The 115,343-nt window shown below is 61.2% G+C and carries 107 protein-coding genes, 1 tRNA gene and 1 pseudogene (1 of these 109 running past the window's edge); 50 read left to right on the plus strand and 59 right to left on the minus strand.

Translation table 11 applies throughout. The features are described 5' to 3' along the window. Positions 1-75: 75 nt before the first annotated feature. The 8 genes from HB676_RS11235 to HB676_RS11270 form a co-directional block, all read right to left on the minus strand. On the minus strand, positions 76-960 hold the full coding sequence (locus tag HB676_RS11235; protein ID WP_213737871.1) for an alpha/beta hydrolase: 885 nt from the start codon (positions 958-960) through the stop codon (positions 76-78). Positions 961-1,118: 158 nt separating this feature from the next. Beyond that, positions 1,119-2,132, minus strand: coding sequence for a zinc-binding alcohol dehydrogenase family protein (locus HB676_RS11240; protein ID WP_213737872.1), 1,014 nt, complete (start codon positions 2,130-2,132; stop codon positions 1,119-1,121). Positions 2,133-2,147: 15 nt separating this feature from the next. Beyond that, the gene (locus HB676_RS11245; RefSeq protein WP_213737873.1) at positions 2,148-3,059 is read right to left on the minus strand and encodes a 3-keto-5-aminohexanoate cleavage protein; all 912 of its coding nucleotides are present in this window, start codon (positions 3,057-3,059) and stop codon (positions 2,148-2,150) included. An 11-nt stretch (positions 3,060-3,070) separates the two neighbouring features. After that, positions 3,071-3,829 (minus strand): SDR family oxidoreductase, encoded by a 759-nt coding sequence (locus HB676_RS11250; RefSeq protein ID WP_213737874.1) that lies wholly within the window; start codon positions 3,827-3,829, stop codon positions 3,071-3,073. Between the two features lie 5 nt (positions 3,830-3,834). Further along, positions 3,835-4,773 (minus strand): intradiol ring-cleavage dioxygenase, encoded by a 939-nt coding sequence (locus tag HB676_RS11255; protein WP_213737875.1) that lies wholly within the window; start codon positions 4,771-4,773, stop codon positions 3,835-3,837. A 169-nt stretch (positions 4,774-4,942) separates the two neighbouring features. Then, positions 4,943-5,578, minus strand: coding sequence for a hypothetical protein (locus tag HB676_RS11260; protein ID WP_213737876.1), 636 nt, complete (start codon positions 5,576-5,578; stop codon positions 4,943-4,945). Positions 5,579-5,619: 41 nt separating this feature from the next. Further along, positions 5,620-6,966 carry an MFS transporter gene (locus HB676_RS11265; RefSeq protein ID WP_213737877.1) on the minus strand — a complete coding sequence of 449 codons (1,347 nt, stop codon included), beginning with the start codon at positions 6,964-6,966 and terminating at the stop codon, positions 5,620-5,622. Between the two features lie 33 nt (positions 6,967-6,999). Further along, a complete protein-coding gene (locus HB676_RS11270; protein WP_213737878.1) occupies positions 7,000-7,386 on the minus strand; it encodes a RidA family protein in 387 nt (128 codons plus the stop codon). A 272-nt stretch (positions 7,387-7,658) separates the two neighbouring features. Between HB676_RS11270 and HB676_RS11275 the strand changes: the two genes are divergently transcribed. Both HB676_RS11275 and HB676_RS11280 read left to right on the plus strand, forming a co-directional pair. After that, positions 7,659-8,726 carry a LacI family DNA-binding transcriptional regulator gene (locus tag HB676_RS11275; RefSeq protein WP_213737879.1) on the plus strand — a complete coding sequence of 356 codons (1,068 nt, stop codon included), beginning with the start codon at positions 7,659-7,661 and terminating at the stop codon, positions 8,724-8,726. A gap of 477 nt (positions 8,727-9,203) precedes the next feature. Next, positions 9,204-9,488 carry a hypothetical protein gene (locus HB676_RS11280; RefSeq protein ID WP_213738270.1) on the plus strand — a complete coding sequence of 95 codons (285 nt, stop codon included), beginning with the start codon at positions 9,204-9,206 and terminating at the stop codon, positions 9,486-9,488. Here HB676_RS11280 and HB676_RS11285 read toward each other — a convergent pair. From HB676_RS11285 to HB676_RS11300, 4 genes are all read right to left on the minus strand, one after another. Further along, positions 9,431-9,949: a (2Fe-2S)-binding protein gene (locus tag HB676_RS11285; protein ID WP_213737880.1), complete on the minus strand. Its 519-nt coding sequence runs from the start codon at positions 9,947-9,949 to the stop codon at positions 9,431-9,433. The genes HB676_RS11280 and HB676_RS11285 overlap by 58 nt on opposite strands. After that, positions 9,946-10,815, minus strand: a complete 870-nt coding sequence (locus HB676_RS33810) for a xanthine dehydrogenase family protein subunit M (RefSeq protein WP_249780213.1) — start codon at positions 10,813-10,815, stop codon at positions 9,946-9,948. The genes HB676_RS11285 and HB676_RS33810 overlap by 4 nt, the downstream gene beginning before the upstream one ends. Then, entirely contained in the window at positions 10,812-13,193 is a 2,382-nt protein-coding gene (locus HB676_RS11295; RefSeq protein ID WP_213737881.1) for a xanthine dehydrogenase family protein molybdopterin-binding subunit, read from the minus strand. The genes HB676_RS33810 and HB676_RS11295 overlap by 4 nt, the downstream gene beginning before the upstream one ends. 68 nt (positions 13,194-13,261) lie before the next feature. After that, entirely contained in the window at positions 13,262-14,542 is a 1,281-nt protein-coding gene (locus tag HB676_RS11300; protein WP_213737882.1) for an MFS transporter, read from the minus strand. 299 nt (positions 14,543-14,841) lie between these two features. Between HB676_RS11300 and HB676_RS11305 the strand changes: the two genes are divergently transcribed. Together HB676_RS11305 and HB676_RS11310 are read left to right on the plus strand one after the other, a co-directional pair. Then, positions 14,842-15,531, plus strand: coding sequence for a GntR family transcriptional regulator (locus tag HB676_RS11305; protein WP_213737883.1), 690 nt, complete (start codon positions 14,842-14,844; stop codon positions 15,529-15,531). Between the two features lie 4 nt (positions 15,532-15,535). Next, entirely contained in the window at positions 15,536-17,038 is a 1,503-nt protein-coding gene (locus tag HB676_RS11310) for an amidohydrolase family protein (RefSeq protein WP_213737884.1), read from the plus strand. A 32-nt stretch (positions 17,039-17,070) separates the two neighbouring features. Here HB676_RS11310 and HB676_RS11315 read toward each other — a convergent pair whose 3' ends face one another. After that, on the minus strand, positions 17,071-18,036 hold the full coding sequence (locus tag HB676_RS11315; protein WP_213737885.1) for a tripartite tricarboxylate transporter substrate binding protein: 966 nt from the start codon (positions 18,034-18,036) through the stop codon (positions 17,071-17,073). A 316-nt stretch (positions 18,037-18,352) separates the two neighbouring features. Here HB676_RS11315 and HB676_RS11320 point away from each other — a divergent pair, with 316 nt between their 5' ends. Both HB676_RS11320 and leuD read left to right on the plus strand, forming a co-directional pair. Continuing rightward, positions 18,353-20,482, plus strand: coding sequence for a hydantoinase/oxoprolinase family protein (locus tag HB676_RS11320; protein ID WP_213737886.1), 2,130 nt, complete (start codon positions 18,353-18,355; stop codon positions 20,480-20,482). Between the two features lie 34 nt (positions 20,483-20,516). Next, a complete protein-coding gene (leuD, locus tag HB676_RS11325; protein WP_213737887.1) occupies positions 20,517-21,122 on the plus strand; it encodes a 3-isopropylmalate dehydratase small subunit in 606 nt (201 codons plus the stop codon). Between the two features lie 185 nt (positions 21,123-21,307). On the opposite strand, the gene HB676_RS11330 is transcribed toward leuD, so the two are convergent. From HB676_RS11330 to HB676_RS33815, 5 genes are all read right to left on the minus strand, one after another. Beyond that, entirely contained in the window at positions 21,308-21,532 is a 225-nt protein-coding gene (locus HB676_RS11330; RefSeq protein WP_213737888.1) for a tautomerase family protein, read from the minus strand. Between the two features lie 45 nt (positions 21,533-21,577). Continuing rightward, the gene (locus tag HB676_RS11335; protein ID WP_213737889.1) at positions 21,578-21,838 is read right to left on the minus strand and encodes a tautomerase family protein; all 261 of its coding nucleotides are present in this window, start codon (positions 21,836-21,838) and stop codon (positions 21,578-21,580) included. Between the two features lie 28 nt (positions 21,839-21,866). Then, on the minus strand, positions 21,867-23,459 hold the full coding sequence (locus HB676_RS11340) for a cation acetate symporter (protein ID WP_213737890.1): 1,593 nt from the start codon (positions 23,457-23,459) through the stop codon (positions 21,867-21,869). Beyond that, a complete protein-coding gene (locus HB676_RS11345; RefSeq protein WP_213737891.1) occupies positions 23,456-23,818 on the minus strand; it encodes a DUF485 domain-containing protein in 363 nt (120 codons plus the stop codon). Before HB676_RS11345 ends, HB676_RS11340 begins: the two co-directional genes overlap by 4 nt. 132 nt (positions 23,819-23,950) lie before the next feature. Continuing rightward, the gene (locus HB676_RS33815; protein WP_249780193.1) at positions 23,951-24,091 is read right to left on the minus strand and encodes a hypothetical protein; all 141 of its coding nucleotides are present in this window, start codon (positions 24,089-24,091) and stop codon (positions 23,951-23,953) included. 15 nt (positions 24,092-24,106) lie between these two features. Between HB676_RS33815 and HB676_RS33820 the strand changes: the two genes are divergently transcribed. Continuing rightward, the gene (locus HB676_RS33820; RefSeq protein ID WP_346347318.1) at positions 24,107-24,856 is read left to right on the plus strand and encodes a LysR family transcriptional regulator substrate-binding protein; all 750 of its coding nucleotides are present in this window, start codon (positions 24,107-24,109) and stop codon (positions 24,854-24,856) included. 41 nt (positions 24,857-24,897) lie between these two features. Here the strand turns inward: HB676_RS33820 and HB676_RS11355 are convergent, their stop codons facing one another. Beyond that, positions 24,898-25,443: a MarR family winged helix-turn-helix transcriptional regulator gene (locus tag HB676_RS11355; protein WP_249780194.1), complete on the minus strand. Its 546-nt coding sequence runs from the start codon at positions 25,441-25,443 to the stop codon at positions 24,898-24,900. 76 nt (positions 25,444-25,519) lie between these two features. On the opposite strand from HB676_RS11355, the gene HB676_RS11360 reads away from it, so the two are divergent. Beyond that, positions 25,520-26,827 (plus strand): MFS transporter, encoded by a 1,308-nt coding sequence (locus tag HB676_RS11360; RefSeq protein WP_213737893.1) that lies wholly within the window; start codon positions 25,520-25,522, stop codon positions 26,825-26,827. Positions 26,828-26,892: 65 nt separating this feature from the next. On the opposite strand, the gene HB676_RS11365 is transcribed toward HB676_RS11360, so the two are convergent. The 4 genes from HB676_RS11365 to HB676_RS11380 form a co-directional block, all read right to left on the minus strand. Next, on the minus strand, positions 26,893-28,131 hold the full coding sequence (locus HB676_RS11365) for an MFS transporter (protein WP_213737894.1): 1,239 nt from the start codon (positions 28,129-28,131) through the stop codon (positions 26,893-26,895). Positions 28,132-28,218: 87 nt separating this feature from the next. Next, a complete protein-coding gene (locus HB676_RS11370) occupies positions 28,219-29,946 on the minus strand; it encodes an FAD-dependent oxidoreductase (RefSeq protein WP_213737895.1) in 1,728 nt (575 codons plus the stop codon). Positions 29,947-29,963: 17 nt separating this feature from the next. Continuing rightward, entirely contained in the window at positions 29,964-30,923 is a 960-nt protein-coding gene (locus HB676_RS11375; RefSeq protein ID WP_213737896.1) for a VOC family protein, read from the minus strand. A gap of 87 nt (positions 30,924-31,010) precedes the next feature. After that, the gene (locus HB676_RS11380; protein ID WP_213737897.1) at positions 31,011-31,868 is read right to left on the minus strand and encodes a fumarylacetoacetate hydrolase family protein; all 858 of its coding nucleotides are present in this window, start codon (positions 31,866-31,868) and stop codon (positions 31,011-31,013) included. Between the two features lie 176 nt (positions 31,869-32,044). On the opposite strand from HB676_RS11380, the gene HB676_RS11385 reads away from it, so the two are divergent. The 3 genes from HB676_RS11385 to HB676_RS11395 all read left to right on the plus strand — a co-directional run bounded on the left by HB676_RS11385 (position 32,045) and on the right by HB676_RS11395 (position 35,105). Next, positions 32,045-32,950 carry a LysR substrate-binding domain-containing protein gene (locus HB676_RS11385; protein ID WP_213737898.1) on the plus strand — a complete coding sequence of 302 codons (906 nt, stop codon included), beginning with the start codon at positions 32,045-32,047 and terminating at the stop codon, positions 32,948-32,950. 106 nt (positions 32,951-33,056) lie between these two features. Further along, entirely contained in the window at positions 33,057-34,571 is a 1,515-nt protein-coding gene (locus tag HB676_RS11390) for an ATP-binding protein (protein ID WP_213737899.1), read from the plus strand. A gap of 126 nt (positions 34,572-34,697) precedes the next feature. After that, positions 34,698-35,105: a DUF1330 domain-containing protein gene (locus HB676_RS11395; protein WP_213737900.1), complete on the plus strand. Its 408-nt coding sequence runs from the start codon at positions 34,698-34,700 to the stop codon at positions 35,103-35,105. Positions 35,106-35,314: 209 nt separating this feature from the next. On the opposite strand, the gene HB676_RS11400 is transcribed toward HB676_RS11395, so the two are convergent. Then, positions 35,315-35,391, minus strand: a tRNA-Pro gene (locus tag HB676_RS11400). A 68-nt stretch (positions 35,392-35,459) separates the two neighbouring features. On the opposite strand from HB676_RS11400, the gene HB676_RS11405 reads away from it, so the two are divergent. The 5 genes from HB676_RS11405 to HB676_RS11425 all read left to right on the plus strand — a co-directional run bounded on the left by HB676_RS11405 (position 35,460) and on the right by HB676_RS11425 (position 39,790). Beyond that, positions 35,460-36,452 carry an L-threonylcarbamoyladenylate synthase gene (locus tag HB676_RS11405; protein WP_213738236.1) on the plus strand — a complete coding sequence of 331 codons (993 nt, stop codon included), beginning with the start codon at positions 35,460-35,462 and terminating at the stop codon, positions 36,450-36,452. 24 nt (positions 36,453-36,476) lie between these two features. Then, positions 36,477-37,904 (plus strand): FAD-binding oxidoreductase, encoded by a 1,428-nt coding sequence (locus HB676_RS11410; RefSeq protein WP_213737901.1) that lies wholly within the window; start codon positions 36,477-36,479, stop codon positions 37,902-37,904. A gap of 135 nt (positions 37,905-38,039) precedes the next feature. Further along, entirely contained in the window at positions 38,040-38,483 is a 444-nt protein-coding gene (locus HB676_RS11415) for a GNAT family acetyltransferase (protein ID WP_213737902.1), read from the plus strand. A gap of 22 nt (positions 38,484-38,505) precedes the next feature. Continuing rightward, complete coding sequence (locus tag HB676_RS11420; RefSeq protein WP_213737903.1) at positions 38,506-39,087, plus strand: NUDIX domain-containing protein; 582 nt, start codon at positions 38,506-38,508, stop codon at positions 39,085-39,087. Positions 39,088-39,154: 67 nt separating this feature from the next. After that, on the plus strand, positions 39,155-39,790 hold the full coding sequence (locus HB676_RS11425; protein ID WP_213737904.1) for an aspartate/glutamate racemase family protein: 636 nt from the start codon (positions 39,155-39,157) through the stop codon (positions 39,788-39,790). Between the two features lie 115 nt (positions 39,791-39,905). Here the strand turns inward: HB676_RS11425 and HB676_RS11430 are convergent, their stop codons facing one another. Next, positions 39,906-40,667, minus strand: a complete 762-nt coding sequence (locus HB676_RS11430) for an SOS response-associated peptidase (protein WP_213738237.1) — start codon at positions 40,665-40,667, stop codon at positions 39,906-39,908. Positions 40,668-40,729: 62 nt separating this feature from the next. Here HB676_RS11430 and HB676_RS11435 point away from each other — a divergent pair, with 62 nt between their 5' ends. From HB676_RS11435 to HB676_RS11475, 9 genes are all read left to right on the plus strand, one after another. Further along, the gene (locus HB676_RS11435) at positions 40,730-41,227 is read left to right on the plus strand and encodes a hypothetical protein (protein WP_213737905.1); all 498 of its coding nucleotides are present in this window, start codon (positions 40,730-40,732) and stop codon (positions 41,225-41,227) included. A 77-nt stretch (positions 41,228-41,304) separates the two neighbouring features. Beyond that, complete coding sequence (locus tag HB676_RS11440; protein ID WP_213737906.1) at positions 41,305-41,730, plus strand: NUDIX hydrolase; 426 nt, start codon at positions 41,305-41,307, stop codon at positions 41,728-41,730. Between the two features lie 79 nt (positions 41,731-41,809). Further along, positions 41,810-42,187, plus strand: coding sequence for a TIGR02301 family protein (locus tag HB676_RS11445; protein WP_213737907.1), 378 nt, complete (start codon positions 41,810-41,812; stop codon positions 42,185-42,187). Positions 42,188-42,407: 220 nt separating this feature from the next. Then, positions 42,408-42,674 carry a hypothetical protein gene (locus HB676_RS11450; RefSeq protein WP_213737908.1) on the plus strand — a complete coding sequence of 89 codons (267 nt, stop codon included), beginning with the start codon at positions 42,408-42,410 and terminating at the stop codon, positions 42,672-42,674. A gap of 114 nt (positions 42,675-42,788) precedes the next feature. Further along, the gene (locus tag HB676_RS11455; protein ID WP_213737909.1) at positions 42,789-43,670 is read left to right on the plus strand and encodes a folate-binding protein; all 882 of its coding nucleotides are present in this window, start codon (positions 42,789-42,791) and stop codon (positions 43,668-43,670) included. Continuing rightward, a complete protein-coding gene (locus HB676_RS11460) occupies positions 43,667-44,293 on the plus strand; it encodes a DNA-3-methyladenine glycosylase I (protein ID WP_213737910.1) in 627 nt (208 codons plus the stop codon). Before HB676_RS11455 ends, HB676_RS11460 begins: the two co-directional genes overlap by 4 nt. Next, complete coding sequence (locus HB676_RS11465) at positions 44,290-44,913, plus strand: HD family hydrolase (RefSeq protein ID WP_213737911.1); 624 nt, start codon at positions 44,290-44,292, stop codon at positions 44,911-44,913. Before HB676_RS11460 ends, HB676_RS11465 begins: the two co-directional genes overlap by 4 nt. Before the next feature lie 154 nt (positions 44,914-45,067). Further along, positions 45,068-45,574 (plus strand): protein-tyrosine phosphatase family protein, encoded by a 507-nt coding sequence (locus HB676_RS11470; protein ID WP_213737912.1) that lies wholly within the window; start codon positions 45,068-45,070, stop codon positions 45,572-45,574. 250 nt (positions 45,575-45,824) lie between these two features. Then, complete coding sequence (locus HB676_RS11475) at positions 45,825-48,572, plus strand: DUF2339 domain-containing protein (RefSeq protein WP_213737913.1); 2,748 nt, start codon at positions 45,825-45,827, stop codon at positions 48,570-48,572. Positions 48,573-48,590: 18 nt separating this feature from the next. On the opposite strand, the gene HB676_RS11480 is transcribed toward HB676_RS11475, so the two are convergent. From HB676_RS11480 to HB676_RS11520, 9 genes are all read right to left on the minus strand, one after another. After that, complete coding sequence (locus tag HB676_RS11480) at positions 48,591-50,297, minus strand: methyl-accepting chemotaxis protein (protein WP_213737914.1); 1,707 nt, start codon at positions 50,295-50,297, stop codon at positions 48,591-48,593. Positions 50,298-50,500: 203 nt separating this feature from the next. Continuing rightward, positions 50,501-52,207: a methyl-accepting chemotaxis protein gene (locus HB676_RS11485; protein ID WP_275944932.1), complete on the minus strand. Its 1,707-nt coding sequence runs from the start codon at positions 52,205-52,207 to the stop codon at positions 50,501-50,503. A gap of 182 nt (positions 52,208-52,389) precedes the next feature. Next, positions 52,390-52,635: a hypothetical protein gene (locus HB676_RS11490; protein ID WP_213738239.1), complete on the minus strand. Its 246-nt coding sequence runs from the start codon at positions 52,633-52,635 to the stop codon at positions 52,390-52,392. Positions 52,636-52,835: 200 nt separating this feature from the next. Next, on the minus strand, positions 52,836-53,444 hold the full coding sequence (locus HB676_RS11495) for a hypothetical protein (protein WP_213737915.1): 609 nt from the start codon (positions 53,442-53,444) through the stop codon (positions 52,836-52,838). A gap of 113 nt (positions 53,445-53,557) precedes the next feature. After that, a complete protein-coding gene (locus HB676_RS11500; protein WP_213737916.1) occupies positions 53,558-54,544 on the minus strand; it encodes an acryloyl-CoA reductase in 987 nt (328 codons plus the stop codon). Between the two features lie 50 nt (positions 54,545-54,594). Continuing rightward, positions 54,595-55,845, minus strand: a complete 1,251-nt coding sequence (locus HB676_RS11505; protein ID WP_213737917.1) for an MFS transporter — start codon at positions 55,843-55,845, stop codon at positions 54,595-54,597. 198 nt (positions 55,846-56,043) lie between these two features. Next, the gene (locus HB676_RS11510; RefSeq protein ID WP_213737918.1) at positions 56,044-57,501 is read right to left on the minus strand and encodes a cell wall hydrolase; all 1,458 of its coding nucleotides are present in this window, start codon (positions 57,499-57,501) and stop codon (positions 56,044-56,046) included. Positions 57,502-57,890: 389 nt separating this feature from the next. After that, positions 57,891-60,788 (minus strand): pyruvate, phosphate dikinase, encoded by a 2,898-nt coding sequence (gene ppdK / locus HB676_RS11515; RefSeq protein ID WP_213737919.1) that lies wholly within the window; start codon positions 60,786-60,788, stop codon positions 57,891-57,893. 99 nt (positions 60,789-60,887) lie between these two features. Further along, positions 60,888-61,043, minus strand: coding sequence for a DUF3096 domain-containing protein (locus tag HB676_RS11520; protein WP_213737920.1), 156 nt, complete (start codon positions 61,041-61,043; stop codon positions 60,888-60,890). 245 nt (positions 61,044-61,288) lie between these two features. On the opposite strand from HB676_RS11520, the gene HB676_RS11525 reads away from it, so the two are divergent. Further along, on the plus strand, positions 61,289-61,651 hold the full coding sequence (locus HB676_RS11525) for a DUF1236 domain-containing protein (protein WP_213737921.1): 363 nt from the start codon (positions 61,289-61,291) through the stop codon (positions 61,649-61,651). A 206-nt stretch (positions 61,652-61,857) separates the two neighbouring features. On the opposite strand, the gene HB676_RS11530 is transcribed toward HB676_RS11525, so the two are convergent. The 8 genes from HB676_RS11530 to HB676_RS11565 form a co-directional block, all read right to left on the minus strand. Further along, a complete protein-coding gene (locus HB676_RS11530; protein ID WP_213737922.1) occupies positions 61,858-62,448 on the minus strand; it encodes a class I SAM-dependent methyltransferase in 591 nt (196 codons plus the stop codon). Between the two features lie 7 nt (positions 62,449-62,455). Then, a complete protein-coding gene (gene glyS / locus HB676_RS11535) occupies positions 62,456-64,630 on the minus strand; it encodes a glycine--tRNA ligase subunit beta (protein WP_213737923.1) in 2,175 nt (724 codons plus the stop codon). After that, positions 64,630-65,073 carry a DUF559 domain-containing protein gene (locus tag HB676_RS11540; protein ID WP_249780195.1) on the minus strand — a complete coding sequence of 148 codons (444 nt, stop codon included), beginning with the start codon at positions 65,071-65,073 and terminating at the stop codon, positions 64,630-64,632. Before HB676_RS11540 ends, glyS begins: the two co-directional genes overlap by 1 nt. A 143-nt stretch (positions 65,074-65,216) precedes the next feature. Continuing rightward, positions 65,217-66,164, minus strand: coding sequence for a glycine--tRNA ligase subunit alpha (locus tag HB676_RS11545; protein WP_213737924.1), 948 nt, complete (start codon positions 66,162-66,164; stop codon positions 65,217-65,219). Between the two features lie 82 nt (positions 66,165-66,246). Then, entirely contained in the window at positions 66,247-66,438 is a 192-nt protein-coding gene (locus tag HB676_RS11550; RefSeq protein WP_213737925.1) for a hypothetical protein, read from the minus strand. A 106-nt stretch (positions 66,439-66,544) separates the two neighbouring features. Beyond that, positions 66,545-67,447: a S49 family peptidase gene (locus HB676_RS11555; RefSeq protein WP_249780217.1), complete on the minus strand. Its 903-nt coding sequence runs from the start codon at positions 67,445-67,447 to the stop codon at positions 66,545-66,547. 275 nt (positions 67,448-67,722) lie between these two features. Next, positions 67,723-68,490 carry a methyltransferase gene (locus tag HB676_RS11560; RefSeq protein ID WP_213737927.1) on the minus strand — a complete coding sequence of 256 codons (768 nt, stop codon included), beginning with the start codon at positions 68,488-68,490 and terminating at the stop codon, positions 67,723-67,725. Further along, a complete protein-coding gene (locus HB676_RS11565; RefSeq protein ID WP_213737928.1) occupies positions 68,483-68,710 on the minus strand; it encodes a DUF2007 domain-containing protein in 228 nt (75 codons plus the stop codon). The genes HB676_RS11560 and HB676_RS11565 overlap by 8 nt, the downstream gene beginning before the upstream one ends. Before the next feature lie 144 nt (positions 68,711-68,854). Here HB676_RS11565 and HB676_RS11570 point away from each other — a divergent pair, with 144 nt between their 5' ends. After that, on the plus strand, positions 68,855-69,865 hold the full coding sequence (locus tag HB676_RS11570; protein WP_213737929.1) for a polyprenyl synthetase family protein: 1,011 nt from the start codon (positions 68,855-68,857) through the stop codon (positions 69,863-69,865). Positions 69,866-70,082: 217 nt separating this feature from the next. Here HB676_RS11570 and HB676_RS11575 read toward each other — a convergent pair whose 3' ends face one another. The 3 genes from HB676_RS11575 to HB676_RS11585 all read right to left on the minus strand — a co-directional run bounded on the left by HB676_RS11575 (position 70,083) and on the right by HB676_RS11585 (position 74,678). Beyond that, positions 70,083-70,961, minus strand: coding sequence for a 4-(cytidine 5'-diphospho)-2-C-methyl-D-erythritol kinase (locus HB676_RS11575; RefSeq protein ID WP_213737930.1), 879 nt, complete (start codon positions 70,959-70,961; stop codon positions 70,083-70,085). Positions 70,962-70,979: 18 nt separating this feature from the next. Next, positions 70,980-72,764 (minus strand): tetratricopeptide repeat protein, encoded by a 1,785-nt coding sequence (locus HB676_RS11580; RefSeq protein ID WP_213737931.1) that lies wholly within the window; start codon positions 72,762-72,764, stop codon positions 70,980-70,982. 255 nt (positions 72,765-73,019) lie between these two features. Next, complete coding sequence (locus HB676_RS11585; protein WP_213737932.1) at positions 73,020-74,678, minus strand: electron transfer flavoprotein-ubiquinone oxidoreductase; 1,659 nt, start codon at positions 74,676-74,678, stop codon at positions 73,020-73,022. Between the two features lie 145 nt (positions 74,679-74,823). On the opposite strand from HB676_RS11585, the gene HB676_RS11590 reads away from it, so the two are divergent. Then, positions 74,824-75,657: a uracil-DNA glycosylase gene (locus HB676_RS11590; protein ID WP_213737933.1), complete on the plus strand. Its 834-nt coding sequence runs from the start codon at positions 74,824-74,826 to the stop codon at positions 75,655-75,657. A gap of 12 nt (positions 75,658-75,669) precedes the next feature. Here the strand turns inward: HB676_RS11590 and HB676_RS11595 are convergent, their stop codons facing one another. The 4 genes from HB676_RS11595 to HB676_RS11610 form a co-directional block, all read right to left on the minus strand. Beyond that, a complete protein-coding gene (locus HB676_RS11595) occupies positions 75,670-77,178 on the minus strand; it encodes a glycosyltransferase family 39 protein (protein ID WP_213737934.1) in 1,509 nt (502 codons plus the stop codon). A gap of 159 nt (positions 77,179-77,337) precedes the next feature. Continuing rightward, the gene (locus HB676_RS11600; protein WP_213737935.1) at positions 77,338-78,081 is read right to left on the minus strand and encodes a ribonuclease HII; all 744 of its coding nucleotides are present in this window, start codon (positions 78,079-78,081) and stop codon (positions 77,338-77,340) included. 113 nt (positions 78,082-78,194) lie between these two features. After that, on the minus strand, positions 78,195-78,650 hold the full coding sequence (locus HB676_RS11605; protein ID WP_213737936.1) for a VOC family protein: 456 nt from the start codon (positions 78,648-78,650) through the stop codon (positions 78,195-78,197). A gap of 14 nt (positions 78,651-78,664) precedes the next feature. Then, on the minus strand, positions 78,665-79,828 hold the full coding sequence (locus HB676_RS11610; RefSeq protein ID WP_213737937.1) for a PA0069 family radical SAM protein: 1,164 nt from the start codon (positions 79,826-79,828) through the stop codon (positions 78,665-78,667). 195 nt (positions 79,829-80,023) lie between these two features. Here HB676_RS11610 and HB676_RS11615 point away from each other — a divergent pair, with 195 nt between their 5' ends. The 4 genes from HB676_RS11615 (at position 80,024) to HB676_RS11630 (ending at position 85,329) form a co-directional block, all read left to right on the plus strand. Further along, positions 80,024-81,952: a hypothetical protein gene (locus tag HB676_RS11615; RefSeq protein ID WP_213737938.1), complete on the plus strand. Its 1,929-nt coding sequence runs from the start codon at positions 80,024-80,026 to the stop codon at positions 81,950-81,952. 14 nt (positions 81,953-81,966) lie between these two features. Continuing rightward, positions 81,967-83,616, plus strand: a complete 1,650-nt coding sequence (locus HB676_RS11620) for a PEP/pyruvate-binding domain-containing protein (protein WP_213737939.1) — start codon at positions 81,967-81,969, stop codon at positions 83,614-83,616. Positions 83,617-83,777: 161 nt separating this feature from the next. Next, positions 83,778-84,347 (plus strand): glycosyltransferase, encoded by a 570-nt coding sequence (locus tag HB676_RS11625; RefSeq protein ID WP_213737940.1) that lies wholly within the window; start codon positions 83,778-83,780, stop codon positions 84,345-84,347. Between the two features lie 61 nt (positions 84,348-84,408). Continuing rightward, on the plus strand, positions 84,409-85,329 hold the full coding sequence (locus tag HB676_RS11630) for a helix-turn-helix domain-containing GNAT family N-acetyltransferase (protein ID WP_213737941.1): 921 nt from the start codon (positions 84,409-84,411) through the stop codon (positions 85,327-85,329). 149 nt (positions 85,330-85,478) lie between these two features. Here the strand turns inward: HB676_RS11630 and moaB are convergent, their stop codons facing one another. Together moaB and HB676_RS11640 are read right to left on the minus strand one after the other, a co-directional pair. Next, complete coding sequence (gene moaB / locus HB676_RS11635) at positions 85,479-86,057, minus strand: molybdenum cofactor biosynthesis protein B (protein ID WP_213737942.1); 579 nt, start codon at positions 86,055-86,057, stop codon at positions 85,479-85,481. A 75-nt stretch (positions 86,058-86,132) separates the two neighbouring features. After that, positions 86,133-87,071: a neutral zinc metallopeptidase gene (locus tag HB676_RS11640; RefSeq protein WP_213737943.1), complete on the minus strand. Its 939-nt coding sequence runs from the start codon at positions 87,069-87,071 to the stop codon at positions 86,133-86,135. A gap of 270 nt (positions 87,072-87,341) precedes the next feature. On the opposite strand from HB676_RS11640, the gene HB676_RS11645 reads away from it, so the two are divergent. From HB676_RS11645 to HB676_RS11660, 4 genes are all read left to right on the plus strand, one after another. After that, entirely contained in the window at positions 87,342-88,475 is a 1,134-nt protein-coding gene (locus HB676_RS11645) for a site-specific DNA-methyltransferase (protein WP_213737944.1), read from the plus strand. An 86-nt stretch (positions 88,476-88,561) separates the two neighbouring features. After that, complete coding sequence (locus tag HB676_RS34065) at positions 88,562-88,696, plus strand: hypothetical protein (protein ID WP_275944933.1); 135 nt, start codon at positions 88,562-88,564, stop codon at positions 88,694-88,696. A gap of 771 nt (positions 88,697-89,467) precedes the next feature. Further along, on the plus strand, positions 89,468-90,154 hold the full coding sequence (locus tag HB676_RS11655; RefSeq protein WP_213737945.1) for a glutathione S-transferase N-terminal domain-containing protein: 687 nt from the start codon (positions 89,468-89,470) through the stop codon (positions 90,152-90,154). Between the two features lie 651 nt (positions 90,155-90,805). Beyond that, positions 90,806-92,323, plus strand: coding sequence for a calcium-binding protein (locus HB676_RS11660; protein WP_249780196.1), 1,518 nt, complete (start codon positions 90,806-90,808; stop codon positions 92,321-92,323). A gap of 533 nt (positions 92,324-92,856) precedes the next feature. Here HB676_RS11660 and HB676_RS11665 read toward each other — a convergent pair. The 5 genes from HB676_RS11665 to HB676_RS11685 all read right to left on the minus strand — a co-directional run bounded on the left by HB676_RS11665 (position 92,857) and on the right by HB676_RS11685 (position 97,901). Next, the gene (locus HB676_RS11665) at positions 92,857-93,612 is read right to left on the minus strand and encodes a ThuA domain-containing protein (RefSeq protein ID WP_213737946.1); all 756 of its coding nucleotides are present in this window, start codon (positions 93,610-93,612) and stop codon (positions 92,857-92,859) included. A gap of 277 nt (positions 93,613-93,889) precedes the next feature. After that, a complete protein-coding gene (locus HB676_RS11670; RefSeq protein ID WP_213737947.1) occupies positions 93,890-94,294 on the minus strand; it encodes a DUF1330 domain-containing protein in 405 nt (134 codons plus the stop codon). Between the two features lie 366 nt (positions 94,295-94,660). Then, a complete protein-coding gene (locus HB676_RS11675) occupies positions 94,661-94,837 on the minus strand; it encodes a hypothetical protein (protein WP_213737948.1) in 177 nt (58 codons plus the stop codon). A 601-nt stretch (positions 94,838-95,438) separates the two neighbouring features. Then, positions 95,439-96,866, minus strand: coding sequence for a DUF1254 domain-containing protein (locus HB676_RS11680; RefSeq protein ID WP_213737949.1), 1,428 nt, complete (start codon positions 96,864-96,866; stop codon positions 95,439-95,441). 300 nt (positions 96,867-97,166) lie between these two features. Then, positions 97,167-97,901 carry an outer membrane beta-barrel protein gene (locus HB676_RS11685; protein ID WP_213738243.1) on the minus strand — a complete coding sequence of 245 codons (735 nt, stop codon included), beginning with the start codon at positions 97,899-97,901 and terminating at the stop codon, positions 97,167-97,169. A gap of 346 nt (positions 97,902-98,247) precedes the next feature. Between HB676_RS11685 and HB676_RS11690 the strand changes: the two genes are divergently transcribed. After that, on the plus strand, positions 98,248-99,174 hold the full coding sequence (locus tag HB676_RS11690; protein WP_213737950.1) for an SMP-30/gluconolactonase/LRE family protein: 927 nt from the start codon (positions 98,248-98,250) through the stop codon (positions 99,172-99,174). Positions 99,175-99,295: 121 nt separating this feature from the next. Here HB676_RS11690 and HB676_RS11695 read toward each other — a convergent pair whose 3' ends face one another. Beyond that, positions 99,296-100,195, minus strand: coding sequence for a hypothetical protein (locus HB676_RS11695; protein ID WP_213737951.1), 900 nt, complete (start codon positions 100,193-100,195; stop codon positions 99,296-99,298). A gap of 255 nt (positions 100,196-100,450) precedes the next feature. Here HB676_RS11695 and HB676_RS11700 point away from each other — a divergent pair, with 255 nt between their 5' ends. The 3 genes from HB676_RS11700 (at position 100,451) to HB676_RS11710 (ending at position 106,447) form a co-directional block, all read left to right on the plus strand. Next, positions 100,451-101,740: a flavin-dependent oxidoreductase gene (locus tag HB676_RS11700; protein ID WP_213737952.1), complete on the plus strand. Its 1,290-nt coding sequence runs from the start codon at positions 100,451-100,453 to the stop codon at positions 101,738-101,740. Positions 101,741-102,040: 300 nt separating this feature from the next. After that, the gene (locus HB676_RS11705) at positions 102,041-105,214 is read left to right on the plus strand and encodes an efflux RND transporter permease subunit (protein WP_213737953.1); all 3,174 of its coding nucleotides are present in this window, start codon (positions 102,041-102,043) and stop codon (positions 105,212-105,214) included. Between the two features lie 12 nt (positions 105,215-105,226). Next, on the plus strand, positions 105,227-106,447 hold the full coding sequence (locus HB676_RS11710; protein ID WP_213737954.1) for an efflux RND transporter periplasmic adaptor subunit: 1,221 nt from the start codon (positions 105,227-105,229) through the stop codon (positions 106,445-106,447). A 323-nt stretch (positions 106,448-106,770) separates the two neighbouring features. On the opposite strand, the pseudogene HB676_RS33825 reads toward HB676_RS11710, so the two are convergent. Beyond that, positions 106,771-106,926, minus strand: a pseudogene (locus tag HB676_RS33825) (A/G-specific adenine glycosylase); the annotation flags it as partial. 126 nt (positions 106,927-107,052) lie between these two features. Between HB676_RS33825 and HB676_RS11715 the strand changes: the two are divergent. The 8 genes from HB676_RS11715 (at position 107,053) to HB676_RS11750 (ending at position 113,667) form a co-directional block, all read left to right on the plus strand. Beyond that, positions 107,053-107,529: a RidA family protein gene (locus HB676_RS11715; protein ID WP_213737955.1), complete on the plus strand. Its 477-nt coding sequence runs from the start codon at positions 107,053-107,055 to the stop codon at positions 107,527-107,529. Between the two features lie 2 nt (positions 107,530-107,531). Continuing rightward, positions 107,532-109,106 carry a sugar ABC transporter ATP-binding protein gene (locus HB676_RS11720; RefSeq protein WP_213737956.1) on the plus strand — a complete coding sequence of 525 codons (1,575 nt, stop codon included), beginning with the start codon at positions 107,532-107,534 and terminating at the stop codon, positions 109,104-109,106. Further along, positions 109,103-110,116, plus strand: a complete 1,014-nt coding sequence (locus tag HB676_RS11725; RefSeq protein ID WP_213737957.1) for an ABC transporter permease — start codon at positions 109,103-109,105, stop codon at positions 110,114-110,116. The genes HB676_RS11720 and HB676_RS11725 overlap by 4 nt, the downstream gene beginning before the upstream one ends. A gap of 37 nt (positions 110,117-110,153) precedes the next feature. Then, positions 110,154-111,146 (plus strand): substrate-binding domain-containing protein, encoded by a 993-nt coding sequence (locus HB676_RS11730; RefSeq protein WP_213737958.1) that lies wholly within the window; start codon positions 110,154-110,156, stop codon positions 111,144-111,146. Between the two features lie 99 nt (positions 111,147-111,245). Further along, complete coding sequence (locus HB676_RS11735; RefSeq protein WP_213737959.1) at positions 111,246-111,407, plus strand: ribbon-helix-helix protein, CopG family; 162 nt, start codon at positions 111,246-111,248, stop codon at positions 111,405-111,407. Next, on the plus strand, positions 111,404-112,333 hold the full coding sequence (locus HB676_RS11740; protein WP_213737960.1) for an urea carboxylase-associated family protein: 930 nt from the start codon (positions 111,404-111,406) through the stop codon (positions 112,331-112,333). The genes HB676_RS11735 and HB676_RS11740 overlap by 4 nt, the downstream gene beginning before the upstream one ends. A gap of 238 nt (positions 112,334-112,571) precedes the next feature. Further along, positions 112,572-113,204, plus strand: a complete 633-nt coding sequence (locus tag HB676_RS11745) for a cupin domain-containing protein (protein ID WP_249780197.1) — start codon at positions 112,572-112,574, stop codon at positions 113,202-113,204. Between the two features lie 13 nt (positions 113,205-113,217). Beyond that, positions 113,218-113,667 carry a Rid family hydrolase gene (locus HB676_RS11750; protein ID WP_213737961.1) on the plus strand — a complete coding sequence of 150 codons (450 nt, stop codon included), beginning with the start codon at positions 113,218-113,220 and terminating at the stop codon, positions 113,665-113,667. 32 nt (positions 113,668-113,699) lie between these two features. Here the strand turns inward: HB676_RS11750 and mutY are convergent, their stop codons facing one another. After that, on the minus strand, positions 113,700-114,797 hold the full coding sequence (gene mutY / locus HB676_RS11755) for an A/G-specific adenine glycosylase (protein ID WP_213737962.1): 1,098 nt from the start codon (positions 114,795-114,797) through the stop codon (positions 113,700-113,702). Here mutY and HB676_RS11760 point away from each other — a divergent pair. Continuing rightward, positions 114,788-115,096 carry a type II toxin-antitoxin system RelE/ParE family toxin gene (locus HB676_RS11760; RefSeq protein ID WP_346347333.1) on the plus strand — a complete coding sequence of 103 codons (309 nt, stop codon included), beginning with the start codon at positions 114,788-114,790 and terminating at the stop codon, positions 115,094-115,096. The two genes, mutY and HB676_RS11760, sit on opposite strands and share 10 nt — an antisense overlap. Next, positions 115,068-115,343: the 5' portion of a HigA family addiction module antitoxin gene (locus HB676_RS11765; RefSeq protein WP_213737964.1), read on the plus strand. Its footprint extends 45 nt past the window's final position; 276 of the gene's 321 nt are visible here — the first part of the coding sequence; the start codon lies at positions 115,068-115,070; the stop codon falls past the right edge of the window. The genes HB676_RS11760 and HB676_RS11765 overlap by 29 nt, the downstream gene beginning before the upstream one ends.

The following is a 115,343-nucleotide window of genomic DNA, read 5'->3' on the forward strand; positions in this document are numbered from 1 at the left end:
CCGCGGAAGCACCCCCACCCCGGCCCTCCCCGCCGCTTCGCGGAGGGAGGGGAGCAGAGCAGCGGCGGCGATCGGCTAAGGCTTCATGCCGGTGATGGACTTGCTGATGGCTCTGGGATCCCGCATCGGCCAGCGGCCGCTGTCCACCTGCGACAGAAACTCCCCGACGATCCGATTATATTCGTCCGGCTCCTCGATGTTGATGGCATGACCTGCATTCGGAATAAGCGAAAGCGCCGCCGAAGGTATCGATTGTTTCATGAGAATGCCGGGCAGCAAACACGGCCAATCTTCGTCGCCCGAAATGACAAGTGTGGGCACCGTGATTTTTTTCATTTCCTCAACCAGAGTATAGAGCGACGGCCGCTCCTTCTGAACACCCGACTGGGTGTTCGCCGAACCGGCGGCTGAATGCTCCGACAGCATCTGCTTGAATTCGGCAAACCCGCGCGGATCCTTGTTTTCGAATTGCACCCGCGTTGGCCCGTAGGCATACCGCTCCGAAAAGGCCTGCATTCCCGATGATCTGATAAAATCGGCTATTGTGTCGGCCTCCGTGCGGAAGGTCTCGCGCGTTTCCAGCTCTGCCCCATATCCACATCCGCCGATACATAGAGACAACGCCCGATCGTGATGGCGAAGGCCGAAATGGAGCGTCGCAAAACCTCCCATCGAAAGCCCCTGAATATGGGCTTTCTTTTCGCCGATGTGGTCGAGTACCGACAAGATGTCATCCGCAGCGCGAGCCTGCGAATAAGACCCCGTGCTCTCCGGAACGTCGGACGGGGGAAACCCCCGCGCATTGAATGCGATCACACGGTATCGTTTCCCGAAATGACGTAGCTGCGGTTCAAAACTTCTGACGTCTCCGGCAAACTCATGGACCAGAATGAGGGGGCGTCCCTTGCCGGTCTCCTCGTAGTAAAGACGTACGCCATCATCCGTTGTCGCATATGGCATTTTTGCTTGATCCTTTTCCGGATTTTCTTCGGGATTATGAGGGCACGGGACCGCTCAGACAGGACCGTGACGGTCCTTCAAAACGACTTTCCCGTCAACCTCCCCGGCCGGATAGAGCGCGCATCATTGCCATGTCGCCAGGAGAGACGTCTTCGCGGCTACGGCCTCAGGATCACACGATCGCGGGACAGCCCGCTGGCCGCGAGATAGGCGGCCCTGGCATCCGAAAACGGATAGATCGCGTTTGCAGCGATGGGGTACGGCTTGAGATGCCCGCTCGCAAAACCTGGCAGCGCCTCCTTCAATACTTCGGCGCTGGCGATTGAAGAGAAACCCAGCGTGTCTATTCCCACATAGGTATGTCGGCCACGATAAAACTCGAGGATGTCGAACTGAACCTTTTCTATCGTCGCGATTAAAATCTGGCGCCCCTCAATCGCCAGCGACTTGTGAGCGGCCTGAAAATACGGGCTGCCAACCGTGTTGAACACGATCTGCGCGCCTTTGCCGTCAGTCAGTTCACGAACGCGCACGGCCACATCGGTTGTTGCCGAATTGATAATTTCGAGAGGACCGCTGGCATGGCCTTCGTACCCCTCGTCCTTGCGGACCACGCCGATTACGTTCGCGCCGTGCGAGGCTGCGATTTGCGCCGCGGCTTGCCCCACCTTGCCGTTGACGCCAAGGATCAGCACGGTTTCTCGCGCAGTAGGCATTCGCGCCCGTCGAAACCCTTCAAGCGCTGTGACGAAGGGGACGCCGATGCCGGCCGCCTCTTCCATCGAAAGCGTTGCAGGCTTCTCGACAAGCGCCGCCGCCTCAACGATCACGTGGCTGGCATGGGTGCCGTCGCGGCGAATGCCGAGATCGCCCGACGATCCGAACACTTCCCGTCCCAACCATTCCGGGGGACCACCGACCACGACACCAGCGAAATCACGCCCCGGCGTCCGGGGAAACACAGCATATGGCATCTGGCCGGTCGCAGCCTTGACGTCGGACCGGTTCACTCCCGCCGCCTTTACTTCGACGACGACTTCGTCAGGCCCGGGCGCGAGCAACCGTTCCTCTACCGCCGGGGCAATGGATTTGGCGTCGGACGCCTTCGTATTCAGGCGAATGGCCTTCGTCGCGAACCGTTCGGGATTTTTATAGGCTTCGGCTTTCGACATCGCTACCGTTTCTCCTCAGGCTGAGCGGGCATCGGCGAGGCGAACAGGCAATCCGATAATCTCTCTGGCTTCACGGGGCGTCGCGATCTGCGCGCCGAGATCCTCGACCATCCGGCGGGCCTTTTCGACCATCGCCGCATTCGAGGGAGCAAGCTCGCCGCGCGATAGATACACAGCGTCCTCCAGGCCCACCCGCACATGCCCTCCGGCCAGATAGGACTGAGCGACGCTTGGGAACGACCATTTTCCGATTCCGACAGCGGTGAACTGGGCGTCCGGCGGCAGTAAGTTGCGCGCGTAGATCACGGTTTCCGGAGACGGTTGGAAACCGTAGCGCACGCCCATCACGAGAGAACACAGCACCGGACCGTCAAGCGTTCCGTCGTTCAGCATGTCGCTCATCAGGGCGATATCGCCGGAATCGAACAACTCGACCTCGGGCTTGACACCGGCCTCCTTCATGACTTTCGCCATTCGGCGCGCATTCTCAGGCGTATTGATCACCACCTCCTTGCCGGAGTTCATGGTGTTCAGATCGATCGTGCAGATCTCCGGACGCAGCACCGCGATGTGCTCGACCCGCTTCTCCGGAGCCATCAACGTGGTGCCCGGCGCAGCGACCCGCGGATCATCGGCCGATGGCACAAACCGCCCGCCCGGCCCTGTCGTGATGTTCAGGATGAGCTGAGTGTTTCTGGATCGGATGCGTTCGACGACGTCGCGATAGTAACCGAGCTCCATCGAGGGCTTTCCGGTACCGGGATCGCGCACATGGATGTGAGCGATCGCCGCTCCGGCTTCGGCTGCACCAAGACAGGCGTTGGCAATTTCCTCGGGCGTGATCGGCAGATGCGGCGTCTGATCCGGCGTGGTCAAGTTGCCCGTCACCGCGCAGGTGATGAAGATCTTGTTTCGAGGATCGCGCATCTCTGTTCCCGCTAAAGCGACCGGCCGCCATCGACGAAAATCGTCGTTCCGGTGGAAAACGTCAGATGGGTGGCGCAGGACAGGATTGCGGTCGCGACATCTTCGGCTTTACCGATGCGCTTCAATGGCGTGGTCGAGGCGGTCTTCTCGTTGAAATCGGCCCCCCGCCCCGGCACGAAACTGGTGTCGACGACACCCGGCGCCACCGCCAGTACGCGTACCTGCGGAGCCAGCGCCCTTGCCAGCGATTTCGTCATCACGTCTATCCCCGCCTTCACGGCGCAATAAGCGATCGAGGACCCGATGCCGTTCGTTCCCGCGATGGAAGAAATGGAAACGATGAGGCCGTTTCCGGAAGCTTTCAGAAGCGGAGCAAACGTCCTGATAACTGCGAACTGCCCCCGCCAATTCACCTGGAACATGCGGTCGATCAGTTCGTCATCCAGAGCATCCAGATCCGCATGCGGAACGGGCTTGGTAAATCCCGCCGCGTTGATGAGAATGTCCAGGCGTGAATATTCCGCCGCGACCTTTTCTCGCAGCGCGATCAGCGACGCTGTATCCACGACATCGGCTTCGAAAGCCGAATGCCCGCTGCCGTCCAATCCCGCGAGCACCGATTTCGCGGCCGCGGCTTCTTCAGGGCCGCGATAGCTGATGACGATCTTGGCGCCGCCGGATGCGAACATTCGCGCCGCGGCGCCACCGATAGTTCCCGCTCCACCGACGATCAGGACGACCTTGTTCTGAAGAGATTCCGGATATGCCATGTCGTTCACTTGATCGGCGGCACGGGGAGTTTTGCCTCTCCGGCTTCCATCACGAAAGTATAATCAAGCGAATACCAGGGAGCCTTGACGGCTGGCTCCGGCGCTTCCGCGTCGTCATGCCGCCGGTAGTCGCCGATAAGCGCGTCCGTGACGCCGAACACCACGTCGCTGGTGAGATTCTCGTCGTCATCCACGAACACCTGGGTGATCAGCGTTTTGAAGCCCGGCTTGTAACCGAGGAAATGCAGGTGCGCGGGGCGATAGCAATGTCGCTGCTGGGCGCGGAGCATGTCACCCACCGGACCATCGGTGGGAACCGGATAGCCCGCGGGCTTCACCGACTTGAAACTGAAGCGGCCATCGGCACCGGTTGTGAATTTTCCACGCAGATTCATGTCGGCCTGGCTATCGTCCTGGTTCTCATACAGACCCACCGGCGACGCCTGCCAGACATCGACCTCGACGCCGGCAATCGGCTTTCCGGCAACGTCCGTCATCCGGCCGTTCATGAACAGTGAGGGACCATCCGTGGGCGAACGAACGATCGACCCGCCGTTCTCGGTTCTCGGCGAATTCATCCTCCAGAACGGTCCGAGCAGGGCCGCTGCCGTCTCGGTCGCCCCCGCGTTTCCGTTGTTGAGCAGGCAAACCAGCGTCGAGAAACCGATCGCATCCGCGAAGAGAATACCTTCGTTGTGACGATCGTTGGTCGCCTGGCCGATGCGATTGAGAAAGTCGACGCCGATATCGTATTCGGCTTCGGTCAACCGAACCTCGCGGGCGAATTCATGCATATGACGCACAAACGCCGCGGCGATTTCGCGCAAACGCGCATTGGGAGCCTGCGCCATTGCCGCGAGCACGACCGGGGTCACGTCCTGCTCGGTGTTGATAATGCTTCCCAAGCCGCTTGAGCGCTTGGGCGGCCGCAATTCCGTTGGCATTTCACCCTCCAGTAGATCGTACAATCGATTGCAGAGATTTATACAATCGATTGCAAAATGTCAATGTTTTGGGCCCGCTTTACTGTCGGTGCTGGGTTGCGCGGAGGAGAGGCTCAAATTCGACGGCGCGAATTTCCGTTAGGAATGTCGGCCGCCGCGCAACTGAGTTCTAAACCCGCGTCAACTTAACGTGCAGCTCGCGCTCGATATAAATTTCGAGAAATCCCGGCAGGGTTCCCTGCCGTACCATTTCATCGAATGGCGCTCTGTATCTCTCGTCTTTTTGTTCCGTCAGAATGACGATCCGCCACAGATTAAGCGGATCGGTTTCGGAGCCACCCGCGGCATGCTCGACGTGAAACAAAGGCTGGTACGCGTCCGCCTGAAGAATAACATCCTCGCGAGGCAACTGTGCACGCCCCATAAACAGGATCTTCCGCCTGACGTGATCGACAAAAACGTCTTCCAGAACCCGGCCCCGGCCGACATTAAGCCAGCTTCCCTGAATGGACGATCGCGACCAACGTTCGATTCCATCCGCCAGAGGGTGGCGTCCCCAGGATCCTCCCTCCGAAACGACGTAGGGAATATAGGTCAGCGGATCCCAGGCCTTTTTAGTCTCCATATCCCAGACCATGCTGCGCGACAGCTCGACCTTCCCGCTCGCGATGTATTTCTCCCGCAAAACCTTGTTGACTTGAACAGCCGGCAGTTCGATCTGCGTGAAACGAGGGTTGTTCCAGGCGTTCTCGAATTCGTTGAGAGCGTCTGCATAAGCGGACGGTAAGCCTGTGATCTCACTCATGCTGCCTCCCTGAAGACCGATAGGTAGACCTCGTGTCTGCCCTATGCCGCGACGCTTACTTCTTCAATGCCCTTCCGTCCTGGCTCGACGCCAAGCGATGCGACAACGCCGATCATAATCAGGAGCGCCACTCCCATGATCGATAGCACACCGCTTACGCCATAATGTGCGAAGACGGGACCGACAAACAGCGGGACGATGATGCTGGCGCTCCGCCCGGCAGCGTTGCAGATGCCTACGCCCCGGAGCCGAAACTCCGTCGGGAAAAGTTCGGGTATGTAGACCGCAAAAAGCGCCGCGACCAGAACATAGATCGGGATCGTCAGCAGGAAGCCGATCGCCGCAGTCAGTAACGAATTGTCCGACAACGAGAAGGCGACGCAGAGCAGGATGGCACTCGCGGCCGCGCCGATGATGGTCGGCTTCCTTCCGAAAGTATCCGCGGAGACAGCTCCCATGGTGGACCCGATCGGACCTCCCACGGCCATCAGAAGCGCAAACCCGGTGCTACGGGCGATCGACTCGCCCTGCCCGATGAAGAACGTCGGCAACCAGGTGATGAAGCCGTAGATCAGGGTATTGACCACCATCAGTGATACGCAGCCTACGATAAGCCGCGACAAGAACGGCTCGCGGAAAAGACTGCCCTTTGCCAGCGGCACGAAAGGCTTGGACACCGGATCGGACGTCGTCAGCGCGCCTTGAAGCGAAGCCTCGCGCTCGAAATCGGCGACCAGGGCATCCGCCTCCGCTTCGCGCCCGACCGATACCAGCCAGCGAGGGGACTCCGGCAAACTCCTGCGAAGGAACCAGGCGATCAAAGCGCCAACGCCACCAAGGACGAACATCACCCGCCACCCGAAAGCCGGCACCAGCAGCCACGCGAGCAGCGCAGAAACCGGCAGACCGGCCGTCACCAGGGTGCAGATCATCCCGGACCATCGGCCTCTGACCTTGGCCGGGAAAAATTCCGTCATGATGGAATATCCGACGACATTCTCGGCACCGAGGCCAAGCCCCATCACGAAACGCAGCGCAATGAGCGCTTCCATGTTCGGCGCAAATGCCGAGGCCAGCGACGCAACGCCGAACAGCGTGAGATTGACTTGATAGGTAAAACGCCGGCCGAACTTGTCTCCCCAAAGTCCCGTGAGAAGAGCACCGAGGGTCATTCCGATAAACGTTACCGAAATGAACAGGCCGTTCTGTGCGAGCGTCGAAAATCCGGACTTGAATGCGGAGCCCAGCACGCTCGCGGCGATGTAGATGTCGAACCCCTCAAAGAACATTCCGATCGCGACCAGCCCGAACACTTTGCGATGCAGACGCGTAATCGGAAGCCGATCGAGCCTGGCGCCGATGGCCGCGCTGGTGCCGACGGATGCCATGACTTCCCCTCCCCCCGAGTTGAAAGACGCAACTTAGTCGATGACCGCAATTCCCTGAATTTCGATCAGCATGTTTGGGTCGGCGAAGCCTGTGACCGTGATTGCCGCGCTCGCCGGAAAGTCGGACTCAAAGATCTCCGATCGAATTTCAGTCATCCGCGTCGTGTTCCGCGGATCGGTCAGAAATACCGTCATGGTGACGATATCTTTCAGTGAGGCGCCGGCCTCCTTCAGCGTCGCTTCAATATTGCGGAAGGTCTGATAGACTTGCGCTTCAAAATCGCCGGCAAGCGACTTTCCGGAGTCGTCTTTCTGACCGGTATGACCGGCGATCCAGACGATTTTTCCGCCCTCGGTGACGATGGCGGGTGAAAAAGCCCTCGACTTTTGCCAGGTGCCGCGAACGAACGTTTTCTTCATCGAACACTCCGAAGTAGGCATCATCTAACTTTCATACAATCGATTGCAGAGTATATTCGGCTGGTCAAGTGGATTCTAACAAGTTTATAAAGCTGGAATGACGATTTACTGGGCAGCCAGCGTCGGTCGAGGAGACGAATACGTGCAATCGATTGTTATATACTCGATTGTAACCGAACAGGAATCGCGGTCTTTTCCGTGTGATATGAAAAAGTGGGCACACCGTGAAAGCGAGATTGTCACAGTCAGGAAACAGCCGCCGAACCGTCACCATGAAACAGGTTGCGGAGCTGGCTGGGGTCCACGTGTCTACCGTTTCGCGCGCGTTAAATCCTGCCACGGAATCGATGGTGGTTCCGGAGGCCGTCGCCCGGGTCGTTAAAGCCGCCAAGACGCTCGGCTACCGTCTCGATCCCGTAGCTGCAAGTCTTCGGACCGGGCGTTCCAAACTTGTCGGCATCTTGGTTCCGGATATCGCGACCAATGTTTTTACGCCGATTCTGGCCGGCGCGACCGAGCGTCTGTCGACGCAGGGTTATTCGGTGATCGTTGCGTATGTTGGCAGCGATGCCAAGGCGCAATTGGACCTCGCGGGTGGCTTGATCGCGCGGCGGGTCGACGGACTGATCCTCGCAACCGTCGTCAGGGACGATCCGTTGGCGGCTTTTTGTATTGCGGAGGGGCTGCCGACGGTGCTCGTCAATCGAGCGGAAAAGGATGTGCGATTATCGGCAGTAGTTTCCGACGACATGCTCGGAATGCAGCTTGCCGTCGATCACCTTGTCGAACTCGGACACCGCAAAATCGGACATTTGGCCGGCCCGAGCCAGCACTCGACCGGATTCTTGCGACGGCGCGGCTTCACGCAGGCGACCGCCTCACATGGACTGCCTGCAGCCCAGACTCCTTTCGAAATCGCGGAAACGTACACCCGGGAAGCCGGTGCCGATACGACGCGCCGCCTGCTGCACGCTCATCCTGAAATCACCGCGATCGTGGCTGCCAACGATCTGCTTGCGCTCGGCGCCTACGACGTCTTGCGCGAGGAAGGGCTGGAATGTCCGCGCGATATTTCAATCGTCGGACACAATGATATGCCCCTCGTCGACATGGTCCAGCCACCGCTTACGACCATTCGAATTAGCCACAAGGAAATGGGACGTCAGGCAGCCGACCTGCTTCAACAGGCCATCGAGACGCTCGATAGTCCCGCCCGCAACGTCGTTCTGCCTGCCAAGCTGATCGTTCGCAATTCGACAGCACCTCCCCGCAAGAGCATCCTGAAGAGATTCACGGCACCTGCGCGATCGCAGCAAATCGCAAGCAAGGCTCGATCTTAAGCAAGCGCCGCGCGCTTCAGTGAAGAAGGTTCGTTCGTTCCACAATTTCAAACAGCCAAACCACGCGTCTTGAAAATAAGTCGCGACTTCGCATTCTCGCGGCGCAAAACGCCCGAAGTTTTCCAGAATTTTTAACCCTCCCCAAACAGAGGGCGCAGGGAAAGCCGGGTGTCCGATGCACCCGCAGCCGCGCGTGTAGTGTGGTGGTAGCACGCGCGTTAGTCACCACGAGTTCACCGGAAACATCCGGCTTTCCCCGCGCAATGGTTTTAACGGCTTATTTCGTACTCTCCCCGGTGACCGGGCTCTTTTGCCACCGTCATCCCTGAGAAGCTTGCTTCTCAAGAACTTGACACCAGCGTCGGGGTGTCAGGACCATACGGCTTCGCCGTCCGCGCCAAGTGCTCTCGTCAGCAGCACCATTCGCGTCCACCGCATCCCGCACCCAACGTCCGTGACGACCGCGAAGCGCCCCTCTTGTGGGAACGGGATGGCGCGGGGTTTACAGATGTTTTGATCGGTCTGAAAAACGATTTATTTTTTCGAGAGGGACTGGACGACCCAAATCAAGTTGAATTCGTTTGGCAAATTAAATTTTGCGTGAAATCAAATTTCAGGCCGGCAGGCAGCATCCGCTTGGCAATTGCCGCGCCTGATTTGCAGGCCCCGCACATCCCCGACGTACTGCAGGCCCATGGACACGATTATCCCGGCAAACGATTTCCCGAAGGCGTCGCGTTCAACGCGTGTGATGCGGTCTGAACCGCGTCGACGATGGCGTGATACCCGGTGCAGCGGCAATAATTTCCCGAGAGCGCGTCGCGTATCTCCTCTCGCGTAGGCGTTTCGTTTCGACGCAACAACTCAGCGGCTTGCAGGATCATTCCCGACGTGCAGAACCCGCATTGAAGCGCAGCACGTTCGTAGAAAGCCTGCTGAAGCGCCAAGACATATCTGTCGGGAGACATCGAATCGATCGTTGTGATTTGGGCGCCGTCCGCTTGAACGGCCAGCATCAGACATCCCCTCACCACACGACCTTCGACAATGACATTGCAGGCCCCGCATACGCCGTGCTCGCAACCAACATGACTTCCGGTCAAACCAAGCCCGTGACGCAAAAAATCGACCAAGGACCCGCGCGGCGAGACGCGTGCCGATACATTGGTACCGTTGACCGACAGGCTGATCGCTATCGTGTCGTCAAGACTGGTATTATTCATCGCCTGTTCTCGTCGAAGGCTTCGCTGTCACAGCGCACGAGCAGTTGCTGTGCCAGATGGAGCCGGTACTCGGTGGGATATTCTCCCCCTTCCAGGCAGTCGAGGCTGGACGCGAGAAGTTGATCGGCTTTCTCGATAGTGCCGCGGTCATTGAGGTTGGTTCCGATGAAGGCCTGCTCGATCTCGATCAGGCGTCGCGGGAAAGCCTCCACGCCCAGGAAGACAGCGCGGCAGTCCTGCACGATCTCTCCGTTGTATTGACGACCGAAGGCGAGCCCGGCCAATGCGAAGTCGCCATGGCGTCGCGCGATTTCGTGAAATACAAACCGCCAATCGGCCGAAAAAACCGGAATCCGGATGCTGGTGATGAGTTCGTCCGGCTCCAAAGCCGTGTCGTAGATGCCCCGGAAAAAATCGGCCGCAGCCACCGAACGCGATCCGTCAGCGGAACGAAGAACGATCTCGGCGCCGAGGCAGACCATGCATGCCGGCATTTCAGCCGCCGGATCGGCCAGCGCCAGGCTGCCGCCCAAGGTCCCGCGATTTCGAATGGCCTCGTGCGCGACATTCTGCAGAGCCATCGATAGCAAGGGCGCGTGCTGCTGCACAAGCTTGGACCGAAGAACGTCATTATGTCGGGAGCGGGCTCCGATCTGTAGCGTAGAGCCATCAATCGCGATCTCGTCCATGTCAGGTATGGAATTGATGTCGATCACGATCTGAGGCGAGGCCACCCTTAAATTCATCATTGGCACGAGACTCTGGCCACCGCTCAGAATGGCGGCATCGTCGCGATGATCCCGCAGCAAGATCAGCGCGTCGACGAGATTGGTCGGCCTCGCATATTCGAATCTGGCGGGCTTCATGCGGCGACGCCTTGAAGCGCTCCCATCGCCCGCAACACCGCGACCGGCGAGATCGGGAGCGTGTCGACGCTGCCGCCGAACGGTGCGAGAGCGGCGTTCACTGCATTCAGGATCGCCGCCGGTGCCGCGCAAGCCCCGGCTTCTCCCGCCCCCTTCGCACCAAGAACCGATCCCGAATATGGTGTTTCGACATGTGCGACCGACACATCCGGCATATCCGCAGCCATGGGGAGAAGGTAATCGGCGAGCGTCCCACTCGCGAACTGACCGTCCTCGGTGTAGCGGCAGTGTTCGTAGAGCGCCTCTCCGATTCCCTGAACGACCCCTCCGCGAATCTGCTCGTCCACCAGCAGCGGATTGATCACGCGGCCGCAATCTTCGACGACCCAATGCTTCAGCACGACGACTTTTCCGCTCATCTTGTCGATTTCAACAAGAGCAGCCTGGACTCCGTTCGTCGGCAGGAAGGTGTCGCCACCTCGACCGCCTCCATGCGCGACGGTCAGTTGGGGCCGTAGGCCTTCTGGCAGGTCGTAAGGCCGGAACTGAATCATTTCGGAGAGTTCGGCGACCGTCATCCGGGCTCTGCCGGATGGCTTCTCGATGACATCGCCTTCGACCAGATCGAGTTGTTCAGCCTCCGTTTGCAGAATGGCCGCGGCTGCCGAAAGCAACTCGGCGCGCAGCTTGCGGCCTGCCTGCCACGCGACCTCTCCGGTGATCGCCGCGCCGCGCGACGACCAGGCTCCGCCGCCATGCGGCGACGCCTGAGTGTCCCCCAAATTTACCCTGATCGAAACGATCGGAAGGCCGACCGCGTCGGCGATGATCTGGGCCAGACCTTGCTGAATTCCCTGCCCGATTTCTGCGGCAGAGCTCTGTACTGTGACCATGCCGGTGGGATCCATCGCCACGATCACGGTGTCCTGCGAAGAGACGAGCACGCCCGCGCGGCCGTAGCCCTCGGCCCCCGTCGCGGTGAATTCGACGAAGCTGGCAAGACCAAATCCGACCACGCGGCCCTGCTCCCGCCACACCGTGATCTGCCGTTCCAGTTCGGCGTGGCCGCTGAGGATGAGCAGCTTGTCGAGACATTCGTAATGGGAGAGGTCGATCATGCGGCCGCCCGCAGGACTGACCCACGGCATCTCGCTTGCCTTGACGAAGTTTCGCTTGCGAAAGACAATAGAGCTTTCGCCCCGCGCCCTTGCGCCCTGTTCGATCAACGCCTCCGTGATCGCAACTGCGACGGGATGACCGACGGAACGGTATTGCCCCGTCATCACCTTGTTCTGGAGGACCGATCTCAAGCGTGCGCTGAACTGTTCGATCTTGTAGGCGCCGCCCATGGCCCTGAGCGCGCTGAATCCCTCCGCTGTGCTCGACCGGGGATAGACTGAATAGGCTCCGAGTCCCTGAATATCGTCCACCTTCAACGCACTGATCCGCCCGTCAGAGTCGATCGCCATGCTGGCTTCGACAACGTGCTCTCTGGCATGAACATCAGAGAGCATGCTCTCGATCCGGTCCGCCACATACTTCACAGGCCTGCCCAGGATCTTCGTGGCCGCGCAGACGGCCATCTCCTCAGGGTAGATGTGCATTTTGATGCCGAACCCACCGCCCACGTCGGGGCAAATCACCCGAACCTTGTTGAGCTGCATGTCCAGAAGATCCGCGATGATCAACTGCAACTGATGAGGCATCTGATGGGATGCATGAACCAGCATGGCGTCGTCGGCAGGATCGTAGCTGGCGAGAATGCCCCTTGGCTCCAGCGGCACGCCCGTTTTCCTGTTGAACTTCAGACGTTGGTGTACGACGTGAGCCGCCTTATCGAACGCAAGTTCGACACCCGAAGTCGACTGTACGTATTCGAGGGCCAGATTGGACGGCGCTCCGGCATGCGTTCGCGCCTCGCCGGCAATTGCATCCTCGATCGAGGTCACGGCAGGCAGGTCGTCGTATTCGACCACGATCCGCTCCAGCCCGTCTTCGGCTTGCGCCCGGCTCATTGCGACGACCATCGCGATCGGCTCGCCCTGGAAGACCACGCGCTGCAAGGCCAGCGGACGTTGCGGCGGAGAAAAAAGGTTTGGCGCATTGGCCAGCGTGCATTGCCACGGACCACATACCGTCTCGATGTCCTCAACAGTCAGCACCGCGATGACGCCGTCGACCGCCTTTGCCTCTGTGGTTTCGAGAATTTTAAAGGACGCGTGCGGCCGGGGGCTGCGCAAGAACGCCGCATGCAATTCACCCTTGAGCGAGATGTCGTCAACGTACCGTCCCCGACCGCTCACCAGCCTGCGGGTTGCCGCGCGTGGCATGCCCTTGCCGATATAACCCGCTGCCTTGCCGGCACCGTTGCTGCTCATGCGGTCAATCCTGGAAAGGAAGAGGATTCCGCAACGGACGTTGCGGAATCATCTGACACTTCGAACGATCAGATCGAGAGGTCCACGCCCTTGGTTTCGCGCAGAAACAGCAAAGCCACAAGGAACACCAGACCATAAGACAGCAACGCAAAGATGCTGATCGCACTCGACAGCGTGGTCGTGGCCGCCAAGGCCCCCACGAAGAACGGAAACAATCCACCGACGGCGCGGCCGGCGTTGTAGGTGAAGCCTACCCCCGCCCCACGAACCCGCGTGGGGTACATCTCGTTGAGGCAAGCCATCAACGCCGAATAGTATCCGACCGCGAAGAAGCCGAGAGGAAATCCCAGCACCAGCATTTCGGCATCGCTCAGGGCCGCGTGGGTATAGATGTAAACAGACGCGGCAGCAGCGGCCGAAAAAAACAGAAACACGGCCCGCCTGCCGAACTTATCCGACAGCCAGCCGCCCGTGACGTAACCCACGAAGCACCCACCGATCAAAGCGATCAGATACGGCGTCGATGCGAGGATGGAGATCTTCCGTTCGGTCCGCAGGAATTGAGGAACCCAGGTCATCAGGGCATAGAAGCCGCCCTGGGCCCCGATCGTCAGGAGCGATCCGACAATGGTGGAGCGCAGATTGGTCCGGTCGAAGATTCGGAAGAAAGAGACCGACGGTTCTTCCTTCCTCGCGGCAACCGCGAGCTGAGGCTCTTTGACATTCCGCCGAATGAAGAAAATCATCAAGGCCGGCAACGCACCGATCCCGAACATGACCCGCCAGGCCTGATCAACCGGAAGAACCGAATAGGTCATCGCCTGAATCAGGATCGCGAGCCCCCACCCCACCGCGTAGCTTGATTGATAGAAGCCCATCGCCCGCCCGCGATGCTTGTTCAAAACGACTTCCGAGAGAGTCACCGCGGCAACTGCCGCCTCTCCGCCAAAGCCGACGCCCAGAAGCGCCCGGGCAGCGGTCAGTTGATCGACGCCTTGCGCCAAAGCCGATGCCAGACTGCCGAGAGAGAACAACAGAATCGTGATCTGCATCGTCCTGACCCGCCCGATGCGATCGGACAGGAAGCCCGCCAGCCATCCACCGGCCGCGCTGCAAAGGACGGTCAACGACACGATGCCGCCCAGCGTTTTAGCGTCGGTGCCCATCGCCGTCACAAGCGTGCCGATGGCCAGCGGAAACAGCATGAAATCCATGCCGTCCAGCGTCCAACCGGCCGTGCAGGCCCAAAAGGTTCGCCGCCCCTGCGGATTCATCGAGCGGTAGAACTCGAAGATCGAGCCCGATTGCTCGGCCGCCGCCAGCCGGCCCGCCTCGCTGATATCCGCCATTGCATCCCCCATTCTGTCGTCAGCGGCCTCTCGCGGCCATTGTGGTCCCCATCATCTGATGATAGTATCTTTGTATCCAATTATACAACAAGAAGAAAAATTGGGCATTTTGTGCTGCGATGCGGCAGGTTTCTTCGGCGACGCCGATCGCATGCAGCACCGGATCGACTGGGCATTTTCTGTCTTACCCATCTGTTTTTACTTCTGCTTTGGCAGACAGACGAACAGCGACCCGGCATTGGAGACTCGTGATACACGTCGCCCCGCAACCCTCGCTTCCGGCCTGAGAGCTTCAGCCAATGATCCCATCCAAGACGAGGCTGGTCGATGTCGCCGCCAACTGGGCAAGCGAGGCGCGGTCGCTCTCTCCGCTCGAGCAGGCCTACAATTTCATCCTGGAAGCCGTGCTGTCAGGAGAATTGGCGCCGGGCATGCGCATTCCAACGGAAGCAATCGCGGAGCGTTTGGGCATCAGCCGCATGCCCGTCCGCGACGCGCTGCGACGCCTCGAAGGCGACGGCGCGGTCACGATTTACGCCAATCGGGGCGCGGTCGTCGCCGAATATTCCAAGGACGATGTCGTTCAGCTCATCGAGATGCGAGCCGTTCTGGAAGGTCTGGGCGCTCGCTTTGCACTTCCGAACATGACGCACCGGGAAATGGAAGAGATACGACATCTTCAGTCCAGGATGGACCAGTCCGCCGACGATTTGGGCCAGTGGATCGTGCATCACGACGCGTTTCATAATTACATCACCTCATTGAGCGGACGGCCTCTGCTGACCCGGCAAACCAAGAAGATTCGTTTGATGCTCCGGCCCTACTTCCGCAAACACCATGCGCGTCATCAGGAGCTCGAAATACCGGGCTACGAACATCAGAAAATCATTGATGTCCTGGCCCTGGGAGACGCCAACGAGGTCGAGAAAGAAGTTCGAAACCACGCCATGGCCAACGTCGGCAAAGTTACCGGGCTGATGGACCGATAAACGAATGCCTGACATTGCAAGACCGACCCTGATCAAGGGCGGGCGGATTCTCGATATCGACGGCGATCTGGACAATCCTCCGCAGCAGGATGTGCTGATTCACAAAGGACGCATCAGGGAAGTCGGCGCCGCGGCGAGCGAGGCAGCACGCCGCGACAATGTCGAAGTGATCGATGCGACGGGAAAATTGCTCATTCCCGGCCTCGTCAACGCACATTACCACTCGCACGACACGATGCTGAGGGGGATGTTCGAACAACTGCCGCTCGATGCCTGGATGCTCTACAGCAGCCCCGGTCAATTTCCCCATTTCTCGTCCGAGATGATCGAAACCAGGACCGCGCTGGGGGCGTCCGAATGCCTGCTGAACGGAATCACGACGATCCAGGACATGGTTTCGATTGTCGGCGACGATCAGAACCATGTCGATCAGGTCATGCAATGTTACGAACGGCTCGGAATAAGAGCCGTGCTCGCGCTGCAGGCTTCGGACCGCGCCGCGTGCGACTGTGTGGCGTATTGGGATTCGCTCCCCAAGCGGACCGTGCAATGTCTTCCGCCCGCATCCAGTCCGGACGCGCAGTTTGAGTTTCTGGAAAGCGCGCTTCGGAAACGTTCAGCGCTGGTAAGCTGGGGCCTCGGTCCATCCGCACCGCAGCGCTGCTCCAGCGAATTCCTGGCGCGCTTTGCACGTTTGTCCGCGGAGCAGGGACTGCAGGTGTTCACACACACCTATGAAGCCAGATCGCAGGCTGTTCTGGCGCGGCTAAAGTTTCCGCAGGGCTCATTGATCGAGCATCTTGACCGCGCGGGATTGCTGGGCCCGCGACTGACGATCGCGCACGGAGTCTGGATAACCGGTTCGGAGATCGCCCGCTTGGGAGAGAATGGCGCGAACCTTGTTTGCAATCCGACAAGCAACCTCAAGCTTCTGAACGGCTTCGCGCCTTTGCTCGACTACGCGTCCGCCAACGTCAACATCGGTTTGGGATGTGACAATTGCAGCGGAAACGATGCTCAAAATCTTTTCGAGTCCATGAAGAACTTTGCCCTCATGTGGGGCATGTACTCAGGGGCAGGCACAACGGGTGCAGCCAGAGAAGCATTCCGGGCCGCTACGGTCGGCTCTGCAAAAGCGATCGGGCTCGGGAACGAGATAGGCCTGCTGCGCCCGGGCTATCGGGCCGACATTGTGACGATCGACCTCGGACAACCGAATTATCGTCCCCTGAACAGTGCCGTGCGCCAACTCGTTTACGGAGAAACGGGACGCGCGATCGAGAAAGTCATGATCGAAGGAAAAATTGTCGTTGATTCCGGCAAGATCATCTCTCCGCTATCCCGAGACCTGAAGGCCAGAGCGGAACGAGCGAAGGATCAGCTCGCCGAGCAAGTGGACGCCCTGCGAGCCAGGAACGGCGCAATTCTCGGCGACATACTTGACGCCTATGAAAAAGCAAATCGATACCCTCTGGAGTTCGATCGTTTTTCTCTCAGGAGACCGTGAGCGGCGAGTCGCAGTCCGACCACAGCCCTGCGTTATTCAACCGATATGTTGGCCGCTCCTGCAATTTTTCGGTACTTGTCGTTCTCGTCCAGAATGAACCTGGAATATGCTCGCGCGGACATCGGTGTGGAGATGAAGCCGACCTGCTTCAACGCTTCCTGAAATTCGGGCATCACCGCAATTTTTTGCAAGGCACCTTCAAGCCGAGCCACGACATCAGGTGGCAATTTCGCGGGACCGGAAAGGCCATACCACAAATTGCCTGCGACGGAGGGATAACCGGCCTCGACCATCGTCGGGACGTCGGGGAAAAAAATCGAGCGTTCCTCGCTCAATACAGCGAGCGGACGCAATTGCCCGGTTTGCAGGCCCGAGATCTGCGCCGCCGCCGCGTCGAACATCATTTGAATTCTGCCGGCTGTCAGATCGACCACTGCAGGCGCTGATCCCTTGTAGGGAACGTGGGTCAGCTTGACGCCCGATGCGGCCATGAACATCTCGCCCCAGAGCTGCGGTCCGCTGCCATTGCCGGAGGAGCCGAAATTCAACTCGCCAGGCTTGCTTCGGGCATAGGCGACGAGATCGGCGACCGAATGAATCGGCAAGGCAGAATTGACGCTGAGCATCGCCGGTGCCGTCGCGATCAAACCGATGTGCGAGAAATCTTTGGATGGATCATACGTTATATTCTTGTAGACGACCGGCGCGGTGCAGTGGGTCGCGATCGAAGAGAGTAGCAGGGTATAGCCATCCGGCGCCGCTCGCGTTGTGAGCGCAGCAGCAATGGTGCCGGCTGCACCTGCCCGATTTTCGATGATGACACTTTGATTCAGCAATTCGGAGAGCCTGTTCGCAAACTGCCGTGCGACCAGATCGCCCGCCCCTCCCGGAGGCACCGCGACGATCAAGGTAATCACCCTCTCCGGGTACTCGGCTTGCGCCGGATTCGAAAACGCCGCGATCCAGACTGCGAAAGCCAACCAAATCCGAAGACGCATGCTCAAGCTCACCCTCTGTGTCTCTTCGGCCCGGCGAAGACTGGGTCTGAAGGCTGCGTATTATGCAAGGACCGTACCTCCGGGATAGAATGCCGGCAGGAAGGAGGTGCAGCAAGAACGCTGAGGCTTGGACGGGAAGTAGCCCGGACGAGGTCCGGGCAGAAGCACAGGAATGTGCGACGATTGTGGGTTGACCTTACTCCTCGCCAGTTAGTACGAGAAGCCGCCGGCGCATGGAATGCGCTTGCAAATGCACACGGGATCAACCGGTTATTCGGATTGGTGAGATGGCCCGGATGGATTATTGGACGAAACCTTGAGCACAAAATCCTATCGCATCGGGATCGACGTCGGAGGGACCTTCACCAAAGCCGCCTTGATCGACAACATGGATGGCAGCGTCGCCGGACGCTCATCCGTTCACACCACCCATGACCATCCGGACGGCGTGGCGGCCGGTGTCATCCAGGTGTTCGAGCGGGTTTTGAGCGATGCCGGCATCGATGCGCGCGACGTCGTCCTGCTCGCTCACAGCACGACCCAGGCGACCAATGCGTTGCTGGAAGGCGACGTCGCCCGGGTCGGTATTGTCGGCCTCTCCTCAGCCAAGGCAGCGAAGCTGGCCGAAGTGCAGGTGCGCATCGACGGAATCGAACTCGCGCCAGGCCGCGTCCTGCAAACCAGCAATCAGTTCCTGCTCAGCGACGGGCTCGACCGAAAGGCGGTCGAGGACGCCGTGCGCGCGCTGCGCGCGGACGGCGCGCAGGTGCTGGTGGCGTCGGCGGCCTTTGGCGTCGACAATACATCGACGGAAGAACTGGTTCGCAAGGTCGGTGAGGATTTCGACCTGCCGACGACGTGCGGGCACGAGGTCACGCGGCTGTATGGACTGACGACAAGAACGCGCACAGCGGTGATCAATGCGTCGATCCTGCCGCGGATGATCGCGACCGCCAATCTGACCGAAACGAGCATGAAGAATGCCGGCATCGATGCGCCGCTGATGATCATGCGCGGCGACGGCGGCGTGATGAGCATCAGCGAAATGCGTCACCGCCCCGCGATGACGATGCTATCGGGCCCTGCGGCAAGCGTGGCCGGCTCGCTGATGCATGTCGGCATGTCCGATGGAATCTATTTCGAAGTCGGCGGCACCTCGACCAACCTCGGCGTGGTCAAGGCGGGCCGCCCGGTCGTGACTTATGCGAACGTCGGCGGCCACGATACGTTTGTCAGTTCTCTCGATGTGCGCGTGCTGGGCGTCGCGGGCGGCAGCCTGATCAGGATATCGGATAATTCGGTTCGCGAGGTGGGGCCGCGAAGCGCGCATATCGCCGGACTTCGATATGCCTGCTTCGCACCGGCTGAAGTCTTCGAGAACGCCCGCGTGGTTTTTTTCGAGCCCAAGCCTGGCGACGGCGACGACTTCGTCGCGATCGAGACCGAGCAACACGGCCGCTTTGCGTTGACGACCACCTGCGCCGCCAATGCCGCCGGACTGACCAGTCCGGAGATGCATTGCTACGCGCCGGCGGAAGCTGCCCGCGCGGCCTTCGCTCCGCTGGCCGCAAAGATGGGAAAGGATGTCGTCTCGCTGGCCAAAGAGGTGCTTGCCTCGGCGGCGGGCAAAGTGATGCCGACGATACGATCGCTGATCAAGGATTATCAGCTCGAGGAAGAGCAGCAGGTTCTGATCGGAACCGGCGGCGGCATCGGCGCCTTGTTGCCCACGGTCGCCGAGGGCTTAAGTTTGCGTTTCGAAATTGCCAAGGACGCGGAGATCATTTCTTCGATCGGCGCGGCGCTGGCGATGGTTCGCGAGGTCGTCGAACGGGCCAATCCCGATCCGTCGTCCGACGATATCGTGCATCTTCGCACTGAGGCGTTGGAGGCGATCGGCAAGTTAGGGGCCGACCCGAAAACGGTCGACATATCAGTGGAGATCGACCGGCAAACCGGCCGGATTCGCGCGATCGCAACCGGCGCCGCAGCGCTGCGCAGTTCCGGCGACACCGAGGCGGTCACTGAACGCCAGGCCCGGCGGGTGGCGGCGCGTTCGTTTCGGCAGGGCGAAGACGACGTTGAGCTGGTCGCCGAGACCCCCGGCGCGTTCGTTTACCGGCCAAAAGCCGATTTCCGGCATTCGCTGCGGATCGTCGACCGGCGCGGAAACGTACGTTTGCAACGCAGCCATGCGGTCGTGCATCAGACAAACGTCGAAAATTGGCAAAATTCCTTTCAGTCGATGAATCTTTTCGGCCCCGAAGATCCGATCGATGCCTTTTTTGGCGCCGTTTTGCTGTATGATACCCATCTGGTCGACGTGACCGACGAAAGCCTGTTTTCCAACGCGGTCATGATCGTGGACAGCGAGCTTTCGGGGGTACCGCGCCAGACGCCGGTGGTTTTGATCGGCTTGGGACGGCCGACCGCGGCCGAGCATTAAAGATCGGCATTGAAGATTTGAAGGGAGAATCGTGATGGAAAAGTTTGAGAGGCTGAAGGCCGTGGCGGCCCCGATGGGAATTCCCAACGTCGATACCGACGCGATTATTCCCAAGCAATTCCTCAAGACGATCAAGCGCGCCGGCCTCGGCAAGGCGCTTTTCTCCGAACGGCGCTACAACGACAATGGCGAAGAGCGGGCAGACTTCGTCCTTAATCAGGGACCGTTCCGCCACGCCAAGATCCTGGTGGCCGGCGAAAACTTCGGCTGCGGATCGAGCCGCGAGCACGCGCCCTGGGCGTTGCTCGATTTCGGCATCCGTTGCGTCATCGCGCCGTCGTTCGCCGACATCTTCTACAACAACATGTTCAAGAACGGCATGTTGCCGATCCGGCTGAGCGCCAAGCGTGTGCACGAATTGATCCAGTTCCTGACGGAGCTGCCCGGCGCCGAAATCACCGTCGATCTGCGCGAGAAGACCGTGACCGGGCCGGACGGACAGGTCGATCATTTCGACGTCGCGGACTTCTCGCGCGAGAGCCTGCTGAACGGCTACGATGAAATCGAGCTTTCGCTGCTGAAGAAGAACGAAATCGCGGCCTACGAGAAGAGCAAGAGCGTCGATCGTCCCTGGCTATAGCGAACGGCGACGCTCGCACGAGAGGCACCTGCCAAGGCGGGATATCCAGCCAAAAAGACGGCTCGCGTCGAAAGCGCGAGCCGTTTAGTTTGACGGCCGGCATTGGAGACGATGCACCCTGAGAAATAGCGGGGCTTGGTAGTATGCATCGGCCAGCCGCGGAACACGTTCAGGCAAATCAGCGGCTAGGCCGCCGCCGATCGCGCCGTTTTCTTCCGATTTGAGATCAGGGCGCGGCCCGCCTGCCCGGCTTCGCCGATGTTGCTCGCCGGATGCTCCCGCAAAACAACATTGATGTGCTCCATTGCCGATCCGATACAGCGATGGGTGATCTCCGTCATCTTGGTTACCAACGCTCGCTTTTCAGTATCGGTCAGGCCTTCTTCAAGATCGCAGGTGATAAACGGCATTGTGGATTCTCCTTGTCTGGCTGTCGTGGTGAGGTTGATAGCGGGTCAGTTATGACTGGCTTTTTCTTTGCGGCTCTTGATCTGCTCGTGGCCTGCCATATCCATGCCGTCCGGTCCCGGCACGTACTCCGGAACATGCTCGCCGGCATCGACGAAATTGAATCCAGGCATCTCGCGCATGACCAGGAAGATATGGTCGATATCGCATCCTGTGGCCTCGACGACCGCCTCGGTCAGTTGCATCGCGAGCTGATGCTTTTGTTCTTTCGTTCTCCCATTGCGGATGTCGCAAGTAATGATAGGCATCGGTCGTATCCCTCTTATCCCGTTTCGATCAGTGCGCTTTGGTGCTGACTTCCGCACCATATCCCGTCAGCGCGCGCACTTTCAGGCTGACGAAACTCTCTTCGCTGCTCCGCTCCCGTGCCGAAAACACCGTGCCAAGCCATCCCGCCAGAAAGCCAAGCGGAATGCTGATGATGCCGGGGTTGGTGAGGCTGATGAGCGGTTGAACATCGGTAAACATCAACCCTTTCGCGCCGATGACCGCTGGACCGACCAGGACGAGCCCGACAGAGGAAACAAGTCCGACACTCAACGCGGAGATGGCGCCGACGGTGTTGAAGCGAGGCCAGTACAGCGAATAAAGGATCACCGGCAGGTTGGCGCTTGCGGCCACGGCATAGGCCAGGCCCACGAGGAACGCGACGTTGAGGCTTTTGGCGGAGAGCGCCAGACCGATCGCCACGACGCCGACGGCGACGGTTGCGATCCGCGCCGCGCGCACTTCCTCTTTTTCGTTGCTCACGCCGGCCTTTACAACATGCGTATACAGATCATATGCGATGTTCGAGGCCGCCGCGATAAGAAGACCGGCTACGACCGCGAGGATCGTTGCAAACGTGACGGCGGAAATGAAGGCAACGAGCATTTCACCGCCGAGCGTTCCGCTGCCGCCACCCAGATAAAGCGCCAACAATGGCGCCGCGCTGTTGCCTGCCTTGCTCGCGGCTGTGATCTTGTCGTGGCCGACCACCGCAGCGGCCCCGAATCCGAGCACCGTCGTCATGACGAGGTAGATCCCGACAACGCCGATGACCCAATTGGCGGAAGCGCGGGCATCCCTGGCCGTTGGCACCGTATAAAAACGCATCATGATGTGCGGCAGACCTGCGGTACCGAGAACGAGACCGAGGCCGAGCGAAACCAGATCAAGCTTGTTGGTGAAGTAGAGCCCAGGCGCGAGAAACGCCTCCCCTTTTCCACTCGCCAAGGCCGCCGCCGACATGAGCGAACTGACGCTGAAGTCAAAACGGCTCAGAAGCAGGAAAGTCAGAAAGCAGGTTGCGGCAAAGACCAGGATGGCCTTGACCATCTGCACATAGGTCGTCGCGACCATACCGCCAAACAGCACGTAACTGACCATCAGACAGCCGATCACGATGATGGCGATGCTAGCATCGATCGGAAGCAGCAAGGACACGATGGCGCTGGCGCCGACCAATTGGCCCAACAAATGGAACAGGCTGATCGTCACCGATGACAACGCTGCGGCGGCGCGAACGGGCCGCGGCCGCAACCGATATGCCATGACATCCGAAAGCGTATATTTGCCGGAATTGCGAAGCGGCTCGGCGACGAACAGGACGATGAGAATCCATCCGACGATGAAGCCGAACGAATAAAGCAGTCCGTCAAACCCGAACAGCGACACCAGCCCCGCGATGCCGAGGAACGATGCCGCCGACATGTAGTCGCCCGACAACGCAAGACCGTTCTGCCAGCCCGAAAGATTGCGCCCGGCCACGTAAAAACCTGACGCGCTGCGTGATCGCCGGATCGACCAGAACGTCAGACCCAGGCTGACTGCAATAAAAAGCAGAAAGAAGATAGAGGTGAGCCATTGCCCCTGTGCAGATGCGATCATCGCCCAACTCCCGGCACTAGCGCCTTGGTGATGGCCGCCAAGGTCTCTGCCACCAGGGGATCGATGAAGCGGTTGGCCCGGCGCGAGTAGATATAGGCCACCGCAAACGTCATCACGAACTGGGCAAGTGCGAGCACATAAGCCACATTGATCGAGCCGGTGATCTTGAAGCCCGCAACATCCGGGAAATACGCAAGAACAATAAGCCCCAGGACGTAAAACGCCGTGGAGGCAATGAAGAGCGGCCGCACGATGCTTCTTCGTGTCTCTTCAATGCGAACGACGGCAGATGGAATATCCCGGCTTGTACCCCGCTCAACCGCAAACGCTGGCGCGATCACGTCTTCCGCTAAAGCCATGTCTCCTCCGATCAAAGGCCGGCCGAATGAATGTGCTTCGGCACTTTGCTCCGAACAGGATAGAGGGCGATTTCAGATAAATAAAATCGTTTGTAATTATGATCTCAATCGCTATTATTTATAGCCATGGAGCTATACCAGATCCGACAATTTGTCGCCGTCGCCGATACCGGCAGCTTTACCAAGGCTGCTGTTCGCGCGGCTGTTTCGCAGCCGGCTATCTCGGCCGCGATCAGCAAGCTCGAAGAAGAGCTTGGCCAGCAGCTTCTGCACCGACGCCAGGGCCAGGTGACGGTGACGCCGGCTGGTGAGAAGCTGCTGCGCTTCGCCCGCGAAGTTCTCGCAGCCTGCGCCAACATAAAATCCGAGCTTAAAACCCTGACTGGCCCGGAGACGATCCGCGTCGGCGCGCTTCGCACCCTTCCTACCATTCACGTTGCCGCGGTCATGGCCGCATTCGCGCGGCCCGGTGGGGACAGCGGTGTCGAACTCATCGAGGGAACCCGCGAGGAACTCCAGCAGCGCCTTTCACAAAAGAAACTGCATTTGAATCTGACGAGTATTGCCGGCTCGCAAGTCCAGGATGCTTTTCCGCTCTTTGTCGAGCCCTACATGCTGATGGTCCCCGCCGGCCATCCCTTTGCCAATCAAAGATCGATCAAGCTCGAAGATCTGCATGGCGAGCGCTTCATTTTGCGCACCGGCTGCGAAACATTCAAAACGACGACCGATTTGCTCATCGAACGCTCGATCAAGACAAAGGTGGTTTATCGAACGGATCAGGATGACCGTGCCTTGGCGCTCGTCGCGGCGGGGTTTGGCGTTGCCCTGATGCCCGCTTTGTTTCATATGCCTGCCGTCGTCAGCGTGCCTATTCGCGATTTTGACGTCACCCGAACGATCGCACTCCAATGGCTCCCCGGCATGGAACTCCTCGACCATGTCGCGCGCATGATTGCCGCGATACGCAGCCACTCCTGGGCAAGCGACCTTCACACAGGCGAGAAACGCAGGTTCGCGGTCAAATTCGCGAAATAGTTTTGATGATAGCGGGTTAACATCGTCCCTGTATAAGAGCGTCATTCACCCGCCGTGACAGCGCTTTCAAATTTGTCGCCGAAGCCATCCGAAATCAAAAGACCGATGGCCTGATTCAATGCCTGGACCTGCTCTCGGCCAAGCTGCTTTTCAAAGACCTGCTGCGCTGTATCCCATAGCTTTTCGGACTGCTTGAGCTTGGCTTTCCCGGCCGCAGTGAGCTTGATCGAACGGCTGCGCCGGTCATCGGGATCGGTGCCGGTCGAGACGAGACCGTCGCGAACGAGCGGTTTCAGGGTATGCGCAAGTCCGCCGGCGTCCATCACCATCGCTTCCGCAAGCGTGCCGACTGTTGCCGACTCCAGGCGGGCAATTTTCGCAAGGATCGCGCGCTGCGTCGCCTTCAACCCGCTCGGGGCCAGGGCCAAATCGTACAGATACGAGATACGCCGGGACGCTTTGCGCAGCGCCGTGCAGTGACAGCGGCCTGCTGAATCAGGGGATGCGTCTTTTTGCATATGAAGCCTCCAAAGAAGAACAGAACTTGTAATATCAGCATATGCTTGTATTCTGAATATTACAAGCATATGCTGATAAATTGAGACCCTAGATATCGCGTGCTGGTGCCGTCGCCGGAACGCCTCGCATGACAGGACCGATCCGATGACCGCAACCGAACTGAGCCCGCGTTCGACCCCGCATTATGCCTGGGTCATCGTCGGCGTCACCTTCCTCACTCTCCTTGTGACCGCAGGCGCGATGTCGACGCCGGGCCTTCTGCTGATCTCGTTGCAGAAGGAATTCGGCTGGTCCGCCGCGACCATTTCAACCTCACTCTCCTTGCGGCTTGCGGTGTTCGGCCTCATGGCCCCGTTCGCCGCCGCCCTGATGCTCCGTTTCGGCATGCGCCGGATCATGACGCTCGCCGTCACCATCACAGCCATCGGAATGGGCTTGACCGCTTTCGTGTCGCAGTCCTGGCAGCTCGATCTGCTCTGGGGACTGGTTGTCGGCGGCGGCACCGGAATGACGGCACTTGTTCTCGGCGCCACGGTCGCCAACACTTGGTTTGCGCAACGCAGGGGACTGGTGATCGGACTGATGACGGCCAGTTCGGCCTCCGGCCAGTTGCTGTTCCTGCCGCTCTTCGCCCATATCAACGAAATATATGGCTGGCGGACGCTGGTGACGCTGGTCGCCGGCGCCCTGCTTTGCCTTGCGCCGCTGATTGCCTTTTTGATGCGCAATCGTCCGTCGGATATTGGCCTCACGCCTTACGGATCTCCCGCTGGAACGGCACTGGCCTATGCCAAACCTCCGGCGGACAATCCGATTATCGTTTCCTTCCGCGCATTGAAGAGCGCGGTGCGGACCAAGAACTTCTGGCTGTTGTTCTTCGGCTTTTTCGTTTGCGGTCTCAGCACCAACGGCCTGATCGGAACACATCTGATCGCGGCCTGCGGCGATCACGGCATTGCGGAATTTATGGCGGCCGGCCTGCTCGCCTTGATGGGATTTTTTGATTTGTTTGGAACGGTCGCCTCCGGCTGGCTGTCTGACAAATATGACAACCGCGTCCTGCTCTGCATCTATTATTCGCTGCGGGGATTATCCCTGCTTTATTTGCCGTTCGCGCTGGGAATGGACCTTTTCTCGGTCAGCATGTTCGCGGCGTTTTATGGCCTTGACTGGTTTGCGACGCTGCCGCCCACCATCCGTCTCACCACCGACCGGTTTGGTCCGGCCATGGCGCCGCTGGTATTCGGCTGGATGTTCGTCGGGCACCAGATCGGTGCGTCGATCGCCGCTTATGGAGCGGGGCTCACCCGCACGCTCGACGGCACCTACGCTCCGGCCTTTGCACTTTCCGGCATCCTTTGCATCGTCGCCGGCTTTGCGTCCTTGGGCATCGACGGTAACCGAAAGAAGGACGATGCCAAGACCGTCTTGCCTGCGCCCAGCCCTGCATAGACGGTGGACTGGGGTAAGCTCAACCGCGCAGCCAGAGCGGCTGCGCGCTGCAGCCGCAAGCAAGCTCAACTGGCCGTTCGCAGTTCAAGCTCGCCCGCGATGTCGTGACGATCGGCTGGGGGGTAGCGGTAAGGTCCCAGCGCCAGCGTCAGCGCGGTCGCGACGGCCAATAGCAAACTGTAGGCGATCAACGTCGCGGAATAACTATGGGTCAGTTGGAACGCCCATCCCAGGATCGATGACCCCACCGCATTGCCGGCCAGCGCCGCAGTGAAGATCCATCCGTAGATCGTGCCGAATTTGGCCAATCCGAAATAGCGGGAAACCATGTAGGACAGCAGATCCGTTTCGCCGCCGATGCCAAGACCGAGCAGGAGAACGCCAACCAAAGGCGATACCGCGGCGGGCTGAAGCGCCAGAATCAGAAGCCCCACCATCGGACAGACGAGGAAGAACACCGCTACATAGGGCGCGAATACCCGATCGATGATCCATCCCGCGAGCAGCCGGCCGACGATGAGGGCAAGACCGGACGAGGAGATGATCGCGACGGCGTCAGACAATGACATTCCGCGGTCGGTGAGCATCGGAACGACATGCACGAGGCTGCCGTTGATCGCGACCACCGCCAGGAAGAAGGAAACGATCATGTACCAGAAGCGCCGGTCGCGTGCGGCCTCCGACATCGAAACGCCGGGAAGCTTGACGCCCGACAGCCCGCCGGCGAGCGCCGGCGTCGGCTCCCTGATGAAAAGCAGCACGGGCAGGAACGCCAGCAGGATGATCAGGCCGGCCAACCCGAGATAGGCTTCGCGCCAGCCGAACGATCCGATCAACGTTTTGCAGATCATGGGCAGCACGATCGTTCCCATGCCGACGCCCGCCAGCACGATGCCCAGCGCAAACCCGCGCTGCCGGTCGAACCAGGCCGACACGACCTTCGAATAGGAACCCGGCGTTTGGCCGATCGCAACCAGACCCGCCAAGGCGAACATCGCATAGAGCCCGAACACCGAGCCCGGCAGCAGTGACATGGCCGCTGTCGCAAGCGCGAACAGGATGATGGACACCGCGAGCGGCGTCCGCACGCCGTAGCGATCGATCAGGCGGCCAAAAAACGGCGATGCGACCGCCGTCATCACGCTGGATATGCCGATCGCGGTCGCGATATCGCCGCGGCCGAAGCCAAGTTCCTGGGAGATCGGCTTGATGAATATGCCGGTGGCGAAAACATTGATGGGTCCCTGGCTCACAACCAGAGCCAACGACGAAGCCGCCACGATTGACCAACGCTTGCTGTCCATTTTCCCCTCCGGTTCTTCCCCAGCTCTTGCGGCCGGGGCTTGTCGATCACCGCAACCGCGGCTGGTATTGATTTCGCAGCCGCGCTTTCAGGCGCTCCGCAAAAGAAGTGCAGCCTTGTCGTTCGCCGTCTTGCCGCTTTTGGTCCTATTATTCGGCATGCCGCCAATCGCACACGCCAGCACATCGACGGGATCGACGATCGAACCGGCGATATGCCGCCAGGCCACGATCTGGTCGGGGCGGATCAGCACCAGATCGCTCTCATAGAGGTCGCGCGCTTCTTCGTCGTCGATGCTTAACAATTTCAGGTCCAGCCCTGCCGCAGTCGCCGCGGCGAGAAATGCGTCGGCTTGACGCTGATCGCCGTCGAGGCAAAGCAAGGTCCATTCGAACCCAAAACAATCGAACAGCGAACGGCCGTCGCGGAGCCAGACATGCGGCGCCCGTCCGCCGGGTTTTCCGGTCGGCACATAGGCGGTGGGTGTGTCCGGCGGCGATGGCGCGGGATCGCTCGCAATGATGGGCGAACGGTCATATCGCGCGCCGAACGTAAAGCCGGGGATGTTGAATTCAGCCCGGGCATGGTTGGCAAGATATTCGCCTGCGCGCCGGCGCGACGTTTCGCCGGCCCTCCCCTCCGCCTCCAGCGCGGGCGACGGACGATACAGGCCGATGGAATCCGCAAAGGTTCTGGCAAAGCCGGTGTTGCGAAGCGCGACGGGCCGGCGCTCTGCCTCGTAGCTGTCCAGCAGCGCCTCGTCCGCCTGCCCCTTCAGGACAGAAGCGAGTTTCCAGCCGAGATTGACCGCGTCTTCAATCGCCGTGTTGTAGCCCATGCCGCCGGTCGGCGTGAACAGATGCACCGCGTCGCCGCCGAGAAACATCCGGCCGGAGCGGAAACTGTCCGCCACCAGCGCGCGCCCGGCGAGCCAGAAATCGCGGGACAGGATCTCAACCGGTATCGTCATGCCCACCGCCTGCCGGAACATATCGAGCGCCTTGGCGTCATCGACCGAATTTGGATCTTCGTCCGGGCGGACTTGCGTATGAAAGACGAACTCGCTTTTGCCGTCGACAGAGATCAACAAGGCGCGTCGTTCGGCATTGAACGTGCAGTACATCCACGACCGGGCATGCGGGCAGACCTGATAGAAAGTCTCCGATTTCAGATAGAGCGCCAGCATGCGGCCGCCCATGAAATCGCGATCGGCGCCGCTGTTGCCGGAATATTCAATCCCCAGATGGCGTCGCACCAGGCTGCGCGGCCCGTCGGCGCCGACCAGATACTGCGCCTGAATTCGTCGCGTCGCCCCGCCGTCGACGGATTCGATCTCGGCCACAACGCCATCCGCATTCTGCTCGATCGCGACCACGCGCGACGAAAACGCCAGTTCGATCGAGGGACAGGCCTTGGCATGCCGAAAGAGCACAGCCTCGACAAACTTTTGGCTGACCCGGTGCGGCAGTTCCGCTGCACTCCAGGAACCGCTCATGGTCTTGATCAGCCGTTGCGCATCGCGCGCCGACGGCAGGCTGACCCGCCCCAATTCATGCGCGGTCAACCGCGTAAAATAGGCGATGTCGGTGGGATAATCGTCCGGCAAGCCCATGGCGCGGATTTCGTCGGCGAAGCCCAGCCGCCGGAAATGCTCCATCGACCGCGCCTGCGTCGCGTTGGCCTGCGGGCTGAACGCCGTCGATGTTTTCTGATCGACGAGAATTGCCGCGATGCCGCGGCGTCCGAGTTCATTCGCCAGCATCAGGCCGCAGGGGCCGCCGCCGACGATCAGAACCTGCGTTGTCTCGTGATGCATGGCGGGACTCATTGGTTTCAGCGCTTCGTCTCATAATTGAACGCGAAGTCTTCCGGCGGGGTTGGACCCCAGACATAGAAGGAATCGTGCGGCGGATTGTCTTCGGCCTGCCAATCGCAATTGGCCGGGATGTAGTCGATATCGGCCGAATATTCCGAATAGCTGCCCCAGGGGTCGCGCACATAGTGAAAGTAGTTCGAGCCGAGCACATGACGCCCGAGACCCCAGCCGGCGCTGAACCCCTTGTCCGCCATATGCATCGCGCCGAGGCCGATCTCGTGGATCGAACCGACATCCCAACTCACATGATGCAGGCCCGGACCTTCCGCCTTGGCCAGCGCGATCAAGTGATGATCGCTGCCATGGATGCCATGCATAAAGGCGATGCCGTCACCGCTGCGATCGGAGAGCCGCAATCCCAACACGCGCTCATAAAACGCGATGGATCCCAGAACATCCGACGTGAAGACCAGAATGTGCGCCAGCCGACGCGGCTGCACGCGCGGCGACTGGTTGCGGCTGTGGGAAGCCTGTGTGCCCGGCGGCGAGGAAATCAGGCCGAACGATGATTTTTCGTTGGGCGAGGATTTCTCCGCGACCCGAAGCTCCATCAACAGCCCGTCCGGATTGTGAAACCAGATGCCATTGGATTCAAATCCAGGCGGCGGGTCGACCTGTTTGACGCCGAGCGTTTGCAGACGTTCCCTGAAGGCGGCGAAGTCGTCTTCGAAGACACCGAAACTCAGATGAGACAGCCGCTTGTTCGCGCCTTCCGTGATGGCGCCCCAGCGATGGCGATTGCCGAACGTATGCACATCGAGGCGGTTGCCTCTGGCCTGCAGATCGAGCCCGAACAGCGAATAGAAGGATTCCGCCTGTTTCATATCCGGCACGATGAGGTTGAACGCATCGAGCGAATGCACACCAAGCTCGCCAGGACGGCGCGATGCGTGCATCAGGCTTCTGATCTGGGTCATGACACCCTCCTCCCTATCGTTTCCCGCTTTATCGTTTCTCGTTCGGATCCAATTCCCTCGGGGTATCCCGAGGGCTGGCCGTTTTTCTTACTTTTGATCGACAACCGGATTACGCAGGATGCCGAGCTGGTCGATCTCCACTTCGCAGATGTCGCCGTGCTTCATCCAGAGCGGCGGCTTGCGCGCGAGGCCGACGCCGGACGGCGTGCCGGTGACGAAAATATCGCCCTGTGACAGCGTGATCGCTTCGCTGACCAGCGCAATCTGGGTTGCGACATCGAAGACCATGTCATCGATCATCGCGCTCTGGACAACCTTACCGTTGAGACGGGTCACCAGTTTCAGACCGAGACAGCCCGGCGGCAGTTCGTCCGAGGTCACGAGCGTTGGGCCGAAGGCGCCGGTGTCGTCGAAATTCTTGCCCATGGTCCATTGCGGCGACTTGAACTGATAATCGCGGATCGAGGCATCGTTGAAAATCGAGTAACCAACGACGTGATCGAGTGCCCGCGCCTTCGGAATATTCCGGCCGCCCTTGCCGATCACCGCGACCAGTTCGCCCTCATAATCGAGCTGTTCGGACAATTTGGGTCGGACAATCGGTGCGCCATGCGCAATCAGGCTTGAATTGAACCGTCCAAACAGCGTGGGATAATCCGGCTGCTTGAACCCGCTCTCGGCGGAATGGTCGGCATAGTTCAGGCCGACGCAGATGATTTTTCCGGGGTTCGAGAGCACAGGCAGAAACGTCACCCGGTCGAGATCGACCGGCTTGCCTCTGGCGAGGATGGTCGCGGCATCGTTCAGGCTGTCGCCACGGCTCAGCAGGATTTCAAGGCTTCCGGGGAAACCGTCGGCATTCTCCAATAGACCAGCCCAGCCACCGGCCTTGGTGCGGACGGCCAGTCCGTTGACGCCGTTCTCCGCGAACGAAGCAAATCTCATAATGCGTTCCTCCCGGCACGCCGCTCAGTTTGGGCCGAGCAATCGTGCAATCGCTTTGGGAAGGCACCATGAAATGCTCCCCTGTTACCGGCAAACCTAGGGGAAGCATAAGATCACGGTAAGATATCAAAATCGTCCAATTGATACCGAAATGATATCATGGCAGTCTCGGGGCCATGAAGCTGAACCAACTCCGCGATGCCGCCGCGATCGCCGAACATGGCAGCCTGCGCGCCGCGGCGCGTGCGCTTCGGCTGGCGCAACCGGCACTGACCCGCAGCGTCCGCGAACTCGAGCATGAGTTAGGTGCGCCCCTGTTCGAGCGGCGCACCAGGGGCATGGTGCTGACATCAGTCGGGGAAGTTTTCGTGCATCGCGCCAGGGCGATCCTGAGCGACGTCGAACGCGCGCGCGTGGAGGTCGACCAGATCATGGGCGGCGTCGGCGGATCGCTGGTCGCCGGTCTTTCGATCGCAGCACACATCCTGCTGCTTCCGCGCTCGCTGCAGCGCTTCAACAAGCGTTATCCGGGGGTACATCTGCGGATCATCGAGGGTTTTTTCCCGACGCTGATTGGCGGGCTGCGTGACGGCAGTGTCGATTTTTACATCGGGCCGCGTCCGTCCGGTCATATCCCGGAAGGATTGGTGATCGAAAAGCTGTTCGACAATGACAGGCAGATCGTCTGCCGGGCCGGGCACCCGTTGGCCCGGAAGTCAAATAAACCGGTCTCGCTGCGCGATCTTTCGAAGGCCGACTGGCTGACGACCAGCATCACGCAGGAGGCCAACGACGAACTCGGCGCGATTTTCCGCCGTCATGAACTGCCGCCGCCACGGCTGGTGATGCAGACCCAGTCGGCGCTCAGCGTGATGCTGGCGCTGCTCCACAGCGACGTGCTGGCGATGATGCCGATGCAGTTCACCCAATTCTCGCTGGTGAAAAAGGCGATCGTCGCGATTCCGGTGATCGAAAAGCTGCCCGCCCCGCCCATGGTACTGGTGCGGCGCACAGGATTTTCGCTGACCCCCGCTGCGGATTATTTCGTGGAACTATTGCGCAATCGACCGCCGCAGCCATGACGAACAATTTACCCCCGACAGGAACATGGGGGCTGCTGGCCATCGGCCCTCGACGCCCTGTGTGTTGATTGGTAAGTCCTCTCCATTGGGAGACTTGAGTCGAGGCATGACCGTTGCGATCGAGATGGGATACACAACGGCGGGTGCCGCGGCGGCTCTGGATCTTGAGGAGCTGCTAGCCACGCGCCTTCTGGTGCAGGGCAATTCAGGCTCCGGCAAATCTCATCTGTTACGGCGGCTGTTGGAGCAGAGCGCCCCCTGGGTGCAGCAGACCATCATCGATCCCGAAGGCGACTTCGTCGCGCTCGCCGACCGTTTCGGCCATCTCGTGATCAATGCCGAGGATCATACCGAGCGTGGCCTGCAGGCCGCCGGCGAGCGGGCGCGCATCCACCGCGTCTCCACGGTGCTCAATCTCGAGGAACTCGACGCCGAGAATCAGATGCGGCGCGCCGCGGCCTTTCTCGGGGGATTGTTCGAGACCGGCCGCGACCACTGGTACCCGATGCTGGTGGTGGTCGACGAAGCGCAGCTCTTTGCGCCGGCCGTCGCGGGCGAGGTTTCGGACGAGGCGCGTAAACTCTCTCTCGGCGCCATGACTAACCTGATGTGCCGGGGCCGCAAACGCGGGCTTGCAGGGGTCATCGCAACCCAGCGATTGGCCAAGCTCGCCAAGAACGTCGCGGCCGAGGCTTCCAATTTCCTGATGGGCCGCACCTTTCTGGATATCGACATGGCGCGCGCCGCCGACCTGCTCGGTATGGAGCGGCGACAGGCGGAAGCCTTCCGCGATCTGGAACGGGGGCAATTCATGGCGCTTGGTCCGGCGCTGTCGCGCCGCCCGCTTGAACTACGCATCGGCCCGACCGATACCCAGCCGCGCAATGCAACGCCGCGGCTGATGCCGCTGCCAAATGCAACGCTGGAGGACGTGCGCGGCACCATTCTCGCCGCGCCGCCGCCGGAAAATATCCGGACCCAGCGCCGCCCGCCATCGTCTCCCGATCTCCTCAGCCAATTGATGATGGCGAAGTCCAGCGCGCTGGAGGTTCAGCCCGAAGTGGCGGAGCCGCCTCTCAGCCCCGAGCAACTGGCCGAGCGACGCGAGCGCGTAGAGCGTATTCTGCGCGCTGTGATGGCCGAGCCCGACGCGGGATTCCGCGTCATCGGCGTGCTCTATCAGGAGTTTGTGGTCCGCTGCCGGATCGAGGGGCTCGGTGCTGCCGTGCCCGACCTCAGCGACTTCCGCCGAATGCTGACGCATGCCCGCGCCGGCCTCGATACCGATATGGCGAAGGATGATTCGTGGCAGGATGTCTCGGTCCGCGCCTCGATACTGCCCGAGGACATGCAGGGTGTCTTCATGATGGTCGCCCGTGCCGCCAAGGAAGGCTGGCCCTGCCCCAGCGATGCCGCGATTGCGCGCGCCTATGGCTCGCATTCGCTGCGCCGTGCGCGGCGTCTTTTGACCTACATCGAGGAGCAGGGCCTTATCGTCTGCCAGTTTGACGGGGCCGGCCGGCGGATCATTACTCTCGTCGAACTGGCCTGGGCGACCGCACCCGGCGATCCCAATGCCGAGGAAGCACCCGCGGAGCAGGCTGCGTCGCTCGCTCTGTAATCAGCTCGTAGCCCGTAGGATGGGTAGAGCACTTGCGAAACCCATCACCTTGCAACAACGATTGATGGGTATCGCTACGCTCAACCCATCCTACCGAGCTAAGAAAACATCGGAAGGACGATCGCGATGACGATTAACCAGATATCGCGGCGACTGTTCGGCATCCTCACGCTCGCCATCGGCGCGGCGATGGCACCGCATATCGCTGTCGCCCAATCCGGCGAGCAGGGAGGCTTTCGCCCCCAGAAGATGCGAAGCATCGTTGTGAACGAACTCACGGTCACCGATCCCGTCAAATACAAAATCTATCAGGATCAGGTGCCGGCAACGCTCGCTTTGTTCGGCGGACAATATGTGTCACGCGGTACGCCGGAACCGATCATCGGCGAAGCGCCAAGTCCACGCGTGGTCGTGCTTGAATTTCCCAGCCGGGAAAAAGCCCTGGCGTGGTTTCATTCGCCGGAATTCCAGAGAATTCTGGCGATCAGGAACGAGGCTTCGATATCGCGGGTTTATTTCCTCGAAGGCCAGTGATGATCGCGCGCCGCAATTGGCAATATCTCGTAGGATGGGTAGAGCACTTGCGAAACCCATCATCTCGCAACGACGATTGATGGGTATTGCTACGCACTGCTTCGGCAACCAAGGGGCTGCCGTAGCTATCGGCCAAGGGATCCCGGCGGCCGAAACGGCGCCCGACTTGACCGAACATCGAAATGAGGGGAAAAAACCCAATGATATCTTGGTCGGAGTGGCAGGATTTGAACCTGCGACCCCTGCGTCCCGAACGCAGTGCTCTACCGGGCTGAGCCACACTCCGACAAGAAGGCGGCTTATAGCCTTGGCTTTCGCATACCGCAAGAAGCCGAATTGAGGACTTTGATTCCTGTGAATGTGGGCCTGACGACGCCAATTTTGCCGGCAAACGAGGCTGCCGTGGCCTCGGCCGCGCGGTACCTCGCGCAGGGCGGCCTGATCGCGTTCCCGACCGAGACGGTTTATGGGCTCGGCGCCGATGCAGCCAACCCCGGCGCGATTGCGCGGCTTTACGCGGCCAAGGGCCGGCCGGCCTTCAATCCCCTGATCGCCCATGTCGGGGATTTCGCGGCCGGGCAGAAAATCGCCCGTTTTGACGCGACCGCGACCGCTTTGGCGCAGGCGTTCTGGCCCGGCCCGCTGACACTGGTGCTGCCCAAATCGCAGAATTGCCCGGTCGCCGATCTCGCTACCGCCGGGCTCGATACCGTCGCGGTCCGGGTTCCCGCGCATCCCGTGGCCCGGGCCATCCTGCGCGCCTTTGGCGGGCCTGTCGTGGCGCCCTCGGCCAATTTATCAGGCCATGTCTCGCCGACCACAGCCGAACACGTCCATCACGACCTCGCGGGGCTGATCGACCTGATCGTCGACGGCGGCGCCGTCAATGTCGGCGTCGAATCCACCATCGTCGGCTGTTTTGAGGCGCCGATGCTGCTGCGTCCGGGCGGGCTGCCCCGGGCCGAGATCGAGCGCGTGCTGGGCCGTGCGCTGGTGCAGCCGCCTGAGGATGCCGACAACGACAGCGGCCAGCCATTGGCGCCGGGCATGCTGGCCTCGCATTATGCGCCGCGAACGCGGGTGCGGCTCAATGCCCGGGGCATCGAGGCCGGTGAGGCGCTGCTGGCGTTCGGGCCTGGCGTCGTGGACGGCGTCGAGACGGCGAACGCGGTGATGAATTTATCCCCGCGCGGCGATCTCAATGAGGCCGCCGCCAATCTTTTCGGCTATCTTCGCACCCTCGATACCAGGGGAGCCCGCGCCATCGCCGTGATGCCGGTGCCGCATCACGGGCTCGGCGAAGCGATCAATGACCGGTTGCGCCGTGCCGCGGTGGATCGGGACTAAACAAAAACAAAACAAGAGACGACAATGAATATCGTTCAACCCGCACTCCCCCCGCTTTCGCCCGAACTGATCGCGCGCTTTCGCGGCATCGTCGGCGACAAATACGCGGTCACCGAAACGGCCGATATCGCGCCCTACGTGACCGAAGAGCGCGGTCTGTTTCACGGACGATCGCCGCTGGTGCTGCGGCCGGGCTCGACCGCGGAAGTCTCCGCGATCTGCAAGCTCGCCAGCGAACAACGAATCGCGCTGGTGCCGCAGGGCGGCAATACCGGGCTGGTCGGCGGACAGACGCCGCACAATGGCGAGGTCGTGGTCTCGACGCGGCGGCTGGACAAGATCCGCGACATCGACATTGCCTCCAACACCATGAGCTGCGAGTCCGGCGTGGTGTTGCAGATCGCCCAGCAAAAGGCTTCCGACGTGGACCGGCTGTTCCCGCTCTCACTTGGCGCAGAGGGAAGCTGCACCATCGGCGGTAATCTCTCCACCAATGCCGGCGGCACCGCCGCGCTGGCTTACGGCGTCGCGCGCGAGATGGCGCTCGGGCTCGAAGTGGTGCTGGCGGATGGCCGCATTCTCAACGGCCTTTCGAAGCTGAAGAAAGACAATACCGGCTACGATCTGCGCAATCTGTTCATCGGCGCCGAGGGCACGCTCGGCATCATCACCGCGGCGACCCTGAAACTGTTTCCAAAACCGCGCGCGGTGGAGACCGCCTTCATCGGGCTGCAATCGCCGGCACAGGCGCTAAAACTGCTGTCGATCTCGCGCAACGAAGCCGCCGGCAGCCTCACCAGTTTCGAATTGCTCGCCGACATCGCGGTCGATTTCAGCGTGCGCCACGGCATCGATATCCGCGCGCCCCTGACCGGCAAGCATCCATGGTATGTGCTGATGGAATTGTCCTCCTCGCGCGACGACGCCCGCGACACGCTGGAAGCTATCCTGGCGCAGGGCATGGAAGACGGCATTGTCGATGACGCCGTGATCGCGGCCAATCTCGGCCAGCGCAGCGCGTTCTGGAAATTGCGCGATGAAATGTCCGCCGCGCAGAAACCGGAAGGCGGCTCGATCAAGCACGATATTTCCGTTCCCGTGGCTGCGGTGCCGGATTTCATTGCGGAAGCCAATGCGGCCGTCGTCAAACTCATTCCGGGCTCACGCCCGGTACCGTTCGGCCATCTCGGCGACGGCAATATTCATTACAATATCAGCCAGCCCGTGGGCGGCAACGCGGCGGATTTCCTCGCGCAATGGCACGCGGTTAACGCCGTGGTGTTCGAGATCGTGCTGCGCATGGGCGGATCGATCTCCGCCGAGCACGGTATCGGCGTGCTCAAGCGCGATGAACTGCCCGACGTCAAGGACAAGGTCGCCATTGAGCTGATGCGCGGCATCAAGGCGATGCTGGATCCGCAGGGCATCATGAACCCGGGCAAGGTGCTGTAAAAGAAGAATCGTCATTGCGAGCGAAGCGAAGCAATCCATCCTTTCTTGTTGTTGCACGATGGATTGCTTCGTCGCTTCGCTCCCTTGCGCAAACGCTGCGCGTTTGTCGCAGGCAATGACGTAGAGGGAATTCCCATGACCACCCCCACGCTCTCCATCGCACCGATTGAAAACGCCGACATCGCCGCCGTGATCGCACTGTGGCAGCGTTGCGGTTTGACACGCCCGTGGAACGATCCCGCCGCCGACATCGCACTCGCACGCAAGGGCCCGAATGCCGCGGTGCTGGCCGGGCGTGACGGGAGCGCCATCGTCGCCTCGGTTCTGGTCGGACATGACGGCCACCGCGGCTGGGTCTATTACGTCGCCGTCGATCCCGATCATCGCCATAAAGGATATGGCGGTATCGTCATGGCTGCCGCGGAAGACTGGCTGCGCGAGCGCGGCATCGAAAAACTGCAACTGATGGTGCGCACAGACAACAGCCAGGTTCAGACATTCTATCAATCGCTCGGCTATCTGGAGCAGGAGCGCATCGTCTACGCCAAATGGCTCGACGGCCGCGAGCCGACACCGTAAGCCAGAAATCAACAGGCATGGCATGAGCATCTCCGACCGCATCCGCATTCACAACGTCCGCCTGCTCTCGGACAACCACTACACGCTCAAAACCACCACCTTCGAATGGCGGCGCGCCAACGGGGAATGGCAGACCCAGCACCGCGAGAGCTACGATCGCGGCAACGGCGCGGCGCTGCTGCCTTACAATCTGGCGCAGCGCAGCGTGATCCTGGTGCGGCAGTTTCGTTACCCGGCCTATGTCAACGGCTATGACGATCTCTTGATCGAAGCTCCGGCGGGACTGCTGGATAACGAAACTCCGGAAATCCGGATTCGCGCCGAAGTGGAGGAAGAAACCGGCTATCGGCTCGGCCAAGTGCGAAAAATATTCGAGGCCTTCATGAGCCCGGGCGCCGTCACCGAAAAACTGCACTTCTTTGTCGCCGAGTATGAATCCGATATGCGGATCGGCAGCGGCGGCGGTCTTGCTTCCGAAGGCGAGGATATCGAGGTGCTGGAATTGCCGATCGACCAGGCACTCGCGATGATCGGCGACGGCCGCATCATGGACGCCAAGACCATCCTGCTGTTGCAATATGCGGCGCTGAATATTTTCAGATAAACTTCGCCATCGAAACCCGTTTCAAACGACATTGACACCTCATCAGGCTAAAGTCAGATTGACCACCATGCGCATCGCCCTCATTCACGCTTTGAAACACTCGCTGGTCCCGATCGAGGCCTCGTTCGCCCGGCTGTGGCCGGACGCCAGCTTGATGAATCTGCTCGACGACAGCCTGTCGGCCGACGTCGCGCGCGAGGGCCGCCTCACCGCAGGGATGACCGACCGCTTCCTGGCGCTTGGCCAATACGCTGTAACCACCGGCGCCAATGCGATCCTGTTCACCTGCTCGGCGTTCGGCCCTTGTATCGAGGCGGTTGCGCGCGCGCATGCACCGATGCCGGTGCTCAAGCCCAATGCAGCGATGATCGAGCAGGCCGCCGCACGCGGCCACCGCATCGGCCTGCTCTCGACCTTCCCGCCGACGCTGGTGTCGATGCCGCCGGAATTTCCGCGCTCGGTCGAGGTGGTGCCGAAACTGGCCGAAGGCGCGATGGCGGCTTTGGATCGCGGCGATCGCGCCGAACATGATCGTCTGGTCGCACAGGCCGCCCGCGATTTGCGCGACTGCGATCTGATCGCACTCGCGCAATACAGCATGGCGCCCGCAGCCGCCATGGTCGCCGAGGCCTCAGGCCTGCCGGTTCTCACCACGCCCGACAGCGCCGTGCAGAAGCTGAAGCAATTGCTCGGCGTCGGGTGACCTCGGTGGTCCCGTAGGGTGGGCAAAGCGACAGCGTGCCCACCAATGTATCCAAACTCTGAAAGATGGTGGGCACGGCGCAAGGGCGCCTTTGCCCACCTTACGATTCCTGCGATCAGAACAAGCTTCCCTGCCCCTCGTCAGGCATCACCGCCGGTTTCTTCGACACAACCTTCTTCGCCGGCTTCTGCTCCTCTGCCATCCGCTGCTCCGCGGTGATCGGCAACACCAGTTGCGCATCGTCATTGGCGACATGATTGACCCGCGTTGAGACCTCATGCCAGGCGAACTCGCCTTCTTGAGGTCCCGTCATCAGCGCCATCACCGTCTCGGCATTGTCGGCGCGGCAATCGAGCCACCGCTCGAAATCAGCGGGCTCGATGGTCACCGGCACGCGGTGATGCAGCACGGCGAGATCCGCGCTCGCCGGCGCGGTCACGATCGCCACCGTGTCCATTTCCTCGCCGTTCGGCCCCATCCAGGTTTCGGCAATTGCCGCAAGCCCGATCGGGCTGCCGTCGCGGCGATGGATGAAATAGGGCCGCTTGCGCTGGTCGGAGGTGTGCCATTCGTAATAGCCGTCCGCCGGAATCAGGCAGCGCCGCCGCCTGATCGCGTTCTTGAAGGCGGGCTTTTCGCGTATCGTCTCGGCCCGCGCATTGATCAGTAGCGTAAAATTACGGGGGTCCTTGACCCAGGCCGGCCACAACCCCCAGCGCATCAGGCGAAAATGCCTCGCCCCGTGCTCGATGATAACAACCGGAACCGGTTGCGTTGGCGCAATATTATGTTGCGGCGGGAAATTAGGCTGCTCGGCGAAGCCGAACATCTGCCGTATAATGGCCGGCGATGAGGTGATTACAAAGCGTCCGCACATTCTGTCGTCCACATAGGCATCTATTCAGTACCTTTTAACCCCAACCGATAAGACTGCGGCAGATGACATCAACCGCGCCCCCGCGACCAGACCCCAGAACGGGCCCCGAGCAGGCGGCGCGGGCTGCCCAATTGCGGGCAGCCAATATCAATCCCCGCACCGGCCTCGCCACCGACTATCTGAATCATTTCAACGAAGCCATCATGCTGCTCGAAATGATTCCGGACATGCCGGAATGCTCGGAGGATTTCCTGGCATGGCAGCCACTGTCCTATAGCGAGCATTTCACCGCCTCTAACTTCAAGGCGCGCGACCTCGCCATCGAGGCCTATCAAGCCGCCGACGCCAACATCCGCGCCGAATTCGACAGCCTGACCACTGCCATGACTTCGATCCTGACCGCGGTCAGTGCGGCGATGCGCGAAGCCCGGCAGGACAAAACCCGCGCCATTCTGGCCGAGCAAGCCACCGGCTGGGTGAAGCCGCTGGTGGCGCTGGCCGGCGGCATTATCAACGGCTCGGGCGCCGAGGCCGACGTCGACTTCATCATGAACCATTGAATTGTCGAATTAGACCCTGGCCCAGCTATCAGGCATGGTCGTTTGCGAAACCGCGTTGCTCTTTTTGAGTTCATACCTTGACGACCTCCATTCAGCCGTCTCATCCCCAGCTTGCCGTCAGCGCGTCGATCTTTCGCGACGGCAAGATCCTGCTGGTGCGGCGCGCGCGATCGCCGGCCAAGGGCTTTTATTCGCTGCCGGGCGGCCGGGTTGAATTCGGTGAAACCCTGCACGCCGCCTTGCAGCGCGAAGTCGATGAGGAAACCGGCCTGAAAATCGAGATCGTCGATCTGGCCGGCTGGCGCGAAGTGGTGCCGGGAACCGGCGGCGGCGGGCATTATCTGATCATGTCATTCGCGGCGCGCTGGAGTTCCGGCGAGCCGGTGCTCAACGACGAACTCGACGATTTCAAGTGGCTCGCCCCCGATGCGCTCGGCGATCTCGCCATCACCCCCGGCCTGCCCGACATCATCCAGTCCGCCCGGCGCGTGCTCGGGATCTGATAACGGGTGCCCAAAGGGGTTCCCGCGCCTTGCTTCCAGCGCATTGAAAAGGCATATCACGGCGGTCCCGGACCCATTCATGTCAAAGTATTTTCTGGCTGCCTTTGTCCTCTTCTCGGCATGTGTTTCTGGCCCAGCGCGGGCCCAGGATGCGGCTGCGCCGTTCGACGGCGACCTGCAGCGGCTGGCCGAGATTCTCGGCACCCTGCACTATCTGCGGGGCATTTGCGGCAGCAATGAAGGCGGCAAATGGCGCAATGAAATGCAGGCGCTGATCGATGCCGAGACCCCCTCGGGCGATCGCCGCGCGCGCATGATCGCGGGCTTCAACCGTGGCTATAACGGCTTCCAGCAGACCTATCGCACCTGCACGCCCGCCGCTTCCGTCGCGATCCGCCGCTATATCGACGAGGGATCGAAGATCTCCAAGGACCTGACCGCGCGCTACGCCAACTAAGCGTTTCAAGCCAACGGGTCGCGCGAACGTACGCCCGATGACAGGCTCTGTGGATGCCGGTTTTTCACACCGGAAATTTCGGTTTCTGCATAACAGATTCATGTTGGGGGTCGCCGTTAACCTTTCCTAAAGAAGTGGTCTAGGCGGCGCGCTGGCGCATGCTACACCTCACGCATTCGACGCGCTCCGCCCTGGACCGCGCCCACATTCGATGAGTTCCATGAGCCATCCAGAGTCCTTTTCGACCGCCCGCGACCCGTTGCCCGATCAAGAGCAAAAACAGGCTGCCCTCAGTTATCTCAACGAGGCCTGGGCGGAAGCGCGGCACGATGGTGTCGATGGCGATTGTCTGGCGCAGGCCAGCCTGTTTGCGGCCTTCGCCGAACTGGTCAGCACCTACGGCGAAGATGCAGTGGCAAAATTCGTCGAAGGCCTCCCCGCGCGCGTGCGCAACGGCGAGTTTTCGATACAGATGGCGAAGCAGTAAGTTCGCCTCCAGCCAAAACGCCATCGTTTGCTTACGGCCCGCGCCTTGCGCGGGCCTTGTCGTTTATGACCGGGCGGCTTACGTTCTGCTGTCCATGTCACACGAGATTTTTACATGAAAGCAGCGCTTCTGCCCGATCGGGGCGTGATCAAGGTCGGCGGCAACGACGCCCGCGACTTTCTCAACGGCCTTGTCACCACCGATATCACGGCGCTGCAGCCGGGCCTGGCGCGGTTCGGCGCTTTGCTGACGCCGCAGGGCAAGATCACGACGGATTTTCTGATCACCGAGGCCCCTTCCGGCCATGGCGGCGGCTTCCTGATCGACTGCCCGCGCGTGCTCGCGCAAGGCCTCGCCGACAAGCTCGGTTTCTATCGGTTGCGCGCCAAGGTCACCGTCGAGAATCTCTCGGACAATCTCGGGGTACTGGCGGCGTGGGACGGCGATCTCGCGCTGAAACCTGATCTGGCGTTTGCCGATCCGCGCGATGCCAGGCTCGGCTGGCGGATTCTGGTGCCGCAGGATCTCGCGCAAAAAGCGGCCGATCTGATCGGCGCTGACATGGTCGACAGCGCCGCCTATGATGCACATCGGATTGCGTCGGGCGTGCCGCGCGGCGGGCTCGACTTCATGTATGGCGATGCGTTTCCGCATGAGACCAATATGGACCGGCTGCACGGCGTCGATTTCGACAAGGGCTGCTATGTCGGGCAGGAAGTGGTGTCGCGGATGCAGCATCGCGGCACTGCGCGCACGCGCACGGTCCGGATCGTTCTCGACGGCGCGGCGCCGGAACCGGGGGCTGCGATCCTCGCCGGCGACAAGCCGGTCGGCACCATGGGTTCGGCCGCAGACCGCAACGGTCTCGCATTGATACGGATCGACCGTGTCGCCGACGCGCTCAATGCAAAAATCCCGCTGACTTCAGGCGGCCTTTCTCTGCACCTCGCCGATCCCGACGATGTGCGCTCCCCACCCCGGCAGACCGTGGCATGACCAGATCCGCGCGCCTGCATGCCGACGGCCTGACGCGGTGCCCGTGGCCGGGCGAAGATCCGTTTTACATCGCCTATCACGACACCGAATGGGGCGTGCCGGAATATGACGACCGCGCGCTGTATGAAAAACTCATCCTCGACGGTTTCCAGGCCGGCCTGTCGTGGATCACGATCCTGCGCAAGCGCGACAATTTCCGGAAGGCCTTCGATGATTTCCAGCCGGAAAAGATCGCGCGCTATAACGCCAAGAAAGTTCATGCACTGATGAACGATGTTGGCATCGTCCGCAACCGCGCCAAGATCGAAGGCACCATCAACAGCGCGAAGTCCTATCTCAAGATCATGGAAGACGGCCCCGGCTTTTCCAAATTCATGTGGGATTTCGTCGACGGCAGACCGAAGGTCAACCACTTCAAGACCACCGCCAGCGTGCCGGCGTCGACACCCATCTCGATCAAGCTGTCAAAGGAACTGGCGTCGCGCGGATTCAAATTTGTCGGCCCTACCATTGTCTATGCCTTCATGCAGGCCACCGGCATGGTCAACGACCATCTGGTCACCTGCTTTTGCCACGAGAATTGCGCCGGAAAACAGCGCGCGCCACGCCTCAAAGCCAAATGACGGCGGGCAAATCGTCATTCGCGCCCGAAACCGCCTCGCGCGTCTGGCAGCGGATGTTGTCGGGGCGGCGGCTCGATCTGCTTGACCCCTCGCCGCTGGATATCGAAATCGCCGATATTGCCCATGGCCTGGCGCGCGTGGCGCGCTGGAACGGGCAAACCAATGGCGCGCATATTTTCTCGGTGGCGCAGCACACGCTGTTGGTCGAAGCCGTGATGCGCGAGCAGAGCCCGCGCATCGATATCCGTTTCCGGCTCGCCGCGTTGCTGCACGATGCGCCGGAATATGTCATCGGCGACATGATCTCGCCGTTCAAGGCCGTGCTGGGCGGGAACTACAAGGCGGTCGAAAAGCGGCTGCTGTCGGCGATCCACATCCGCTTCGGCCTGCCAGCGGTGTTGCCGGATGAGATCACCCAGCAGATCAAGGCGGCCGACCGGGGCGCCGCCTATCTCGAGGCGACGCACCTCGCCGGTTTTGCGCAAGCCGAGGCAAAGCGGCTGTTCGGCCGCGACCCCGGCCTTCCCGCCACGACGGAGCGGGATTATCTGACGCCCTGGACCGCGGCCAAAGCCGAGAAGCGGTTTTTGGCAAGGTTCAAAACCATCTCGTCTTCGTAGGGTGGGCAAAGCGACAGCGTGCCCACCATCTTGCTTCACACGATAGGTGGTGGGCACGGCGAAGAGCGCCTTTGCCCACCCTACATGCTACCTGCGAGACCCGCTTTCACCGCCTCGCGGGCAGGCTTATAATCGTCGCGACAAAAGGACTGCCATGATTCACGTCTGCTCCCTCGCCGCCCTTCCCGACACCGTCAAGGCCGTCGGCGCCAGCCACGTTCTCACCGTCATGGCCAATGTCGCCCAGGTGCAGCGGCCGGAATCGGTGCTGCCGGCCAATCATCTGAAGGTGCAGATGGACGACATCATCGAGCACATGGACGGCTTTGTCGCGCCGTCGGATTCTCACATCGAGCAGGTCCTGAATTTTGTGCGCGGCTGGGATCGCAACGCGCCGCTGGTCGTCCATTGCTATGCCGGCATCAGCCGCTCGACTGCGAGCGCCTTCGCGGCCGCCTGCATGCTCAATCCGCATCGCGACGAGATCGCAATCGCGCGGCAAATCCGCGCGGCGTCGCCGATCGCATCGCCGAACCGACTGATCGTCAGCCTGGCCGACAAGGCGCTGGGGCGCGAGGGGCGGATGCTGCGGGCGCTCGACGAGATTGGCCCGGGCAGCATGACGGTCGAAGGCCGGCCGTTCCGCGTCGATCTCGAATGATGCCGTAAGCCTCCTACCCGGCGGCGTTTGAACTTTTATCACCCGAAATCCCACTCACTGACGCGAGCGGCCCTGTCAATGCTGATTGGGGCGTGGAATCGTATGCGCGGGTCGAACCATCCGGCGCGATACCGACACACATCGGGATTGAGCCGACGACGCCGGTGCGTCCGACGACGCCAGGAATTTATCGTTGCAAACGGATTTGACGTGATCAGCCCGAACGACGGGCCGGTCGGCTGGAGGATTGATGTTCGACTTTTTCGCGATGGCGATTGCCGTTGTGGCGCTGATTGTCGCGCGCAAGACCTTCAATCAGGCCGCAGTCCTGCGGGCGCGACTGGACGCAATCGAAGCCATAGGCTTCCAACAAGGACCGGGCTTCCAACAAGGGCCGGGTGTCCAACAAGGATCGGGCCTGCAACAACGGCCCTTACCGCCGCCACTCCCACGCGCTGAGTGGAAACCGGCTCCGACCACCCCATCGCCGGCTATTGCGCCCGAACAGCCGGCGGCAGTGGCCCGCGCTGAGACAGCCGCGCCAGCCGAAACGAATGCACCCACTGCGCCGAGCGATGTCGAAGCCGCTGCGCCGCCGCCGCTTCCGCCGGCCCAGCCTGGCTTTGAGGAACGTATCGGCACCCGCTGGGTGGTCTGGGTCGGTGGCCTGACGCTGGCGCTCGGCGGCTTCTTCATGGTCCGCTATTCGATCGAGGCAGGGCTGCTCGGGCCCGGCGTGCGAACGCTGCTGGGTGGCGCGTTCGCGCTGGCGCTGTTGGCGGCCGGCGAATGGACGCGACGCAAGGAGAGCCTCTCCACCATCGATGCGCTGCCGATCGCCAATATTCCGGCGATCCTCACCGCGGCGGGAACTGCCGTGGCCTTCGCGACCGTTTATGCCGCCTATGCACTATATGGTTTTCTGGTGCCTGCCACGGCCTTCATCCTGCTCGGGTTGGTCGCGTTGGGCACGCTCGCCGCCGCATTGCTGCACGGACCGGCGCTGGCCGGCCTCGGGGTCGCCGCCGCCTTCGCCACGCCGGTTCTGGTCTCGTCCGAGAAGCCGGATTTCTGGGCGCTGTATATCTATCTTGCCATCGTCACCGCGGCCGCCTTCGGCCTGGCGCGGATCAGGCTGTGGCGCTGGCTCGCCGTCACCACCATCCTGTTCGCGCTGCTCTGGACTTTTCCCTGTCTGGAGTGCGGCCCCTCAATGATCGGACCACATGCGTTCCACGTCGTGGCCGGTTTCGTGCTGGCCGCGTTGCTGGTGGTATGCGGCTTCCTGTTTGGGCCGCCGGCCGATGAGGGCCGGATCGAGCCGATCTCATCCGGTTCGCTCGCGGCCTACCTCGCCGGCGCAACCCTGATCGTGCTCGCGAGTTTCCATGCCGACGCCGCCATGATCGTGTTCACCGGGCTGGTGGCCGGCGCATTGTTGGTGGCATGGCGGGCGCAAGCTGCCACCGCCGCGGTCGGCGCGGCAGCCGCGTTCGTCTTTATCGTGTTTGCGGCATGGGCGGTCAGCGGCAATCCCGACATGCTGGTGCTGCCGGGCGGACCGTTACCCGGCATCGGCCCTGTCGCTACCGACAGCTCGGTTTCGCTGCATCTGATCACAGCGGCGATCTTCGCACTTGGCTTCGGTGCCGCGGGATTCCTCGCGCAGGGGCGCTCGGTGAGCGCCATCATCCCGGTGGTATGGTCGGCGGCAGCCGTCTTCACACCGCTGGCGCTGCTGATCGCGCTCTATGCGCGCATCGCCCATCTCGACCGCTCGATCCCGTTTGCGATCTTGGCGGTCGTACTCGCAGCCGCTTTTGGCGCGGCGACCGAAATTCTCACCAAGCGTGACAACCGGCCGGGGTTGCCGATCTCGATTGCGCTGTTCGCCACCGGTGCACTTGGCGCCCTGGCGCTGGCGTTGACCTTTGCACTCGAAAAAGGCTGGCTCACGATCGCGCTGGCGCTGATGTCGATGGGCACCGCCTGGATTTCGATGCAGCGGCCGATTCCGTTCCTGCGCGCGCTGGCCGCCATTCTTGCGGGGATCGTTGTGCTGCGCATCGGCTACGAGCCGCGCATTGTCGGCGATGCCATCGGCACCACGCCAATCTTCAACTGGCTGCTGTTGGGTTATGGCCTGCCGGCGCTGTCGTTCTGGATGGCCAGCATTTTCCTGCGCCGCCGTGGCAACGACGCGCCGCTGCGTACGGTGGAATCCGCCGCGATCCTGTTCACCGTGCTGCTGGTGTTCATGGAAATCCGCCATGCCATGAACGATGGTAACGTCTACCAGGACATTGGCAGCCTCACCGAGACAGCGCTGCAGATCTGCTCGGCGCTGGCGATGGCGATCGGCCTCGAGCGGTTGCGGATCCGCACCGGCAGCGTCATCCACAATGTCGCCGCCGTCTTGCTCACGGTTTTCGCGGGATTGGCCGCGGTGTCCGGGCTGTTGTTCTTCGACAATCCAGCGATATGGCGCATCGAAATAGCGGGCGTGTTCATCAATCCGGTCCTGCTCGGCTATGCGCTGCCCGCAGTGCTGGCGCTGCTGTTGTCCTACGCGGTCGCGGGCCGGCGGACGGCCGCCTATGGCAATACGATTGCAGGCGCGGCGCTGGTGCTGGCGCTCAGCTATGTGACGCTTGAAATCCGCCGGCTCTATCACGGCCCGCAATTGAGCAGCGGCGTGACCGGCGGCGCCGAGCAATACACTTATTCGATTGCGTGGCTGGCGTTCGGCGTGACGCTGCTTGGAATCGGTATCGTCTTCAACTCGCAGCGCGCCCGGCTTGCCTCGGCTATCGTCATCGCGCTGACGATCCTCAAGGCGTTCCTGATCGACATGTCGACTTTGACGGGTGTCTACCGCGCTTTGTCGTTCATGTGCCTCGGCCTGGTGCTGGTAGCGATCGGCTGGTTGTACCAGCGAATCCTGTTTCGCCGCCGATCGGCGCCACCGTCCGATGACGCCGTTCAGGCGAACGTCTAGCGTGTTGTGAGAGTTAGGTCAGGCCGCCCGTACCGAACTCAGGAACCGGCCGACTTCAAGCTTGAGACGATTGCTGTCGCTCGACAGCGATTGTGCCGCCGACAGCACCTGCGACGAGGCCGAACCGGTCTCGCTGGCACCCTGCTGCACATCGGCGACGTTGGATGAAACCTGCATGGTGCCTTGAGCGGCCTGCTGCACGTTGCGGGAAATCTCCTGCGTCGCCGCGCCCTGTTCTTCCACCGCGGCCGCGATGGTCGAGGAAATCTCCGACAGCTTTTCGATGGTGCCGCTGATTTCCTGGATCGCTCCCACCGACTCCTGCGTCGCCGTCTGGATGCTACTGATCTGCTGGCCGATTTCGTCGGTCGCCTTGGCGGTTTGTTCCGCCAGCGCCTTGACCTCGGATGCGACGACCGCGAAACCGCGACCGGCCTCGCCGGCACGGGCTGCTTCGATGGTGGCATTGAGCGCGAGCAGGTTGGTCTGGCCGGCGATGGTGTTGATCAGATCGACGACATCGCCGATGCGGGCCGCCGCCTTCGACAGTTCGTCGATACGGCCGTCGGTCTTGCGGGCCTGATCGACCGCCTCATTAGCCATCCGCGCCGAAGCCTGCACCTGACGGCTGATCTCGTTGACCGACGAAGACAGTTCTTCGGTTGCCGATGCTACCGATTGCACATTGGTGGAGGCCTCCTCGGACGCAGCCGCGACCATGGTGGCGCGTTCCTGCGAGCGAACCGCGCTTGAGGTCAGCGTCGAGGCCGAGGCTTCGAGTTCGGTCGAAGCGGACGACACGGTTTCGATGATCTCGCCGACCGCGCCTTCGAAATCGTCGGCCAGCTTGAACATGTCCGCCTTGCGCTGGTCGGCATTGCGCTTTTCGGTGACCACCTGCTCCGCGCGCATCCGCTCGACTTCGAGTCCGTTCTTCTTGAAGACTTCGACGGTACGGGCCATGTCGCCCACCTCGTCACGGCGTTCGATACCGGGAACGTCAGCCTTCAGATCATTACCCGCGAAAGCCTCCATGACCGCCTTCAGCAGCACGATCGGCTTGACGATGCCGAACTGGCCGATCAGGTAGCCGGCCGCTACGCCGAAAATGATGCCAATAGCGGCAATGATCATCAACTGGCGTGAGGTGGCCTCGTATTCTTCGCTGGCTTGTTTGGAAAGATTTTCGACGCGCTCGACCAGCCGGTCGGCGACCGCCCGGATCGTGCCCTGCAATTTCTCCGCCCCGGCGCGGCTCTTCATCGCGGAATCCCGCAATTGAACCGTCAGATCGCCTAACTGCACATCCTTGGCGCTATCGGCGAGGCTGAGCGTATTCTGAAGATCACGCCGATAGTCGGCCATCGCTTCCTTGACGGCAGGCAACATGCTGGCCGCCTGCGCATCGCGCGTCGTGCCCACACCCGCCAATCTTTCGTCAAAGAGCTTCATCTGCTCCTCGATCACGCCATGCACCGCCGCACGATTTTCCGCGCTTGGATCCAGCGCGACACGAAACTCAGCCCGGTTCAGCGCGATCACGCTCTGATTGGCCCTCGCAGCCTCCAGTGCCCGTCGCGCAGCGAAACTCATATTATCCGCGCCGGTGTTGAGCGAAGCCATCGCATGGATGCCCAGCCAGCTGATCGCGATGGCGGTCGCCGACAGCAGCATGATGACGGCAAGAATTTTGGTGATGATCTTGAAGCGGGCGAGGAGAGACATGGCAGGCCTTTCAATATTTCAGCGGCTTCCGGGCGTGGCCCCGGGTCGCGAAATAAAGAAAGTGTTATCGTTACGGGAACTTAGTTCCCGTTAATTTACGGGACCGTAAAACTACGGCCGTGTGCCGAAACGATGCGCAATGCGCCGCGAGCCGGGCGGCGCGCGGCGCAAATGAAGGGCGTTGTGGAGTTTCAGCCGACCGGTCAGGCCGCTCTTACCGAGCTCAGAAATTTACCGACCTCGAGCTTGAGGCGGTTGCTGTCGCCCGACAGCGACTGCGCCGCCGAAAGCACCTGCGACGAGGCCGAGCCGGTCTCACTGGCGCCACGCTGGACGTCCGTGATGTTGGACGAGACCTGCATGGTGCCATGGGCGACCTGCTGCACGTTGCGGGCAATCTCCTGCGTCGCCGCGCCCTGTTCTTCCACCGCAGCCGCGATGGTGGAGGAAATCTCCGACAGCTTCTCGATCGTGCCGCTGATTTCCCTGATGTCGTTGACCGATTCCTGCGTCGCCGCCTGGATGCCTGTGATCTGCTGACCGATTTCGCCGGTCGCCTTGGCGGTCTGCTCCGCCAGCGCCTTGACCTCGGACGCCACGACCGCGAAACCACGCCCGGCCTCGCCGGCGCGCGCCGCCTCGATGGTGGCGTTGAGCGCGAGCAGATTGGTCTGGCCGGCGATCGTATTGATCAGTTCGACGACATCGCCGATGCGGGCCGCCGCTTTCGACAATTCGCCGATGCGGCTGTTGGTCTTTCGGGCCTGAGTGACCGCATCCGTGGCCATCCGCGCCGACTCCTGCACCTGATGGCTGATTTCGTTGACCGAGGCGGTCAACTCCTCGGTCGCCGATGCCACCGACTGCACGTTGGTGGAGGCCTCTTCGGACGCCGCCGCGACCTTGGTGGTGAGGTCTTCGGCGCGTTCCGCGGTCGTGGTCAGCGTCAAGGCCGAGCTTTCGAGTTCGCTTGAGGCTGTCGAGACGGTTTCGATGATCTCGCCAACCGCGCCTTCGAAATCGTCGGCAAGCCGGTGCATGTCCATCTTGCGCTGCTGCAACTGGCGCTGCTCGAGTTCGGTCTGCTCGGCGCGCAGCCGGTCGGTCTCGATCATCGCGCCCTTGAACACTTCTACCGTGCGCGCCATCTCCCCGATCTCGTCGTGCCGGTCCGCATCGAGAACGGGAGCATCGAGTTCGCCGTTGCTGAGACCCGCCATCCGCAACTTGAGACGGGACAATGGCTTGACCACGCTGCGCGCGACCGCCCAGGCGATGCCGATCGAGAGCAGCAGGAGAACGCCGATCACCATGGCAGCAGTCCGAACCATTCCCCAGAAGGTCGCGTCAATCTCCGTCATATATTCGGCGGAAGCGATCATCAGATGCCAGGGCGCGAAGCCGCGAACATAGGCGACCTTGTCCTGCGGGACCTTGTCTCCTCCCCTCGGAAACTGGTAGCGGATCATGCCTTCGCCCCGTTTCGCTATATCAAGCATCATCGATGCGAAGGGCAGGCCGTTCACGTCCTTAATGTCGCGGATATTCTTACCGATCAACGCCGGATTTCCGGCGTTCGACACGCAGATCCCGGTCTCGGTGTCATAAATGAAGAGGTAGTTGGTGTGACCTTCGAACCAGATCGCGCTGGAGTCCGCGAACAGACGCGCCTTGGCCTCTTCCTGGGTCATCGCGCCGGATTCAGCCGCACGCTGAAAACTCTCTGCCATGCTCCAGACCGCATCGACCACGGCGTGGGCTCTTTCGGTCCGTTCGTTGGCGAGTTCAGCGCGGGCGATGAAGAGCACCGTGCAGGCGACGAACACCATGAAGAGTACGCCGGCGATGGCCATGGCCGTCAGTCTGGCGGAAATCGAGCGAAGTGCGGCCATGTTGAGCAGGTTTTTCATTTTTCATTCACCCGGTGCGCGCGGACGTTCAGATCATGGCGAGGAACGATCAGCGTTCGCCACCTTTCCGGCTGCGCGACGATAGCGGTGACTTGGTAAATTTAAGGTTCAGGCTTGAAGTATCAGATGTCGCCGCGTGCGACGACGAACCGATGGCTGCGAGCGAGGATATCCTTCGCCTTTCACGGCGCAGGCTGACGCAACGCTTCCCCCAGCAGGCGGATTCTGAATACCGGCCTCCTGGCTTCATCCAGCATTTCCATCTGCCACTCGCTGTTTTGTTGCAGGCTGCGGGAAATGCCGCCCAGAAGATTGGCGCAAACCTTGGTCATTTCGGCCCACGCGTCCTCCCGGCTTTCAAATTCGGAGCCCTGATCGGACGCGCCGGAATAACGGCCGTGACTTATCCTGAAAAAATACATCGACATTTTCAAACCCGGGCATTTCTAAACGCCGAGGGGCGTCTGACCACCCTCACTGCGGATCACGCTGGGTCGAGAGTTGTTACCATGACATGAAAATATCGCTCCGTAGGACTACGGCCCGGTATGCGCGCATATGCGCCAACGCTCGTCACGAGCCACCACGTTGAAGGATTCGTTCTACAGCCGTTAAAGAAGATGCCGCGTCAGTCGGTCGAGCGGCGCAGTTCCGGAGCTGACTCGGATTTTGCAGATTCGGACTTGGCAGGCTCGGACTTCACTTCTGCCTTGATCGGCTCCATCCTGGCGCTCTCGACGCGGGGTGTTTCGACCCGCGCGGATACTTCGACCGATCCGGTTTGGTCCGGCGGCGCCAGCGAACGCGGACGCATCGGATGGGCCACGGCCCGCGCCATCAGCATCTGCGCAGCGCCCTGATGACGGAAATCGCAATAGGCGAAGCCCATGCCCGAGACCGATCCGCGGAAGCTGACTTCGTCTTTCTTGTCGAGATTGAAGCACGGCTCGAACGGGATGCCCTTAATCGACGCGCACACGGCCTGGCCGCGGATCTGCAGCGTATTGCCGGGCAATCTCAAATGACGAACCGGACCAGAGCCGCTGAACTGCACGGCACCCGTTGCGCCCATGTCATCAAGCACCCGGCCTGCGCCGCGGGTACCGTCGAAACAGGTAAAGGCGAACACCTTGCCGGAGACAAACTTGCGGGCCTCTTCGGCATTCATCTGCCCGGCCAGAGCGGGCGCTATCAACGCACCGGCCGCCACGGCCCCCAACACGAAACGCGCAAGCATGCTGTAACTCCGACTTTTACCGAGCACGGGCAAACTCATGTTTCTTTACCCGGTGCTTACCATACCAACAGTGGCAACATTGGAGCAGCTTGGTTGGTAAAGTCTGAACAAGCTTAGAGAATTTTTACCACGATTCGACCGCGGACCTGGCCGGCGAGGATTTTTACAGCGGCCTCGAAAACCCCGTCAAGATCAATTTCATGAGTAATTTCAGTAAGTTTTCTGGAATCCAGATCGCTCGCAAGGCGGCTCCAGGCGGCTTTTCGCAACTCAATCGGGCACATCACGGAATCGATACCCAACAGACACACTCCGCGCAAAATAAACGGCGCCACCGAGGACGGCAGGTCCATACCGGCGGCAAGACCGCAGGCGGCGACAGCGCCCCGGTATTTGGTCATCGAGAGGATATTGGCCAGCGTGGTCGAGCCGACGCTGTCGATGCCGCCGGCCCAGCGCTCTTTGGCGAGCGGCTTGGCCGGTCCCGACAGTTCATTGCGGTCGATCACCTCGGCCGCGCCGAGACCCTTCAAATAGTCGGTTTCCGACATCCGCCCGGTCGAGGCGATGACGTGAAACCCGAGCTTCGCAAGCACCGCAATCGCCACCGAACCGACCCCTCCGGCGGCGCCGGTGACGACGATCGGACCGTCCTTCGGGGTGAGGCCCTGCTTTTCGAGCGCCATCACCGCCAGCATCGCGGTGTAGCCGGCGGTCCCGATCGCCATCGCGTCGCGGGTCGATATGGTATCCGGCAATCGCACCAGCCAGTCGCCCTTGACGCGGGCCTTCTCGGCATAGGCGCCGAGATGGGTCTCGCCCAGGCCCCAGCCGTTGCAGACCACCTTGTCGCCGGCTTTCCATTGCGGATGCGACGACTGCTCGACGGTCCCCGCCAGGTCCACGCCAGCAATCATCGGAAACCGCCGCACCACCGGCGCCTTGCCGGTGATGGCCAAGCCGTCTTTATAATTCAGCGTCGACCATTCGACCCGGATGGTGACATCGCCGTCCATCAGATCGGCTTCGTCGAATTGTGTGAGCGCAGCGGTGGTACCTTTTTCCGCCTTGTCGATCCTGATTGCCTTGAACGTTCCCACCGGCGCCTCCTGCGAGTTCTGCTTTTCCAAGCTCAGGGATGTTTACCGGATCAGGCCGGCTGCGCAACCGGGCGGGCGACCGGCGCCTCCACGATCGGTAAATTGATCAGCGCCGACAGCACGCCGAACAGCACCGACAGCCACCAGATCGGCGTATACGATCCGAATTTCTCGAACACGATGCCGCCGAGCAGCACGCCGAGAAAGCCGCCGACCTGGTGGCTGAAAAACGCAAAGCCATACAGCGTCGCCAGCCAGCGCGTACCGAACATCACCGCGACCAGGCTTGAGGTGGGCGGCACCGTCGAGAGCCAGGTCAGGCCGGTGAAGACCCCGAACATGATCGCGGAGAAGGTCGTGATCGGCAGCGTGATAAAGGCTGCGATCGTTAGCGCGCGCGTGAAATAGAGCGCGGAGAGAATGTAGCGCTTCGGAAGCCGGCTCTGCAGCCAGCCGACGCCGACCGATCCGATGATGTTGAACAGACCGATGGTGGCGATCACCCAGCCGCCGATCTGAACCGGCACACCGCGATCGACCAGATAGGCCGGCATATGCACGGTGATGAAGGCGAGCTGAAATCCGCAGGTAAAGAAGCCGAGCACCAGCAGGACATAAGAGCGATGGCCGAACGCCTCGGCCAGCGCATTCTTGAAAGTCTGCTGCTGCGCTACAGCGGCGGTTCCGGTGGTTGGAGCGGCCGGCGTCGCCAGCGCCAGCGAGAGCGGCACCACCAGCAGCATCAGACCGGCAAACACCAGCAGCGCCGGCTGCCAGCCGAAATTGTCCAGCATCGCCACCCCGAACGGCGCGAATATGAATTGCCCAAACGATCCTGCGGCGGTGCCGGCACCCAGCGCGACGCCGCGCCATTCCGGCGGCAGCAGCTTTCCAAACGACGACAAAATCAGGTTGAACGAACAGCCGGACAGACCGAGGCCGATCAGGACACCGGCGCTGAGGTCGAGCGACGACGGCGTCGTGCCATAACGCATGACAACCAGGCCCGCCGCATACATCACCGCACCGGCGGAAATCACCCGCAGGCTGCCGAAACGGTCGGCGATCGCGCCGGCGAGCGGCTGGCCGATACCCCACAACAGATTCTGGATCGCCAGCGCGAGAGCGAAGACGTCACGGCCCCAGGCGAACTCCCGGCTCATCGGCTGCATGAAGAATCCGAATGCCGAGCGCGGACCGAATGTCAGCATGCCGATCAGGCAGCCGCACACCACGATCACCAGCGGCGTGCGCCAGCTCGCAGCGGGCATCGGACGCAGATCGCCTTCGGTCGCAGCCATGCAGATTCCTCGAGGGTTGGTGCGGATCGCGCCAAAAAAAATTCGGCGGATTGGCACACGCCGACACCGCCATGTCAGCGCGGCGCCCAAGTTAATGCATTAGCATGGAAATCCCAACCCGCCATGCGGCCAAACGCGCCGTTGCAAGGCTGCCCTGCGATTGGCGGGCGGGCAGCGAGCGTACTTTAAATTCCGTGTTTAGCGCCGCACCGTGGTATCGGAGATTTCCGCCGAACTCTTGGCGGCTTCCGCGAGCTTCGCCGAGATTTCAGCGGTCTGCGCAGACGTGCCCCAGCTCGGCGCTTCGCTGCCGTCGCCCCAGGCGCGGGGCCGATAGAAGGTGTGCACGCCGAATTTGTACATCTTCTTCATCTCGTTGACCCAAGACGGGCGCACCCAATAAGCGTGGTAGTGCGTCGACTTGTCGACTTCCGGCAACCACAATTGGCCGTCAAGCATCGCCTTGGAAATCTTCTGGGCGCGGTCCCACATATCGGGCTCGCGCACGACATCGGCGATGTTGTCGCAGGCAAAGGTGAACTGGCACGCCAGATGACGATGCTTGTTCTGGTAGACCACGCCGCACACGGTGTTCGGGTAGAAGCCCGAGAAAGTCCGGTTCATCACCACCTGCGCGACCGCGATCTGGCCGCGCACGGCTTCACCGCGGGCCTCGAAATACACGGCTTCGGCGAGGCATTTTTCGGACTTGGCGCGTGACTTCTCATCGAACAGGCCGAGCCGTTCGGCAGGCGTCTTGGCGCGCTGATTGTCCGAGTTGACTTCGCCCTTGGCGGCGATGCTCTCGCCGCTATCGCCGGCCTTGGGCAATTCATCCGCCGCCGTGGGCAACGACGCCATCACCTTCATGTCGGGATCGGGCACAGCACCCGGCATCACGATCATGGGCTCCTCGCCGGGCTGCCAGCGCTCCATGTTGGACACCGAAGCGCCGAGCGAGTTGCTGCCGAAAAAAAGACTCGCGGTCTTCATCGAGAAACCGTCATGCGACGCGCTGTTCTCGAGCGGCGCGGCCGCGACGTCGGGAGCGATCTTCATGTCGTCGAGCGGCTGGGTTTCGAGCGACAGCGAAACATCATATTGCGGAAGCGGCGGAGCGCTCAGCGCCTCCGCCAGTTCCGGATCAAGCTGAGTTGGCGTCGCAACCGGCGTCAACGCAGCGGATTTGGCACCCCTGACGGACGCATTGGAGGTCGAGGGGTCTTCAGGCACGGGCGCGACTTCCGCGGGCGGCTCGGTCTGCTGCGGAATCGCAACGAGACGGTCACCCTTCAGCGTGCGGTCGACCTTGGGAAAATCGGACGCTTGATAGCGCGCCGGCGGCTGAGCAATCGGATTGCGCGTCACGGAACCTGTGATGTCGATGCCTTGATTATCAAGGCTCGCGAGCCGATAGGTCGCGGCTTGCGGGGTGGACGTGCCGATCGGATGGCCGAAGCTGTAGGTGGCAACCTGGATATTGCTGGCGGCGGAGAAGACGCGGCTTTGCCAGCGCTCAGCGACACCCGGCTGCCGAGCCAGCAGTGATGCGATATCCTGATATCCGACTTCTGTCGGGGTCAATGCGAAAGCGCAAAGACCAAGGCCGAAGAACGCGAAACGCGCGCCCTTCGGCCGGTTACGCACTACTAACATTGATACACTCACGCAACGCAACGCTACACACACGCAGGACCGAACTTCAGTACATCCGTGCAATTCGATCTTTTTTGGTGATATCGAATTTAGGTTGCGAGGGAGTTAATCGGCGTTGCAGGCGCGATACACGCAAGGAATTGCTGCGTTTGCGCGGATCACATCAAAAGTGTTGGTAAATGGCGACAGGAATAAAGTGGTAAATATCGCGTCAACAAAAATGATGAAGAAAGTTTTGCGGGATGGCGGTGAGTTCCATGATCGCGCGGCATCAATGGATCGATCACGCAACGACACCATTCCGGGGCGCGCATAGCGCGAACCCGGAATCTCGAGATTCCGGGTCTGGTGCTACGCACCATCCCGGAATGACGGTGTGAATTTTTGACTCAAGCCTGGCTTGTCACAGCCTTGCCGAGCGCGGCCTGCGCCGCTGCAAGCCTCGCGATCGGCACGCGGTAGGGCGAGCACGAGACGTAGTCGAGGCCGATCTCGTGGCAGAACGCGACCGATGCGGGATCGCCGCCATGTTCGCCGCAAATGCCGACCTTGAGGCCGGGGCGCGTCTTGCGGCCGCGCGCCACACCGATCTTCACCAGCTCGCCGACACCGTCGCGATCGACCGAGATGAACGGATCGATCGCCAGGATGCCCTTGGCGATGTAGGTGCCGAGGAATCCGGCGGCGTCGTCGCGGCTGATGCCGTAGGTGGTTTGCGTGAGATCGTTGGTGCCGAACGAAAAGAATTCGGCAGTTTCGGCGACTTCGCCAGCCATCAGGCAGGCGCGCGGCAACTCGATCATGGTGCCAACCTGATAGCTCAGCTTGGTGCCGGTTTCCTTCATCACCGACTGCGCGGTGGCGTCGATCCGCGCCTTGACCAGATCGAACTCGGCCTTGGTCGCGATCAGCGGCACCATCACTTCAAGCCCGACGGCCTTGCCGGTGCGCTTGCCGGCTTCGACCGCGGCCTCGAAAATGGCACGCGCCTGCATCTCGGCGATTTCAGGATAGGCGATCGCCAGCCGGCAACCGCGGAAGCCGAGCATCGGATTGAATTCCGCGAGATCGCGGGCGCGATCGGCCAGCCGCCGCGGATCGGTGTTCATCGCACGCGCGACTTCCTCGATCTCGGCTTGCGTGTGCGGCAGGAATTCATGCAGCGGCGGATCGAGCAGCCGGATCGTGACCGGCAGCCCCTTCATGATCTCGAACAATTCGACGAAATCCGCGCGCTGCATCGGCAGCAATTTCGCCAGTGCAGCGCGGCGGGTCTGTTCGTCCTCGGCGAGAATCATCTCGCGCACGGTGCGAATACGAGTCTCCTCGAAGAACATGTGCTCGGTACGGCACAGCCCGATGCCTTCGGCGCCGAACTTGATCGCGGTGCGCGCGTCATCCGGCGTATCGCCATTGACGCGAACGCCGAGCTTGCGCACGGAATCCGCCCAACCCATCAGCGTGCCGAATTCGCCCGACAGTTCCGGCTCGATCATCGGCATCCGCCCGGCCAGAACCTGCCCCACCGATCCGTCGATGGTGATGACGTCGCCGGTCTTGAAGGTGCGCGAGCCGATGCTCATGGTGCCGCGGCCGTAATCGACGCGGATGCTGCCGCAGCCGGAGACGCAGGGCTTGCCCATGCCGCGCGCGACCACCGCGGCGTGCGAGGTCATGCCGCCGCGGGTGGTGAGAATGCCTTCGGCCGCATGCATGCCGTGAATGTCTTCAGGGCTGGTCTCGATCCGCACCAGGATGACCTTGCGGCCGTCGGCTTGAAGTTTCGCGGCCTCATCGGACGAGAACACGATTTCGCCGGCGGCGGCGCCGGGCGAAGCCGGCAGACCAGTTGCGATGATATCGCGCTTGGCGGCGGGATCGATGGTCGGATGCAGCAATTGATCCAGCGACGCGGGATCGATCCGCGACACGGCATCTTTCTTGGAGATCAGGCCTTCATTGGCGAGTTCGACGGCAATGCGCAGCGCTGCTTTCGCGGTGCGCTTGCCGCCGCGGGTCTGCAGCATCCACAATTTGCCCTGCTCGACCGTGAATTCCATGTCCTGCATGTCGCGGTAGTGCTTTTCGAGCATCGTGTAGATCCGCGTCAGCTCCTTGAACGCCTCGGGCATCGCGGTTTCCATCGATGCCTTGTCGGAACCGGATTCCTTGCGCGCATATTCCGTGATGTCCTGCGGCGTGCGGATGCCCGCGACCACGTCTTCACCCTGCGCGTTGATCAGGAATTCGCCGTAAAGCTTGCTCTCGCCGGTCGACGGATTGCGCGTGAACGCAACACCGGTGGCCGAGGTCTCGCCCATATTGCCGAACACCATCGCCTGCACGTTGACGGCGGTGCCCCAGGATTCCGGAATGTCGTGCAGCCGGCGATAGGTCACCGCGCGCGCATTCATCCAGGACGAGAACACCGCACCGATCGCGCCCCACAATTGCGCGTGCGGGTCCTGCGGGAAATCCGCGCCGGTCTCGCGCGCCACCGCATCCTTGTAACGGCCGACCAGATCGACCCAGTCATCGCCCGTCAAATCGGTGTCGAGCGTATAGCCCTGACTGTCCTTGAAGGTGTCGAGAATGTCTTCGAAGTGATGATGCTCGAAGCCGAGCACGACATCCGAATACATCGTGATGAAACGGCGATAGCTGTCATAGGCGAAGCGGCGATCGCCGGACAATTCAGCCAGCGCCTCAACTGTCTTGTCGTTGAGGCCGAGATTGAGCACGGTATCCATCATGCCCGGCATCGAGGCGCGTCCACCTGAACGCACCGACACCAGCAGCGGATTTCTAGAATCGCCAAACGACTTTCCGGCCAGTTTGCCGACATGATCGAGCGCCTTCTCGACCTGCGCTTTCAACGCCGCCGGATAGGATTTGTCGTGGGCGTAAAAATACGTGCAGACCGAGGTCGGAATCGTGAAGCCCGGAGGCACCGGCAGGCCGAGATTGGCCATCTCGGCCAGATTGGCTCCCTTGCCGCCCAGCAAATCGCGCAACTCCGCTTTGCCCTCGGCCTTGCCGTCGCCGAATGTGAACACCCATTTTCCAGCTTTCGCGGCGTCGACGGCGGGCTTCACCGCGGCTTTCGCCACGGTTGCCTTGCTGGCCGATTTGCCGGCGGGCTTGTTAACGGGCTTGGGCGTCGGCTTGGCTGCGCTCTTTGTGAGTGGCTTGCGGGCCGAGGCTGCCGGAGCGGTCTTCGCCCGAACCGGCCTGGATGACTTTGATTTCGCTGCGATTTTCTTAGACTTGGCGACGGCTTTGGCCATGACTTGCAAACATCCGCGAGAGGGAGGGAAGTGCGCGCCTTACACCACTTTGGGCGGCTCCGCGCAAGACGCGAAGCCTGTCCCAATGACCTGCAAGGCCTACACGTGGAACATCTTGAACAGGCCCAAACCCGCCAAACCGATGAAAATCAGATAGATCGCGACCACCAGATTGAGAAAGCGCGGCATGATCAGAATGAGGACGCCCGCAATCAGGGCCACGATGGGCTGAATATGGGCTGACGTGATGACCATAGATCTGTCTCCGCTGGAATATGTTGGAAAAATGTCGAATCGAGAGGGGCGCATTTTATCCGCTGGCGCGGTTCCACGATAGGAGACGCATGTCGCTTCAACGGGTTCCGTGACACCCAAAAATTGCCGAATCTTGCAGCGGCCCAGCATCAGATTTCTGGGGAACGATGCCCTGCGCGATGAATTGGGTCGGTTTGCGTGCGGGCGCCAAGCCGGCACGCAATCATCGCGAAGGAGTTTTGGATATGCGGAACAAACTATTGGCCATCTCAGCGATCACCATCGCCATGAGTGCATCGATCACGGCGCAGGCACAGAGCGACACCGTCGGCATCGTGCGCGGCGGCAGCGTCGTGATCAACGACGATGTCGACGGCATCGCCGCCGATCAGCGCCCGGCGTTCCGTGAATATATCGTGCGCGAACACGTGCCCGAATACACCGTTCCGGATCGCGTCGTGGTCGGCGGCGTACTGCCGGAAGCCGGCGTAACCTATTACGACGTGCCGCAGACCTTCGGCGCCACGCCCTATCGTTATACCGTCGTGAACGGCCGTACCGTGCTGGTCGAACCGCGCTCGCGCCGTATCGTTCAGGTGGTCGAGTAACACGCCTGAACACTGTCCGGGTTTCCGCAGCGGCGACCGGACATCAAGGCCCCGCCCGGGTTCCCCCCACCCGGGCGGGGCTTTTGTTTTTTTGGTGGCGCTCGTATCCCGAGAAGAACTCCGTCATTGCGAGCGCAGCGAAGCAATCCATCGCGCAGCAAGCTCAGACCTGGATTGCTTCGCTGCGCTCGCAATGACGGCAGCTTCTAAGACTTCCGCACCACGATCCGGTGAATCTTCTTGCCCGAGGATGCGCTCACGACCTCCTCATCGAGCAAGAACGTCGCCGCCGCCAATTCCTTGCGCACCAACTCAGCGTCGAACGCCGCATAAAGCCGCTGATGCTTGTCCCGTTGGTCGGCATCTTCAGTTACACGCCAACTCAGATAGAACACCCCGCTTGGCTTGACGATATCGAACATGCGGCGCACCGACGGCGCGATCTGCGCCTGATCGAGATGCATGATCACGGTTTCGCACAGCACATTGTCGGAAGCATTAGCCGCGATGCCGTGAAGCGCAGGCAATTCCGCATGCGCAAACTTCAATCCGGGATATCGCGAACGCGCTTCCGCCAACAAGCCTTCGGACGCATCGAATCCCGTGGCCGGAAACCCATTCGCGCTCAGCCACGCCACCTCACGCCCGGAGCCGCAGCCGATATCGGCTGACGTGCCGCCGGGGATGAAGAACCGCGCGACGATCTCCTGCAGATCGACCGGCGCGGGCTGCTCGTGCCAATCCTGCGCAAACGCCGCCGCGTCATTGTCATAAGCGGCGAGCGTGAGGCGATCCATCGCAGCCTCAATCCTGGATCTTGGAAAAATCCGCCACAGCGCGCGTCGCGGCGCGGATTTCGTTGAGCAGCTTTAAGCGATTTTCACGCACGGCGGCGTTGTCGTCGTTGACCTTCACTTTGTCGAAAAACGCATCGACCGCCGGGCGCAGCTTGGCCATCGCGCTCATCGCCGCGGCAAAGTCTTCTTTCGCCACGGCCGCACCGGCCTCCGCTTTCACCTGATCGATCGCTTTCGCGAGCGTCTTTTCCTCATCGAGACTATAGAGCGCCGCATCCGGCGCGCCATCAAAGGCCTTGCCGTCCTTCTTCTCTTCAATGCGCAGGATATTCGCCGCGCGCTTGGTGCCGGCGAGCAGGTTCTTGCCATCGTCGGTATCGAGAAATTTTCCGAGCGCCTCGACACGGCGGACCACCATCAGGAGATCGTCCTGACCTTCGAGCGCGAAGACGGCGTCGACGAGATCGTGACGCGCGCCCTGGTCGCGGAGTTGGACTTTTAGGCGATCTGAAACAAATACTCGAACGCCTCCTGCGGTCCACGCATCAAAAGACGAACTCAACGCCCCCCGAACAGACTCAGCTGGTAACGCCCAACTCTCCACACCTTTGCGAACATGAGCATTGTCTTGAGAGACGAATCCCGCAATTGCATGCCCAAAAGCTTCTGCCAACGGAATCCGGAGATCATTGCTGATCAAAATTCTGATTACACCCAGCGCTGCTCTCCGTAGCGCATAAGGGTCCTTGCTTCCCGTCGGCTTCTCATCGATCGCCCAAAACCCGACCAGCGTATCGATCTTGTCTGCCAATGCTACGGCAACACTCACGGGATCGCTCGGCACGCGATCCGCCGGCCCCTGCGGCTTGTAATGTTCTTCGCTCGCAGCCGCGACAGACGCATCCTCGCCCTGCGCCAGCGCGTAATACTTGCCCATCAGGCCCTGCAGCTCCGGGAATTCGCCAACCACTTCGGTCAGCAAATCCGCCTTTGCCAGATGCGCGGCGCGCTTTGTCTTTTCGACGTCGGCGCCGACCAAGGGCGCGATCTCGGCCGCCAGTCGTTCGATACGCTTGATGCGCTCGCCCTGCGTGCCGAGCTTTTCGTGAAACACGATGCCGTCGAATTTCGGCAGCCGGTCTTCCAGCTTGGTCTTCAGATCGGTCTGGTAGAAAAACTTCGCGTCGCTCAGCCGCGCGCGTATCACGCGCTCGTTGCCGGCAACGATGGCCTTGCCGCCGTCCGACGCTTCGATGTTGGCGGTGAGGATGAATTTGTTGGTCAGCTTGCCCGTCTTGGGATCGCTGACCACAAAGCATTTCTGGTTGTTGCGGATCGTAGCCCGGATCACCTCGCCCGGGATCGACAGGAACGCCTCGTCGAACGAGCCCATCAGCACAACAGGCCATTCGACCAGTCCTGCGACTTCATCGAGCAGCACTTGATCCTCGACCAGCTCAAATCCCTGCGCGAAGGCGAGCTGCTTGGCGTCAGCCAGGATGATGTCCTTGCGGGCCTGCGGATCGAGCACGACCTTCGCGGCCTTCAGCTTGGCCTCGTAATCCTCGAAGCGGCGCACGCTGATCGGCGCCGGCGCCATGAAGCGATGGCCATAGGTGGTCTGGCCCGCCTCGATGCCCGCAACGTCGAATTTCACCACGTCAGGCTCTTCGGTCTCGATGCCGAAGGTGGCGATGATGGTGTGCAGCGGCCGCACCCATTGCAGCGCGCCTGGCTTGGCCGAGCGCTCGCCCCAGCGCATCGATTTCGGCCACGGGAAAGTCCTGACAATCACCGGCAGCATGTCGGCGAGCGCGTCGAGCGTGGCGCGGCCGGGCTTTTCGATCAGCGCGATATAGAAATCGCCCTTCTTCGGATCGCGCTGGATCTTGGCTTCGTCGAGCGAGGCGAGACCCGTCGCTTTGAGAAAGCCCTGGATGGCCGCGTCCGGCCCGCCGACCCGCGGTCCCTTGCGCTCTTCCTTCAGGTCGGATTGCCGCGCGGGAATGCCATGCACCGTCAGCGCCAGCCGCCGCGGCGTCGCGAACGCCTTGGCGCCTTCATAGACCAGCCCCTCGGCCACCAGCTTGTCGGTGACCATGCGTCGCAGATCATCCGCCGCCTTCGCCTGCATCCGCGCGGGAATTTCTTCGGAGAATAATTCGAGGAGAAGATCGGGCATCAGTTGCGCTCTTTGCGAGGACGTCGTGGCGCACGCTGGCGCGGCTCCCCTCCCCCTTGCGGGGAGGGGTCGGGGGTGGGGGGCAACCCGCGCTGAATTTCGCTGAGTACCCCTTCAAGGTTGCCAAGCACATCGTTGTTCCAGAAACGCAAAACACGATATCCGGCGGCCTCAATTGTGCGCGTGCGCTGTGCGTCCGCTGCCTGCTGCCAACTATGCTGTCCGCCATCGAGTTCGATGACGAGCTTCGCCTTGCGGCTGGCGAAATCAACGATAAACGGACCGATAACGGCTTGTCGTCGAAAATGCGAACCCACTAACGCAATGTCATGGCGAAGCCGCTGCCAAAGCACGCGCTCGGCATCGGTCGGCTGCGCGCGCATCCGGCGCGCAAACTCTTGCTGGCGGTCATCCATCGCGCTGGATTCAATCATATAGTTCATCGCCTGTAGACCCCCACCCCCGACCCCTCCCCGCAAGGGGGAGGGGAGCAGAGGCGTCACCGAATCTGAAAAACCCAACTTCGAAAACCGCCGGCTGATCACCCCACCCCGCTCGCCCAAGCATGGGCGAGCGACCCTCCCCCTCAAGGGGAGGGTGAAGAACCCGCCCCGCCTGCTTCCGTGTGCACCCACGCCTCGCCGCAAGCCTTCGCGAGTTCGCGCACGCGCATGATGTAGCTTTGCCGTTCGGTCACCGAGATCACGCCGCGGGCGTCGAGCAAATTGAACACATGGCTGGCCTTGATGCACTGGTCATAGGCCGGCAGCGCCATCAGATGTGCTTCGCGCTTGCCGTCTTTCCAGCCGGCCTCGAGATATTTCCTGCAGGCTTCCTCGGCCATCGAGAATTGCTTGAACAGCATGTCGGCGTCGGAGTGTTCGAAATTGTGCCGCGAATATTCCTGCTCGGCCTGCAGGAACACGTCGCCATAGCTGACACGGTCATTGCCGTCGCGGCCGTTGAAATTGAGGTCGTAGACGCGGTCGACGCCCTGCACATACATCGCGAGCCGCTCGAGCCCGTAAGTAAGCTCGCCCGCGACCGGCGCGCATTCGACACCCGCGACCTGCTGGAAGTAAGTGAACTGCGACACTTCCATGCCGTCGCACCAGCATTCCCAGCCCAGCCCCCACGCGCCGAGCGTCGGGCTTTCCCAGTCGTCCTCGACAAAGCGAATATCATGCAGATGCGAATCGACGCCGATCGCGGCAAGCGATTTCAGATAGAGGTCCTGGATATCAGGCGGCGACGGCTTCAGGATCACCTGAAACTGGTAATAATGCTGCAGCCGGTTGGGATTTTCGCCGTAGCGGCCATCCTTCGGCCGTCGCGATGGCTGCACATAGGCCGCGTTCCAGCGCTTGGGGCCAAGCGCGCGCAGCGTGGTGGCGGGATGAAAGGTGCCGGCGCCCACTTCCATGTCGTAGGGTTGCAGGATCACGCAGCCGTAATCCGCCCAATAACGCTGCAGCGTCAGGATCAGTCCCTGGAACGAGCGTTCCGGGCGCATGTGTGGAGGCAGGGAATCCATCGTCGGGTCAGGTCTTCGCGAGGGGGGTCAGAGACGCGCGGGACCGTATCGGCGGCGGACCGGGGAATCAAGGCGAGCAGTTTCAGCCCGGGCGATAGGCGCCGGTGATGGGATCGCGCCGCAGGGTCGGAATATCGTGCGACCGGGAGGTCTCCGCGACCCGCACGCGACGAGCCTCGTCCAATTCCAGATTGATTCGTACGGCTGTCCGGTAGGCCCAGCGAACCACGGCCAGCCCACCCAAGGCGCCCGCGAATGCGATAAGCGGCGGCATCGGTCGATCCTTGTCCATTCGTCACGCCCCACTTCCACATTCTCTCCCAAGCGGGCCCGGTCCGCAATTGACATCTCCGAGACCAAATAACGCGGGCAATCCGCCCTCAAAACCCGAATTTGGCCCAAATTGCCCGGGTTTCCAGCGCTGAAATCACCTCCTCCGGCAGGCCGGGAAGCGCCTCCAGCGAGGCCACTGTTCCCGCTGAGCGGCGGCCGAGCAGGCCGGACAGCATCCCGCTCGCCGGCGCGATCACCGGCGTCAGCACCTTGTCGCCGTAGCGGGCCTTCAGGGTCGAACGCAGATCGCCGATCGCGTCGGCAAGACCCAATGAAATCGAAGTCTCGCCCGCCCAATATTCGCCGGTGAACAGCACATCCTCTGCGCCCTTGAGGCGCGAACCCCGGCTCTCTTTCACCAGCGCGATGAAGATGGCGTGGATCTCGCGCTGAAGCGCTTTCACGCGCGCGACGTCGTCGGGGTTTTCCGGCAGGAACGGATCGAGCATCGCCTTGTGCGCGCCGGCCGTATACAGCCGCCGCTCGACGCCCACCTTCTTGATCAGCTCCTGAAATCCGAAGGAACCGCCGACCACGCCGATCGAGCCCAAAATCGAAGACGGATCGCAGAATATTTCATCGCCCGCGCACGCAATCATATAGCCGCCCGAGGCCGCGACATCCTCGACGAACACCAGCACCGGCAGCTTCTTTTCCGCAGCGAGTTGCCGGATGCGCAAATAGATCTGGCGTGACTGTACCGGAGAGCCACCGGGCGAATTGATCACCAGCGCGACGGCCTTGGCGTTCTTGGTCGCGAAGGCACGCTCGAGCGTGCGGGCGACGCCGGCCAGCGACATGCCCGGCCGCAGCGGCGTCACCGCGCCAATCACGCCCGACAGCCGGACCACAGGCACCACCGCGGTTCCGCGCCGCAGACGTGCCGGAAGCCATTCCATCAACCGGTCGATCAGGCCGGGCGATTTCCCGGAAGGTGCCGTCTGTTCCATCATGCCGTTACCTCAAAGTTAACGCTTTCTTATCACGCGACTGTCATTGAACTGGGGGATCACCTTTTGCATTACCGTGCTAGTTGGAATGCACGATGCAGCGGAGACAGTCATGAAAATTTATCTGCTGATGGTGCTGATCGGTAGCCTTTTGACGGCGATCCACTTCACTTCCGCGCCGGAGCAGCAGCGCTCCAAGTCGCTTCCCCAATAAGTCACTTCCCCAATAAGTCGCTTCCCCAATAAGCAAGTCACTTCCGCAATAATCTTGTCCGCTATAGCGTCGCCAGCGGCAATACCCCCTTTCCCGCTAAAATGTCCTGCACCTGCCGATTGGGCGTTGCAGCCTCATCATTAAGTATCAGCGCGGCGTGCAGCCGCAGCGGCGCCTTGCCGCCCTTGATAGCGCGAACCAGCACCCGTATCGCCGGGGACGCCGCATCGCCATGAACCGGCAAGATCGCAAGACTGCCAAAACCGCGATCGAGCGCCGCCAGCAGTTCGGCCAGACCGTCCGCACGCCAGATCATGGTGAGGACGCCACCGGACTTCAGCATCCGCCGCGCGGCGTGAATCCAGCCCTCCAGCGTCGCATCGCTCGCCACATGCGCAATCTCGCGCGATTTGTCCGGCGAGGCGCGGTGGCGCGCGGCGTCGTTGAACGGCGGATTCATCAAGACAACATCGGCGCTGTCTGGAGCCATCCCCGCGCCGGCAAACTCGCCCGCGCCGGACATCACATCCAGCACCACGACCTCGGCCGCGATCCCATTGGCCGCGGCGTTGCCGCGCGCCAGCTCCGCCAGCGCCGCGTCGATTTCAACCAGAACGAGTTCTATCCCGGGCACTCTTTTGGCGAGCGCCAGCCCCGCCGCGCCGACCCCGGCCCCCAACTCAACCACACGATCGCTTGATCGAGCCGAGGTCGCCGCCGCCAGCAAAATCGCATCGTGGCCGGCGCGGTGACCTGATTTGAGCTGCCGCAAGCGTAGTTTCCCGCCGAGAAACCCGTCCTCGGTGAAGGGGCCACCTGGCTCAGTCATCGGCCCGCAGCTCGTGGGACAGGCCGGCATCGCGCAGAATCTGGCGTGCCGCGCGATTATCGTCCTCATGGACCAGAATCCGGCGCGGAAGCACCCCCAGCGAGCCCTCGATAATGCTCATATTCTGGTCCAGCACCAGATGATGGATATTCGCGCCGTCGAGCAGCGCGCCGATGGCTGAAACCAGCACGATATCGTTGGTCCGAACCAATTCCCGCACCTTTGGCTCTCCTTTATCGATTTTATCGGCCGGCCGCGACGGCTTGTGACGCGTGTTATCGCCTTCGCGCCCTTGCCGCGCTAGCCGGCACTTTCTATTGTTATATCCGAGGATAGAGCCAATTGGGCAAATGTGGAGACCAGCGTGGCGGTTATTGTACCCTTCGAAAGCCCCTCGAACGCTTCGATAGATCAGCTGGTCGAGCTTGTCGCGACCGATATGGCGCGTGTCAACGCCACCATCCTGTCGCGAACCGGCTCGGAAGTCACCATGATCCCCGAGGTCGCCAACCACCTGATTTCCTCAGGCGGCAAGCGGCTGCGCCCGATGCTGACGCTGGCGATGGCCAACCTGACCGGCTACACCGGCGACGGCCATATCAAGCTCGCCGCCTCGGTCGAGTTCATGCACACCGCCACCCTGCTGCATGACGACGTGGTCGACGAAAGCGAACTGCGGCGCGGCAAATTGTCCGCGCGCATGCTGTGGGGCAATGAGGCCAGCGTGCTGGTCGGCGACTTCCTGCTCGGCCAGGCCTTTCGCATGATGGTCGAGGTCGGCTCGCTGCGCGCGCTCGACATTCTGTCATCGGCCGCGGCGACCATCGCCGAGGGCGAAGTGATGCAACTCGCCGCGGCGAAAAACACCGCGACCACCGAGGACGAATATCTCGCGGTGATCCGCGGCAAGACCGCCGAATTGTTCGCGGCGGCCTGCGAAGTCGGCCCCGTGATCGCCAATCGCCCGAAGGCCGAACAGACCGCCTGCCGCTCGGTCGGCATGAATCTCGGCATCGCCTTCCAGCTGGTGGACGATGTGCTCGACTATGGCGGCAAGGCCGCCAAGCTCGGCAAGAACATCGGCGACGATTTCCGCGAGGGCAAGATCACGCTGCCGGTGGTGCTGGCGTTCCGCCGCGGCAATGACAGCGAGCGGACGTTCTGGGTCAATGCGCTGGAGCGCGGCGAGATCGGCGACGGCGATCTCGATCACGCCATCGGTTTGATGACCAAGCACCGCGCGCTCGAGGACACCATCAGCCGCGCCCAGCATTACGGCGCGATGGCGGTCGATGCGCTGGCGCTGTTTCCCGCCTCGCCGATGAAGACCGCGCTGGAACAGGTGGTCGCGTTCTGCCTGGCGAGATCGCATTGAAATGAAAACGTAGGGTGGGCAAAGCGAAGCGTGCCCACCAAATTGCGTCGGACCTAAATGGTGGGCACGGCGAAGACGCCTTTGCCCACCCTACAAAAGATTTTGCGAGCGATGACAGAACGTAGGATGGGTGGAGCGTAGCGATACCCATCAATGGCTTGCGAGGAGTCGATGGGTTTCGCTGCGCTCAACCCATCCTACAAATGTCAAAGGCCTCTCAACTCAACACCCCCGCATGCACCCACCATTGCGGGTGATCGAGCTGGATTTTCTGTGCCGCACGCTGCGCTTCGGCGGTGTTTTCAAAGATCGCAAAGCATGTCGCGCCCGATCCCGACATCCGCGCCAGCCAGGCGCCATTGGCGGCGTTGAGCGCCGCGATCACTTCAGTGATCACGGGCTGAATGCGCATCGCCGGGGCTTCGAGGTCGTTGGAACTTTCAGCGAGTGCGTCCACCCAGTCCTCGACTGAGGCGCCTGCCTCGGGCCACGTGGGCGCCTGGATGATGTCGCTAAAACCGACCAGCAGTTCGCCGTTGCGCAAGCCCAGCGCGCTGAACACGTCCTTGGTCGCGACCGCGACGCGCGGATTCACCATCACGCAGGGCATTTTCGGCAGGCTCAGCGGCAGCAGGTTTTCGCCGACGCCGGTCATGTCGCAGGGCTGCGACGCCAGACACACCGGCACATCGGCGCCGGTCAGCAATGCGACTTCCAGCAGCCTGTCGTCATCGAGCGCAAGGCCGTTGAGCTTTGCCAGCAGGCGCAGCGCCGCCGCCGCGTCGGCCGAACCACCGCCGATCCCGGCAGCGACCGGCAACACCTTGTCGAGGGTGAAACTGCCGGCCTTCAGATCGGCCACGCGCTCGCCCAGCAATCGCGCCGCCTTGAGCACCAGATTGTCGGCGGTCTCGCCGCACGCGCTCGCGAGCGGTCCGATGGTGGTGAGATCAAGGCCCGGCCCAGGCGTCAGGCTGAGGCGATCGGCGCAATCGGCGAATGCCACCAGGCTTTCCAGATCGTGATAGCCATCAACGCGGCGCCCAACCACCCGAAGGGTCAGGTTGACCTTGGCACGCGCCTCTTCGATCAGCATTGGCGACCAGCCCTTCGATCAGCCGCCCTTGCCGTCTTCTTTTTTCTTGTCCGCGGAAGCCGCCGACGAGGAGGCGTCGTCGGGCAGGCCGTTTTCGATCTTGGCTTCGATCTTCGGCAGATCCTCCGGCTCGGGCTTGAGGTCGCGGGCATGCGCCCACTGGAATTTCGCTTCCAGCGTGCGGCCGATGCGCCAATAGGCGTCGCCAAGATGGTCGTTGATGGTCGGATCTTCGGGCTTGAGATCGATCGCACGCTCGAGATTCTTCACCGCATCCTCGTAATTGCCGATGCGGTAATAGGCCCAGCCCAGCGAGTCCACGATATAACCGTCATCCGGGCGCTGATCGACGGCGCGCTTGATCAGCTTCATGCCTTCGTCGAGGTTGATGCCCTGATCGATCCACGAGTAGCCGAGATAGTTCATGACATGCGGCTGCTCGGGCTGCAGCTCGAGCGCCTTGCGCATATCCGCTTCGGCCTTGCTCCACTGCTTGGAACGCTCCTCGCAGATGCCACGGTAGTAATAGTAGATCGCGCTGGTCTTGTCGGCGTTATCCGGCAAGGCGTTGATGCCCTGCGTGTAGGTCACGGCGCAATCGGCGAACTTCTTGCGGCCGCGCTCGACATTGCCGAGCGCCATGATGGCTTCGAGATCCTTCGGATCTTCCGTCGTCACGGTTTTCAAAATCTTGATCGCCTCGTCGCTGCGGTCGGCGGCGTCGAGATTGGTCGCGAGCTGAATCTGCGCGTTGCGCTTCAGCGGCGAGGACGCCGGCATCCGCTCATAGACCTTGATCGCCATCGCCGGCTTCTTCACCGACTCGTAGAGATCGGCCAGCGACAACAGCGCCAGCGGATGATTGGGCGCGAGATACAGCGCGAGCTGCAGATAGACCAGCGCGAGATCCTCGCCGCCGCGGCGGGTCAGCGTCGCGCCAATACCATAAAGGGCCTCGGCAGCGCCGGTCTGCGGCGAATCCACCAGCGGCGACAGTTTCTTGCCGGCTTTGGTTTCGCGCAGGCCTTCCAGCACCAGCGGATGGCGCGGCAGTTTCTTGTCGAAGGCTTCATAGATGGCGAGCGCCGCCGGATCATCCTTGTTGCGCGTCAGCCAGCGCGCATAGTCGTCGGCGACACGCAGCATGGAATCGTCGAGCTTGTAGGCGCGCTCCAGACGCACGCCGGCGTCCTTGTCCTTGCCCGCGAGCTCCAGGATCATGCCGGTGTGCAGGTCCTTGAACAGCGGGTACCATTCCGGACCGGTCAGCTTGTCGATGTTGGCGACCGCCGCCTTGGCGTCGCCGCCGCCGTAAGCGGCCCAGCCCGACAGCAGCGTCGCGACCAGATCGGTAATCGGCCCGCGAATCGACTGGTTGATGTTGCTCTGCGCGCTCGCATATTTCTTCTGCTTCAGATCGCGCACGCCGATCACGAGACGGGCGACGCGATTGGTTTTGTCGATCGTCAGAATCCGGTCGGCGAGCTTGACGGCTTCCTCGATGTCGCCATCCGCGAGCGAGGAGATGAAGGCCCGATCCAGCAATTCATTGTTCTTCGGATCGACGCGAAGCGCGGAGCGATAGAACGTCGCCGCCGAAGCGGCGTCGCGCTCCACGCTGGCATGGCGGGCGGCCAGATAGCTGCCCGACACCGTCATCGATTTCATATCGCGGCCGGAAGGGAATTGCGCGGAGTTGTCAGCCGGATGATCGGGGGTCTGCGCCGAAACCGAGCCGGGCAGCGCCAGCGCGGTGAGGGCAAAAGCGGCGATCGTCCAGCGATTCAAACGAATGGAAAACATCACGGTTCGCCCTAGCTCCAGGATTTACGGCAGGATCTTACGATCAATCTCGAATGCGAACCCGATCGGCGGCATCAAGCCATGCGACAATGCCGCTTTTGGCGATCAACCGCAAGGATACGGGGTGACGAATCGATCGGGGAAAAAGGCCCGGTGGCCGCCAATCCAGCCGACCTAGCCTGAAAACGCTTCCAGTGTGGCGGTATCGTGGCCGGATGGGGTGGGGGACGGCAGGGACGGCTCACGCAATCGTGGTTACATCGCCTCGTAATTAGGCCCGCCACCGCCCTCCGGTGGAACCCAGGTGATGTTGCCGTTCGGGTCCTTGACGTCGCAGGTTTTGCAATGGACGCAATTCTGGGCGTTGATCTGGTAGCGCGGCCCCGCGGTCTCCTCGACCCATTCATAAACACCGGCCGGGCAATAGCGGTTCGACGGGCCGGCAAAGACATCGTGCTCGGAAGTCTTTTGCAGATTGAGGTCAGCGACCTTCAGATGAACCGGCTGATCCTCTTCGTGGTTGGTATTGGAGAGGAACACCGACGAGAGCTTGTCGAAGGTGAGCTTGCCGTCAGGCTTCGGCGGCGCGATCGGCGCATGCGCCTTGGCCGGATCGAGCGTCTTGCGGTCGGGCTTGGCATGCGACTGCGTTCCGAACAGCGAGAAGCCGAGCGTGTTGCACCACATATCGATGCCGCCAAGCGCCACGCCGATGATCGTGCCGAATTTCGACCATAGCGGCTTGACGTTGCGGACCCGGTGCAGGTCCTTGCCGACAGGCGAATCCCGCCACGCATTCTCGTAGTCGACCAATTCATCATTGGCGCGGCCGGCCTTGAGCGCGGCGACGACGTGTTCGGCCACCAGCATGCCGCTCCCCATCGCGTTATGCACGCCCTTGATGCGCGGCACGTTTACAAAGCCCGCGGCGCAGCCGATCAGCGCGCCGCCGGCAAAGCTCAGGCGCGGCACCGACTGATAGCCGCCCTCGGTGATCGCGCGCGCGCCATAGGCCAGCCGCTTGCCGCCCTCGAACAGCGTGCGGATCGCCGGATGAGTCTTGAAGCGCTGGAATTCATCGAACGGCGACAGATAAGGGTCGTCGTAATTGAGATGCACGACAAAGCCGATCGCGACCAGATTATCGTCGTAATGATAAAGGAAGGAGCCACCGCCGGTCGAATTGTTCAGCGGCCAGCCGAACGAATGCTGGATCAGACCTTTTTGGTGCTTGGCCGGATCGATCTGCCAGACCTCCTTGAGGCCGATGCCGAATTTCGGCGGCTCGCTCTTGGCATCGAGCGAAAACTTCGCGATCAGTTGCTTGGTCAGGCTGCCGCGCGCGCCTTCGGCGAACAGCGTGTACTTGCCGAGCAATTCCATGCCGCGGGTGAACGAATCCTTGTGCGAGCCGTCCTTGGCGATTCCCATATCGCCGGTCGCGATGCCGCGCACTGCGCCGCTCTCGTCGTAGAGCACTTCGGCTGCCGCAAAGCCCGGATAGATTTCGACGCCGAGCGCCTCAGCCTTTGGCGCCAGCCAGCGGCAGACACTGCCCAGCGAGCCGATAAAACAATGATGGTTGTCCATCAGCGGCGGCATCATGAAATTAGGCAGCGAAATCGCCGAACTCTCAGTCATCCAGTAGAACTTGTCGACCTGGACCTGTGCCTTCAGCGGACACTCGGCGTCTTCACGCCAATCCGGAATGAGTTTATCGAGCGACACGGGATCGATCACCGCGCCGGACAGAATATGCGCGCCGACTTCGGAGCCCTTCTCGACCACCACGATCGATAGATCGGCGTTGAGCTGCTTCAGCCGGATCGCGGCCGCAAGGCCGGACGGTCCGGCGCCGACGATCACGACGTCGAACTCCATGGATTCGCGTGGCGGCAATTCTTCGGTGCTCATGATCTGGTCTCAGCCCGGTTTAGAACGTTTCCGAGGATGGTTTGTTTCCGATTTTTGGACCAAGAACAACCATGGAATGTGCAGTTATGCGTTTCGCTGCGGTGCGGTCCGCACTAGAATAGCCCGATGCTCCTGATATCGCGCCATGACGCCTGATCCCGCCCCCACGCTCCGGCAGTTGCTGACCTTTTATCTGGAGGCCGGGGTCGACTGTGCGCTGACGGAAGAACCGGTCAACCGGCTCTCCGATCCCGAACTCGCGCCTGTAGCCCAGCAAGTCGATGCTCCGAAGTCCCAGAGAGCACTCCCCGCGGCAATGCCGGCTTCCGCGGCCGCCCCGGCCTCGCGTGGCGAGGTCGCGCCACCGCCGGAAGCCGCGATCGCAGCGGCGCGGGAAGCCGCGCGGACCGCGCCGTCGCTCGAGGCGTTGCGGGCCTTGCTGGAAAGTTTCGACGGCTGTGCGCTGAAGTTCACCGCCACGCGCATGGTGTTCGGCGACGGCAACCCGCAGGCGCGCGTGATGTTTGTCGGCGAGGCGCCAGGACGCGAGGAAGACATCGAGGGCCTGCCTTTCGTCGGACGTTCGGGCAAGTTGCTGGATAGAATGATCGCCGCAATCGGGCTCGACCGCTCCAGCGCCTACATCTCCAATGTGATTGCGTGGCGGCCGCCGGGCAACCGCACGCCGACACCGCAGGAAACGCAGATCTGCCTGCCCTTCATCCAGCGGCACATCGAACTGGTCAATCCGGATGTGCTGGTGACGCTGGGCAATCCCTCGACCCAGACGCTGCTGTCGACGCGCGAAGGCATCATGAAAACCCGCGGGCGCTGGTTCGACTACGACACCGGCACGCGCGTGATCAAGGCAATCGCGACCTTCCACCCGGCCTATCTGCTGCGCTCGCCATCCTACAAGCGCATGTCGTGGCAGGACCTGCGCGCCATCGCCAAAGCGCTGGAGCAGGCGCCTTCTTAAGGCATCTCGAAATTAAGGCGTTTTGGGCCGCACAATGGCCCAGCCGACCCGCAACAGCGGCTGGCGGCCATTCACCAGCCATTCGAACGCCCGCGGCACTTCGGGCACCAGGCCGGGAAATTGCTTGGCGATATCGGGTGGCGGCGTGCCGGCGGTGTCGGAGGCGCGCCACACCACAACCCCGCCGGTCTCATTGAACTTGGCCGCATTCAGCCATGGTGTGCGTTGCGGCTCCGCGGCGAGAAACAGATGCGGGCGCGCCGAATCCAGCGTGATCAAGCTCGCCAACTCGGCATCGCCGCTCACCGCGCGGAGCCGCTGGCTGGTCCGCCGCACAAAGCTGTCATCGAAGAAACGCCCCATCGCACTCGCGGGCAGCGACGTCGCGACTTCGCCGGTTCCGGTCCAGGGCAGCAAGAGCGTCGCCGCAATGACCGCAAGCGCGGGCGCAACGATGGCCGCGGCCCAGATCGTGCGCAACACGCGCTGGCGCCGCAGTTGCACCAAATCGCCGGTCGCAACAATCGCGGCCAGTCCCGACATTAACAACACGATGCCGGCACCGCCGACGACACGGTCAAGATTCAACAGGCCGGAGATCAGACTTCCCGCCAGCGCGGGAGCGATGGCAAAGAAATAGACGAAATTGCGCGCCAGCGGCGCCACCGGCGGCCGGAAAATGATCGGCGCGTCTTCCGGGTTGCGGATGAACCAGCCAGAGTTGAATATCACCAGAGCGATGATGCCGGATATTGCGAGCAGCAGGCCGCCGAGCAGCCAGCCCCAGCGCAGTGCCCTTGCGCTGAGATCAGCGACATCAGGCCAATGCGGCAGCGCCAGCGTATCGGCGCGGATCAGCCATATAATATAGGGCAGCGCCAGCACGAGAATCACCAACAATGCGAACAGCGGATCGAACGACGTCAACACGCGCCGTCCGCGTGCGGTGGCGAGCGCAAATCCGGCGACCAGTATCAAGAGGCCGATCGCGGCAGGCGTGGTCAACAGCAGCAATCCGGCTTCGATCGACCACGCGAACCAAGCGTTGCGCCGGTTCTGGCCGATGATCTGCCAGGAATGCAGTAACAACAGCGACCACAGCGGGCGCGCCAGCACGAGGGGCCCGAATTCAACGCCGGGGGAGCTGAACGCCACCACCGTCATCGTCAGCAACACCGCGAGCACCGCCTGTTGTCCGCCGACCACCGCGCGCGCCAGCAGAAAAAGCGCCCAGAACGTCGCGACCGAACACAGCTGCGCCAGCAGATAAACGCCAAAGATGTGATTGCCCGCGGCCCGAAACGCGATGTCGGCAAGCCAGAATGCCAGCGGCGGGCCCAAATCTGTCCCGACCTGATATTCCCGGCCATAGGCCAGCACCATGGCCAGATCGCCGGGCGGGCTTCGATAAAGCAGCATCGGCAGGATCAGCCACAGCCCCGCCTGGAGCAACACCACGATCCAGACGATCAGCCGCGGCCGGGCGCGAATCAGTTCGACAATCAGGGAGGTGAAACGCATGAGGCGGCTGGATCACTTTGACACGAACTGACCGGCAGCAACGTTTCCCATCCGGAGCAACGACGTCTGCGTCGTGTCACAGGGATGAGGACCAACGTTTTGCCCTGGTCGAGGTAACGGCAACGGTAATAAAGCGCGTGAGCCACTGAGGCAACTGCCTCACATGCCGGCCGGAATCTCGAAATCGAGCTGCGTTTCCATCGCGGTAATCGCGGTTTCGACCGTCCCCGGCCGATGTTTTTCCCGTGCGGCCACGACAGGCGCAAAGTAGCGGCGGTGATGCACCGTGGGGCCGAGGCGGTTCAGCGCGGCGAGATGCTCGGGCACGCCATAGCCCTTGTGGGTCTCGAAACCATAACCGGGGCAATCCTGCGCCAATTTGCACATAAGCCGGTCGCGCGACACTTTGGCGATGATCGAGGCCGCCGCGATCGAGAGCACCAGCCCGTCGCCGCCGATCACAGCGTCGCAATCGCAGGACGTATCGAGCCGGTCGCGGCCATCGACGAACACGTGTTTGGGCATTTCAGGCAAGGCATGCACGGCACGCTTAAGCGCCCACAGCGACGCGCGCAAAATATTGTCACGCTCGATCCGCGCCGGAGACGCGAAGGCGACCGCAAATGACGCGGTTGCGCAAATTTCCTCGAACAGTTCCTCGCGGCGTTCTGCCGACAGCCGTTTGGAATCGTCGATGCCTTTGGGAATCCGCTTGGGATCGAGCACCACGGCCGCGGCAACCACCGGCCCGGCCAATGGACCGCGTCCGGCCTCATCGCAGCCGGCTACCGGCCAGACGCCGCGCTTGATCAGCGCGCGCTCACGGCGAAAGCTCGGCCGCGCGACCGCGATTACGCCCTTCGGCAGTTTGGCCGGATCTTTTTTGGATTTTTCGCGAATCATGCCGGGATGGTGCGCATGCAACCGTCCCCGCACAACGGGAAAATTTAGCTATGCCCGTTGTTCACGGCGCCATTTCCTGGTCGAGAGAAATACCGACCGCGCATTGCGGCGGCTCAGTCCGGCAAATGAACCCGCCGATCCTCGCCCACCTCGATACCGGGCGCGACCACGACTTCCCAGGGATGGTTATCGGGATCGGCGAAATACCCGGAATAGCCGCCGTAATCGGTCGTTTGCGCGGGCTTGAGCAGCGACGCGCCTTTTGAGATCGCAAAATCCAGCACCACATCGACCTCTTCTGGGGTGCGGCAGTTCCAGGCCAATGTCATCCCGCGAAAGGCCCGCGGCCGCGGTTGGCCGGGAAGTGTGACGTCATGCGCCAGTTCGTCCCACGGGAACAGCCCGATAGCAGCGCCGCCGGTCTCGAAGAACGCGACGAGCTCGCCAGTTGCCTTGAATTTTCGCGCAAAGCCGAGCGCTTCATAAAACGCGATGCTGGCGCGCATGTTGCTGACGCCGAGCGTCACCATGGTCAGTCGCGCGACCGGTTGAGGCGGCTTCTCGTTCATCTGTTAATCCCACGCTAGAACAAACTCAATTGTTGGCCGCTCCGCTTGGGCCTTGCGAAATGATCCGTGGTCAGTTTCGAGCGCCGCTTGTTGAGCCCGAGCTTTTCGCAGGCGATTTCGAACCGGCGTCCGATCATCCAGGCCATCGGTCCGGTCCCCTTCATGCGGGTTCCCCATTGTGAATCATAATCGCGGCCCCCGCGCATGTCGCGGATCAGCGTGAAGACGTGGCGGTAGCGATCGGGATAATTCGCCATCAGCCATTCGCGGAAGAGATCGCGCACTTCCAGCGGCAGCCGCAGCAGCACGTAGCTCGCTTCCTTGACGCCGGCATGCGCCGCCGCATCGAGAATGCGCTCGATCTCGGAATCGTTGAGTGCCGGGATGACCGGCGCGACCATCACCGTGGTTGGAATTCCGGCTTCGGATAATTGCCGCAACGCTTCGAGCCGTTTTGCCGGCGTCGAGGCGCGCGGCTCCATCGTCCGCGCGAGCTGTGGATCGAGCGTCGTCACCGACAGCGCCACCTTGGCGAGATTGCGCTTGGCCATCCGCGCCAGAATATCGATATCGCGCGTCACCAGTGCCGACTTGGTAACGATGCCGACCGGGTGCGAAGCCCGCTCCAGCACTTCGAGAATGCCGCGCATGATCTTCCGCTCGCGCTCGATCGGCTGGTAGGGATCGGTATTGGTGCCGATCGCGATCATGCGGGGTTCGTAACCCTGCGCCGCCAGTTCCTTTTCCAGAAGCGCCGGCGCGTCCGGCTTGGCGAATAATTTGGATTCGAAGTCCAGCCCCGGCGACAGCCCGAGATAGGCGTGAGTCGGCCGCGCAAAGCAGTAGACACAGCCATGCTCGCAGCCCCGGTAGGGATTGATCGAGCGGTCAAAGCCGATATCGGGCGACTCGTTCCGGGAGATCACCTTGCGCGCGGTATCGAGCGCGACCGTGGTCTTGAACGGCGGCAATTCGTCGAGACTCTGCCAGCCGTCGTCGAATGCGACGCGGGCTTCGGCCTCGAAGCGGCCGCTGTCGTTGGATTGGGCGCCGCGGCCGCGCCGCCGTTCGCGATCGATCGCGACCGCCAATTCGGGAAAAGGAGAAGATGCACCCGCCGGCTCGGAGGGCGCCGTGACCGGCGGGTGCTTGAGGGCATGTGAGGATGCTCGGCTCATGGTCTGTACATAGCACACGATAGGAACAAATCAAGAACATGATTGAGTCATCCACCGCCGAAATGCGCCCCGGCGATTTGTGACCGGTTCGCCGCGCCGATTGCGGCCTTTATGACGTTTCCATGAATGATCTGGCGCAATCGACCTGTCGCCAAGGAGAGCATTATTCCTGCCACTCATTTTGATTGGCAGACCATGAAATCTCAAATCATCGAGCAGCTCGGGCAGTCCGACATTCTGTTGCCGTCGCTGATTGCGGAGGGACTTGCCGCCAATGACCGGATCAAGGTTCGCATGAGCGCGCTGCAGACAGCGGTGCATCATGCGCAACAGCCCAATCATCCGGTCACCGATTTACAGGTCGAATGCCGCGCTGCCGGCATTGCACCCGTCACACTCGCGACCCTGATCGATGGCGCCCATCTTGCCGGTGACGGCCGGATAGCCGCGCCCAATCTCGCGAGGCTGATGAAGGAAGTCCACGACGACGTCACGGCAATGATCCGGGCCGTGGCCGCTGGCCAACCGTCCGAGGGCGAAACCATGAATAGAAGGCTCGCGGCGATCCGTACTGCCGGCTCGCTCGAGGCTTCGAACGAGATCGAAATCTCGCGCGTCGCCAAACTGACCGGCGTGGCGCAGGACGGCGCCGACAGCCTGCATCGGCTGGTGATGGATTTACACAAGGCGCTCAACCGGCTGGCCGCGGACTGTTCCGAGGAAATCGTGGCGGGCGCCCACGTTTTTGGTTTGCACTCCGAAGACCGGGAGGCGGTGGAGAGTTTCATGCAGGGGGTCAACGAGACCCGTGCCTTGAAATTCAACCATCCGGGCCTCGAGACGATGGCGACCCGGTCCGGCGACCGGCTGCTGATTCAGAACGATATCGGAACCACCGACGCTCACGTGGTGGTAATCGCGGTCACGAAAAATATCGTGACCCTTACTTATACGGACGTGCATCGGGCGCGCGCGAAATTCTTCATCGCCATGTTCGACAAATTTCGAGTCAGATGGAGTGGGCTCGATCGCCAGACGGCGGAGGGTCTCGGCGACGACAGCGCCTTCTTTCTCGTCACCGGGCAGTATGAGGCCGAGAACCCTGGTGATCGTAACGCCTTCCTGACCTCGCTCGGCGCCACGCTGGTCTTCCTGATCGACTGGAACAAGGCGCGCAAATTGTTGCGCAGCTGGCTCACGAAAGACGACGCGGCGCGCATTCTCGAATGGGCCGCCCGACAGCGCTTCGGGCACCGCGCCTTCCTTGAGCTTGGCGGCAATGAATTGATCGGCGCCGCGGTGCGCAATGCAGCGCCGGCACCGATCGGCTTCGGTGAGCGTCTGGATCAGGCGCTTGGACGCAACGCCGCGATTGATTTCCTCAAAACCGCGATCCACGTCTCAACCGAAGCACTCAGGACCGGGCAATCGACCAGGCTGGTCCGCGACCAGATTGAAGCGGACCTGATCAGACACCTGAAGCGCGTCGACAGCGCGCTGCTCGCTGTCGTCATCCGCCAGGTTGGACTGGCCCACGACCTCGCCGCCGCAATCTCCCAGCATATTGTCACGCTGCAGGCGGGCCGTCCGGCGGACGGCAAATTGCTCGCAGCCCGTGCCGGCCAGATCGAACGCAAGGCAGATCGCATTGCGCTCGAAGCGCGCAAGGAGGCCGCCCGGCTCAACGCCGGCTCGATCATCGAACAGCTCGTCGACCGGGTCGAAGAATCCGTCGATGAACTGGAACAGGCCGCTTTCATTGCTTCGCTGGCGCCGGCCGGGATCGATCCAGCGCTGGTGTCGGCGCTGGCCGAATTGTGCGCTGTCGCCATGATAGCGACCGAAGCCGCAGCTTCCGGGCTGGCCGCCGCTGTCGAGGTTCCGGAGGGACGCCGCGCCGATTCAGAAGACGCGCTGGCTGCCGTGGTTCGTCTGATTGACGCCGAGCACGCCGCGGATATGCGGGAACGCGATGTTACGGCGCGGGTATTTGCCGGCGGGTTCGATGTGGCGACATCGCTCTGCGTTCTTGAACTCGCCCGCGCCATCGAGCGAGCAACTGACCGGCTGGCTGGATTCGGACATTTGCTGCGACGGCACATCATGGCCGATTTATCGACCTAGGAAGGATTTAGCCAATGCATATCGTGCGTATCGGCGGCAGATCGACCGAGCTACATTCCGCTGACGCCATCGGCGCCAAAGCCGCGAATCTGGCGCGGATGGCGGCTTTGGGTCTGCCGGTACCGCCGGCCTTTGTTCTCCCGGTCAAGCTTTGCGCCGACATCATCGGGCACGATGCACATGCGGAACACCGTCTGCGCGAGGGATTGAAGGAAGGCATCGAATTTCTGGAGCATTCGACCGGAAAGCGGTTCGGCGACCGCCGGCAACCGCTGCTGGTATCGGTCCGCTCAGGAGCGGCGCGATCGATGCCGGGCATGCTGGATACCGTACTGAACGTCGGTTGCACATCGACCGCGGTGCAGGGTCTGATCCGGTTGACCGGGCGACCACGGCTGGCGTGGGACTGCCGGCGGCGCTTTCTCGAGAGCTACGTCGAGACGGTACTGGGCCTCACCCCCGAACCATTCGCCGCGCGCCTTGCCGAGTTGACCGGCAGCGAAGGCGTCGCCAGCGATCGTGAATTGGACAGCGAGGCGCTCGAACGTCTCGCCGGGGACGAACAGGCCTTGATCGAAGATCGCGACGACGGCTGGCTCGAGGATGCGACGACCCAGCTCGAACAGGCCGCGAGGGCGGTCTATCGGTCGTGGATGAGCGAGCGGGCACAGACCTACCGCCGTCTCGAGAAACTCGATGATCTCCGCGGCACCGCGGTCACGGTTCAGTCCATGGTATTCGGCAATGGTGGGCTTTCCTCCGGCTCCGGCGTGGCGTTTTCGCGCGATCCCTCGACCGGGCTGCCACAGCCGATGATCGATCTGGTGCTCGACGCTCAGGGCGAAGATGTCGTCTCCGGTCGCCGCACACCCGATACGGAACAGACCATCGCCCGCTCCCTGCCGTCGATCGCGGTCGAGCTCCGTGAGATTCTCAAACGGCTCGAAACGGAATTCGGCGACGTTCAGGACGTCGAGTTTACGATCGAGGACGGCAAATTGTGGATTCTTCAGACGCGCTCCGCCAAACGGACGCCGCGCGCGGCATTGCGGATCGCGATTGACCTCGTCCATGAAGAGCTGATCACGCGCCAGCAAGCGCTCCAGCAAGTGACCGGCATCGATCTTGACGCCCTTGTCCAGGTCTCCCTGGTGTCGGCCGAGCAGCCGGTCATCGCTGGCATCGGCGCATCAGGCGGCATCGCCGCGGGACGCGCCGCATTCTCCGCGGAAAGCGCTCAGCGGCTGGCGGCGGCTGGAGACCCTGTGATCTTGATGCGCCCTGATACCAGTACGGCCGATGTCGCGGGCTTTGCCATCGCCGCCGGCATCGTGACGTCGGTTGGCGCGCGCACCGCCCATGCCGCACTCGTCGCGCGCCAGATGGGAAAACCCTGCATCGTCGGATGCAGCGGGATGACGGTCGACGTCGCGGCCGACCGTGCGCGGCTTGCGGACACGACTGTCTCGGGAAGCGATTGGATCACCATCGATGGCGACAGCGGCAACCTCTATCTGGGGCGACGCGAAACCGTGGCGACGCGGCCCGAGCAGGAGCTGGCGGAAATCGCGGCCTGGCGATCCGAGGTCCACGACAGCGTCCATAACCATCACAAGCCAAAATCCCCCGGGCACCGTCAGGTTCATGGAGCCCCCCACGGATAGCCCGTCTCGGCGCCGTAGACGGGCGTGGATCGCCCACGCCCGCGAACGCGCGGCTCCGCTCAATTGCCGCAAAAAGCTGCAGCCGGGCAGGCTGATTTGAGTGTGACAAGGTGATAACAGTGCCGTGTTTTCCCCTTGTTTGAGGCGTCGAAGAGCCATCCATGCTGAGCGTGATCATTCCGACCGAAGGAGCCGAGCAGCCAACCGTCGCGACGCTTGCGGCGCTGGTGCCGGGGGCCGCAGCCGGCCTGATCCGCGAGGTGCTGCTGATCGATCGAGCCGGCACGGATGTCATCGAGCGCGTGGCCGATGTCGCTGGCTGCCGCTTTCTGGCGTTTGAGGGTTCGCATGCCGCCGCACTCGCAGCCGGCGCCCGCCAGGCCCGCTCGCCCTGGCTGATGTTCCTGCATGCCGGCGCGGTGCTGGACTCCGGTTGGATCGATGAGACCGCGCAATTCATCCAGCGCGTCTCGGACAGCGACCGTCCCCGCGCCGGCATCTTCCGTTACGCCCGCTCGCCCTATTCCGAAACCCGGCTGCGCGACGGCTTCAAATTCGTGGCCCGGATGATTGCGGGGCCATCGGCGGACCAGGGACTGTTGATCGCCCGCGATCACTACGACCGGCTCGGCGGCTATCTGCCGGATGCCCGCCGCTCCGAGGCCAAATTGCTGCGCCAGCTCGGCCGCTCATCCCGCACGCTGCTGCGCAGCCGGATCATCGTGGCCTGAGCAGCCAGATACTTGCCAAAGTCAAATAATTGTTTGACAATGGCAAGTATCGAGGTGAGCCATGGATCCGGACGAACAGATATCAGCGGTGCGGGCCTTCAACCGCTTTTACACCCGCAAGCTAGGCGTTCTTGACCAGCAACTTCTAAAGAGCCCGTTCTCGCTGAGCGAGGCGCGGGTGCTGTACGAACTCGCCACCCGCGAAAACTTGTCCGCAAAAGAAATCGGCATCGAACTGGGGCTCGATCCCGGCTACCTCAGCCGGATCGTCCAGAATTTCGACGAGTCCGGGCTGATTACCCGGAAACCCCTGCCGACGGATCGGCGGCAATATCAGCTCAGCCTCACCGCCAAGGGCCGTCAGGCCTTCGCAAAAGTCAGCCGCAGTTCGCATGACGACGTCGCCGCCATGCTCGCCGCCCTTGCCCCCGGCGACAGCCAACGCCTGATCGAGGCGATGGGCACGATCGAACGGCTGCTCGGCACGCAACCGAACGCACGGCCTCAAGCGGTGTTGCGCGAACCGCACCCGGGCGACATCGGATGGATCGTGCAGAGCCATGGCGCGCTCTATGCCAGCGAATATGGTTTCGATTCCTCGTTCGAAGCCCTGGTGGCGGAGATCACGGCCAAATTCCTGGGCTCGTTCGATGCCTCGCGCGAGCGCTGCTGGATCGCCGATATCGATGGCAATCAAGTCGGCTCGGCGTTTCTGGTCCGGCAGAGCGACGATGTCGCCAAGCTGCGGTTGCTGCTGGTCGATCCCAAAGGGCGCGGTCAAGGCCTCGGCCAGCGGCTGGTCGCTGAATGCATCGGGTTCGCCAGAGCTTGCGGCTATCGCAAGATCACGCTGTGGACGCAGAGCATCCTGATCGCTGCGCGAAAGATTTATCAAGACGCTGGATTCAAGCTGGTCGCGACCGAGCCGCATCGCAGTTTTGGCCAAAGCCTGATCGGCGAGACCTGGGAGCTTGAGCTGTAATGCTGACGCGGCGCGAAAAACTCCCGCGCCGCATCACGCCGCAGATCATGGCCTTCTACAAGCGGCGAGCTCATCGACTCCGCGAAGAAGCCTGGGTGAACGCAGGGTATGCTTTGTGGGCTTTGCTGAAAAGAATCGTTCGGCATCGTTCACACTGACGCACCTTGCGCCTTCGGCCGGCGCAGATGTTCGTCGAGCCGCGGCATGATCTCGACGAAATTACAGGGGCGCGTGCGGTAATCGAGCTGATGGGCGAGAATGCCGTCCCAGCCGTCGCGGCAGGCGCCCGGCGATCCCGGCAGGCAGAAGATGAAGGTCGCGCCCGCGACCCCCGCGGTGGCGCGGCTCTGCACCGTCGAGGCGCCGATCTTGGCGTAGCTCAGCATGTGAAACGCGATCGAGAAACCATCCATCCGCTTTTCGAACAGCGGCTCGATCGCCTCCGGCGTCACGTCGCGGCCGGTAAAACCCGTGCCGCCCGTGGTAATGATGGCATCGACGCCCTCATCCGCAATCCATCGTTTGACGATAATCCGGATCGCATCGACATCGTCGACGATGATCTCGCGCGCCGCGAGCGCATGGCCGGCCGCGACCAGCCGGTCTGCCAGCGTGGTGCCGGACTTGTCGTCCGCCAGCGAGCGGGTGTCCGAAATCGTCAGCACCGCGATGTTGAGCGGAACGAAGGCTTTGGTCTCATCGATCGACGACTTTTCAATGGAAGACATGGCGCTTATTCCTCGTGTCCCGGACAGGGTGCCGCGTTCTTCACGCCGCGCAAATCCGGGGCACGCGCGGCAAGATTACAACGCTCCTGCACCGAAAGTGTTGCAGGCCTGGACCGTGCCCTGCTGATAGCCGGTCATGAACCATTGCTTGCGTTGCGCGGCGGAGCCATGGGTGAAGGAATCCGGCACCACGCGCCCGGTGGCCTGACGCTGCAGCGTATCGTCGCCGATCGCGGACGCCGTCGTCAGCGCGGCATCGATATCGCCCGCCTCAAGGAAGCCGGGCCGCTTCTTTTCCTCGCGGTTGACCCACACCCCGGACAGGCAATCCGCCTGCAACTCGATCTTCACCTGCAGCGCATTGGATTCGGCCTTGCTGCCGGATTGCTGCTGCAGCCGCGTCACCCGAGGCAGGATACCAAGCAGGTTCTGGACGTGATGGCCTGCTTCATGGGCGATGATATAGGCCGCGGTGAATTTACACGCATTGCCCGAACAGCCGTGAAACCGCGTCTCGACCTGACGGAAGAATCCGGTATCGAGAAAAATCCGCTTTTCCGGCGGGCAATAGAATGGCCCCATCGCCGCCTGCGCCTGGCCGCAGCTTCCGCCGTTGGTGGCATTGCGAAACAGCACGATCTTCGGACCCACATAGGTCTGTCCCGAAGCCTGGAAAATCTCGCTCCAGCGATCGTCGATCTCGCCGAGAATACCGGCGATCATGTTGCCCATCTCGTCGGTCGGCGCGCCGGTCTTGGCCGGCGATGATCTGCGATCGGTCTGATAGGTCGGCGCCTGGCTATTGCCGCCGGTGAGAATCTCCGCGCCGCCGATCAGAATGCGCGGATCGATGCCGAAGGCATAACCGACAAGGCCGAGCACGATGATGGTGCCGATGCCGAGGCCGCCACCGCCCATCGGCAGACCAAAACCGCCGCCGCCGCCCATTCCGCCGCTGCTGTCATCGCGGCGGTCTTCGACGTCGTCACTGCGGCGAAAATCATCGTAACGCATGATCGTCTTTCCTCATTCCAGTTTCTTGCCAGCATACTCGCCGACTTGCTTGTCAGCTTGATCGCCAACTTACTTCCGCAGCAGCCTCGCCGAGATCGCGCGCGGCGGGAATTTCCATTCCGTTAATCAATACCCCGCCCGGTAAAAATTGCCTAGCGAGAAAGAATTGCCCGGTTAAGTCGATTTTTACTTTGCCGCGGCAATGTATCGCCAGTCGGTTGTTTAGTCCCGCGTCGCCGACAGCGTCGCCTGAGTCAGAGTAATTGAGTCATGGTTGTGTCGCGTCGCGGGGCGTCTGCAAGGGCGCCCCGCACTCAATATGAGTCCGATCCGAGTACCCGTATCATCGTTGGCGATTGCGTCGCCGAGATGTCGAAGCTGCCGTCCGGTTCGGTCGATCTGGTGTTTGCAGATCCGCCGTACAATCTGCAGCTCAAGGGCGATCTCAAGCGGCCCGACGAATCCCACGTCGACGCCGTGAATAATGACTGGGACAAGTTCTCGTCGTTCGCCGCCTATGACGATTTCACCCGCGCCTGGCTGCTGGCCTGCCGTCGCGTCATGAAACCGTCGGCAACCCTGTGGGTGATCGGCTCCTATCACAATATTTTCCGCGTCGGCGCCATCATGCAGGACCTCGGCTTCTGGGTCCTCAACGATATTGTGTGGCGCAAGACCAATCCGATGCCGAATTTTCGCGGCCGGCGCTTCACCAACGCCCATGAAACCATGATCTGGGCCGCGCGCGACGAAAAAGCCAAGGGCTACACGTTCAATTACGAAGCGCTCAAGGCCGCCAACGAGGACGTGCAGGCGCGTTCCGACTGGCTGATCCCGTTGTGCACCGGCGACGAACGCCTCAAGGGCAACGACGGCAAGAAGGTTCACCCCACGCAAAAGCCCGAAGGCCTGCTGGCGCGGGTGCTGCTGTCGTCGTCGAAGCCGGGCGATCTCGTGATCGATCCGTTCAACGGCACCGGCACCACGGGCGCTGTGGCAAAACGTCTCGGCCGCCGCTACATCGGCTTCGAGCGCGACAAGACCTATGCGGCCGCAGCCGAAGAACGCATCGCGGCGATCGAGCCGCTGCCCGAAGCCACATTGGCCCCGTTCATGACCGCGCGCGATGCGCCGCGCGTGGCGTTCTCCGAACTGATCGAGCGCGGCATGATTTCGCCGGGCACCAAACTGGTCGATTCCAAAAAGCGTCACGGCGCCCTCGTTCGCGCCGACGGCGCCATCATGCTCGGCGACAAGGTCGGCTCGATCCACCGAATGGGCGCGGTCGCGCAGGGGTCCGGTGCCTGCAACGGCTGGACCTTCTGGCACATCGAGACCAAGAAGGGCCTGCGGCTGATCGACGAACTGCGCGCCGAAATCCGCTCCGGCATGGCGGCGGGCTGAGAATTTCTAGCTCCGAAATTGTAGGGTGGGCAAAGGCGCTTGCGCCGTGCCCACCACGCTTCAGATAATCGACGAGAGATTGGTTGGTGGGCACGCTTCGCTTTGCCCACCCTACTCTCGCCAAGTTCGTCATTGCCGGGCTTGACCCGGCAATCCATCCCCTCAAAAAATTCTCGCGAAAATTGATGGATGCCCGGATCAAGTCCGGGCATGACGAGTGAGTGATCGCGACGCAGAGCGCCCGAATTATATAAGTGCAACTTCCCGCCCTCCCTTCAGAGGGCGCAGGGAATGCCGGGCGCCCGATGCGCCCGCAGCCGCGTGTGCGAATTGGTAGTAAAAAAGCACACGCGTTAGTCAGGTCACACCGGAATCACCCGGCATTCCCCGCGCAATGGTTTACGGCTTACTTCGCGCTCTCCCCGGTGATCGGGCTCTTTTGCCACCGTCGCCTCGCGGATACTTCCGCGAGACTTGACGCCAGCGTCGAGGCGTCAGGACCACACGACTTCACCGTCCGCGCCAAGTGCCCTCGTCAGAAGCACCATCCACGTCCACCGCATCCCGTCCCGCGTCCGTGACGATCGCGAGCCGCCCCTCAGATGGGACGAGACGGCGTGAGTTATAGAATTGATTTGGGTCTTCGGAAAATCAGAATATTTTTCACGAAGGGGCTGGACTTTGATTTGGCGGAAGTCGACGTGATTTGCCCGTCGGGTAGTGCACGATCGTAGGGTGGGCAAAGGCACGCTTGCGCCGTGCCCGCCATTTTGCGGTCCACGTCAGAATGGTGGGCACGCTTCGCTTTGCCCACCCTACGGCTTTGTCATTGGGAATTCGCACCAACAGTCATTTCTTTCCGGCATAGCCCCCTCACAAACTCATCTGTTGCGTATCGGCCGGAATTTTAGCATGGACATATCGTCCGTGGCATTGTCGCCAAGTCCCGACATCCCGATTTTTCTCGGCAACAAACAACAAGGGAGATTTGAATGCTCAAATTCTACTTCAACGGTGCGCCGAACCCCACCAAGGTCGCGCTGTTTCTGGAAGAAACCGGCCTTCCCTGCGAGCTGATCCCGGTCGACACCCGCAAGGGCGATCAGTTCAAGCCGGAATTTCTCAAAGTAAATCCGAACGGCAAGGTGCCGGCGATCGACGACGACGGCGTGTTCGTGTTCGACAGCAATGCCATCCTGCTTTACCTCGCCGAGAAGACCGGCAAGTTCCTCGCTCCCAGCACACCCAAGAATCGCGCCGACACGTTGTCGTGGCTGATGTTCATCGCGACCGGACTTGGGCCGTATTCGGGACAGGCGGTGCATTTCAAGCACGCCGCGCCAAAGGACCTGGAATACGCGCATAACCGCTATCAGTACGAAGCGCATCGCCATTACAAGGTGCTCGACGCGCATCTTGCCAAGAGCCGCTACATGGTCGGCGATACCTACACCGTCGTCGATATGGCGTTCTGGGGCTGGGCGCGGATGGCGCCCTACGTGCTCGGCGACGACGTCTTTGCAAAATATCCGAATGTGAAGCGGCTGCTCGACGAAATCTCGGCCCGGCCGGCCGCTGCGCGCGCGATCACCTACAAGGACAAGTTCACCTTCAAGACCGAGATGGACGAGGAAGCCAGGAACATCATGTTCGGCCACCTCAAGACCAAAGCGGCCTGATACGGCGGCATGGCCAAACTCCGGCCCTGATCACGAAACGGCGCCCTTCGCGGGCGCCGTTCTCGTTTCAATCATCGCGTAGCACGAGGCCTGGAGCATGATGAGAATGGAGTGTGCCCCCCCGTAACTCAGAGCGGTCGGCGGATGTCCGCCTTGGTGCGCATAACAACTCAAGTCGAACATTGCGCCATGTCTGAAATGTGCCATGAACGGAAGTCGCGAGGCTATTTCCCTCCGGATGAAAGCCGCGCTGGTGCCAGTGACCGGACAGGGCCAGGGCAAGGGATTAACTTCTGATCTGCTAGTGCAGCCCGTCGAATCAGGCGGCGGAGGATCAGGTGCGAATACTCGGCTTACCGACATGAAAGAGGCTGCCGACTGGCGGCCCTCCATTTCTTGAATGCTCCCGTGGTGTGCGGGGTCCCGGCGATGAAAGCCACTCGTTGATGTGCGCAGCGAGATCAAGCTGACGGAGCTTTTCTAAAAGCTTAGTCCTTGCCGACCCAGGTCCAGCTTGGTTCATCTCAGTTTCAAGTAGCTTCTTTTGAAATTCCGGGTCCGATTTAATTAATTACTTTAAATCTATCAATTGTGATTAATTACGATTAAATTACCTTGGGGTCATTTAATATTTTAAATTGGAGAACCCTTATGGCGAAGCGGATTCCGATTACCCAAGGCGATCTATTTGACCATCAGGCCGGTACTAACGACGTCTTGGCCGGCATTGCGAACTCGACCAACTTTCTTATCGGCGATGCCGGCCGCGACATCCTAGATCATGCCGTCGGCGGGAACGACACATTCACCGGCGGCGCGAATTCGATCAACACCTTCGTAGGGGATGCCGGCCAGAACATGCTCGATCATGCCCTCGGCGGCAAGGACACTTTCACGGATCTCGCCTACAGCGACAGCACGTTCTACGGCGACGCTCTCGCAAACATGACCGGAAACGCGCACGGCGGCGATGACAAGGCGAATGCGAGCCCGGCTAACATGTCGCTGACGCAGGTCACGTTCTATGGCGATGCTGGCGACAACATGACCGAGCACGCCGTAGGTGGCGACGATACCTTCAATGTGACTCGCCTATCCGGCATAGGCACGGCGCGTGCCACATTTTATGGCGATGCCGGCGGCGACATGTCGGGCAATGCCCATGGCGGCGACGACATGTTCACCGGGAACGTGGCAATCTCGGACCGAACGTTCTACGGCGATGCCGGTGGCAACATGTCAGGCCACGCGATCGGCGGCAATGATACCTTCGCTGCGCTCGGTGGTTCGGAAAACAACAACACTTTCTACGGCGACGCTGGCGGCAGCATGTCCGACCACGCCATGGGCGGAAACGACACCATGACGGTGAGCGGCCCGAACGCCTTCAATTTCTTCTATGGCGATGCCGGCGGCGGCATGTCGGGCAGTGCCCATGGCGGCAACGACACGTTTGCGACAATCAGTTCTTCGTTCGACTACGAGAACACCTTCTATGGCGACGCCGGCGGCAACATGACCGACCGGGCCACCGGCGGAAACGACAGCTTTACGGCCAGCGGAGGCCGAAACACCTTCTACGGCGACGCCGGCGGGACCATGTCCGGTTTCGCCCAGGGTGGCAATGACACCTTCAAGGGCGGCGCACCGGCGGGTACGCATGGCATAAACCTGGCGTATGGCGATGCGCTCGCGATGTCCGGCAATGCTCACGGCGGCAACGACAAGCTCATCGGCGGTGACGACGCCACCCCGGCGCCGGCCGGCACCTTCGACAACACGCTGGTCGGCGATGCCCAGAGCATGTCAGGCCGGGCCGTCGGCGGTAACGACAAGCTGGTCAGCGGCACTGGAAATGATGACATGTGGGGTGACGCGCAGTTCATCTCGGGCAACGCCAGAGGCGGCAACGACACCTTCGTCTTCAACTTCGGCAACGGCCACGACAAGATCGAGGATTTCGGTCAGGCCAATGAATGTGCCGGCTCGTCAATTTTGGGCACCGACCATATCGATGTCCGCGCCCTCGGCATCGAGAACTTCAGTCAAGTTCACATCTCAGCGTTTGATCCGACCACGCACGACAGTACTATCACGTTCAGTTCGGGCAATGATGTCGTCGTGCACAGCCAGGTCGCGCTGACGCAGCATGATTTCCTGTTTGCCTGAACTCGATTCCTGGCGAGCAGACAGACCGCCGGAGATGACCCGGCGGTCTGGGGTGTGTGGCGGTTATAGTCACGAAGATATTCAGCTAGTACCCCACGGCGGCTCAAGCATCAAAACGTCCTCGATTACCATTATGACGTCGGCGGATACAATTTCGTGTACGCCAACTTCTATATGGCCGATACCGATCGCAACTCTGGAGGGCACGTCATTGATGAAGCGTTCACACAATCGCAACCCGCTTCGCATGCTTCTCGGATCGGCATCCGCAAGCGAATCGAGTGTGCGGAAGCAATTAAGAATAGAAAGCGAAATCACTATCGAAGGTCCTGCGGGGACCGGCTTCGTTCAGGATTCCTCATGCTCCCATCGCGCTACTCCGCCGACAAACCGTGACCGGCTCATGCTTGCCGTTCGTTTTATCAATTGAGCGGTTCAAGCGTGTGCGTAGGACTTGCAACTGGTGCAGGTCCGAGTTTCGAAGATCTCGTCGGTGCGGCCGACTAGAACCGCAAGGCGACGTCTTTTGACTCCTAGGGTGACCTTCGCATGGACCAGAGGATTGCGTTCGTGAGGATTCGCTGGTAGCGGGCGTCCTGCCAGACTGACGCTTCGTGGCCGAGCGCTGTATAGAATACGCGCCCCTGGCCGTAAAATCGGGTCCAGGCGAGCGGCCAACCATAAAATCGTTGATGCACGCCGCTCTTGCTAAGGTCCACCGAATCTTGGTCGAGGCGCAGGAGCACGTGTGATCCGCGATAGTCGAAGTCGCTAATCTGATAGATCTCGTCCTCGATTTGCAACGAACTCCCGAGAAACGTTACCAGTGGATCGTCAGGATCAGCTACCTCGATAGTCACGGCCTGATGCCAAGGATGACCATTAAAGTACCCGCCCACCAGATCAAGATAGTCCGGCCAAGTGTAGAATGTGTCGGTGGCCGAATGAACACCGAGGAACCCACCGCCCGAGCGCACAAAGTTGAGAAGAGCTGTCTTTTGGGCGCCGCTCATCGGAAGCTCTCCGGTAGTGTAGAACATCACCGCGGCAAAGCGCTTGAGGTTTTCGGCCGAAAATTCAGACGTGTCTTCCGTTGCGGTGACCTCAAATACGTCGGCATTCCTTCCAAGCTGCGTCAGGATTGCCTTGGAAAGCGGTATAACGTCATGCCGGTAGCCGGCCGAGTACGTGAAATAGAGGATGCGTTCTAGCGGGCGCTCTGCACGCGCGCCGAGCGGTCGGATCACTGTCGCGCTGCCGAGGAGCGCGATGAACTCGCGTCGCTTCATGTCCAACCTCAGGTTCAGGAAATGGCATCTTAACAGTTTAAGTCAGTACTGTGTTAGGGTGGAAATCCGCATCGAGACCTTGGCCGTTGAGCGGCGGCCAACGTCTCAGAAAGGTCATTTGCGGAAGTCGGAGACCACCCCATCCCAGTCAGCTCTTACCTCCATAGCGGACATCAGATGCCAGGATCGCCATGTCGGCTATGTGCCATCAGTTTGAAACGAAAGAGGCCGCCAAACCAGGACGGCCCTTCGTCAAGTCGGTGTGATGAACAACTGATTATTGATTGCCCTCGACGGCGTATCTGCGGAAGGTCGCATACTTCTCGCCAATCTTGAGTGCGGCCTGATACTCAGCACCATTGTACCAAGCCATTAGCGCGTCCATGCTATCCCACTGCTGAATTACGGCCCGTCTGGGCGCAGCCGCACCGGAAATCGTTTTCACTTCCTTGGCGCCCGCGCCACCGGCTCCGCCGATAGCGATCTGACGGCCGCCCGCCGCTTTAATGGATGCCTGAGCCTTTGGGGCAAACTCTTTTCCGTAAGCCTCCGGGTTCGTCACATCGATTTCAGTGACGAGATAAACAGGCGGTTTGGTTTGAGCATGTAGTCCCTGGATAGCGACGGCGCCCACCGCGATTCCGGCGAGCATCGACAAAGCAACTGTATATTTTGTTTTCACAGCGCATCTCCCTGATCATTGCTTGATATGAATGCGCCACACGTAAATGTGTGCGGGCAGAGAGTTGGATTTGCAAATAGTGCCTGCCGACGGCATGGGCTGCCAGTTGTCATAAGCGGGGAATTCGGCGCTTCCCCGTTTTATGGGCAGCTCGTGACAAGCCAAACGCTTGACCACGGGAAAGCTACACCGTTATCGCATTCATGCCTACGTCCGTTCCGGGGCAAACTCGGAAGTGGCGGCGCGAATACGCCGCTTCCGCCTGGCGCCCAACAGCAGACATTCCGAGCAAACGATAGCGCATTATGCATGCCAACGGAGCAGGTGATCCCAAACCTTTCTCCGGTATGCCCTTCCGCTTCATAGTCAGGCAGCGAGCCAATGTCCCTTGTGAATATCGAACTTCACCGCGCCGTCGTCACGCATCTTCAACAGGAGAGATTGGCAGTCGTCCTGATGCTTTATGTTCACGCGCTTCATGATCTCGAAAACCTTCAGAGGCTTTTCGCGAAGGGCAATTAGAATCTTTTCTCGATCAGTCATTGGGTTCCTTACGTCGATATCGGCGACGGTACGCGTTGTGCAGATCGTCGGCAACTGTGGGTTCGCTTGACCAGGTCCGTTCCGGGTCAAAAACCGGAAGTCGAGGACCGCTCCAGTACTTTTCGGGGTCAAAAGAAATTCAGAAAATGAGTGAGAGCTGCTGTCGTATCGTCATGCCCGCAGCGTTGCGAACGCTTGACAGACTGGATGGCACTGCACAGCTTTATTTGTGCCAACGATTTTGTTGGCCAAGGCAGAAGGAGGCAAAATGACTCCACCTGCAAGATTTGCCGCAGTGACCGCCGCTGCAATGTTCGGGTACCGGCGTAGCGGCTAACATACGAACAACGTTCCGGGAGCGGCTTATGGGCCTCATCAGTTAGGCATGGACCAACTTAGCCCCTCCCGGAAGCGATAAACGAGAATCTCTTTCTCTATTTTGCTCCTGATCAAGCTCCGGCCCTGATCAGGAAACGGCGAGCGCCGTTCTGGTTTCTGTCGAGCATCGCGCCCTGCCCTGGTCTGCTTTTACTTGGTGAGCGGACATGGCCGCGCGCGGATCTCCAGTCGGGAAAGTGCCGACGCGCGGCATGGCGTGACATCACTGAGCCGCCAGGCTCGGCACGCTCTGCATTTTTACGATAGATGGCGGGTTCCATCTGCCGGTGAGCACCTCCGACTTCGGACTGTAGAGACGCATGGTCAGGTTGAACGGCCCCTTCGGCGCGGGAAGCCAGTTCACCTCCTTGTCCTTCCCCGGACTCTCGTTCTGGAAGTAAAGGTCCAGTGAGCCGTCCGGGTTGTATTTGAATGGCATCCAACTGCTCACCGCAAAGCGATTCAGGCTATTCGCTACCTGAAAGCCCTGAGAATCATAAAGCGTGAACGACCAGAACGCATTTACCGGAGGGGTAGCGGCCTTGTCGAAGTGGATACTGTACTTGTTGGCGCCGTCGAGCGGGACACCATTTTCGTCGGCGAGGTTCAGCGGGTAGATCGCATCCTCAGGCAGGTTCGCGCCCAGGCCAAGCTGCGCGACTATTGCACGCTTGAGATAATAATTGCCGTAGACACCCATGGTGTCGGTATTCATAGACCAATGGTTCACGACGCGGGCGAGCGTTGCCACCTTCCATTCCATTAGCTTCTGCGCCGCTGCCGGCGCGTCTTCCAGCGCCTTTCTTACGGCCGGATCGACCTTGCCGATGTCGAAACTCTTGCCGGGCTCGATGCCGATGCGCTTCATCCGTGCGATGATCGGTTGATCGGTAATGTGCGGCGTCTGGATTTTCATCAGTTCGGCCGCATAGGCAAAGTATTGGCCGGCCGTCATGGTATCGACCTGCGTCTTCGGTGGCGTCTTCATATCGATGCTCGGATCGAGCTTGACCTCGACCGGTTTGGGCGGCTTGCCCCACTCGGAAAGCGGCGCGATCTTGTAGCCGGCCTGGATTTTGTGAACCGCATCGTAATCCGGCGGCCCGTCCGTCTTGGTGCGACCAATGATCCAGACATACGGTGTCGGGGCTTCGATTTGGGTCAGCCCCGCCGGAACCGCGCCACTCCAACCTTTCGGCGTGACGAGGAAATTGCTCGCCTGGGTGCCGGTCGTTCGCCAGCCGGGAGACGCGAATACGTCTGACCACATATCAAGCATCGGGAGCAGATAGTAACGGCCGTTGGTATCGGGCGCCGAAACAACGACGGGTTCCCTGGTCAAATCCAGAAAGGCGCTGGAATACAGCGTGTCAAAATTGGAACGCACCACAACCTTGAAGTCTGCCGGTGGAAACGCTTCGACGTTAACGAACGTGTTCATCGGGCCGCCGAAAACCCCCGGGGCGGGGACGTGGTTCGTAAGCTGTTTGCGCGTGATGTCCATCGTCACGAGCGGATAGAGATAGACATACGCATCGGTCGCGATGGATTGCGCCTCCTGTTCGGTAATGGCGCTCTCCGCTTGTGCGACGCCGATTGAGAGGACCGAACAAAAAAGGCCCAGCACCAAGGCCGCTATATTTTTGATCATGCTTCTTCCCCTTTTGCCACTGATAGCTCGTCGGGATAACGATGCAGCAGAGTACCGGCTGCAAGAAACGCCTGGGCAGTTTGCAATTACCGCTCGCTGCCAAGCAAGCTGTCACGCTGCGGTTTACCGTCGCATGATCCGCGTCAATGTCCGCTTTGATGCAATGCGGTACCGAAAGCAAAAGCAACGTCGGTCAAGATTGTCGCGGCTCTCTCGCAAATCTTTGCATCGCACGAAAAAGCCCCGGACGATGCCGGGGCTTTCAGATCACGTTCCGAATTGAATATGTTTCGGATGAACTCAGTAGCGGGCGACCACCGGTCCGCCGAACTTGTAGTTCACGCGCGCGGTGAAGAGATCGACATCTTCCTTGATATGGTCGGCGATCAGGAAGCCGGTGGACGAATTGACGTCCGGGTTGCCCATGAAGAGGTGATCGTATTCGAAGCCGACCGACCAATTCTGAGCGAAGGCGTATTCGACGCCGACACCAACCGTTGCACCCCAGCGGGTTTCGCTGGTCGCATCGAAACCGATCAGCGGCGGCAGCGTCGAGTTCGCCGTGTAATGGTTATCGGTGACGGCGGCGCCGCCCTTCACGTAGACCAAGACGCGGTCCCAGGCATAACCGATCTGGCCGGTGAACAGGCCGAAGCTGTCGATCTTGCTGGTGTTGGTCTGACCGGCAAACAAGACACTGGTGCTGCTGCCCTTGAAATCAGACCAGTTGCCCTGCGCTTCCAGGCCGAAGACGACGGAAGACATCTGCCAGCGATAGCCGACCTGACCGCCGAACGTACCGCCCGTCGCGTTGTGGCTGCCTTCGTCGCCGAAGCCGTCCGCATTCCAGTCGAAGCGGCTGGTCGCGCCGCCGCCGTTGATACCGATGTAGAAACCACTCCAGTCGTAGGCGACGTCAACGATCGCCGGCGCCTTTGAATAGGCAGGGGCGCGAGCGGGAAGATCCGCGGCCGAGGCCACATTGATCAGGCCGAACGAGAGGATGGCAGAGGTGAGAAGAAGCTTGGTCCTGATGTGACGCATCGTTTTCCCCCAGGGGCAATGAAGCCTTGTTTCAGTCGAGAGCGTAATGGTTGAACAATGTGGAAAGTTCACGCCCACGCTTGTGATTACGTATGTTTTCGGCCGAGAGTTGCATAAAAGCCACAACCTTGACCGTCCCGGTAGTTACCAACGGAGCATGCCGTTCGACAAGTTGAGTGTTCGTGATCCCGCCCTCTTTTTTATTTCCAACTGTTGCTGCAATGCAGGATTCGAACGGCGCGTTTGGCTATGATCGAATACATGAAAGCGGCCTGCTTGAATTCACGCGCGCAGACGCGGACAAGCCCGAGGCGATATTGGAAAGGCAGAGATTCTGATGTGGTATGGTCAAGTCGAGGGAACCGAGATCGTGGTTCTCGATCCGCGCTTCAAGAATTGTTTCGCGGGTCATGTGCGCGTCGAGCGTTTGTGGACGGGTGCGCGCTGGGCTGAAGGCCCGGCCTGGTTCGCGGCGGGCCGCTATCTTGTCTGGTCGGACATTCCGAACAATCGCATGATGCGGTTTGTCGAACCCTCGGGCGAAGTCTCGGTGTTCCGCGAGCGCGCCAACAATTCCAACGGCAATACCGTCGACAATCAGGGACGGCTGGTCACGTGCGAGCATCTCACGCGCCGCGTGACCCGCACCGAGATCGACGGCTCGATCTCCGTCGTCGCGGACAAATGGAACGGCAAGCGGTTGAATTCACCCAACGACGTCGTGGTGAAATCGGACGATTCGATCTGGTTCACCGACCCCGCTTACGGCATCGACACCGATTATGAAGGGGATCAGGCAAATCAGGAGATCGAGGGCTGCCACGTCTACCGCGTCGACGCCAAATCCGGCGCGGTCACCGCCGTCGTCACCGACATGCTTCGCCCGAACGGCATCGCCTTCTCGCCCGACGAGAAATATCTCTATGTCGCCGACACCGGCTCGACGCACAAGGAGAACGGTCCGCAGCATATTCGCCGCTTCACGGTCGACGGCGCCAAACTGTCAGGCGGCGAGATCTTCGCAAAATCCACCGCGGGTCTTTATGACGGTTTTCGTATCGACCGGAATGGCCGGATCTGGACCAGCAGCGCCGAGGGGGTCCATTGCTATGATCCCGACGGCACAATGATCGGCAAAATCCTGATTCCCGAAATGGTCGGGAACGTCGCGTTCGGCGGCAGCAAGCTCAACCGCCTGTTCATTTGCGGAACGACGTCGCTCTATTCGATCTACCTGACGGTGACCGGTTCCAAGCTGGGTTGATGGGCGCGATCCATACGTACTGGGTAGCCCGGATGAGCGAAGCGACATCCGGGTTTCAGAACCCGCATATCGCTGCGCTCATGCGGGCTACATTATTAAGCCACCTGCGATCGACAACCGCCTACTTCGGCATCGGCAGAGCGATCGCCTTGTCGGTGGCGCGGTCGCCGACCCACAGAATATCGCCGGCCGGCTCGATCGCCGTCGGCTGGGTCAGGCCGTCGAGAATGGTGACGACGGTCGCCTGATCGCCATTGACGGTCACGGCGTCGGCGCGGCCGTTCCGGTTCTCGGTCAGATAGAGTTTGCCGTTGGCGGCGCGCATGCCGTCTGGTCCCTTGATCGGACGATCGGGCCAGATCTGCACCGGCGCGCCGGCCTTGCCGGTCGCATCCAGCGGAATCCGGTACAGATTATTGGAGATCACATTGTTGACGTAGAGCTCGCTGCCCAGAAAGGTAATGCCGTCAATGCCGTCGAGCGTACGATCCTCGATCAGCAATTCGGGCTCCGAAGCGCCCGGCTTGAGACGGAAAATCCGGCTGCCGAAGGTATCGCTGACATAGAGCGCCTTGTCCGGCCCGACCACGAAATCGTTGCACAGATTGATATCGCCCGGGAGCGGCCAACGCAGTTTCGGCGCCGCGCTGGTCAGATCAAAACTGCGCAGGATCGAATGGCGGTTCTTGCCGGTGCCGATGATCTGGCAGGCCCATAGCGTGTTGGTCGGGCCATCGGCCAGCACACCGAGAAAGGTGACGGCGCCTTCGGCGGCGCTGACGTCGATGAAGATTTTCGGCTCGGTCGCGCCCTTGGCGGCGCGGTAGATCACGGGCTTGCTGGCGCTGCCGATGATCAATGAACCGTCCGGCGCTTGCGTAAAGCTCTCCGGCTGCGACTTCGGTTCGGTGATGACGACCAGCTTGGGTTCGGCTGCCTGCACCACAGAACAGACCAATAGCGCGGCAAGCGACAAGGCGGCCGAAGAAAGACTTGTTTTTGCGTGCTCTTTGAATGACATTTTTTTATCTCTCCCTTGCGGCCCGCCGGAATTGGATACCGGAGTTGGATTCCGGAATAGCTCTTGGGCTCAGTTCATTTTGCGCTGCCGGTATCGAACATTTAAACGGTAGCGCGTACCGAAACGCAAGCGTTGGGTTTGCGATTATATAACGCGCGCGCGATCCGAACCATGATGCCCCCCTTTTTGCAGTCCCTTCGCAGTTGCCCCCTCGCTGCCTGGCATGTCATGACGCCCCGGTAACAGGAGCGTGACATGACGGTTCTCATCGCGGGCGGCGGCATCGGTGGACTGACGCTGGCGCTCAGCCTGCATCAGATCGGCGTGCCCTGCCGGATTTTCGAGAGCGTGGCCGAGCTGAAACCGCTCGGCGTCGGCATCAATGTGCTGCCGCATGCGGTGCGCGAATTGATCGAACTCGGGCTGCTCGACCGGCTCGATGCATCCGGCGTGCGCACCAGCGAGCTGGCGTATTTTTCCAAGCACGGTAAGCCGATCTGGCGCGAACCGCGCGGTATCGAGGCCGGATATAAATGGCCGCAATTCTCGATCCATCGCGGCACGCTGCAGCAGATCCTGCTCGATGCCGTGACCGAGCGCCTCGGCCGGGAAAATATCCTCACCAGCCATCATCTGCGCGACTGGACCGAAACTCCCGATGGCGTTCGTGCTGACTTCATCGACAAGGCGACCGGCCAATCCAGGGGCCATCATGACGGCGCGCTGTTGATCGCGGCCGACGGCATACATTCGGCGATCCGCGAAAAGCTCTATCCGCAGGAAGGCCCGCCGTTATGGAACGGGCGCATCCTGTGGCGCGGCATCACTGCGTCGGATGCCTTTCTGTCGGGCCGCACCATGATCATGGCCGGCCACGAGATCCTGAAATTCGTCTGCTATCCGATTTCAAAACAGCCCGACAGCGACGGCAAATTCCTGATCAACTGGGTTGCCGAGCGGCACATGCCGCCGACCTATCAGTGGCGCCGTGAGGATTACAACCGCGCCGCCAACCTCGACGAATTCCTGCCATGGTTCAAGGATTGGCGCTTCGACTGGCTCGATGTGCCCGGCTTGATCCGCGATTGCCCGCACGCCTACGAATATCCGCTGGTCGACCGCGATCCGATCGCGCAATGGACGTTCGGGCGGACCACGTTGATGGGCGACGCTGCGCATCCGATGTACCCGATCGGCTCCAACGGCGCGTCGCAGGCCATTCTCGACGCCCGCGTGCTGACCCGCGAGATTCTCGCGCATGGCGCAACCAACGCGGCGCTCTCTGCCTATGAGGCCGAGCGCCGCCCCGCGACGACTGATCTCGTGATGCTCAACCGGCGCAACGGCCCGGAGCAGGTCATGCAGATGGTCGAGGAGCGCGCGCCCGAAGGTTACAATGTCGTCACCGATGTACTTTCGGTTGAGGAACTGCACACCATCGCCGCCAACTACAAACGCGTCGCCGGCTTCCAGGTCGAGGGCCTCAATGCCAAGCCGCCGATCGTCAGCATGCCGGCGCCGGGCCAGCGCACAGGCGAGGGTTAACGCCTGGTCACGGGGTCATTCGCGCGCATCAATTCAACTGAATGAATTCTAATTTAATGTTTTCAGCCCGCTCCGAAGTCTATTTCGGTGAAAATTGCGACACATGACCCAATGGTAACTTGACGCTCATTTTATTGGTCCGCAGTCTGCCCAAAAATATCCTCTCTCAAGGGAAGCTGGGGTGGACGTGACAATCGAGGGCCAGTTCGTACTGCTCTACCCGCTGCGGCGGCCGCACCAGACGGTGCGTATCGTCGTCAGCGTCGGACGGCGCAGTCTCTAGATTCAGGGCCCTGGTTGATGAGTGCGATCGTTCGGTTAGCTCTTGCGCGTCCCTACACGTTCGTCGTGATGGCGATCCTGATCACGATTTTCGGCGTCCGCTCAATCCTTGGTACGCCGACCGACATTTTCCCAAGCATCAACATCCCGGTCATCTCGGTCATCTGGAACTATACCGGGTTACCGCCGGACGATATGGCCAACCGCATCGTCGCGATCTACGAACGGTCGCTGTCGACCACCGTCAATGACATCGAGCATATCGAGTCGCAGTCGCTTGCCGGCTACGGCGTCGTCAAGGTGTTCTTTCAGCCGACGGTCAATATCAGCGCCGCCCAGGCCCAGGTCACATCGATCTCTCAGACCGTCCTGAAGCAACTTCCTGCCGGCATCACCCCGCCGTTCCTGCTGGTTTACGACGCCGGAAGCGTCCCGATCATCCAGCTGGCGCTGTCGAGCGACACCCTATCCCAGACGGCGCTCAACGATCTTGCCACGAATTTCATCAGGCCGGCGCTGGCGACGATCCCAGGCGCCCAGTTGCCGAGCGCCTATGGCGGCGCGCCCCGGCAGATCCAGATCGACCTCAACCAGAACGCGCTGCGCGCCCACGGCCTGTCGGCCGCCGACGTCGGCAGTGCCCTCGCCCGGCAGAACCTGATCACACCGGTCGGCACCCAGAAAATAGGTTCCTACGAGTACACGATCGACCTCAACGATTCGCCGAAAGTCATTGAGGATTTCAACAATCTGCCGATCAAGGTGGTCAACGGCGTCGTCGTCTTCATCCGCGATGTCGCGCATGTCCACAACGGTTCGCCGCCGCAAACCAATGTCGTGCGCTCGGACGGCCGCAAGGGCGTGCTGATGTCGGTGCTGAAGATCGGCTCCGCCTCCACCCTGGACATCATCGCCAGCGTCAAGGCGCGCCTGCCGGCCATTCAGGCGACGCTTCCGGAAGGGGTCAACCTCGCTTATGTCGCCGATCAGTCAAGCTTCGTTAAAGAGTCCGTCACGGCCGTCGTTCGGGAAGGCATTATCGCCGCCGCGCTGACCGGCTTCATGATCCTGGTGTTTCTCGGCAGCTGGCGCTCGACCTTCATCATCACCGTTTCGATCCCGCTGGCCGTGCTGTGTTCGCTGATTGCGCTTTCGGCGCTTGGCCAGACCATCAACGTGATGACGCTCGGCGGCCTCGCGCTCGCGGTCGGTATTCTGGTCGACGATGCGACGGTCACGATCGAAAACATCAACCGTCACATGGAGGAAAAGGGCGAAGACATCCTGACCGCCATTACCCACGGCGCGCAGGAGATCATGGCCCCGGCGACGATCGCGCTGTTTTGCATCTGCATCGCGTTCGTGCCGCTGCTGTCATTGGGCGGGGTCGCCGGCTATCTGTTCCGGCCGCTGGCGATGGCGGTCGTCTTCGCGATGATCGCCTCCTACATTCTGACCTACACGCTGGTGCCGACGATGGCGCATTTTCTGCTGCGCAACCAGCATGTCCATTCGACGCATTCGGACGATGGCGCAGCACCGCCAAAAGGTTTCTTCGCCCGCTTCCAGCGCGGCTTCGAGCATTATTTCGAACGATTGCGGCAAGGCTATCTGGGCTTGCTCGGACTGGCGCTGCATCATCGTTTGTGGTTCGCCGGCGGCTTCCTCGCCGTAACCCTGATCTCGATCGGCCTCGCGCCATTCCTCGGACAGGATTTCTTCCCCTCGATCGACGCCGGCGCGATCAGAATTCACATGCGCGCGCCGACAGGAACGCGGATCGAGGAAACGACGCGTTTGGCCGATCAGGTCGAACAGAAAATCCGAACGCTGATACCGCCCGACCGGATCACCGGCATCGTCGACAACATTGGCCTGCCGAACAGCGGCATCAATATTTCATATGGAAATTCCGGCACGATCGGCGTGTTCGACGCCGACATATCGATCAGCCTGAAGGAAGGTGAAACCTCCACGGACGAGTATGTGAAGACGCTGCGCGAAAAACTGCCGGAGGCTTTTCCGGGCACGACTTTCGCGTTCCTTCCCGCTGATATCGTCACCCAGATTCTCAACTTCGGCTCCCCTGCCCCTCTCGATATCCAGATTGCCGGCGCCGATCTCGCTGCCAGCCGCGCCTTCGCCAACAAGGTGCTTGGCAAGATGCGCTACGTCCCCGGTGTCGCGGATGCGCGCATCCAGGAGCAGTTCCAGAACCCCGGGTTGAAGGTCGATTTCAATCGCGAACTCGCCGGCGTCGTCGGATTGACGGAAGGCGATGCCGCGACCAGCATCCAGGCGACGCTGTCGGGCAGCACGCAGACGGCGCCGACCTACTGGCTGAATCCGACCAATGGCGTGTCCTATCCGGTTTCGGTCCAGACACCGCAATACGGCATCGACACGCTTGGCGAACTCAAAAACCTGCCATTGACCGCGGCGCAATCGACACAATTGCTGGGAGCTCTCGCCACCTTCTCGCCCGAGCCGCTCAACGCGCTGGTTTCGCGCTATGACATCAGGCCCGTCGTCAACATCTATGCGACCACACAGGGCCAGGATCTTGGCGCCGTTGCCGCGGAAGTGCAGAAAATCGTCGATGATTCCCGCGCCGAATTGCCCAAGGGATCGACCGTCACGATCCGGGGCCAGGCCAGGACGATGACGGATGCTTACCGGCAATTATTTGTTGGCCTGGCGATGTCGATCGTCCTGATCTATCTGCTGATCGTCGTCAATTTTCAGTCATGGCTCGATCCGTTCGTCATCATCATGGCGCTTCCGGCAGCTTTGGCCGGCATCGTCTGGATGCTGTTCCTGACCTTCACGACCCTGTCGGTGCCCGCCCTCACAGGCGCGATCATGTGCATGGGGGTCGCCACGGCCAACAGCATTCTGGTCGTCAGTTTCGCGCGCGAGCAACTTGCGGAGGGCAAGGACGCCCTGGCCGCCGCGCTGGAAGCGGGTGCGACGCGGTTTCGGCCTGTCATCATGACGGCGCTGGCGATGATCATCGGCATGGCGCCGATGGCGATCGAGCCCGGGCAGAACTCGCCGCTCGGCCGCGCCGTGATCGGTGGCCTGCTTTTTGCTACTTTCGCGACACTGGTGTTCGTGCCGGTGCTGTTCAGCATCGCCCACAGCCGCCAAAAAAGTTTCCCCGAGGCGGTCACCTCGCCCTCCCACGCCTAGACTGGAGCCCTCATGTCTTCGGAATCATCCGCCAGCCGCCCCGCCCGGCCACGCCGGATCCTGTTTTTGCTGGGCTTTGTTGCAGTCTGCGCCGTCGCTCTGGCCGCGTTCGGCATCCACGATCGCGCCAAGAGCAAGCAGGAGGTCAAGGCCTGGACCGACGAGCAAGCGGTTCCGACCGTGCGTCTCGTTCAGGCTGAACCCGGTCCGCAGGAACAGTCGCTGCTTCTGCCGGGCAACGTCGGTGCCTTCAACACCAACTCGCTGTTCCCCCGCGCCAGCGGCTACGTGACGGCCTGGCACAATGATATCGGCTCGCGCGTCAAGAAAGGCGACGTGCTGGTAACCATTGCGGCGCCCGATCTCGACCAGCAACTCGAACAGGCCAAAGCCCAGCTCGTTCAATTGCAGGCCGCCGTCGAGCAGGCGCAGGCGAACGCCGAGCTCGGCCAGGTGACCAACGCGCGAACCGTGAAGCTCGTCGCGCAGGGATGGTCGACGCTGGAACAGGGCGACACCGATCGCTTGAATTCGGCTTCGCGAAACGCGGCCCTGGCGGTTGCCAAAGCCAATGTGACAGCGCAGACGGCTGAGGTTAACCGGCTCCAGGAACTGACCGGTTTTGAAAAGATCAAGGCGCCGTTCGACGGCGTCGTCACGGCGCGCAACGTCAATATCGGCGACCTCCTCAATGCCGGCGGCACATCGGGAAGAGCCCTCTACCAGATCGCCGACATTCATCGCATGCGCATTTTTGTGAATGTCCCGCAAGCGTTCCTTGGCGACATCAAGCCCGGCGTCAAAGCGACGCTGCATATTCCCGGTCAGCAACAGACGTTCGAGGCGGAGCTGACGTCGACCTCGAATGCGGTCGAGGAAACGTCTCGCACTGCCCTCGTGGAGCTGCAGGCAGACAATCCGGACGGGAAATTATGGCCCGGCGCTTTCACGGAAGTGCAATTCCACATTCCCGCCGACGCCGCCGCGCTGCGCATTCCAACCACGGCGCTGATTTTCGGCAACAATGGAATGCGCGTGGCCGCAGTCGATGCCAACAACAAGGTCGTTCTGAAACCGGTGCGACTGGGCCGCGATCTCGGCAATCATGTCGAGATCCAATCCGGCCTGTCCCTGACCGACAGACTGATCGACAATCCGCAGGAGTCGATCGAAGCGGGCGCGGTTGTTCGCATCGCCGGCGCGGAGAAGCCAAAGGTCACCGCCGCGAATTGAGCCAATCGCGGCCATAAGCTAATTCGGAAGCGGAGCTGCGCGATTCTCTACGGTATCTGAAGAGACGCGCCAACGTATAAAATTCCCGCTCCGAATAACGCCATGAAGGCGATCAGCCCGAACAGGTTGAGTGTCTCGGGGGCAAGATGCCCCTGGAAGCGATGCGGCATGGCATTCCTCCGCCTTGGTTGGGAGGACTATACGCTCAAACTGCGCCGGTGTTCCGGTATGCACCGCAGCAAAGCATATTGCTCTGCGGGATGAACACCCAATGCCAGCGATCATTTTCAACCATAAAAATTCAACGTTTATGGATTTGCGCGCTACTTACCCAGCCCATGCGCGATCGCCTTGCGCATGACGTTCGCCAGCGCTTCATCGCCGAGTGTTGCAATCGGCACCCAGCGCATCCCCTCCGGTGCGCCGGCGTGGGCGCAAACATCGGCGGTGTAGACGACGAGCGGCGGCGGAAAATGCGTTCTGTATCCGCGCCGAAGCAGCGACCCCGGCTGACCAAATTATAGTCTGTTGCTGCATATTAAAGTAACTTGCATGGCATGCATTATCTCTTATCCTGCGCCTGTTGGCGGATGGAGGAGCTGTGCATGAAGGATATCGCTTCCGGAACCGTTGCGGCGCCGCTTTCGCGTTATGCGCCGTTCCGACGCGCCGGGGATGTCGTCTATTTCTCCGGCATTATCGCCGCGGACCCCTCCACGATGAAAATCATCAAGGGCTATTCGGATCTGCCCCTGGAGGCCCGCAAGCTGGCCGGCGAGATCGGCGAGATGTCGTCGGACTTGAAGGAGGGCCCGATCGCTGCGCAGTCGTGGTGGATATTGAACAGCCTGCGGCTGACGGTTGAGGCGGCGGGCGGCACGCTGAACGACGTCGTCAAGCTCACGCAATTCTTCCGGAACTTGCGCGACTTTCCGATTTACAACCGTATCCGCGCCACGTTCTTCGAATCGCCGCCGGCAAGTACGGTGGTCCAGGTATCGGAATTGCTGCCAACGCCCGAAACGTTGCTCGAGGTTGAAGCGGTCGCGCACATTCCGCTCGCGCGCAGTGACCGGCGCTAGCAGTGGCCTCCCGCCAGCCAGTGCCGGTAGAATCAGCCCGCAGCACGGATGGCGTCCCTCTCGTCGCGCTCAATAATCTCGCAAAGGACTATCCCGGCGTGCGTGCGCTGCGGGGTGTCTCACTCGATCTTCGGCGAGGCGAGGTCCATGCACTCGTCGGCGAAAACGGCGCAGGCAAATCGACGTTGATCCGGATTCTGTCGGGCGACGTTCGGCCTGATGGTGGATCGATATCGATCGACGGCGAACCTGTCGTTTTCAATGGACCACGCGACGCGCGACAGCGCGGCATCGTGACGATCTTTCAGGAATTGATGATCGCGCCGGATCTGAGCGTCGCGGAAAATATCTTCCTCGGCAACGAGCCGGGCTCGCTGTTTTATTCTCGGGCGAAAGCCGAGCAAAAGGCTGCCGAGGTTCTGGGCTCCCTTGGTGTGGGGTCTCAAATGCGGCCATCCGAACTGGCCGGCAATCTCTCAACGGCCCAGAGGCAGCTCATTGAAATTGCCCGTGCGCTGGTGCTGCGCGCCCCTGTCATCGTCATGGACGAGCCGACGGCGACCTTGTCGGAAAACGAAGCGGCGGCCTTGCGCCGGTTGATCGTCCGGATGAGGGCCGAAGGCACGTGTATTCTCTATGTGTCGCACCGGCTCGACGAAGTCATGGAAATTGCCGATCGCGTTACCGTGCTCCGCGGCGGGGAGCGCGTCGCGACGATGGATGCGTCGTCCATCGGCGGGACTTCCGAGCTGATCGGCCTGATGGTCGGGCGTCCGATCTCTGAACTTTTTCCGTCCCGCAACGAGAAAATCGGCGAGGTGGTCTTGAGCGTTTCAGGCCTCTGCCGGCACGGTGTCTTCGATGACATCAATTTCAGCGTGCGCGCGGGAGAGGTGGTCGGCTTCGCCGGACTTGTCGGCGCCGGCCGAACGGAGGTCATGCGGGCCATCTTTGGCGCCGACGCGCTGGAGTCGGGCGAGATCCGCAAGGACGGCCATGCACTCACGATCCGCAATCCGCGAGACGCGATTGCCCAAGGCATCGCCTATCTGCCGGAAGACCGCAAAGACCAAGGCCTCGTGCTTTCGATGTCGGGCTCCGAGAACGTCGTCATGGCGTCGCTCGAACGATCGTGTTTCGCCGGCTTCGTCTCGGCTTCAGCGATCCGCAAAACAGCGGAGACGATCGGCGCCCGGCTGCAATTCAAAGGGCAACTCGACGCCCCGGCGGGAACGGCTTCGGGCGGCAATCAGCAAAAGCTGGTGATTGGCAAATCGATCCTGACCGGCGCACAAATACTGATCTTCGACGAACCGACGCGCGGCATTGACGTCGGCGCGAAAGCCGAAATCTACCGGCTTATTCATCTTCTGGCTGCGGAGGGCGCGGCCGTCATCATCGTCTCGTCCGAACTGCCTGAACTTATGGGCACCTGCCACCGAATCTACGTGATGTCAGACGGCCGCATCCGCGACGAACTCTCGCTTGCCGAATTCGACGAAAAGCGAATCCTGGCGGGTGCTTTCGCGGGGCACATGGTGCCGCGGGCAACTCCGCCTACGGTGACCGCGCCATGAGCATCGGCATCTCCGAAAAAACTAGTGACGCGCCCAGCCAGGATAATGGCCGCTCCACGCCGGTGGCGTTCCTGCAGCGTTACGGGCGCGAGGTCGGACTGCCGGTCATCGTCATCGCGATGGCGATTTTCTTTTCATTCAATTCGGGCGTTTTTCTTTCGCTGTCGAATTTCAGGAATATCGGGGTGTCGGCGGCCGCGCTCGCTGCGGTATCCTTTGGTCAAACCTTCGCAATCCTGACGGCAGGTCTGGATCTTTCCGTCGGCGCGACCGTCGCTCTGGTGAGCATCGTCGGGGCACTGGTCATGCGTGACCATGGCGTCGCGGCGGGGCTTGCCGCGTCGCTCGGGGCCGGCGCTGCCGTCGGCCTCGTCAACGGAATCGTCATTACACGCTTCAAGGTTTTTCCGTTCATCGCAACCCTGGCGATGATGTCCATCGTGTCCGGCCTTGCGCTGAGCCTCAGCGGCGGCGTGGCGGTCACAGGCGTTCCGGAAGCCTTCTCCAGTTTGGCTTACGCGCGCGTCTTCGGCATTCCGATTCCGGTCGTTATCGCCCTCGCGGTGCTGGCCATCTGCATCGTCGTATTGCGCTATACAAAATTGGGCCGGCGCATTTACGCGACCGGCGGCAATGAAGAAGCGGCGCGGCTTTCCGGTATTGCCATTGGCTCGGTCAAGGTTGCGGCTTACGTCCTGAGCGGCGTCTGCGCCTCGGTCGGCTCTCTCATTCTGACGGCGCGTGTCGCATCGGGACAGCCTTCGCTCGGCGCGACGCTTCCTCTGGAATCGGTCGCGGCTGTCGTTCTCGGCGGTGTTTCCTTGTTCGGCGGGCGTGGTTCGGTGGTCGGTGTCGCCTTCGGTGTGCTGTTCATCAGCATCCTCTCGAATGGTCTCAACCTGCTGAACGTCCCGTCTTACACGCAGATGATGGTGATCGGCGGCGCGCTGATCCTCGCCGTGTCTCTCGATCAAACCTTCATTGGCTCCCGACTAGGCAAACGAAGTTGATGCATCCTTCACATTGAACGCAAACAGGAGAACTCACATGCAGTCCCGCTTACTTTCCGAGAGCTTGCTTCCCAAAACCCGTCTGGCGGTATTGGCCGCCGCAGGCTTGCTGGCCCTCCTGGCCGCAAATCCGGCCTCCGCCGCCGAGAAGATCGGCGTGTCGATGCCCAACATCAAGGGTCCCTGGTTCACGCCCGTGCTCTACGGGATTTCGGACGAGGCGAAGAAACTCGGCTACGACGTCACCATCCAGGATGCCGGCGGATACGCCAACGTCGACAAGCAGGTCAGCCAGTTCTCCAATCTTGTCGTGCAGAAAGTCGCGGCCATCCTGATCGACCCGGCCAATCCGGCCTCCTTCAACGGAGCGGCGAGAGAGGCGAAAGCCGAGAAAATTCCGGTGATCGGCGCCGGCAGCCCGATCGTGGCGAGCGATGTCGAAGCCGACGCGGCCGCGTCGTCAAGTCACTGCAACATTGGTCACGAACTTGCCAAGGGGGCCAAGATCCTGCTGCCGAACGGCGGCACCATCGCTGTGCTCGCCGGACCCGCTGGCGCGTTCTGGGCCTCCGATCGCCTTCGTTGCTTCAAGGAGGATATGGCCGGCGGCAATATCAAGATCGTCGCCGAACAGACCAGCGAACAGGACCCCGCCATTGCGCTGTCGCTGGCCAGCGACTTCCTGCAGCGGTTTCCGCAGGTTGATATGCTGTATGGCGCCGATGATACATACGGCGTCGGTGCGGCGCGCGCGGCACAAGGCGCGCAAAAATGCGGCAAGGTGAAAGTGCTGTTCGCGGTTCTGGGCGAGGCCGCCGAAGAAATGATGCGGGCCGGCTGCGCGGATTACGTCGTGGCGCAGCAACCCGTGATGATCGGCCGCTCAGCCGTCCAGATGATGGATGCGCTCGTCAAGGGCAAGCCGCTCCCCGTCAAGAAAATCGAAGTGCCGCTGGTGCCCGTGACCATGGCGAACCTGAACTCGATCGACAAAACCGGCATGCAGGCGCCCAAGGGTTGGACGCCGTAAAGGGTTGGACCCCGTAAAGGGTAGGACCCCGTAGCACGCCGTCACACGCACTCCCGCGCCGTTCGTGCCGCGGGAGTGCCAGTCCGCAGGGTGAACATCATGACAACGACCAAGATCAAGCTACGTCTCAATCAACAGCAACTAGAGCTGATCGACGACACGGTCAGGGCCGGTGAGAGCAACAGTCGCGAGTATCTTGTCCGCCGTGCCTTGCACGAATTCGCCAAAGCCAACCTTCCGCAGCCAGAGAAAGACAGATGACATCGTCCGATCGCAAACTACTTTACGAGCACATCATCCAGCCCGGAACGGGCAAGGCGCTGGAAATGCGGCGCGGGCAGATTCTGCGGATTGCTCAAACCAGCGGCCGGCAATGCGCTGACTTCAACTGTTTCAACCTGCACGACTACAAGGAATTCTTCCACACCGGCCGGACGCGCCATCTTCATGGCCTGCATCCGACCAAGGGCGATTTCCTGTGGTCGGCGCCGCCGCGCGAGCGCCCGATGATGGCGATCATTGAGGACACAGTCGGCACCAACGACGTTCTCTATCCGCGCTGCAGCGCATTTCTGTTTGAGTATCAGTATGGTCTGCCGGTGCACACGAATTGTCACGATATCCAGGCCGAAGCGCAGCGCGAATACGGGTTGACTCCGGACGATGTGCACGACTCGTTCAATTTCTTCATGCACACCGGTGTCGGTCAGGATGGCCACCCCTTCATCGCGAAAAACACCGCGGGACCGGGGGACTATGTCGAGCTACTGGCGATGATCGACGTGCTTGCAGTGCCCAATGTCTGCGGCGCGGACGTCATGATGACCAGCGATTTCGAGCTCAAGCCGCTGAAGCTGAGCGTTTATGAAGGTACGGAAGTGGACTGGGCCCGTGTCACCGAACCACCGAAAATGCGCAATCAGCGCAACCCGCTTCATTTCAAGGTCAAGAATATCAAGGCGGATCGCGAGCTTTACAAGGATGGCGCCTACACGCCTGACTTCACCAACGTGCCGATTCAGATCGCCGATCTCGAGGTTGAACTAAGCGGCGAAGAGATGGGCTTGCTCTCCGAACTCGTCAAAACCGGTAAGTATGGCAACACCGATGCCGATGTACTGCGGTATGTGTTCTTTACATGGTGGATCGGCGAGTTCATGCGCGGCCCCAAGCACGTCCCGAAGTAGTGAAACGGATGCAAAGACCAGCTTCGCCGGGAACGGTGGCGGAAACGGGCGTCGCGGCTGCGCAAACGGAAAAGTGCAGCGACGCTGACATCAAAGTTCGTTGGGATATGTGAGTCCGCTGATGTGTGCATCGAGGCGGATTCAACCTATAGAAGCGGCAAGGACGGCTCGCGATGGCGCCGATACGATTCGTGCGTGAGCCGTCCGCCTGCCATGCGCCGTTTATGGGAAGCAAGGAATGACCGCCGCAGTACAGAAGAAATCCAAGCCGGTGTCCGGGCCACTGCCCAAATCGGCCTCCAAGCCAATGCAGGCCCTCGAGAGCCGCGTCGGCCTCAAAATGCGGCATACGCGTTTGCTCAAGGGGCTGACGCTGAAAAAACTCGCCGATCTTGCCGAGTGTTCGGAATCGCTTTTGTCCCGGATCGAGAACGGCAGCGCCAACCCGTCCATCAAGACGATGCACCGCGTCGCACTGGCGCTCGAAATGCCCGTATCGGGATTGTTTCAGGAGGGCGGCGACGCAGATTCAAGCGTCGTGCTCCGTCAAGGCGAACGTCCGACGGTCCAGGCCGGACAAGGCAAGGGGCACAGACTTGAGGCACTGATACCGAGCCGCCGGGGAAATCTGCTTTCGGGCTACATCAACGATATCGAACCGGGCAGCGGCAGCGAAGGTGTCATTTCGCACGAAGGCGAAGAGTTCGGATATGTTCTGGATGGCGAGATCGAACTGATCGTCGACGAGAAAAAATATCAGTTGCGCCCCGGGGACAGCTTCTATTTCCGGTCGGAAAGGCCGCATTCCTACACCAATAACCGCAAGAAGATCGCGCGCATTCTCTGGCTGAACACGCCCCCGACATTCTAGGCCGCTGGACAGCTTGCCGGCTCTCGATCTATGCAACGGACTGAAGGAGAGGACGACGTTGGACAAACAATTCATTCACCCGCCGGAGCTGTTCAAGCATCCGGCCTACAGCCGCGTCGTCACCGTCGCGGGCCCCAGCAAGATGATCTTTATTGCGGGGCAAACGGCGTCGGACGAAAACTACAAGCCGATGTTCGTCGGCGACCTGCGCGGCCAGTACGGTCGCGTCATGGAGGCGCTGACGATCCAGTTAAAAGCGGCCGGCGCGACCTGGGACGATGTGGTTTTTCGCCGCCTTTACGTACTCGACATGGATGCATTTATCAAAATCCAGACCGATCCGACGATGACATTTCCATGGCACCCGGATCGCCCACCGCCGAGCACCCTTGTCGGCGTGACGCGCCTATCGCATCCTGATTTTCTGATCGAGATCGACCTGTACGCCGTGACCGGCGGTTAAGACTCCATACAGACGCGGACGAAGGTCCGAGTTCAGTCACCAAGCCCATGCGCGATCGCTTTGCGCATGACGTTCGGCAACGCTTCATCCGCAAGCGTCGCAATCGGCACCCAGCGCATTCCCTCCGGGGCGCGGGTACGGGCGGGCACGTTCGCGGTGTAGATCACAAGCTGCAGCGGAAAATGTGTAAAGACGTGAGTCACAACACCCGCCTTGCGGTGCCAGCGCGTGACGCCTTTCAATTCAGGCGCCTGCTGCAGGGCTGCCTCGTCTTCCTGCGCGGCCAGCCAGCTAGAATTAGGCACTTCCGTCATGCCGCCAAGCAGGCCTTTTTCGGGACGGCTGCGAACCAAAAGCTCGTGGCCACGCGTCACCACGAACGCCGCGCCGCAACGCAACTCGCCTGATTTCTTCGGCGCCTTGCGCGGAAAGGCTTCCTGATCGCCGCGGATACGCGCGGCGCAGCCGTCGTTCAGAGGACAGAGCGCACAGGCCGGCTTCTTCGGCGTGCAGATCGAGGAACCCAGATCCATCAGCGCCTGAGCACTATCCCCGGCGCGTGATGGCCCCAACAAAGTCGCCGCCAATTGCTGGATCAGCGGCTTGGCCTGCGGCAACGATTCCTCGACCGCGAATAGCCGCGACACCACGCGCTCGATATTGCCATCGACCGGCATGGTCCGGCGGTCGAACGCAATCGCAGCAATCGCCGCCGCGGTATACGGCCCGATTCCCGGCAGCGTGCGCAGGCCTTTCTCGGTGTCCGGAAAGACGCCGCCGTGATCGCGCAGCACTGCGACGGCGCAGGCGTGCAGATTACGCGCGCGCGAATAATAGCCGAGCCCGGCCCACATCCGCAGCACATCGTCGAGCGACGCGCGGCCGAGTGCCCCGACGTCCGGCCAGCGCGCCATGAACTTCTCGAAATAGGGCCCGACGGTCTTGACGCCGGTCTGCTGCAGCATGATTTCCGACAGCCAGACCGCATAGGGATCGGCGCGATCGCCCTGTAGCGGCCGCCACGGCAGCCGGCGTCGATGCCGGTCATACCAGTCGAGCAGCAGCGCCGGACGGGCGGCGGCTTCGATAACAACCGGCTTCTGTTTCTTGTTTGCTGAGGATGAGGCCACGACTCATTTTAGGTTCAGAATTGGACAATGGCCAGCGATCCAGATGTCCCGCGGGATTGCAACCCATAACGCGCCGCGTTATGGTCAGCCATGATCCGGGGCTTTGCCGATTCCGAAGCAGAATTGATCTGGTCCGGACGCTGGGAGATCTTCGTGTCCCGCCCGGCAATCGTCTTGAGGCCCTCCGCGCGGATCGTCAGGGGCAGCATTCGATCCGGATCAATGACCAATGGCGCATCTGCTTTATCTGGGATGAGGGAGGACCGTCGCATGTCGAAATCGTCGACTATCACGTCTAGAAGTGGGCAACTCCAGAACCCGCATCCCGGCGAAATCCTGCTTGAAGAGTTCCTTAAACCGATGGGCCTCAGCCAGAACGCATTGGCGCGGGCGGTCCATGTCGCGCCGCGCCGTATCAACGAAATCGTGCTCGGCAAACGGGATGTCACGGCCGATACCGACCTGCGGCTCGCCCGCTATTTCGGTATGTCGGAGGGGTTCTTTCTCGGGCTGCAAATGGACTTTGATCTGATGCAACGGCGCCGC

Origin of the sequence: Bradyrhizobium sp. dw_411, assembly GCF_018449695.1 — a bacterium.
In the GTDB taxonomy this organism is placed as follows: Bacteria; Pseudomonadota; Alphaproteobacteria; order Rhizobiales; family Xanthobacteraceae; genus Bradyrhizobium.

Excerpts from the sequence above, each read along its gene's own strand:
- HB676_RS11395 (WP_213737900.1), top strand. The coding sequence starts at position 34,698 with ATGACGATTAACCAGATATCGCGGCGACTGTTCGGCATCCTCACGCTC.
- HB676_RS11480 (WP_213737914.1), bottom strand. The coding sequence starts at position 50,297 with ATGTCTCTCCTCGCCCGCTTCAAGATCATCACCAAAATTCTTGCCGTC.
- HB676_RS11425 (WP_213737904.1), top strand. The coding sequence starts at position 39,155 with ATGCGCATCGCCCTCATTCACGCTTTGAAACACTCGCTGGTCCCGATC.
- HB676_RS11385 (WP_213737898.1), top strand. The coding sequence starts at position 32,045 with ATGAAGCTGAACCAACTCCGCGATGCCGCCGCGATCGCCGAACATGGC.
- HB676_RS11370 (WP_213737895.1), bottom strand. The coding sequence starts at position 29,946 with ATGCATCACGAGACAACGCAGGTTCTGATCGTCGGCGGCGGCCCCTGC.
- HB676_RS11245 (WP_213737873.1), bottom strand. The coding sequence starts at position 3,059 with ATGCGCGATCCTCGAAACAAGATCTTCATCACCTGCGCGGTGACGGGC.
- HB676_RS11630 (WP_213737941.1), top strand. The coding sequence starts at position 84,409 with ATGGATCCGGACGAACAGATATCAGCGGTGCGGGCCTTCAACCGCTTT.
- HB676_RS11420 (WP_213737903.1), top strand. The coding sequence starts at position 38,506 with ATGAGCATCTCCGACCGCATCCGCATTCACAACGTCCGCCTGCTCTCG.
- HB676_RS11275 (WP_213737879.1), top strand. The coding sequence starts at position 7,659 with ATGAAACAGGTTGCGGAGCTGGCTGGGGTCCACGTGTCTACCGTTTCG.
- leuD (WP_213737887.1), top strand. The coding sequence starts at position 20,517 with ATGGAAAAGTTTGAGAGGCTGAAGGCCGTGGCGGCCCCGATGGGAATT.
- HB676_RS11525 (WP_213737921.1), top strand. The coding sequence starts at position 61,289 with ATGCGGAACAAACTATTGGCCATCTCAGCGATCACCATCGCCATGAGT.
- HB676_RS11340 (WP_213737890.1), bottom strand. The coding sequence starts at position 23,459 with ATGATCGCATCTGCACAGGGGCAATGGCTCACCTCTATCTTCTTTCTG.
- HB676_RS11235 (WP_213737871.1), bottom strand. The coding sequence starts at position 960 with ATGCCATATGCGACAACGGATGATGGCGTACGTCTTTACTACGAGGAG.
- HB676_RS11590 (WP_213737933.1), top strand. The coding sequence starts at position 74,824 with ATGACGCCTGATCCCGCCCCCACGCTCCGGCAGTTGCTGACCTTTTAT.
- ppdK (WP_213737919.1), bottom strand. The coding sequence starts at position 60,788 with ATGGCCAAAGCCGTCGCCAAGTCTAAGAAAATCGCAGCGAAATCAAAG.
- HB676_RS11465 (WP_213737911.1), top strand. The coding sequence starts at position 44,290 with ATGACGGCGGGCAAATCGTCATTCGCGCCCGAAACCGCCTCGCGCGTC.
- HB676_RS11285 (WP_213737880.1), bottom strand. The coding sequence starts at position 9,949 with ATGAATAATACCAGTCTTGACGACACGATAGCGATCAGCCTGTCGGTC.
- HB676_RS11270 (WP_213737878.1), bottom strand. The coding sequence starts at position 7,386 with ATGAAGAAAACGTTCGTTCGCGGCACCTGGCAAAAGTCGAGGGCTTTT.
- HB676_RS11485 (WP_275944932.1), bottom strand. The coding sequence starts at position 52,207 with ATGAAAAACCTGCTCAACATGGCCGCACTTCGCTCGATTTCCGCCAGA.
- HB676_RS11595 (WP_213737934.1), bottom strand. The coding sequence starts at position 77,178 with ATGCGTTTCACCTCCCTGATTGTCGAACTGATTCGCGCCCGGCCGCGG.
- HB676_RS11745 (WP_249780197.1), top strand. The coding sequence starts at position 112,572 with ATGACCGCCGCAGTACAGAAGAAATCCAAGCCGGTGTCCGGGCCACTG.
- HB676_RS11560 (WP_213737927.1), bottom strand. The coding sequence starts at position 68,490 with ATGACTGAGCCAGGTGGCCCCTTCACCGAGGACGGGTTTCTCGGCGGG.
- HB676_RS11310 (WP_213737884.1), top strand. The coding sequence starts at position 15,536 with ATGCCTGACATTGCAAGACCGACCCTGATCAAGGGCGGGCGGATTCTC.
- HB676_RS11620 (WP_213737939.1), top strand. The coding sequence starts at position 81,967 with ATGCATATCGTGCGTATCGGCGGCAGATCGACCGAGCTACATTCCGCT.
- HB676_RS33810 (WP_249780213.1), bottom strand. The coding sequence starts at position 10,815 with ATGAAGCCCGCCAGATTCGAATATGCGAGGCCGACCAATCTCGTCGAC.
- HB676_RS11710 (WP_213737954.1), top strand. The coding sequence starts at position 105,227 with ATGTCTTCGGAATCATCCGCCAGCCGCCCCGCCCGGCCACGCCGGATC.
- HB676_RS11580 (WP_213737931.1), bottom strand. The coding sequence starts at position 72,764 with ATGTTTTCCATTCGTTTGAATCGCTGGACGATCGCCGCTTTTGCCCTC.
- HB676_RS11735 (WP_213737959.1), top strand. The coding sequence starts at position 111,246 with ATGACAACGACCAAGATCAAGCTACGTCTCAATCAACAGCAACTAGAG.
- HB676_RS11450 (WP_213737908.1), top strand. The coding sequence starts at position 42,408 with ATGAGCCATCCAGAGTCCTTTTCGACCGCCCGCGACCCGTTGCCCGAT.
- HB676_RS11705 (WP_213737953.1), top strand. The coding sequence starts at position 102,041 with ATGAGTGCGATCGTTCGGTTAGCTCTTGCGCGTCCCTACACGTTCGTC.
- HB676_RS11575 (WP_213737930.1), bottom strand. The coding sequence starts at position 70,961 with ATGCTGATCGAAGAGGCGCGTGCCAAGGTCAACCTGACCCTTCGGGTG.
- HB676_RS11675 (WP_213737948.1), bottom strand. The coding sequence starts at position 94,837 with ATGACTGATCGAGAAAAGATTCTAATTGCCCTTCGCGAAAAGCCTCTG.
- HB676_RS11415 (WP_213737902.1), top strand. The coding sequence starts at position 38,040 with ATGACCACCCCCACGCTCTCCATCGCACCGATTGAAAACGCCGACATC.
- HB676_RS11600 (WP_213737935.1), bottom strand. The coding sequence starts at position 78,081 with ATGATTCGCGAAAAATCCAAAAAAGATCCGGCCAAACTGCCGAAGGGC.
- HB676_RS11615 (WP_213737938.1), top strand. The coding sequence starts at position 80,024 with ATGAAATCTCAAATCATCGAGCAGCTCGGGCAGTCCGACATTCTGTTG.
- HB676_RS11300 (WP_213737882.1), bottom strand. The coding sequence starts at position 14,542 with ATGGCGGATATCAGCGAGGCGGGCCGGCTGGCGGCGGCCGAGCAATCG.
- HB676_RS11540 (WP_249780195.1), bottom strand. The coding sequence starts at position 65,073 with ATGAACTATATGATTGAATCCAGCGCGATGGATGACCGCCAGCAAGAG.
- HB676_RS11545 (WP_213737924.1), bottom strand. The coding sequence starts at position 66,164 with ATGGATTCCCTGCCTCCACACATGCGCCCGGAACGCTCGTTCCAGGGA.
- HB676_RS11430 (WP_213738237.1), bottom strand. The coding sequence starts at position 40,667 with ATGTGCGGACGCTTTGTAATCACCTCATCGCCGGCCATTATACGGCAG.
- HB676_RS11495 (WP_213737915.1), bottom strand. The coding sequence starts at position 53,444 with ATGCTTGCGCGTTTCGTGTTGGGGGCCGTGGCGGCCGGTGCGTTGATA.
- HB676_RS11265 (WP_213737877.1), bottom strand. The coding sequence starts at position 6,966 with ATGGCATCCGTCGGCACCAGCGCGGCCATCGGCGCCAGGCTCGATCGG.
- HB676_RS11305 (WP_213737883.1), top strand. The coding sequence starts at position 14,842 with ATGATCCCATCCAAGACGAGGCTGGTCGATGTCGCCGCCAACTGGGCA.
- HB676_RS11490 (WP_213738239.1), bottom strand. The coding sequence starts at position 52,635 with ATGTCGATGTATTTTTTCAGGATAAGTCACGGCCGTTATTCCGGCGCG.
- HB676_RS11335 (WP_213737889.1), bottom strand. The coding sequence starts at position 21,838 with ATGCCTATCATTACTTGCGACATCCGCAATGGGAGAACGAAAGAACAA.
- HB676_RS11360 (WP_213737893.1), top strand. The coding sequence starts at position 25,520 with ATGACCGCAACCGAACTGAGCCCGCGTTCGACCCCGCATTATGCCTGG.
- HB676_RS11550 (WP_213737925.1), bottom strand. The coding sequence starts at position 66,438 with ATGCCGCCGCTTATCGCATTCGCGGGCGCCTTGGGTGGGCTGGCCGTG.
- HB676_RS11260 (WP_213737876.1), bottom strand. The coding sequence starts at position 5,578 with ATGAGTGAGATCACAGGCTTACCGTCCGCTTATGCAGACGCTCTCAAC.
- HB676_RS11255 (WP_213737875.1), bottom strand. The coding sequence starts at position 4,773 with ATGCCAACGGAATTGCGGCCGCCCAAGCGCTCAAGCGGCTTGGGAAGC.
- HB676_RS11510 (WP_213737918.1), bottom strand. The coding sequence starts at position 57,501 with ATGTTAGTAGTGCGTAACCGGCCGAAGGGCGCGCGTTTCGCGTTCTTC.
- HB676_RS11680 (WP_213737949.1), bottom strand. The coding sequence starts at position 96,866 with ATGATCAAAAATATAGCGGCCTTGGTGCTGGGCCTTTTTTGTTCGGTC.
- HB676_RS11460 (WP_213737910.1), top strand. The coding sequence starts at position 43,667 with ATGACCAGATCCGCGCGCCTGCATGCCGACGGCCTGACGCGGTGCCCG.
- HB676_RS11315 (WP_213737885.1), bottom strand. The coding sequence starts at position 18,036 with ATGCGTCTTCGGATTTGGTTGGCTTTCGCAGTCTGGATCGCGGCGTTT.
- HB676_RS11365 (WP_213737894.1), bottom strand. The coding sequence starts at position 28,131 with ATGGACAGCAAGCGTTGGTCAATCGTGGCGGCTTCGTCGTTGGCTCTG.
- HB676_RS11655 (WP_213737945.1), top strand. The coding sequence starts at position 89,468 with ATGCTCAAATTCTACTTCAACGGTGCGCCGAACCCCACCAAGGTCGCG.
- HB676_RS11645 (WP_213737944.1), top strand. The coding sequence starts at position 87,342 with ATGGTTGTGTCGCGTCGCGGGGCGTCTGCAAGGGCGCCCCGCACTCAA.
- HB676_RS11470 (WP_213737912.1), top strand. The coding sequence starts at position 45,068 with ATGATTCACGTCTGCTCCCTCGCCGCCCTTCCCGACACCGTCAAGGCC.
- HB676_RS11730 (WP_213737958.1), top strand. The coding sequence starts at position 110,154 with ATGCAGTCCCGCTTACTTTCCGAGAGCTTGCTTCCCAAAACCCGTCTG.
- HB676_RS11740 (WP_213737960.1), top strand. The coding sequence starts at position 111,404 with ATGACATCGTCCGATCGCAAACTACTTTACGAGCACATCATCCAGCCC.
- HB676_RS11390 (WP_213737899.1), top strand. The coding sequence starts at position 33,057 with ATGACCGTTGCGATCGAGATGGGATACACAACGGCGGGTGCCGCGGCG.
- HB676_RS11250 (WP_213737874.1), bottom strand. The coding sequence starts at position 3,829 with ATGGCATATCCGGAATCTCTTCAGAACAAGGTCGTCCTGATCGTCGGT.
- HB676_RS11295 (WP_213737881.1), bottom strand. The coding sequence starts at position 13,193 with ATGAGCAGCAACGGTGCCGGCAAGGCAGCGGGTTATATCGGCAAGGGC.
- HB676_RS11380 (WP_213737897.1), bottom strand. The coding sequence starts at position 31,868 with ATGAGATTTGCTTCGTTCGCGGAGAACGGCGTCAACGGACTGGCCGTC.
- HB676_RS11760 (WP_346347333.1), top strand. The coding sequence starts at position 114,788 with ATGAGGCCACGACTCATTTTAGGTTCAGAATTGGACAATGGCCAGCGA.
- HB676_RS11520 (WP_213737920.1), bottom strand. The coding sequence starts at position 61,043 with ATGGTCATCACGTCAGCCCATATTCAGCCCATCGTGGCCCTGATTGCG.
- HB676_RS11715 (WP_213737955.1), top strand. The coding sequence starts at position 107,053 with ATGAAGGATATCGCTTCCGGAACCGTTGCGGCGCCGCTTTCGCGTTAT.
- HB676_RS11530 (WP_213737922.1), bottom strand. The coding sequence starts at position 62,448 with ATGGATCGCCTCACGCTCGCCGCTTATGACAATGACGCGGCGGCGTTT.
- moaB (WP_213737942.1), bottom strand. The coding sequence starts at position 86,057 with ATGTCTTCCATTGAAAAGTCGTCGATCGATGAGACCAAAGCCTTCGTT.
- glyS (WP_213737923.1), bottom strand. The coding sequence starts at position 64,630 with ATGCCCGATCTTCTCCTCGAATTATTCTCCGAAGAAATTCCCGCGCGG.
- HB676_RS11330 (WP_213737888.1), bottom strand. The coding sequence starts at position 21,532 with ATGCCGTTTATCACCTGCGATCTTGAAGAAGGCCTGACCGATACTGAA.
- HB676_RS11435 (WP_213737905.1), top strand. The coding sequence starts at position 40,730 with ATGACATCAACCGCGCCCCCGCGACCAGACCCCAGAACGGGCCCCGAG.
- HB676_RS11375 (WP_213737896.1), bottom strand. The coding sequence starts at position 30,923 with ATGACCCAGATCAGAAGCCTGATGCACGCATCGCGCCGTCCTGGCGAG.
- HB676_RS11445 (WP_213737907.1), top strand. The coding sequence starts at position 41,810 with ATGTCAAAGTATTTTCTGGCTGCCTTTGTCCTCTTCTCGGCATGTGTT.
- HB676_RS11355 (WP_249780194.1), bottom strand. The coding sequence starts at position 25,443 with ATGCTTGTAATATTCAGAATACAAGCATATGCTGATATTACAAGTTCT.
- HB676_RS11505 (WP_213737917.1), bottom strand. The coding sequence starts at position 55,845 with ATGGCTGCGACCGAAGGCGATCTGCGTCCGATGCCCGCTGCGAGCTGG.
- HB676_RS11700 (WP_213737952.1), top strand. The coding sequence starts at position 100,451 with ATGACGGTTCTCATCGCGGGCGGCGGCATCGGTGGACTGACGCTGGCG.
- HB676_RS11695 (WP_213737951.1), bottom strand. The coding sequence starts at position 100,195 with ATGTCATTCAAAGAGCACGCAAAAACAAGTCTTTCTTCGGCCGCCTTG.
- HB676_RS11610 (WP_213737937.1), bottom strand. The coding sequence starts at position 79,828 with ATGAGCCGAGCATCCTCACATGCCCTCAAGCACCCGCCGGTCACGGCG.
- HB676_RS11555 (WP_249780217.1), bottom strand. The coding sequence starts at position 67,447 with ATGGAACAGACGGCACCTTCCGGGAAATCGCCCGGCCTGATCGACCGG.
- HB676_RS11475 (WP_213737913.1), top strand. The coding sequence starts at position 45,825 with ATGTTCGACTTTTTCGCGATGGCGATTGCCGTTGTGGCGCTGATTGTC.
- HB676_RS11640 (WP_213737943.1), bottom strand. The coding sequence starts at position 87,071 with ATGCGTTACGATGATTTTCGCCGCAGTGACGACGTCGAAGACCGCCGC.
- HB676_RS11345 (WP_213737891.1), bottom strand. The coding sequence starts at position 23,818 with ATGGCTTTAGCGGAAGACGTGATCGCGCCAGCGTTTGCGGTTGAGCGG.
- HB676_RS11455 (WP_213737909.1), top strand. The coding sequence starts at position 42,789 with ATGAAAGCAGCGCTTCTGCCCGATCGGGGCGTGATCAAGGTCGGCGGC.
- HB676_RS11410 (WP_213737901.1), top strand. The coding sequence starts at position 36,477 with ATGAATATCGTTCAACCCGCACTCCCCCCGCTTTCGCCCGAACTGATC.
- HB676_RS11690 (WP_213737950.1), top strand. The coding sequence starts at position 98,248 with ATGTGGTATGGTCAAGTCGAGGGAACCGAGATCGTGGTTCTCGATCCG.
- HB676_RS11585 (WP_213737932.1), bottom strand. The coding sequence starts at position 74,678 with ATGAGCACCGAAGAATTGCCGCCACGCGAATCCATGGAGTTCGACGTC.
- HB676_RS11660 (WP_249780196.1), top strand. The coding sequence starts at position 90,806 with ATGGCGAAGCGGATTCCGATTACCCAAGGCGATCTATTTGACCATCAG.
- HB676_RS11725 (WP_213737957.1), top strand. The coding sequence starts at position 109,103 with ATGAGCATCGGCATCTCCGAAAAAACTAGTGACGCGCCCAGCCAGGAT.
- HB676_RS11625 (WP_213737940.1), top strand. The coding sequence starts at position 83,778 with ATGCTGAGCGTGATCATTCCGACCGAAGGAGCCGAGCAGCCAACCGTC.
- HB676_RS11605 (WP_213737936.1), bottom strand. The coding sequence starts at position 78,650 with ATGAACGAGAAGCCGCCTCAACCGGTCGCGCGACTGACCATGGTGACG.
- HB676_RS11240 (WP_213737872.1), bottom strand. The coding sequence starts at position 2,132 with ATGTCGAAAGCCGAAGCCTATAAAAATCCCGAACGGTTCGCGACGAAG.
- HB676_RS11665 (WP_213737946.1), bottom strand. The coding sequence starts at position 93,612 with ATGAAGCGACGCGAGTTCATCGCGCTCCTCGGCAGCGCGACAGTGATC.